Annotated in this window: 104 protein-coding genes and 1 pseudogene (2 of these 105 only partly in view); 59 read left to right on the top strand and 46 right to left on the bottom strand. The window is 66.2% G+C overall.

Going from position 1 to position 115343, the window contains the following annotated elements; translation table 11 throughout:
• The 5 genes from NO876_RS14795 to NO876_RS14775 form a co-directional block, all read left to right on the top strand.
• Positions 1-985 carry the 3' portion of a thiamine pyrophosphate-dependent enzyme gene (locus NO876_RS14795; protein WP_256422435.1) on the top strand. 185 nt of this gene lie to the left of the window's left edge, so the window shows 985 of its 1170 coding nt (coding positions 186-1170); its start codon lies off the left edge, out of view; the stop codon is at positions 983-985.
• 2 nt (positions 986-987) lie between these two features.
• A complete protein-coding gene (locus tag NO876_RS14790) occupies positions 988-1953 on the top strand; it encodes an alpha-ketoacid dehydrogenase subunit beta (protein ID WP_345780767.1) in 966 nt (321 codons plus the stop codon).
• A gap of 86 nt (positions 1954-2039) precedes the next feature.
• Positions 2040-3794 carry a 2-oxo acid dehydrogenase subunit E2 gene (locus tag NO876_RS14785; RefSeq protein WP_256422432.1) on the top strand — a complete coding sequence of 585 codons (1755 nt, stop codon included), beginning with the start codon at positions 2040-2042 and terminating at the stop codon, positions 3792-3794.
• A 186-nt stretch (positions 3795-3980) separates the two neighbouring features.
• Positions 3981-5405, top strand: a complete 1425-nt coding sequence (gene lpdA, locus NO876_RS14780; protein ID WP_256422431.1) for a dihydrolipoyl dehydrogenase — start codon at positions 3981-3983, stop codon at positions 5403-5405.
• A 73-nt stretch (positions 5406-5478) separates the two neighbouring features.
• Entirely contained in the window at positions 5479-6426 is a 948-nt protein-coding gene (locus NO876_RS14775; RefSeq protein ID WP_256422430.1) for a D-2-hydroxyacid dehydrogenase, read from the top strand.
• 316 nt (positions 6427-6742) lie between these two features.
• Here NO876_RS14775 and NO876_RS14770 read toward each other — a convergent pair whose 3' ends face one another.
• The 4 genes from NO876_RS14770 to NO876_RS14755 form a co-directional block, all read right to left on the bottom strand.
• Positions 6743-7513: an IclR family transcriptional regulator gene (locus tag NO876_RS14770; protein ID WP_256422429.1), complete on the bottom strand. Its 771-nt coding sequence runs from the start codon at positions 7511-7513 to the stop codon at positions 6743-6745.
• 120 nt (positions 7514-7633) lie between these two features.
• Positions 7634-8122, bottom strand: a complete 489-nt coding sequence (locus tag NO876_RS14765) for a DUF3237 domain-containing protein (protein ID WP_256422428.1) — start codon at positions 8120-8122, stop codon at positions 7634-7636.
• A gap of 381 nt (positions 8123-8503) precedes the next feature.
• Positions 8504-9478 (bottom strand): phosphomevalonate decarboxylase MvaD, encoded by a 975-nt coding sequence (mvaD, locus tag NO876_RS14760; protein ID WP_256422427.1) that lies wholly within the window; start codon positions 9476-9478, stop codon positions 8504-8506.
• A gap of 282 nt (positions 9479-9760) precedes the next feature.
• A complete protein-coding gene (locus NO876_RS14755) occupies positions 9761-10042 on the bottom strand; it encodes an acylphosphatase (protein WP_256422426.1) in 282 nt (93 codons plus the stop codon).
• 153 nt (positions 10043-10195) lie between these two features.
• Between NO876_RS14755 and NO876_RS14750 the strand changes: the two genes are divergently transcribed.
• The 10 genes from NO876_RS14750 (at position 10196) to NO876_RS14705 (ending at position 28248) form a co-directional block, all read left to right on the top strand.
• Positions 10196-10735, top strand: a complete 540-nt coding sequence (locus NO876_RS14750) for an ArsR/SmtB family transcription factor (protein WP_256422425.1) — start codon at positions 10196-10198, stop codon at positions 10733-10735.
• Between the two features lie 172 nt (positions 10736-10907).
• A complete protein-coding gene (locus NO876_RS14745) occupies positions 10908-17033 on the top strand; it encodes a malectin domain-containing carbohydrate-binding protein (protein WP_256422424.1) in 6126 nt (2041 codons plus the stop codon).
• A gap of 132 nt (positions 17034-17165) precedes the next feature.
• Complete coding sequence (locus NO876_RS14740; RefSeq protein ID WP_256422423.1) at positions 17166-18884, top strand: PKD domain-containing protein; 1719 nt, start codon at positions 17166-17168, stop codon at positions 18882-18884.
• A 6-nt stretch (positions 18885-18890) separates the two neighbouring features.
• The gene (locus NO876_RS14735; RefSeq protein WP_256422422.1) at positions 18891-19718 is read left to right on the top strand and encodes a hypothetical protein; all 828 of its coding nucleotides are present in this window, start codon (positions 18891-18893) and stop codon (positions 19716-19718) included.
• 240 nt (positions 19719-19958) lie between these two features.
• On the top strand, positions 19959-21374 hold the full coding sequence (locus NO876_RS14730) for a phosphohexomutase domain-containing protein (RefSeq protein WP_256422421.1): 1416 nt from the start codon (positions 19959-19961) through the stop codon (positions 21372-21374).
• Between the two features lie 266 nt (positions 21375-21640).
• On the top strand, positions 21641-22780 hold the full coding sequence (locus NO876_RS14725; protein WP_256422420.1) for a BMP family lipoprotein: 1140 nt from the start codon (positions 21641-21643) through the stop codon (positions 22778-22780).
• A 102-nt stretch (positions 22781-22882) separates the two neighbouring features.
• Positions 22883-24478 (top strand): ABC transporter ATP-binding protein, encoded by a 1596-nt coding sequence (locus tag NO876_RS14720; RefSeq protein ID WP_256422419.1) that lies wholly within the window; start codon positions 22883-22885, stop codon positions 24476-24478.
• Entirely contained in the window at positions 24475-25707 is a 1233-nt protein-coding gene (locus NO876_RS14715; protein ID WP_256422418.1) for an ABC transporter permease, read from the top strand. Before NO876_RS14720 ends, NO876_RS14715 begins: the two co-directional genes overlap by 4 nt.
• Positions 25700-26782, top strand: coding sequence for an ABC transporter permease (locus tag NO876_RS14710; RefSeq protein ID WP_305882979.1), 1083 nt, complete (start codon positions 25700-25702; stop codon positions 26780-26782). Before NO876_RS14715 ends, NO876_RS14710 begins: the two co-directional genes overlap by 8 nt.
• Positions 26783-26874: 92 nt before the next feature.
• On the top strand, positions 26875-28248 hold the full coding sequence (locus NO876_RS14705) for a geranylgeranyl reductase family protein (RefSeq protein WP_256422416.1): 1374 nt from the start codon (positions 26875-26877) through the stop codon (positions 28246-28248).
• Between the two features lie 99 nt (positions 28249-28347).
• On the opposite strand, the gene NO876_RS14700 is transcribed toward NO876_RS14705, so the two are convergent.
• Complete coding sequence (locus NO876_RS14700; RefSeq protein ID WP_256422415.1) at positions 28348-29373, bottom strand: LLM class flavin-dependent oxidoreductase; 1026 nt, start codon at positions 29371-29373, stop codon at positions 28348-28350.
• A 90-nt stretch (positions 29374-29463) separates the two neighbouring features.
• A complete protein-coding gene (locus tag NO876_RS14695) occupies positions 29464-30411 on the bottom strand; it encodes an HhH-GPD family protein (protein WP_256422414.1) in 948 nt (315 codons plus the stop codon).
• Positions 30412-30563: 152 nt separating this feature from the next.
• On the opposite strand from NO876_RS14695, the gene NO876_RS14690 reads away from it, so the two are divergent.
• Both NO876_RS14690 and NO876_RS14685 read left to right on the top strand, forming a co-directional pair.
• Positions 30564-30887: a ribbon-helix-helix protein gene (locus tag NO876_RS14690; RefSeq protein WP_256422413.1), complete on the top strand. Its 324-nt coding sequence runs from the start codon at positions 30564-30566 to the stop codon at positions 30885-30887.
• A 332-nt stretch (positions 30888-31219) separates the two neighbouring features.
• Positions 31220-31480 (top strand): BolA family protein, encoded by a 261-nt coding sequence (locus NO876_RS14685; RefSeq protein WP_256422412.1) that lies wholly within the window; start codon positions 31220-31222, stop codon positions 31478-31480.
• 37 nt (positions 31481-31517) lie between these two features.
• On the opposite strand, the gene NO876_RS14680 is transcribed toward NO876_RS14685, so the two are convergent.
• A complete protein-coding gene (locus NO876_RS14680) occupies positions 31518-33152 on the bottom strand; it encodes a potassium channel family protein (RefSeq protein WP_256422411.1) in 1635 nt (544 codons plus the stop codon).
• 131 nt (positions 33153-33283) lie between these two features.
• Between NO876_RS14680 and NO876_RS14675 the strand changes: the two genes are divergently transcribed.
• The 6 genes from NO876_RS14675 (at position 33284) to NO876_RS14650 (ending at position 40619) form a co-directional block, all read left to right on the top strand.
• The gene (locus NO876_RS14675) at positions 33284-34693 is read left to right on the top strand and encodes a class II fumarate hydratase (RefSeq protein WP_256422410.1); all 1410 of its coding nucleotides are present in this window, start codon (positions 33284-33286) and stop codon (positions 34691-34693) included.
• 164 nt (positions 34694-34857) lie between these two features.
• Positions 34858-35625 (top strand): hypothetical protein, encoded by a 768-nt coding sequence (locus NO876_RS14670; RefSeq protein WP_256422409.1) that lies wholly within the window; start codon positions 34858-34860, stop codon positions 35623-35625.
• Positions 35622-36317, top strand: coding sequence for a class I SAM-dependent methyltransferase (locus NO876_RS14665; protein ID WP_345780766.1), 696 nt, complete (start codon positions 35622-35624; stop codon positions 36315-36317). Before NO876_RS14670 ends, NO876_RS14665 begins: the two co-directional genes overlap by 4 nt.
• 137 nt (positions 36318-36454) lie before the next feature.
• On the top strand, positions 36455-36619 hold the full coding sequence (locus NO876_RS14660; protein WP_256422408.1) for an HVO_2901 family zinc finger protein: 165 nt from the start codon (positions 36455-36457) through the stop codon (positions 36617-36619).
• A 74-nt stretch (positions 36620-36693) separates the two neighbouring features.
• Positions 36694-38562, top strand: coding sequence for a Glu-tRNA(Gln) amidotransferase subunit GatE (gene gatE / locus NO876_RS14655; protein ID WP_256422407.1), 1869 nt, complete (start codon positions 36694-36696; stop codon positions 38560-38562).
• Between the two features lie 143 nt (positions 38563-38705).
• Positions 38706-40619 (top strand): methyl-accepting chemotaxis protein, encoded by a 1914-nt coding sequence (locus NO876_RS14650; RefSeq protein ID WP_256422406.1) that lies wholly within the window; start codon positions 38706-38708, stop codon positions 40617-40619.
• Positions 40620-40773: 154 nt separating this feature from the next.
• Here NO876_RS14650 and NO876_RS14645 read toward each other — a convergent pair whose 3' ends face one another.
• Positions 40774-41652, bottom strand: a complete 879-nt coding sequence (locus tag NO876_RS14645; RefSeq protein WP_256422405.1) for an RNA methyltransferase — start codon at positions 41650-41652, stop codon at positions 40774-40776.
• Positions 41653-42234 carry a DUF8114 family protein gene (locus NO876_RS14640; RefSeq protein ID WP_256422404.1) on the bottom strand — a complete coding sequence of 194 codons (582 nt, stop codon included), beginning with the start codon at positions 42232-42234 and terminating at the stop codon, positions 41653-41655.
• 208 nt (positions 42235-42442) lie between these two features.
• Here NO876_RS14640 and rqcH point away from each other — a divergent pair, with 208 nt between their 5' ends.
• The 3 genes from rqcH to NO876_RS14625 all read left to right on the top strand — a co-directional run bounded on the left by rqcH (position 42443) and on the right by NO876_RS14625 (position 46339).
• Complete coding sequence (gene rqcH / locus NO876_RS14635; RefSeq protein WP_256422403.1) at positions 42443-44575, top strand: ribosome rescue protein RqcH; 2133 nt, start codon at positions 42443-42445, stop codon at positions 44573-44575.
• A gap of 162 nt (positions 44576-44737) precedes the next feature.
• The gene (locus tag NO876_RS14630) at positions 44738-45457 is read left to right on the top strand and encodes a DUF4013 domain-containing protein (RefSeq protein WP_256422454.1); all 720 of its coding nucleotides are present in this window, start codon (positions 44738-44740) and stop codon (positions 45455-45457) included.
• Between the two features lie 183 nt (positions 45458-45640).
• Positions 45641-46339, top strand: a complete 699-nt coding sequence (locus NO876_RS14625) for a DUF4013 domain-containing protein (protein WP_256422402.1) — start codon at positions 45641-45643, stop codon at positions 46337-46339.
• A gap of 13 nt (positions 46340-46352) precedes the next feature.
• Here NO876_RS14625 and NO876_RS14620 read toward each other — a convergent pair whose 3' ends face one another.
• Positions 46353-46838 (bottom strand): DUF3592 domain-containing protein, encoded by a 486-nt coding sequence (locus tag NO876_RS14620; RefSeq protein ID WP_256422401.1) that lies wholly within the window; start codon positions 46836-46838, stop codon positions 46353-46355.
• Positions 46839-47023: 185 nt separating this feature from the next.
• On the opposite strand from NO876_RS14620, the gene NO876_RS14615 reads away from it, so the two are divergent.
• Positions 47024-48091, top strand: coding sequence for an mRNA surveillance protein pelota (locus NO876_RS14615; protein ID WP_256422400.1), 1068 nt, complete (start codon positions 47024-47026; stop codon positions 48089-48091).
• Positions 48092-48126: 35 nt separating this feature from the next.
• On the opposite strand, the gene NO876_RS14610 is transcribed toward NO876_RS14615, so the two are convergent.
• The 3 genes from NO876_RS14610 to NO876_RS14600 form a co-directional block, all read right to left on the bottom strand.
• Positions 48127-49854 carry a glycoside hydrolase family 13 protein gene (locus NO876_RS14610; protein WP_256422399.1) on the bottom strand — a complete coding sequence of 576 codons (1728 nt, stop codon included), beginning with the start codon at positions 49852-49854 and terminating at the stop codon, positions 48127-48129.
• Between the two features lie 89 nt (positions 49855-49943).
• Positions 49944-50942, bottom strand: a complete 999-nt coding sequence (locus NO876_RS14605) for an ornithine cyclodeaminase family protein (RefSeq protein ID WP_256422398.1) — start codon at positions 50940-50942, stop codon at positions 49944-49946.
• A gap of 232 nt (positions 50943-51174) precedes the next feature.
• A complete protein-coding gene (locus tag NO876_RS14600; RefSeq protein ID WP_256422397.1) occupies positions 51175-51405 on the bottom strand; it encodes a DUF8015 family protein in 231 nt (76 codons plus the stop codon).
• A gap of 133 nt (positions 51406-51538) precedes the next feature.
• Between NO876_RS14600 and NO876_RS14595 the strand changes: the two genes are divergently transcribed.
• The gene (locus NO876_RS14595) at positions 51539-52939 is read left to right on the top strand and encodes an MFS transporter (RefSeq protein WP_256422453.1); all 1401 of its coding nucleotides are present in this window, start codon (positions 51539-51541) and stop codon (positions 52937-52939) included.
• 71 nt (positions 52940-53010) lie between these two features.
• Complete coding sequence (locus NO876_RS14590) at positions 53011-53634, top strand: hypothetical protein (protein ID WP_256422396.1); 624 nt, start codon at positions 53011-53013, stop codon at positions 53632-53634.
• 35 nt (positions 53635-53669) lie between these two features.
• On the opposite strand, the gene NO876_RS14585 is transcribed toward NO876_RS14590, so the two are convergent.
• Together NO876_RS14585 and NO876_RS14580 are read right to left on the bottom strand one after the other, a co-directional pair.
• Positions 53670-54092, bottom strand: coding sequence for a DUF3054 domain-containing protein (locus NO876_RS14585; protein WP_256422395.1), 423 nt, complete (start codon positions 54090-54092; stop codon positions 53670-53672).
• Positions 54093-54211: 119 nt separating this feature from the next.
• Positions 54212-54808 (bottom strand): class I SAM-dependent methyltransferase, encoded by a 597-nt coding sequence (locus NO876_RS14580; RefSeq protein WP_256422394.1) that lies wholly within the window; start codon positions 54806-54808, stop codon positions 54212-54214.
• A 98-nt stretch (positions 54809-54906) separates the two neighbouring features.
• Between NO876_RS14580 and NO876_RS14575 the strand changes: the two genes are divergently transcribed.
• The 4 genes from NO876_RS14575 to NO876_RS14560 all read left to right on the top strand — a co-directional run bounded on the left by NO876_RS14575 (position 54907) and on the right by NO876_RS14560 (position 58794).
• Positions 54907-55545 carry a GNAT family N-acetyltransferase gene (locus NO876_RS14575; RefSeq protein ID WP_256422393.1) on the top strand — a complete coding sequence of 213 codons (639 nt, stop codon included), beginning with the start codon at positions 54907-54909 and terminating at the stop codon, positions 55543-55545.
• 109 nt (positions 55546-55654) lie between these two features.
• The gene (gene fen, locus NO876_RS14570; RefSeq protein WP_256422392.1) at positions 55655-56635 is read left to right on the top strand and encodes a flap endonuclease-1; all 981 of its coding nucleotides are present in this window, start codon (positions 55655-55657) and stop codon (positions 56633-56635) included.
• Positions 56636-56766: 131 nt separating this feature from the next.
• Positions 56767-57366 (top strand): hypothetical protein, encoded by a 600-nt coding sequence (locus tag NO876_RS14565; RefSeq protein WP_256422391.1) that lies wholly within the window; start codon positions 56767-56769, stop codon positions 57364-57366.
• A 105-nt stretch (positions 57367-57471) separates the two neighbouring features.
• A complete protein-coding gene (locus tag NO876_RS14560) occupies positions 57472-58794 on the top strand; it encodes an AI-2E family transporter (protein ID WP_256422390.1) in 1323 nt (440 codons plus the stop codon).
• 13 nt (positions 58795-58807) lie between these two features.
• Here NO876_RS14560 and NO876_RS14555 read toward each other — a convergent pair whose 3' ends face one another.
• Complete coding sequence (locus NO876_RS14555) at positions 58808-59104, bottom strand: PadR family transcriptional regulator (RefSeq protein WP_103992076.1); 297 nt, start codon at positions 59102-59104, stop codon at positions 58808-58810.
• Between the two features lie 514 nt (positions 59105-59618).
• Between NO876_RS14555 and NO876_RS14550 the strand changes: the two genes are divergently transcribed.
• The 3 genes from NO876_RS14550 (at position 59619) to NO876_RS14540 (ending at position 60874) form a co-directional block, all read left to right on the top strand.
• The gene (locus NO876_RS14550; protein ID WP_256422389.1) at positions 59619-60332 is read left to right on the top strand and encodes a DUF7117 family protein; all 714 of its coding nucleotides are present in this window, start codon (positions 59619-59621) and stop codon (positions 60330-60332) included.
• Positions 60333-60410: 78 nt separating this feature from the next.
• Positions 60411-60647 carry a DUF7385 family protein gene (locus NO876_RS14545; protein ID WP_256422388.1) on the top strand — a complete coding sequence of 79 codons (237 nt, stop codon included), beginning with the start codon at positions 60411-60413 and terminating at the stop codon, positions 60645-60647.
• Positions 60648-60706: 59 nt separating this feature from the next.
• Complete coding sequence (locus tag NO876_RS14540; protein WP_256422387.1) at positions 60707-60874, top strand: hypothetical protein; 168 nt, start codon at positions 60707-60709, stop codon at positions 60872-60874.
• Here NO876_RS14540 and NO876_RS14535 read toward each other — a convergent pair.
• Both NO876_RS14535 and NO876_RS14530 read right to left on the bottom strand, forming a co-directional pair.
• A complete protein-coding gene (locus NO876_RS14535) occupies positions 60864-62387 on the bottom strand; it encodes an RtcB family protein (protein ID WP_256422386.1) in 1524 nt (507 codons plus the stop codon). The two genes, NO876_RS14540 and NO876_RS14535, sit on opposite strands and share 11 nt — an antisense overlap.
• 78 nt (positions 62388-62465) lie before the next feature.
• Entirely contained in the window at positions 62466-62918 is a 453-nt protein-coding gene (locus tag NO876_RS14530) for a DUF5799 family protein (protein WP_256422385.1), read from the bottom strand.
• Between the two features lie 98 nt (positions 62919-63016).
• Here NO876_RS14530 and NO876_RS14525 point away from each other — a divergent pair, with 98 nt between their 5' ends.
• The gene (locus NO876_RS14525; protein ID WP_256422384.1) at positions 63017-64300 is read left to right on the top strand and encodes an HAD hydrolase family protein; all 1284 of its coding nucleotides are present in this window, start codon (positions 63017-63019) and stop codon (positions 64298-64300) included.
• A gap of 41 nt (positions 64301-64341) precedes the next feature.
• Here NO876_RS14525 and NO876_RS14520 read toward each other — a convergent pair whose 3' ends face one another.
• Positions 64342-64647 (bottom strand): DUF5827 family protein, encoded by a 306-nt coding sequence (locus NO876_RS14520; RefSeq protein WP_256422383.1) that lies wholly within the window; start codon positions 64645-64647, stop codon positions 64342-64344.
• 330 nt (positions 64648-64977) lie between these two features.
• Between NO876_RS14520 and folP the strand changes: the two genes are divergently transcribed.
• The 7 genes from folP to NO876_RS14485 all read left to right on the top strand — a co-directional run bounded on the left by folP (position 64978) and on the right by NO876_RS14485 (position 71561).
• On the top strand, positions 64978-66246 hold the full coding sequence (gene folP, locus NO876_RS14515; protein ID WP_256422382.1) for a dihydropteroate synthase: 1269 nt from the start codon (positions 64978-64980) through the stop codon (positions 66244-66246).
• A gap of 390 nt (positions 66247-66636) precedes the next feature.
• Positions 66637-67320, top strand: coding sequence for a 6-hydroxymethylpterin diphosphokinase MptE-like protein (locus NO876_RS14510; RefSeq protein WP_256422381.1), 684 nt, complete (start codon positions 66637-66639; stop codon positions 67318-67320).
• 102 nt (positions 67321-67422) lie between these two features.
• A complete protein-coding gene (locus NO876_RS14505) occupies positions 67423-68889 on the top strand; it encodes a cryptochrome/photolyase family protein (protein ID WP_256422380.1) in 1467 nt (488 codons plus the stop codon).
• A 140-nt stretch (positions 68890-69029) separates the two neighbouring features.
• A complete protein-coding gene (sod, locus tag NO876_RS14500) occupies positions 69030-69629 on the top strand; it encodes a superoxide dismutase (protein WP_256422379.1) in 600 nt (199 codons plus the stop codon).
• A gap of 128 nt (positions 69630-69757) precedes the next feature.
• Positions 69758-70543, top strand: a complete 786-nt coding sequence (locus NO876_RS14495) for a DUF7847 domain-containing protein (RefSeq protein ID WP_256422378.1) — start codon at positions 69758-69760, stop codon at positions 70541-70543.
• A gap of 116 nt (positions 70544-70659) precedes the next feature.
• Positions 70660-70854: a cold-shock protein gene (locus NO876_RS14490; RefSeq protein WP_049984818.1), complete on the top strand. Its 195-nt coding sequence runs from the start codon at positions 70660-70662 to the stop codon at positions 70852-70854.
• Between the two features lie 245 nt (positions 70855-71099).
• A complete protein-coding gene (locus NO876_RS14485; RefSeq protein ID WP_256422452.1) occupies positions 71100-71561 on the top strand; it encodes a GNAT family N-acetyltransferase in 462 nt (153 codons plus the stop codon).
• Positions 71562-71647: 86 nt separating this feature from the next.
• Here the strand turns inward: NO876_RS14485 and NO876_RS14480 are convergent, their stop codons facing one another.
• The 9 genes from NO876_RS14480 to NO876_RS14440 all read right to left on the bottom strand — a co-directional run bounded on the left by NO876_RS14480 (position 71648) and on the right by NO876_RS14440 (position 83531).
• Positions 71648-73675 carry an SLC13 family permease gene (locus NO876_RS14480; protein WP_256422377.1) on the bottom strand — a complete coding sequence of 676 codons (2028 nt, stop codon included), beginning with the start codon at positions 73673-73675 and terminating at the stop codon, positions 71648-71650.
• Between the two features lie 377 nt (positions 73676-74052).
• Positions 74053-75750 carry a tRNA uridine(34) 5-carboxymethylaminomethyl modification radical SAM/GNAT enzyme Elp3 gene (locus NO876_RS14475; RefSeq protein ID WP_256422376.1) on the bottom strand — a complete coding sequence of 566 codons (1698 nt, stop codon included), beginning with the start codon at positions 75748-75750 and terminating at the stop codon, positions 74053-74055.
• A gap of 134 nt (positions 75751-75884) precedes the next feature.
• Complete coding sequence (locus NO876_RS14470; protein WP_256422375.1) at positions 75885-78086, bottom strand: DHH family phosphoesterase; 2202 nt, start codon at positions 78084-78086, stop codon at positions 75885-75887.
• An 87-nt stretch (positions 78087-78173) separates the two neighbouring features.
• A complete protein-coding gene (locus NO876_RS14465) occupies positions 78174-78776 on the bottom strand; it encodes a YIP1 family protein (RefSeq protein ID WP_256422374.1) in 603 nt (200 codons plus the stop codon).
• Between the two features lie 16 nt (positions 78777-78792).
• Positions 78793-79380: a thymidine kinase gene (locus NO876_RS14460; protein ID WP_256422373.1), complete on the bottom strand. Its 588-nt coding sequence runs from the start codon at positions 79378-79380 to the stop codon at positions 78793-78795.
• 138 nt (positions 79381-79518) lie between these two features.
• On the bottom strand, positions 79519-79782 hold the full coding sequence (locus NO876_RS14455; RefSeq protein WP_256422372.1) for a lipoyl domain-containing protein: 264 nt from the start codon (positions 79780-79782) through the stop codon (positions 79519-79521).
• A gap of 4 nt (positions 79783-79786) precedes the next feature.
• On the bottom strand, positions 79787-80803 hold the full coding sequence (locus NO876_RS14450; RefSeq protein ID WP_256422371.1) for an alpha-ketoacid dehydrogenase subunit beta: 1017 nt from the start codon (positions 80801-80803) through the stop codon (positions 79787-79789).
• Positions 80803-81816, bottom strand: a complete 1014-nt coding sequence (locus tag NO876_RS14445) for a thiamine pyrophosphate-dependent dehydrogenase E1 component subunit alpha (RefSeq protein WP_345780769.1) — start codon at positions 81814-81816, stop codon at positions 80803-80805. The genes NO876_RS14450 and NO876_RS14445 overlap by 1 nt, the downstream gene beginning before the upstream one ends.
• 152 nt (positions 81817-81968) lie before the next feature.
• Positions 81969-83531 (bottom strand): ATP-binding protein, encoded by a 1563-nt coding sequence (locus tag NO876_RS14440; protein ID WP_256422369.1) that lies wholly within the window; start codon positions 83529-83531, stop codon positions 81969-81971.
• 308 nt (positions 83532-83839) lie between these two features.
• Here NO876_RS14440 and NO876_RS14435 point away from each other — a divergent pair, with 308 nt between their 5' ends.
• The gene (locus NO876_RS14435; protein ID WP_256422368.1) at positions 83840-85936 is read left to right on the top strand and encodes a vWA domain-containing protein; all 2097 of its coding nucleotides are present in this window, start codon (positions 83840-83842) and stop codon (positions 85934-85936) included.
• Between the two features lie 245 nt (positions 85937-86181).
• Here the strand turns inward: NO876_RS14435 and NO876_RS14430 are convergent, their stop codons facing one another.
• From NO876_RS14430 to NO876_RS14415, 4 genes are all read right to left on the bottom strand, one after another.
• Complete coding sequence (locus NO876_RS14430) at positions 86182-86856, bottom strand: hypothetical protein (RefSeq protein ID WP_256422367.1); 675 nt, start codon at positions 86854-86856, stop codon at positions 86182-86184.
• A gap of 271 nt (positions 86857-87127) precedes the next feature.
• Positions 87128-88447: an MFS transporter gene (locus NO876_RS14425; protein WP_256422366.1), complete on the bottom strand. Its 1320-nt coding sequence runs from the start codon at positions 88445-88447 to the stop codon at positions 87128-87130.
• 229 nt (positions 88448-88676) lie between these two features.
• Entirely contained in the window at positions 88677-88958 is a 282-nt protein-coding gene (locus NO876_RS14420) for an alpha/beta fold hydrolase (protein ID WP_256422365.1), read from the bottom strand.
• A gap of 261 nt (positions 88959-89219) precedes the next feature.
• Positions 89220-89642 (bottom strand): NAD(P)-dependent oxidoreductase, encoded by a 423-nt coding sequence (locus NO876_RS14415; RefSeq protein ID WP_256422451.1) that lies wholly within the window; start codon positions 89640-89642, stop codon positions 89220-89222.
• On the opposite strand from NO876_RS14415, the gene NO876_RS14410 reads away from it, so the two are divergent.
• On the top strand, positions 89630-89788 hold the full coding sequence (locus NO876_RS14410; RefSeq protein ID WP_256422364.1) for a hypothetical protein: 159 nt from the start codon (positions 89630-89632) through the stop codon (positions 89786-89788). The two genes, NO876_RS14415 and NO876_RS14410, sit on opposite strands and share 13 nt — an antisense overlap.
• Positions 89789-90470: 682 nt before the next feature.
• Here the strand turns inward: NO876_RS14410 and NO876_RS14405 are convergent.
• Both NO876_RS14405 and NO876_RS14400 read right to left on the bottom strand, forming a co-directional pair.
• The gene (locus NO876_RS14405; protein WP_256422363.1) at positions 90471-91763 is read right to left on the bottom strand and encodes an MFS transporter; all 1293 of its coding nucleotides are present in this window, start codon (positions 91761-91763) and stop codon (positions 90471-90473) included.
• Positions 91764-91766: 3 nt separating this feature from the next.
• Positions 91767-92879 (bottom strand): MBL fold metallo-hydrolase, encoded by a 1113-nt coding sequence (locus NO876_RS14400; protein ID WP_256422362.1) that lies wholly within the window; start codon positions 92877-92879, stop codon positions 91767-91769.
• Between the two features lie 89 nt (positions 92880-92968).
• Here NO876_RS14400 and NO876_RS14395 point away from each other — a divergent pair, with 89 nt between their 5' ends.
• The 3 genes from NO876_RS14395 (at position 92969) to NO876_RS14385 (ending at position 96403) form a co-directional block, all read left to right on the top strand.
• Positions 92969-93703 (top strand): helix-turn-helix domain-containing protein, encoded by a 735-nt coding sequence (locus NO876_RS14395; RefSeq protein ID WP_256422361.1) that lies wholly within the window; start codon positions 92969-92971, stop codon positions 93701-93703.
• An 898-nt stretch (positions 93704-94601) separates the two neighbouring features.
• Positions 94602-95597 carry a hypothetical protein gene (locus NO876_RS14390; RefSeq protein ID WP_256422360.1) on the top strand — a complete coding sequence of 332 codons (996 nt, stop codon included), beginning with the start codon at positions 94602-94604 and terminating at the stop codon, positions 95595-95597.
• Positions 95594-96403 carry a mechanosensitive ion channel family protein gene (locus tag NO876_RS14385; RefSeq protein ID WP_256422359.1) on the top strand — a complete coding sequence of 270 codons (810 nt, stop codon included), beginning with the start codon at positions 95594-95596 and terminating at the stop codon, positions 96401-96403. The genes NO876_RS14390 and NO876_RS14385 overlap by 4 nt, the downstream gene beginning before the upstream one ends.
• Positions 96404-96447: 44 nt before the next feature.
• Here NO876_RS14385 and NO876_RS18215 read toward each other — a convergent pair.
• The 3 genes and pseudogenes from NO876_RS18215 to NO876_RS14375 all read right to left on the bottom strand — a co-directional run.
• Positions 96448-96684 (bottom strand): annotated as a pseudogene (locus tag NO876_RS18215) (DUF8148 domain-containing protein); the annotation flags it as partial.
• A 205-nt stretch (positions 96685-96889) separates the two neighbouring features.
• Positions 96890-97258, bottom strand: coding sequence for a DUF2071 domain-containing protein (locus NO876_RS18150; protein ID WP_390277710.1), 369 nt, complete (start codon positions 97256-97258; stop codon positions 96890-96892).
• Between the two features lie 134 nt (positions 97259-97392).
• Positions 97393-98235, bottom strand: a complete 843-nt coding sequence (locus NO876_RS14375; protein ID WP_256422358.1) for an inositol monophosphatase family protein — start codon at positions 98233-98235, stop codon at positions 97393-97395.
• 132 nt (positions 98236-98367) lie between these two features.
• Here NO876_RS14375 and NO876_RS14370 point away from each other — a divergent pair, with 132 nt between their 5' ends.
• From NO876_RS14370 to NO876_RS14355, 4 genes are all read left to right on the top strand, one after another.
• A complete protein-coding gene (locus tag NO876_RS14370; RefSeq protein ID WP_256422357.1) occupies positions 98368-98883 on the top strand; it encodes a macro domain-containing protein in 516 nt (171 codons plus the stop codon).
• A gap of 19 nt (positions 98884-98902) precedes the next feature.
• Positions 98903-99109, top strand: coding sequence for a DUF8145 family protein (locus tag NO876_RS14365; RefSeq protein WP_256422356.1), 207 nt, complete (start codon positions 98903-98905; stop codon positions 99107-99109).
• A gap of 206 nt (positions 99110-99315) precedes the next feature.
• Positions 99316-100848, top strand: coding sequence for a glycerol kinase GlpK (gene glpK / locus NO876_RS14360; RefSeq protein WP_256422355.1), 1533 nt, complete (start codon positions 99316-99318; stop codon positions 100846-100848).
• 6 nt (positions 100849-100854) lie between these two features.
• Positions 100855-101928 (top strand): DUF7973 family transport facilitator, encoded by a 1074-nt coding sequence (locus tag NO876_RS14355; RefSeq protein WP_256422353.1) that lies wholly within the window; start codon positions 100855-100857, stop codon positions 101926-101928.
• A gap of 49 nt (positions 101929-101977) precedes the next feature.
• On the opposite strand, the gene NO876_RS14350 is transcribed toward NO876_RS14355, so the two are convergent.
• The gene (locus NO876_RS14350) at positions 101978-103009 is read right to left on the bottom strand and encodes a succinylglutamate desuccinylase/aspartoacylase family protein (RefSeq protein ID WP_256422352.1); all 1032 of its coding nucleotides are present in this window, start codon (positions 103007-103009) and stop codon (positions 101978-101980) included.
• Positions 103010-103140: 131 nt separating this feature from the next.
• On the opposite strand from NO876_RS14350, the gene NO876_RS14345 reads away from it, so the two are divergent.
• Both NO876_RS14345 and NO876_RS14340 read left to right on the top strand, forming a co-directional pair.
• Positions 103141-103515: a winged helix-turn-helix domain-containing protein gene (locus NO876_RS14345; protein ID WP_256422351.1), complete on the top strand. Its 375-nt coding sequence runs from the start codon at positions 103141-103143 to the stop codon at positions 103513-103515.
• A complete protein-coding gene (locus NO876_RS14340; RefSeq protein WP_256422350.1) occupies positions 103515-103808 on the top strand; it encodes a DUF7521 family protein in 294 nt (97 codons plus the stop codon). Before NO876_RS14345 ends, NO876_RS14340 begins: the two co-directional genes overlap by 1 nt.
• Before the next feature lie 119 nt (positions 103809-103927).
• Here NO876_RS14340 and NO876_RS14335 read toward each other — a convergent pair whose 3' ends face one another.
• The 3 genes from NO876_RS14335 to NO876_RS14325 all read right to left on the bottom strand — a co-directional run bounded on the left by NO876_RS14335 (position 103928) and on the right by NO876_RS14325 (position 105451).
• A complete protein-coding gene (locus NO876_RS14335; RefSeq protein WP_256422349.1) occupies positions 103928-104227 on the bottom strand; it encodes a hypothetical protein in 300 nt (99 codons plus the stop codon).
• 1 nt (position 104228) lies between these two features.
• A complete protein-coding gene (locus tag NO876_RS14330) occupies positions 104229-104705 on the bottom strand; it encodes a HalOD1 output domain-containing protein (protein WP_256422348.1) in 477 nt (158 codons plus the stop codon).
• Between the two features lie 95 nt (positions 104706-104800).
• On the bottom strand, positions 104801-105451 hold the full coding sequence (locus NO876_RS14325; RefSeq protein WP_256422347.1) for a helix-turn-helix domain-containing protein: 651 nt from the start codon (positions 105449-105451) through the stop codon (positions 104801-104803).
• Between the two features lie 350 nt (positions 105452-105801).
• Between NO876_RS14325 and trxA the strand changes: the two genes are divergently transcribed.
• The 3 genes from trxA to NO876_RS14310 all read left to right on the top strand — a co-directional run bounded on the left by trxA (position 105802) and on the right by NO876_RS14310 (position 108010).
• Positions 105802-106233: a thioredoxin gene (gene trxA / locus NO876_RS14320; RefSeq protein WP_256422346.1), complete on the top strand. Its 432-nt coding sequence runs from the start codon at positions 105802-105804 to the stop codon at positions 106231-106233.
• Positions 106234-106337: 104 nt separating this feature from the next.
• Entirely contained in the window at positions 106338-107306 is a 969-nt protein-coding gene (locus tag NO876_RS14315) for a ribose 1,5-bisphosphate isomerase (protein ID WP_256422345.1), read from the top strand.
• Positions 107307-107401: 95 nt separating this feature from the next.
• A complete protein-coding gene (locus NO876_RS14310; protein WP_256422344.1) occupies positions 107402-108010 on the top strand; it encodes a DUF2238 domain-containing protein in 609 nt (202 codons plus the stop codon).
• Positions 108011-108087: 77 nt separating this feature from the next.
• Here the strand turns inward: NO876_RS14310 and rbcL are convergent, their stop codons facing one another.
• The 4 genes from rbcL to NO876_RS14290 all read right to left on the bottom strand — a co-directional run bounded on the left by rbcL (position 108088) and on the right by NO876_RS14290 (position 113901).
• Positions 108088-109374: a type III ribulose-bisphosphate carboxylase gene (gene rbcL / locus NO876_RS14305; RefSeq protein WP_256422343.1), complete on the bottom strand. Its 1287-nt coding sequence runs from the start codon at positions 109372-109374 to the stop codon at positions 108088-108090.
• A gap of 81 nt (positions 109375-109455) precedes the next feature.
• Positions 109456-111492 carry a DEAD/DEAH box helicase gene (locus NO876_RS14300; RefSeq protein WP_256422342.1) on the bottom strand — a complete coding sequence of 679 codons (2037 nt, stop codon included), beginning with the start codon at positions 111490-111492 and terminating at the stop codon, positions 109456-109458.
• 62 nt (positions 111493-111554) lie between these two features.
• Complete coding sequence (locus NO876_RS14295) at positions 111555-112559, bottom strand: agmatinase family protein (RefSeq protein WP_390277763.1); 1005 nt, start codon at positions 112557-112559, stop codon at positions 111555-111557.
• 10 nt (positions 112560-112569) lie between these two features.
• The gene (locus NO876_RS14290; RefSeq protein WP_256422340.1) at positions 112570-113901 is read right to left on the bottom strand and encodes an aspartate aminotransferase family protein; all 1332 of its coding nucleotides are present in this window, start codon (positions 113899-113901) and stop codon (positions 112570-112572) included.
• A gap of 228 nt (positions 113902-114129) precedes the next feature.
• Here NO876_RS14290 and NO876_RS14285 point away from each other — a divergent pair, with 228 nt between their 5' ends.
• Positions 114130-115092, top strand: coding sequence for an NrpR regulatory domain-containing protein (locus tag NO876_RS14285; protein WP_256422339.1), 963 nt, complete (start codon positions 114130-114132; stop codon positions 115090-115092).
• Between the two features lie 62 nt (positions 115093-115154).
• Here NO876_RS14285 and NO876_RS14280 read toward each other — a convergent pair whose 3' ends face one another.
• A protein-coding gene (locus NO876_RS14280; RefSeq protein ID WP_256422338.1) for a hypothetical protein crosses the window boundary here: on the bottom strand, positions 115155-115343 show its 3' portion. The gene runs 42 nt beyond the window's last position; only the last 189 of its 231 coding nucleotides appear in the window; the start codon falls outside the window, past its right edge; it ends in the stop codon at positions 115155-115157.

Genomic DNA, 115343 nt, shown 5'->3' with positions numbered 1-115343 from the left:
GTGGATGGTGACCGACCGGGTGTTCTCCCGGCGGATGGTGAACATCCAGCGACGTGGCGAACTCGGCACGTTCGGATCCACGCGCGGTCAGGAGGCGAGCATCATCGGGAGCGCGTTCACGCTCCGGCCCGACGACTGGCTGTACGTCGGGCGCGCGTGGACACCGATGTTCATGCGCGGCGCGTCGATGAAGGACATGATCCTGTTCTGGCGGGGGATCGAGGAGGGGCAGGAGGCCTTCGCGAAGCACAACTCCCAGATCGCGATCTCGATCGGCTCGCACCTCCCGCTGGTGGCGGGCATCGCGTGGGGGATGCACCTCGACGACGCCGACGCGGTCGCGACCGCGTACCTCGGCGACGGCGCGACGAGCACCGGCGCGGCCCACGAGGGGATCAACCTCGCGGGGTCGCTCGGCCTGCCCGCGCTCTTCTTCTGTCAGAACAACCAGTACGCCATCTCGATGCCGTACGAGAGACAGAGCGGTGCGAACACGATCGCACAGAAGGCGCTCGCCTACGGCATCGACGCGATCCGCGTCGACGGCCAGGACGTCCTCGCCGTCTACGACGCCGTTCAATCCGCACGCGAGCGTGTCACGGAGGGGGAACCGGTGTTCGTCGAGTCGGTCACGTACCGCCTCGACGCGCACACGACGAGCGACGACCCCACGCGCTACCGCTCCGATGAGGAGGTCGAGCACTGGGAGGCGCACGACCCGATCGAGCGCTACCGGCAGTTCCTGAAATCGGAGGGACTGTGGTCCGAGATCGATCACGACGCCGTCGTCGAGGAGATCGACGCCGAGTTCGACGAGGCGCTCGCGGCCGCAAACGAGATGGAAGAACGGGCGGTCTCGGAGATGTTCACCTACCTCTACGACGAACTGCCGCCGGAACTCGCCCGGCAACTGGCCGAGTTCGAAGACCTCCTCGAACGACGCCCCGAGATGTACGACTACATCGAACACAGACCCAAGGGATGACTATGCAGGCAACCATCGTACAGGCGGTCAACGACGCACTGCACACGGAGATGGGGCGCGACGACCGGGTCGTGGTCTTCGGCGAGGACGTCGCCGAGAGCGGCGGCGTCTTCCGCGCGACCGACGAACTCCTCGAGGAGTTCGGGAGCAAACGCGTGGTCGACACGCCGCTGTCGGAAATCGCGATCGTCGGCGGCGCGGCGGGGATGGCGATGTACGGCTACCGCCCGGTCGCGGAGATCCAGTTCTCCGGGTTCCTGCCGCCGGCGTTCGACCAGCTCGTCACGAACGCGAGTCGGATCCGCTGGCGCACCCGCGGCGAACTGAGCGCGCCGATGGTCGTCCGGATGCCCTACGGCGCGGGCGTCCGGGCGCTGGAACACCACTCCGAGAGTCTCGAAGGCGCGTACGCTCACATCCCCGGCCTCCAGGTCGTCGTCCCGAGCACGCCCGCGGACACGAAGGGCCTGCTCACCGCCGCGATCCGCGATCCCGACCCGGTCCTGTTTATGGAGCCGAAGCGGATCTACCGCTCGATCCGGGAGGAAGTCCCCGAGGGCGAACACGAGGTCCCGATCGGCGAGGCGGCCGTCCGCAGGGAGGGCGAGGACGTCACGGTCGTCGCGTGGGGCTCGATGATGCCGCCGACGCTGGAGGCGGTCGAAGAGGGCGGCGTCGACGCCGAGGTGATCGACCTCCGTTCGATCTCGCCGATGGACACCGAGACGGTCGTCGAGTCGGTGAAGAAGACCGGCCGCTGCGTCGTCGCCCACGAGGGCCCGCGGACGCTCGGCGTCGGTAGCGAGATCGTCGCCCGGATCAACGACGAGGCGCTGATGTACCTCGAAGCGCCGATCGAGCGCGTGACCGGGTTCGACACGCCCGTGCCGCTGCTGTCGATGGAGGACTTCTACTTCCCGCACCCGCCGCGGATCCTCGACGGTATCGAGGCGGCGCTCGCGGACTGATTCGGCCCGGTTTGTGGCTGTTTTCGCCGTCTCGGGATCGAAACGCGCAGGGAAATACTGAAAGGGTTGTGCGCCGACCGACTGGTATGGTAGAACGAACCTTCGAGTTGCCGGACCTCGGTGAGGGGATCGCCGAGGGCGAACTCGTCTCGTGGCTCGTCGCGGAGGGAGAGTCCGTCGTCGAGGATCAGGTCATCGCCGAGGTCGAGACCGACAAGGCGCTCGTGGAGATTCCGAGCCCCCAGGAGGGGACGATCGCGCGACTACACTACGACGAGGGCGAGATCGTCCCGGTCGACGCGGTCTTCGTGACGTTCGACGTCGCCGGCGAGGAGGGCGAGGAAGTCACAGACGTCGCGGACGGGGAAGTCGCAGACGAGTCGTCGGAACCGACGGAGACGGCCGAGACCGCGGATACTGTGGCGGCTGAGACCCCGGGCGTCGAGAGCGATGAGGCGGCGACGGGCGAGGACGACGTCGAGTCGGCGGGACCCGCCGACGACGCCCCCGTCCCGTCGGGTCGCGTGTTCGCCGCCCCGAGCACGCGGTCGCTCGCGCGGGAACTCGGCGTCGACCTCGCTGCCGTCGATGGATCCGGTCCGGGCGGGCGCGTGACCGATGCGGACGTCAGAGCGCACGCCGACGGGACGTCCGCCGAGGCAGCGTCTGCGGCCGTCGTCACCGGCTCGGCGGCGGCGACTGCCGACGGGACCGAATCGGCGGCCACCGTCGCCCCGGCGGACGCCGGCGCGGTGGACATACAGGAGGGTGGCGCGGCGTCGACCTCCGGACCCGCCGCCGGAGCCCCGGCTTCGACTCCCACCGCCGACCGCGACCGCACGCTCGGGATGCCGGCGACGCGACGACTCGCCGACGAACTCGGCGTCGACCTCGATGCGGTTCCGGCGAGCGAGGAGCGGGAGGGAGAGCCGTTCGTGACGCCCGAGGACGTCCGGCAGTTCGCGGCCGGCGGGTCGGCTGACACGGCAGCGGAGTCGTCTACGGCGCCCGCGGAGACGACCGAAGCGGGCGCTTCGACTGTCTCTGTGGGCGGCGAAGACGGCGGTGCCGGGGAGACCGCACCCGAGGTCAGTGCGGGGAGGAAATCGAGCGGTGCGGGTACCGGGGCCGACGTCGAGGCACGCTCGGGCGAGCGCGTGCCCTACCGCGGCGTCCGACGGACGATCGGGGAACAGATGGCGCAGTCGAAATACACCGCCCCGCACGTCTCCCACCACGACGAGTTCGACGCGACCGAACTCGTCGAGTTGCGGAAGGAACTCGCCGCGGTCGCCGACGACGAGGGTGTGAAGCTCACCTACCTGCCGCTCGTCGTGAAGGCGGTCACGGCGGCGCTGCAGGAGTACCCCTACCTCAACTCCAGTCTCGACGAGGAGAACGAGGAGATCGTCCTCCACGACGAGTACAACGTCGGAATCGCGGTCTCGACCGACGCGGGACTGATGGTGCCCGTGATCAAAAACGCCGACGAGAAGGGGCTCAAGCAGTTGGCCGAGGAGATTCAGGACCTCGCCGAACGCGCCCGAAACCGCAAGATCAAGCCCGAGGAGATGCAGGGCGGCACGTTCACGATCACGAACATCGGCGTGATCGGCGGCGAGTTCTCCTCGCCGATCATCAACCACCCCGAGGCGGCCATCTTCGCGATGGGGCCGATCAAGGAACGCCCCTGGGTCGTCGACAGCGAGGTCGTCGCCCGCGAGACGATGCGCTTCTCGATGTCGGTCGATCACCGCCTCGTCGACGGTGCCGACGCCGCGCGGTTCTCGAACCGCGTGAAAGAACTCCTCGTCGAGCCGTCACGGCTGCTGCTGGAGTAAGCGCCGCAGAGACGAGTCCACGACGCCCCGGATTTTCGAGACGCGACTGCCACCGGAAAACCACGAGATGGGGACGAAACCGGGGGATTTCGAGGGATTCACCGTCGCCGTACCGGGTCTCCTCGACACCGTCCCGTACAGACGCGGACGGATGACTTTTTGACCCGGGGGCGAGTGGACTGTCGTATGGTAATGGGCGACATCGCCACGGCGACCGACCTGCTCGTGATCGGCGCGGGCCCCGGCGGCTACGTGGCAGCGATTCGCGGTGCACAGAAGGGACTCGACACGACCCTGGTCGAAAAGGGCGCATTCGGTGGGGCCTGTCTGAACCGGGGCTGTATCCCCTCGAAAGCGTTCATCCACGGCGCGGACGTCGCACACGACGCGGCGAACGCCGAGGACATCGGAATCCACGCCGATCCGGCGGTGGATATGAGCCGGATGCAGGAGTGGAAATCGGGCGTCGTCGACCAACTGACCGGCGGCGTCGAGAAGCTCTGTAAGGCCAACGGCGTCTCGCTCCTGGAAGGCACGGCCTCGTTCGAGGACGAGCACACCGCGCGCATCGCCCACGGCGGCGAGGGCCAGGGGATGGAGACCGTCGAGTTCGAGCACGCGGTCGTCGCGACGGGGTCGCGACCGATCCAGATCCCCGGCTTCGACTTCGCCGACGATCCCGTGCTGTCTTCGGAGGACCTCCTCGCGATGGACTCGCTGCCGGACCGGCTCGTCGTCGTCGGCGCGGGCTACATCGGGATGGAACTGTCGACGATGCTCGCGAAACTCGGGACCGACGTGACCGTCGTGGAGATGCTCGACGACGTCCTCCCGGGCTACGAGGACGACGTCCAGCGGACGATCCGCTCGCGCGCCGAGGATCTCGGCATCGAGTTCAACTTCGGTGAGGGTGCGACCGGCTGGGAAGACACGGGAGACGGCGTCGTGGTCTCGACCGAGACGGAAGACGGCGAGACCGCGGAGTACCTCGGCGACGCGGTCCTCGTCGCGGTCGGCCGCCAGCCCGTCACCGACACGCTCGAACTCGAGAGCATCGGGCTCGAACCGAACGAGAACGGCTTCCTCGCTACCGACGACCGCGCGCGGACCGACGTCGAGAACGTCTTCGCGGTCGGCGACGTCGCGGGCGAACCGATGCTCGCGCACAAGGCCAGCGCCGAAGGGATCGTCGCCGCCGAAGTCGCCGCGGGCGAGCCGGCGGCCCTCGACCAGCAGGCGATCCCCGCGGCGGTGTTCACCGATCCGGAGATCGCGACCGTCGGAATGACCCGCGAGGAGGCCGAGAACGACGGATTTGACCCGGTCGTCGGCGAGATGCCGTTACGAGCTAGCGGCCGCGCGCTGTCGATGGGCGAGTCAGAGGGCTTCGTCCGGATCGTCGCCGACGAGGAGAGCGGGATCGTCCTCGGCGGGCAACTCGTCGGCCCGAACGCCTCGGAACTCGTCGCAGAGGTCGCGCTCGCAGTCGAGATGAGCGCCACGCTCGAAGACGTCGCCGGGACCGTCCACACCCACCCGACGCTCGCGGAGGCCGTGATGGAGGCCGCCGAGAACGCGCAGGGACAGGCGATCCACACCCTGAACCGCTGAACTCGGTAGCGACTTCACCCGCACGTATCCGCGCGACCCGAGGAACTATTTTCCGCGGCGCGGTGGTGGGGATGTGAGCCGAAACAGCCCGATTCGACGAGTCGGTATTCACGACTGGGGAACGCACCCCTGCCCGCCCGAACACCTCCGTAACCTGCTCGACGAGACCGAGGGGATCGACTGCGAATTCGAGGTGTGTGAAACCGACGAGGTCGGGACGTACGACGGCGTCGTCACGGTCTTTCACCACGACGAGTTCCTCGACGGTCCCGACTGGATTCACAACATCCGATCCGGCTACGAGGACTTTCCGCTGGACGCGTATCAGGAAGCGGGTGTGACGATGACCAACAGCACCGGTATCGCGGGGGACCTCGTCGGGGAGACGGTCACCGGCCTCGTTCTCACGCTCGCGAAAGGACTGCACCGGTTCAGGGACCGACAGCACGGCCGCGAGTGGGAGCGGCTCCCCTGGCGACGTCCGTTCGAGGTGAGTGAGTCGACTGCCTGCGTGGTCGGCCTCGGCGAACTCGGCGGCAGCGTCGCCAGCAGACTCGGCGTGCTCGGGATGGACGTCGACGGCGTCGACATCCGCCCCGTCTCCGGCCTCGGCCTCGATCGGGTGTACGACCCCGCACGCATCGAGACTGCCGTCGGCGACGCCAGATTCGTCGTGCTCACGACCCCGCTGACCGACGCAACTCGGGGCCTCGTCGACCAGTCTGTGTTCGAGTCGATGCGCGACGACGCCTATCTGGTCAACGTCAGCCGCGGCGAGATCGTCGTCGAGGACGATCTCGTGGACGCGCTGGAGACCGACGAGATCGCCGGAGCCGCGCTGGACGTCTTCTACGACGAACCGCTACCGGAGGACGCGCCGTTCTGGGAGATGGAGAACGTCGTCGTCACCCCACACGCCGCGGCGCAGGCTGCCACGTACGGCGACCGGATCGCCGACCTCGTCGCGACCAACGTGAGCCGTCTCAACGACGGCGGGACGCCGTGGAATCAAGTGATCTGACCGAGCGGTCGTCGCCCCGGTGCTCGCGCTCTGAACTCGTCTCGCGCTCACCGCTCGAATCGGGGGACACTACTCCCGCTGGACGGTTCGTTCCGTCTTCCGGAACAGATGCCTGACGAGGGTGGTCACCCCCACGTAATTCGCTTTTGACGATGAGTCATTCCTATATAGTGAATAACTGCCCAGAGGAGCTCGTCGAAACCGCTCGAACTCCTACTGTTTCCTCGATATGGGAGTCCTTCCGAGATCCACATCGATTACTTCGTCCAAAAAGAATACTCTTTCACTTCTCACGAAAAGACGGCAGGGGACATCGTCACGAATGCGCCTGATTGAGTTCGATGATGTTCGCGGCGCGGCGGAGTTCCGGCAGGATTTCGTCCTCGATTCGTTCCTGTCCCATCCGACTCACCGGTCCCGAGACGCTCAGTGCGCCGGCGATGTCGTCGTCGTACAGTATCGGAACGGCGACGCAGTTGAGGCCCTTGATCCGCTCCTCCCTGTCGTAGGCGCACTCGCGCTGTCTGATCTCTTCGAGGGCATCGAACAGTTCTACTCGGTCCGTGATCGTCCGTTCCGTCAGCGCCGGGAGGCCGTGGCGGTCGATGATCGACTCCACGCGCTCGCGCGGGAGATACGCCAGGACCGTCTTTCCGAGCGCGGTGGTGTGCAGTCTGACCGACTGTCCCGTGTACGAGTCGAGGCTGACGGCGTCGGCACCGCGCTCGCGCGCGAGGAACACTCCCAGCCCGTGTTCTTCGACCAACAGATTTGCGTACTCGCCCGTGGCCTCGGCGATTCGCTCCATCTCCGGGATCGCGACGTCGTAGAGGCGTTCCCGGGACCTGGCGTATCCACCGAGGTCGAGAAAACGGAGTCCCACCTCGTACTCACCGTCGCTCTCGACCACGTACCCCTCGTGTTCGAGCGTGCGGAGGTAGTTGTGGGCGCTGCTCTTTGCGATCTCGAGATGGTCCGCGAGTTCGGTGACTGTCGCACCGTCCAGCGCTTTGAGCGTCTCCACGATTCGGAACGTCGTCTGCGCCGTCTTCACCGGCGTGTTCGGTTCCCGCTCGTATTGTTCCATACGTCCAGCGACGACGTTCCTCATTTTATATTTACTGTTCGGCAGTGCCGAAATACTGTTTTCCGCGTCGTGTATCGAAACGGGAGCGGAGCGTCGACTTCACCCGACGCTTCTCAATTACTACGCGACGCGATACACGGCCAGACGGACCCCGGTCGGCTGACGGGTGCCGGCCGCGACGAAGACGCTCTCGGTCAGCCACTCCAACTCCGGGGCGGCCGTCTCGAACTCCGGGACCGAACAGAAGTAGACGTCTTCGGGTTCGACCGGTTTCCCCTCGCGGAGTCGTGCTTTCGTCTCGGGATCGGCGACGCGCATTCCACGATTCTCGACGTAGACGCGGTCGCCCTCGGTCGTCTCGAAGGCGTACTTGGCGACGAGTTCGGTCGGCCGCCGGTCGCGATAGAGCTGGTAGTCCGCGCCGGCCTCGAGCACTGTCCCCTCGATCCGCCCGGAAACCGTGCCGCCGAGAATCGGGATGATGCGCCGCTGTCCGTCGCCGGTCTGGCCGATCTCGATCGGGGATTCGACGTCGATTTCGAGTTCCATCACGCGTTCGAGGCCCAGTTCGAGGTTCGGATCGTCCGTCTGCCAGCCGTCGGTTGCCATACCCCCTGTCCGGACCGGACTCATATAATCGTTGGGCGGGCGGTCTCGGCGTTCGAGTATATCGTAGCCGTCGTGTCGACATTCGACATAACATATGTACTGATGTTAGCTGATCTATTCCTGCGCAGTCTCGTTCGTACAGACTATCCATATACCATTAATACTAAGATTTCTTATTATTTATATTCTATACGATACGACTGGAATCAAGAATATAAAATTTTCAGGCTTTTCTGGGACAAATAGTCATTGTAATGTCCGTTATATACCGTATATTAGTTGAAAATCTACCTATCGTGAATCAATCTAGAACTCTTTTACAAAGAAAAATTGATATTTTACACTTTCTCCCCGCTTCTAGTTATTTTCGTCTCCGATAATTTAAAAGAGCGCGTCGGACTCGGGAAGGACTCGTGCGGGTCCGCCGACCTCCCACACGTCCGTGTCGATGCCGACGTCCTCGACGGCCGACTGCACGACATCGACGTGGGGCGCGGTCGTGTTCACGTACACGCTCGCCCCGGTATCAGTCGAGAAGTACACCGGAACATCTTCCTCCTCGCGGAGCTCTCGGACGGCGTTGAATACGGCGATTGTGTCCGGCTGCCAGTAGACCCATCCGGCCGGACCGGTCATCGTCGTCGCCGTCAGCGACAGCGAGTCGTGTTCGGCCAACTCGAACGCGCGGTCGAAGTCGGCCTCGTAGAGCGCATCCCGCATCGCGTCGATCTGGTGGTGGACGTGTGCCATCCGCGCCTGGAACATATGGCTCGCTGCCGCCTCGCGGTGCGCCTCTTCGGTCTCCTTGTACGCGGGGACGTGCGCGGCGACGACTCGGAGGTCGTCTTCGAGATCGGTCTCGATTCGTTCCGAGCGGCAGTCCTCGTCGTTCATTCCCGAGTAGAGGTGCGAGAACGCGCCCGTGACCGCACGCGCGGCCGAAGAGGAGCCTCGACGGGCGATCGTCGAGACCTCCGGCCGGGTCAGATCCAGTCCGGCGGCCTCCGCGAGGGCCATCGCCGCCGCAGCGAACCCCGAGGAAGAGGAGCCGAACCCGATGTTCGACGGGAACGAGTTCTCCGATTCGAGCCGGACTGCGTGGTCGAATCCCGCGAGTTCGCGGACGTGCTCGACGACCGCGTCGATCCGCTCCGCGCCGCGGCCCTCGACGCGGTCGCCACCGATTCGGTAGACGTCCTCCTCGTCGTCGGGCAGGAACTCGACGGTCGTCTTGGTATGGCTCGGCGCGGTACAGACGCTGATGCTGTCGTGATACGGGAGGCGACGTTCCTCGTCGCGCATTCCGTGGTACTTGATGAGCCCCTGAATCGGGTGGGCCTTCGCTGTCGCTTTCATATCCCTATGCGAGAGAGACGGTGGGTTAAACGTCCCGAAAATTCAGGGGCGTCGCGTACGCCTCTTCAGAGTCCCACGCTGACCGCGTACGGCTATGTGCCACCCGAGACCGCGAGGAACTCTCTTCGCGTCCGCGTACCCGGTCATACCGCCGACGTTCGCAATCGGGCACTCGATCGCACGACTGCGTTCGATCGGATGCGCAATAGGCTGCAAACGTTACTATCGTCGATCGTACGTCCTGCGACAAACCTCCCGACGCGAGTGCCCGCCAAACGGCCCTCACCAGCGAATTCGAAAACCCGACTCGCCCTCTGGTTCCTCGTACGTCACGTCGACATCTTCGACGGACGCTGCCGGACTCCCCGTGTGGCACCACTCGACTAACTCCTCGACGGCGGATTCAGACCCCTCGAATATCGCCTCGACGCGGCCGTCGTCGAGGTTGCGCACCCAGCCGTCGACGTCGCGCTCGCGGGCCGCATCGCGCGTCGACGCCCGGTAGTAGACCCCCTGGACGGTTCCGCTGACGAACACGTGCGCTCTCGTTCGATCGTCGCTCATCTTGGGACGAAGTACGCCGGTGGATCGAAAGAGGTTATCGGCTCAGCGTATCTGATCGCAGACGTCATATCAGTATCCGTGACATATTAGTCTCCTCCTTTTTCATTTAGAATGACAATTACAATGCCGAAAAGCCTGTGTTATTTTTCCAGAATGGCTACCGGAAACCTCAGTGATACCGTTCCGGAGGATGGTGACCACTCCACTCGAGAGGACGTGGTATTCTCCGCATTGAGCAACCGGCGTCGCCGTCTCGTCGTTTCCGTGCTTCGGGAGGCGGATGAACCACTGGATATCGGCACGCTCTCGACGCAGGTCGCCGCCCGCGAACAAGACGTTGACCCGTCCGCCATCACCCACCGTCAGCGCAAGAGCGTCTACACCGCGCTCCACCAGAACCACCTCCCGAAACTCGCCGATGCCGAGTTCGTCACTGCGGAGCGCGAGTGGGTCGGAATCCGACTCGCGGACCGCGCGGATGTGCTCGAATCCCACCTCCGCCAAAACGACGCCTCGCGGTCGTGGCCCCTCTGGCAGGTGGCCCTTTCGACCGGGCTCTGTACGACGGCCGCCGTCGCGCTCTTCCCCGGATCTAACCTCTCGGGCGTCGTGGCAGCGACTGTCGCGACGCTGTTCGTGACCCTCGTCTGTTTTTCTCTGCCTGCCGATACCCGGATCCTCTCTCGGATCTGACGCGCCGTTATACGGCGTATACCGGCTTCAATCAGACGTCGTTCTCGCAGTATCGAGCTAATACTCACGGTACATATCGGTCTACGTACAGTCAGCCCCGGCCGACCGTACCTGCATCCGGGGAGACACGTATGTACGACTCAGACAGACGCCCTTCCGACAGAGTATCGATATGACAAGCAAAAAACGAATACGGCTGTTAGCCGTCCTTGCGGCGGTCTTTATGATCACGTCGCCGATGGCCGGCGTCGCCGGCGCGTCCATCGCACCCACACACGAGGCGGCGCCGACAGCTGCGCAGGTCGACGGCGGCGACGCCATCTACCGCGTGAACGCGGGCGGGGCGGTGACAGCCACCGACGGCGGTCCGGACTGGACCGACGACGCACAGTATGTCGTGGCCGGCGACAGCCAGACCGCGAGCAACCCGGCACCTGACTCGATCGACGAGTCGGTGCCGGGATACGTGCCGTCGGGGGTCTGGACGAACGAACGGTACGATCCGCCCTCGGACGGCGAGATGAACTACGAGTTCGACGTCCAGTCGGGTCAACAGGTCGAGGTCCGGCTGTACTTCTACGACGGGTACTCCGAGACTAGCAACCCCGGCGACCGCGTCTTCGACGTCAGCGTCGAGGACCAGACCGTCGAGAACTTCGACCCGATCGCAGAGTACGGCGACCAGACCGCCGGAATGGAGTCGTTCACCGTCGTCAGCGACGGGACGATCGACGTCGACTTCGATCACGTGACGGAGAACCCGCAGCTCAACGCCATCGAGATCGTCTCGGCTGCACCGCAGCCGGACACGCTCGGCGGGCCGAGCGAGGTCGACTTCGGCACGGTCGTCACCGGCAACAGCGAGACCGAATCCGTGACGCTGACGAACCTCGGCGAGAGCGGCGATCCGGACATCGATATCTCGGGAGTCTCGATAGCGGGCACGGACGCGGGCGAGTTCTCGGCGGGGTCGGTCTCTCAGACGACGCTGGCTCCCGGCGAGTCCGCGGATGTCCCAGTGACGTTCTCACCGTCGGACGCCCAGCCGAAGGCGGCGACGCTCGAAATCGCTCACAACGGGAGCAATTCCCCGGTGACGGTCGACCTCTCTGGCGAGGGGGTGAGTGACGTCCCCGTCGGGTTCGGCGTCAGCGGGCTGGATGTCGACCTCGGCAACCCGACGTCGCTCGACTTCGGACCGGACGGCCGGTTGTACGTCTCCCAGCAGAACGGGGAGATCAAGGCGTTCGAGATCGCCCGGAACGGCGAGAACGACTACGAGGTCGTCGACACCGAGGTCATCACCGCCGTTCAAGACATCCCGAACCACGACGACGACGGGTCGTACAACTCCGGCGTCGACAACCGACAGGTGACCGGTCTGACGGTCGAAGGGACCGAATCGACGCCGGTCATCTACGTCACCTCCAGCGATCCGCGCATCGGGGCCGGGGGCGGTCACACCGACAGCGGACTGGACACCAACTCGGGCGTGATTTCGCGGCTCACTCAGACCGACTCCGGCTGGGACCACGATATGCTCGTGCGCGGGCTGCCCCGCTCCGAGGAGAACCACGCGACGAACGGCGTCCAGTACGACGCCGAGGAGAACGTCCTCTACGTCGCACAGGGCGGTCACACCAACAAGGGTGCGCCCTCGGACAACTTCGCGCTGACGCCGGAGTACGCGCTCTCGGCCGCGATCCTCTCGGTCGATCTCGACCAGATCGAGGGGATGACGGAGAAGGACGCCGCCAACACGGATGCGTCGTACCTGTACGACCTGCCGACGCGGTCCCCGGAGTCGACGCCGACGGACGGTCCCTTCGGTGGGATGGACGGGGAGAACATGGCGAACTGGACGTCGAGCAGTCCGGTCGACGTGTACTCGCCGGGCTTCCGTAACGCGTACGACATCGCCCTCGACGAGGACGGCGAGCTGTACGCGACGGACAACAGCGCCAACCCCGGCTGGGGTGGCATCGTCGTCAACGAGGGTCCGCAGGGCGTGTGTACCAACGAGCAGAACGAGCAAGACGAGTTCTCCGCACCCGGTGTGTACCACATCGAGGGCGAGGACTACTACGGAGGTCACCCGAACCCGACGCGCGGAAACCCCGACAGCGACTTCGGTGACGCGGTCGAGGACGGCCTCCACGATCCGATCAACTGCGACTTCATCGCCCCGACGAACGGTTCGAGCCCGAGCGAGGCGCTCGAGACGTACGGGGCCACGCCGCAGGGGATGGACGTCTACACCGCGTCGAACTTCGGCGGCGCGATGGAGGGCGACCTCCTGCTGGCGATGTGGAATTCCGGCGACGTGGAGCGCGTCGAACTGAACGCGGACGGGACGGAGGCGACCTCCTCCGAACCCATCTTCGAGAACATCGGCAGCAACCCGCTCGACGTCCACGCACAGGGCGACGCGGGACCGTTCCCGGGCACCGTCTGGGCGGCGACCTACGGTAGCAACGACGTCACGGTGTTCGAGCCGAACGACTACGACGGATCGACCGGCGAGACGTGTACGGCGGACGATCCGAGTTCGCCCGACTACGACCCGGACGGTGACGCCGACGGCGACGGCTACACGAACGCCGACGAGAACGCGGTGGGGACCGATCCCTGTTCTGCGGCCTCCCAGCCCGACGACTGGGACCAGGACGGAATTCCGGATTCGCTCGATACCGACGACGACAACGACGGCCTCACCGACGGCGAGGACCCGTTCGCGATCGACCCGCAGAACGGCCTCGACAACGACTTGCCCGTCGACCGGCAGTTCGTCGCCGGCCAGCATCCGCAGTCGCTGTTCGGCCTCGGGTTCACCGGCCTGATGACGAACGGCACTGACTACGCCGACCTGTACAACGCCTCCCAGGTCCGCGCGGGCGGCGCGACCGAACGCATCTCGGTCGACGAGGTGCCGTTCGGCGACGCTTACGAGGATCTGAACACGCAGTCGTACGCGTTCCAGTACGGCGTGAACGCCACCGGGGACGCGCCGTTCACCGTTCAGACGACGGTCGAATCGCCGTTCTCGGACGATATGACGCCCGAGAACTACCAGTCCGCGGGTATGCAGATCGGCCCCGGAGACCAGGACAACTACCTCAAGCTGGTCGCATCCGCGCAGGACGCCAACGGAAATCCAAACGGTGGCGTCGAGTTCGTCAAGGAGGTTGACGGAACCGCCGAATCCGCGAAGCTCTCCGAGGGCGACGTGGTCGGCAGCGGCCAGACCATCGACCTCTACCTCGACGTGTACCCCTCGAACGACACCGTCGTGGCGAGCTACGCCATCGACGACGGTGAGCGAGTGTACTTCGACGAGACGTACTCGATGCCCGAGAGCTGGTACGCAAACGACACCCGCGGTATGGCTGTCGGCCTCATCAGCACGGCCAACCAGGCCGACGAGACGTTCTCGGCCTCCTGGGACCGACTGACGGTCACGGAGATCGGTGCGAACGCCGCGCCGAGCGCCGACGCCGGGAGCGACCAGACCGTCGACGAGGGTTCGACAGTCCAGCTGGATGCCTCGGCGTCCACCGACCCGGACGACGATCAACTCGGCTACTCGTGGACGCAGACCGGCGGTCCGTCGGTCCAGCTGAGCGCACAGGACGACGCGCAGCCGTCGTTCACCGCGCCGGATGTCGACGGTGACACGACGCTCACGTTCGAGGTGACGGTGAGCGACACCGAGGGAGCGTCCGACACCGACACGGTGAACGTCACCGTGGAAGACGCGGACCAGACGACCGGCGAACTCGTCTTCGCCGTCAACGCTGGCGGCGACGAGTACACCGCCAGCGACGGTACGGTCTACCAAGCAGACACGAACTTCGACGGCGGCGATACGACCGCCGCGGGCGAGGCCGGCATCCCCTCGGACATAACGATCAACGGTACCGACGACGATCCGCTCTACACGACCGAGCGGTACGGCGGATCGGACGGCGGGAACTTCGGCTACGACGTCCCGGTAGACAACGGCACCTACGAGGTGACGCTCCAGTTCGCGGAGATCTACCACGGAGTCAGTAGCAACTCGGACGGCGCCGATGAGGGCGACCGGGTGTTCAGCGCCTCCATCGAAGGCCAGGAAGTCCTCACGGACTACGACATCTACTCGGAGGTCGGCACGCTGACGGCCGACGATAAGACCTACACCGTCGAGGTGACTGACGGCACGCTGAACGTCGACCTCAGCGCCAGCGCCGACAACGCGAAGATCTCCGCCATCGAGGTCGTCGAGGTCGACGACTCCGACGAGCCGACGAACCCGGAGGCGACCGTCGAGATCGACGACGGCGAGAGTAACATCGACGCGACGACGTGGGACGCCGAGTCCTTCGAGATCGCGAACACGGGCGACGCGCCGATCGAGACGGTCACGCTGAACCTCAGCTCGGCCGTCCTGCCGGACGTCGTCTTCGATCCGGACGGCACGGCCGGCGACCAGGGCGCGAAAGGCTTCGTGCTCAACGACAACGCCACCAGCGGCACTGTCGACGCGACCGTCACAGACCCGCACAACGGCGTGAACGGCTCCGACGGCTACGACACGCTCGTCGTCGAATTCGGCTCGTTCCAACCGGGCGAGTCGATCACCTTCGAGATGGACAACGACCCGACCAGCATCAAGGGCGGGTCGACCGTCCAGAGCGGGGAGGCCGGTCCGATCTCCGGGCTGGAGCTCTCCGGATCGACGGTGACCGTGGACTTCGCCGACGGATCGACCGCCGAGACGAGCCTGTTCAGCGACGGGAGCGTCGCCGGCTCGCAGGCGGTCGCCGACACGACTGTGGCACCCGCGCCGACCATCGGCGCCGAGGGCGTCGCCACGAGCGACACGACCCTCTCGCCGGCCCACACGGCTGCGACGGTGGCCGACGCCGACCAGAACATCACGGTCGACGGCCAGCCCGGTGAGACGGTGACGCTGCTCCGCCTCGAGGGCGAACTGAACCTCGACGGGGTCCCGACGTACGACGGGACGCCCGGCTACGACGTCGAGGCGTACGAGGCGAACACGGCGCTCCAAGTCGAGGAGTACACCGCCACCGTCGGCCAGGGCGGGACGGTCGAGATCCCCGTCACGCTGACCGATTCCTCGGAGGAGGGCGGCCTGAACTACTTCATCGCCGCTGCCGAGGACAGCGAGGGCGAGACCGGACTCACCTCGAACGTGGTCGTCCTGGAGCTCGATCCGGACGAGACCAACGACCCGCCGACGGTCGGAAGCATCACCGACCAGGGTGTCACCGAGGGCGAGTCGGTCACGATCGACGTGCCCGCCTCCGACGCCGACGGCGACGACCCGACGCTGTCGGTGAGCGGCCCCGACTTCGTCACGGTCGACGACGCCACCGACACGCTGACGATCGCGCCCGGTGCCGACACGGTCGGCACCTACACGGTGACCGTCACCGCCGACGACGGCAGCGCGACCGCCAGCGAGGAGTTCGCGGTGTACGTCGACGAACCCGACCAGGACGGCCAAGTCGTGTTCGCGGCTAACGCCGGCGGGCCGGAGTTCACCGCCGCCGACGGCACGACGTATCAGGCCTCGTCGGCGACGGACGTCTTCACCGGTGGCACGCAGTCCGGTCCGCAGAACATCGGTGGACTGACCGACACCACCGAGATCGAGAACACCGACGACGACGCGCTCTACCGGACCGAACTGTACGGCGGCGATGCGCAGAACGCCGCGCCGAACGTCTCCGCCGCCGTCGAGAACGGCACCTACGAGGTGACGCTCCAGTTCGCGGAGATCTACCAGGGCGTCGCGTCGAGCGACGCGCCGGACTCCGACGGACCGAGCGACGGTACCCAGGAGAACGACCGACTGTTCAGCGTGACCGTCGAGGACCAGGAGGTCCTCACGGACTACGACATCTACTCCGAGGTCGGCCCGCTGACGGCTACCGACAAGACCTACACCGTCGAGGTGACCGACGGCACGCTGAACGTCGACTTCGCGGTGACCAACGACAACGCGAAGCTCAGCGCCATCACGGTCGAATCGCTCGAGGAACCGGACGACGGCCCAGGTCCGGTCGGCAACTTCACCGACGCGCCGACTGATCCGGACGGCGACGGCGTCTACGAGGACGTCAACGGCGACGGCAACGTGGACGTCGGCGACGCCCAAGCGCTGTTCGTCAACACCGACGATCCCGTCGTCCAGAACAACACTGCCGCGTTCGACGTCAACGGCGACGGCGACGTGGACGTCGGCGACGCCCAGGCACTGTTCGCCAACAGCGACGACACGGGGGCCTGATCAGTCCCTGCTTCACTCGCCGGTCCTGGCGCCACTCCAGAGGTCGTCCGGATTCGTCGGATCGGCACCCCACACGATACGAGAACACCACGACGAACGAACCCCGAACGAGACACAAACCCACACAAACGAATGTACTCACTGACGAACCTCTCGCGGATGCAGGTGCTGAGCCTGCTCTTAGCGGCGCTAGTCGCCCTTCCGGCGACCGCGGGCGTCGCCACCGCAGCAACGACGACAGACCTGACAGTATCGATCACGGACGACGACACCATCGAGCCCGGCGAGACGACGACCGTTCAAGTGGCGGTCGCGTCCGCCGACGCCGGCGTCGGCGCCGCCGAACTCGCGGTGGCACTCGACGACAGCGACGTTGCGGAAATCACCGACGTCTCCGTGCTGAACAGCCCTGGAAGCACGGACAACGCAATCTCCGCCGGAGGCGAATCCGCGGACGTCAAGTACGCTTTCGCCAACAGCGACGACACCGGCGAGGTCGCCATCGTCGAGGTGACCGTCGAAGCCCTCGCCGAGGGCTCGACGTCGATCGACGTCGTCCAGAACAGCCAGACCGGCAATCTCGTCGTCTACGACGAGAACGGTGCGGGATACACGCTCGACAGCGTCGGGAGTGCCACCCTGACCGTCGAAGCCGAGCAGCCGCCCGAGAATCAGAACCCGTCGGCCGAGTTCGACGTCTCGCCGCCGGACCCGGAGACGGGTGAGACGGTGATCTTCGACGCGTCGGACTCGAACGACGCGGACGGCTCGATCGAGTCCTACGAGTGGGACTTCGACGGTGACGGGACGACAGACGCCACCGGCGAACAGGCTGAGAACACGTTCTCGTCGGCCGACGACTACGACGTGACGCTCACCGTCACCGACGACGACGGCGCGAACGACACGGCCACGCAGACCGTCTCCGTCAGCGAGCCGACGTCCGAGAACCAACCGCCGTCCGCCGACTTCACCGTGGACCCGGCTGCGCCCGAAGTCGGCGAGACAGTGACCTTCGACGCGTCCGGCTCCACCGACGACGGCTCAATCACGTCCTACGCGTGGGACTTCGCCGACGGGGAGACCGCCTCCGGGGAGTCCGTCACTCACGCCTTCGACGCCCCGGGTGACTACCCCGTGACCCTCACTGTCACCGACGATGACGGCGGGATGGATATGGTCACGCAGACCGTCTCCGTCAGCGAAGCGACAGAGCCCGAACCGGGCCTGTCGACCGCCGTCTCGCTGTCGCCCAGCGAGGACCTCGTCGCCGTGAACGGTACGACGACGTTCGACGTGGTGGTCGAGAACACCGACGGCGGCGTCGGCGCGTACGACATCGCCCTCTCCGTCGACGACGGTGAGACCGCCACCATCGAGGACGTCTCGGTCGACGAGAGCGCGCTGTCGGACGTCCAGATCGACTCCGACGGAAGCTCCGCGACGGCCGAAGTTGCGCTCCTCGACACCGAGCAGAACGGCTCTGTCACCGTCGCGACCGTGACGGTCTCGGGTGCAGCAGACGGCGAGGCAGAGATCGGCCTCGACGTGTCTAGCCTCGGCACCGAGGCCGGCCAGGCCTACAACGTCACGGCCGAGAACGGCGCGACGCTCACCGTCTCAGAACTCGTGGTCGGGGGCTCCGAGCAACCCGCCCAGGACCTCGACGACGACGGCGTCTACGAGGACGTCAACGGTGACGGCGTCGTGAACGAACTCGACGTCCAGTTGCTGTTCGCCGAGCGCAACAGCGCGGTCGTCCAGAGCTCGCCCGATGCCTTCGACTTCAACGGCGACGGCGAGTTCGACATCCTGGACGTGCAGGCGCTCTACTACGAGGAGGTCGCCTGAACGACTATGGCCGCGACTACCACCCAACGCCACACGCGGTATCTGGCGTGCGCGCTCGCGCTCCTCGTGCTGGCCGGGACAGCGGTCGGCGTCGCGGCCGCTGCAGACACCACGAACATCGTGGTATCGCCGGGGACCGACAGCCTCGAGCAGGGTCACACGACGACGGTCGCTCTCGTCGTCGAGAGCACCGACGGCGGCGTCGGCGCACTGAACGCCACGGTCGCGCTCTCGAATCCGGACGTCGCGTCCGTCGAGGACGTGACCATCCACGGTGATCCGGGAGTCAGCAACGTCAACGAGCGCCCGGACGGCGTCACGCTGAGCGCGGCGCTCGCGGACACCGACGATACCGGCAGCGTCACCGTCGCGACGGTCCTCGTCGCCGCGGACGAACCGGGGACGACGGCCCTCGACGTGACGGTCGACGTTCTGGGTGACGAAAACGGCGCGGCCTACGCCGTCGGTTCCGTCGACCGACCGACGATCACCGTCGCGTCCGACGAGCCCGGCTCGTCCGAAGACGACTCCCGAAACGACGAGGAGGCCCCCGGTGACGACGGTTCCAACGGGGACGCCACGGACGGGACCGACGCCCCCAGTATCGAGAACGACGGTTCGAACGGAGATGACAGCGCAACGGAAGCACCCACGGACGAACGCGACGGTGACCGATCCGTGGACGGATCCGAATCGGGGCAGGCGGCCGGCGGTCCGGTGACCGTCGAACGGTTCGCCGCGTCACTCCCCGGCCAGACGTCGCACTCGGCTGCGCTGGCAGTCGGAGCCATCGCACTCGGGGCCCTGGTGATCCACCGGATCCGGAGGTTCTGAGACCGTCGGGCGTCTGATCTTCGGTCTCGGGATTTTTGTGATCGTGTGCGGTCTCGAGTTTCTCACGACCGTTGGTGCGGTTGGAAACGTCCGCCGCGACTGGAACGGCCCGCTGTGACTCGTGACTGTTTCGTCGCAATCGAGGCATTCCCGCCGCGAAGAGTACGAGCGGTCGGTATCGCAGACGCTCGTCCGACTCGCAAGCGTGAGTTTATAGACGACCGCGAAACCAGAGAGGGTATGGAACTCTTCGGAACCGCGGGCATCCGCGGCTCTGCGCGCGACCGTGTGACGCCGGAGCTCGCACTCGCCGTCGGCCGTGCGATCGGCAGCGACGCCGTCGAGTCGGCCGAGACACTGGGGAACGCCGCGCGACGCCCGGAGGTCGTCGTGGGACGCGACGGTCGAACGACGGGGCCGGCGCTCGCGGCGGCCGTGGCGGCCGGAGTCGAATCCGCCGGGGCGGACGTCCGCCGGATCGGCGTCGTTCCCACGCCGGCGCTCGCGTACGCCTCGCAGAGCCGTCACGGCGTGATGCTCACCGCCTCGCACAACCCGCCGACGGACAACGGGATCAAGGCCTTCGTCGACGGCGAGGAGTACGATCGCGAGCGGGAGCGGGGCGTCGAGGCCCGCGTTGCGGACGACCACCCGCCCGCCGCGTGGGACGAGTGGGGGGCGGCCGAAACGGTCGAAGTGCTTCCCTCCTATCGCGCCGCGGTCGTCGACTACGCGAAGACGCACGGCGCGGACGCGACGGGGATCGACGTCGCGGTCGATCTCGGCAACGGGATGGGCGCGCTCGGGACGCCCCAGGTGCTGCACGAACTCGGAGCCCGGGTGGTCACGCTCAACGGACAGGTCGACGGGCACTTCCCCGGCCGCGACTCGAAACCGACGCCGGAGACGCTGGCCGATCTCCGGGAGTTCGTCGCCACGGGCGACTTCGCGTTCGGCATCGGCCACGACGGCGACGCGGATCGGATCGTGATCGTCGACGCCGACGGCGACGTCGTCCACGAGGACACGGTCGTCGCGATACTGGCGTCGCACTTCGTCCGCGCGTCTGACGCGGCGGACCCGGTCGTCGTGACGACGCCGAACGCCTCCGGGCGGATCGACGAGCGGGTCGAGGACGCCGGCGGCCGCGTCGAGCGGGTCCGACTCGGCGCGCTCCACGAGGGTATCGCCTCGGCGCGGGGCGACGGCGGCGACGTCGTCTTCGCCGCCGAACCGTGGAAGCACATCCACCCCGACCACGGCCGCTGGATCGACGGGATCGCGTCGGCGGCCGTGCTGACGCGCCTCGTGGCGGCCGAAGGGCTCGACGGTCTCCGCGATCCCATCACCGAACGCCCCTATCGGAAAGTGAGCGTCGACTGCCCCGACGACCGCAAGGCCGACGCGATGACGTACCTCGAGACGGCGCTCCCCGAGGCGTTTCCCGAAGCGACCGTCGACACGGAGTACGGGGTCCGACTGGAGTTCGACGACGGGTCGTGGACGCTGGTCCGACCCTCCGGCACCGAACCGTACGTTCGCGTGTACGCGGAGGCCGACGACGTCGACGCGTTCGTGGCGTCGGTCACCGAGGTCGTCGCCAGCGGGGTCGACGGCGGCGACGACGCCAACGCGGCTGACGGCGGCGACGTCTGAACCGGGGCAGACCAACCGCTCGGCGTCCGTCCGCCGTCTGAGGGTGTCGGCGACTCTCCTCGTCGACAATCGCCGCGTTTGCAGCTGAGTACTCGTCCGACCGCACGACTGCGTGCGATCGAACGAGCGAAGACGTGCAAACGCTACTAACGGCTTCCACCTTCGGATGCCCGTCCACTTTTCACCCGAAGGAGTGCGGGTGAAGCGGCGGAAGCGACGAATTTATGCACATCTCTCTACCCATTGTTCTATAGGAGTTCATAGCTATGGATAGACGCACATTCGTGAAGGCGACGGGAGTCGCGGGAATCGCGGGACTGGCGGGTTGTAGCGGCGGACCGACCGGCGGATCGGACGACGACACGGAGACCGAAGCCAGCGGCGGCGACGGTTCGGGGGACTCCGGCGGCGAGGAGACGACCACGGAACCGAGCGACGACGGTCCAGCGGCCAACATCGGGATGGTCTATGCGACCGGCGGTCTCGGCGACGGGTCGTTCAACGACCAGGCCCAGCAGGGGGCATTCGAAGCCGAGGAGGAACTCGGCATCTCGTTCAACGAGGCCCAGCCGGACGAGGTCTCGCAGTTCAGCACGTTCCAGCAGCAGTTCGCGGGGTCGAGCGATCCGAACTACGACCTGGTCTGCTGTATCGGTTTCCTCCAGGCCGACGCGCTGTCTGAGACCGCGGCGGACTACCCCGAACAGAACTTTATGCTCGTCGACGCTGCGGTCGACGCGGCGAACGTGGACAACTACGTGTTCGCCGAGCACGAAGGCTCCTATCTCGCGGGTCTGATGGCCAGTCTGCTCACGACGCGTGACTTCTCGGCCGGGGCGGGTTCGACCGCGGGCGATTCGACGAACGTCGGGTTCGTCGGCGGCGTCGAGTCGGACCTGATCCGGAAGTTCGAGGCCGGCTTCGTCGCGGGTGTCAACGCTGGCAGCGACGACGTCGACGTCAGCACGAACTACACCGGGAGCTTCAACGACCCCGCCGCGGGGAAGGAAGCGGCGACGGCGATGTACAACAGCGGTGCCGACATCGTCTACCACGCCGCCGGGAACACCGGAACGGGCGTCTTCCAGGCCGCCCAGGAGCAGGAGCGCTTCGCCATCGGCGTCGACCGCGACCAGTCGATCACGAAGCCCTCTTACGCCGACGTCATCCTCGGCAGTATGGTCAAGCGCGTCGATACGGCCGTCTACACCTCCATCGAGTCGGTCGTCGAGGGGAACTTCGAGGGCGGTGACACCATCGAACTCGGTCTCGATCAGGAGGGGGTCGCGCTGGTCTACGGGGACCAACTCGGTTCGGAGATCCCCGACGAAGTCGCCGACGAGGTCGCGACCGCACGCGAGGACATCATCGCGGGCGACATCGACGTTCCGTCGACGCCGCAGTAAGCGTCTCGTCCGATCGACGGCGGGATCGGGCGGACAGTGCGGATCCGCCCGAGAAAGATCCAAACCTATTCGTTCATCCCCCGATCAGGGAGACACAGATCTATGGATACAGCCGTCCACCTCGACGGGATCACCAAGCGGTTCCCGGGTGTCGTGGCGAACGACGACGTGGACCTCGCCGTCGAGCGCGGGACTGTGCACGCACTCCTCGGCGAGAACGGGGCGGGGAAGACGACGCTGATGAACGTCCTCTACGGGCTCTACGAGCCGACGTCCGGTCGCGTTCTCGTCGACGGCGCGGAACGGCGGTTCGACTCGCCGCGCGACGCGATCGACGCCGGGATCGGGATGATCCACCAGCACTTCATGCTGGTCGATCCGATGACCGTCACCGAGAACATCACGCTCGGAAACGAGCCGACGAAGTGGGGCGGTCTCGCGGTCGACCGGGCGGCCGCCCGCGACGCCGTCGTCGACCTCTCGGAGCGATACGGCTTCGACGTCGACCCCGACGCCCGTATCGAGGACGTCTCCGTCGGCGAACAACAGCGCGTGGAGATCCTCAAGGCGCTCTACCGCGGCGCGGACGTCCTGATCCTGGACGAGCCGACGGCCGTGTTGACGCCCCAGGAGGTCGAAGAGCTGTTCGAGGTGCTCGAAGAGCTGACCGCCCAGGGCAAGACGATCATCTTCATCACGCACAAACTGGGCGAGGCGATGCGCGCGGCCGACGAGATCACCGTCCTCAGGGACGGCCGCAACGTCGGCACCGTCGAGGCGGACGGGACGAACCGCGAGGACCTCGCGGAACTGATGGTGGGCCGGGAGGTGCTCCTCGACGTCGACCGGCCGCCCGCAGAGACCGGCGACGTCGTCGCCGCGGCGTCGAATCTCGCCGTCGAGGACGACCGCGGCGTCCGCGTCGTCGACGACGTCTCGTTCGACGTTCGAGAGGGCGAGGTGTTCGGCATCGCGGGCGTCGACGGCAACGGCCAGTCCGAACTCATCGAGGCGCTGACCGGACTCACCTCCCCCGAAGCCGGTCGGATCGAGTTCCTGGGCGAGGACATCACCGGATCCTCGCGACGCCAACGTATCGAATCCGGAATGGCGTACATCCCCCAGGACAGACAGGAACGCGGGCTGGTGATGAACTTCGACCTCGTGGAGAACGCGCTTCTCGGGAGTCAGCACAGCCCCGAACTCGGCCCCAACGGCCGGATCGACTGGCCGGCCACACGCGATCACGCCGAGTCGATCATCGAGGAGTACGACGTGCGGCCGCCGAACCCCGATTCGACCTCCGAGTCGCTCTCCGGCGGGAACCAGCAGAAGTTCATCGTCGGCCGCGAGTTCTCGCGCGAACCCGAACTCGTCGTCGCTGCCCACCCGACTCGCGGGGTCGACGTGGGATCGATCGAGTTCATCCACGAGCGCCTGCTGGAACTCCGCAAAGAGGGGGTCGCGATCGTGCTGATCTCCTCGAAGTTAGAGGAGGTCCAGGGCCTCTCGGATCGCCTCGCCGTGATGTACGAGGGCGAGTTCATCGACGTCGTCGACCCCGCCGGGACGACAGAGGAGGAACTGGGACTGCTGATGGCCGGCGAGCGTCCGGACGAAGACGCGCCGGACCAGGCCGGACAGTCGGCGGCACACACCGAATCGACCGATGCACCCAACGGCGGTGAGCACGCGTGAGAGTTCCCGATCGGATACAGACCGTCCTCGAACGACTGGTCGGGGCGTCGGCGACCGAGCGGATCCTGATCAGCACCGCGGCGCTCGTCCTCTCGATTCTCGTCGGAGCCGTGCTCGTCCTCGTCGCCGGCCGGATGACGACGTGCACGGCGAGCGAGGCGGTCTACTACTTCGGCACCGGGTTCTGCTACGACCCCGTCGTCGTCTTCGATCGGCTGTTCCTCGGGGCGCTGGGCGACCCCTTCAGCGGCGGCTGGTCGCCGGACGGACAGTTCTCGGTGACGCTCCGGGAGACGACGCTGCTGCTCTTCACGGGGCTCTCGGTGGCGCTGGCGTTCCGCGCGGGGATCTTCAACATCGGGACGCAGGGACAGATGGTCGTCGGCGGGATGGCGACCGCACTGCTCGTCCTCTGGGCGTCGTCGCTCGTCTCGGGCGTCGTCGGGACGTTCCTCTTGGTTCCGTTCGGCGTGCTCGTCGGGGCCGTCTTCGGTGGGCTCTACGGGGCCATCCCCGGACTGCTCAAGGCCTACGCCGACGCTAACGAGGTGATCACGACGATCATGCTCAACTTCATCGCGACCGGGATCACGCTGTACCTCGTCAGCGGCGCGTTCAAGGACCCCAACAGCGCGGCGAACCAGACCGTCCCGTTGCCCGACTACGCGCAGTTCCCCACGGTGCTCTTCGGGGGGCGGCAGGACTTCTCGCTCGTCGCGCTCGCGTTCGGCGTCGTCGCCGTCGGCGCGCTCTACTACCTGCTCGAACACACGGCGTTCGGTTACGACGTCCGCACGAGCGGGATCCAGCCCGACGCCGCGGAGTACGGGGGCGTCGACGCCGCGCGGACGATCGTCGCGAGTCTGACGCTGTCGGGCGCACTCGGCGGCGTCGCCGGCGCGATGTACGTGATGATGATCCTCGGCTCCTTCCAGTCCGGCGTCCCCTCCTACGGCTTCGACGGCATCACCGTCTCGATCCTCGCCGGCAACAACCCGCTCGGGGTCGGCTTCGCGGCGCTGCTGTTCGGCGTCCTCAAGAGCGGGACGACGGTCGTCCAGTTCGCGACGGACGTCCCGCCGCAACTGGTCGGCGTCCTCCGGGGGCTCATCATCCTCTTCGTGGCGATGCCGGAGTTCTTCCGACTCGTCGGCAAGCGGGTGACGGACACGGGATCGAAGGTCGTCGCGACCGACGGCGGCACACCGGGGGGTGAGGCCGATGAGTGAGGCGTCCGAAGAGACCGAACCGGCGTCCGAGACCGAGTTCCTGGAGCGGTACTCGATGCGGGTGATGACCGCCGGAGTAACCGTCGCAGCCGTCCTCGCGCTGCTCGTCGGCGGCTGGCTCTTTCCGGACACGATCGTCGGCACCTTCGCGGACGTCATCTCCAGCGAGAACACGCTCTCGGCGGCGTTGCGGCTCTCGGTTCCGATCGCCTTCGCCGCGCTCGGCGGGATCTTCTCGGAGAAGTCCGGCGTGATCAACATCGGGCTCGAAGGGCTGCTCATCATCTCCGCGTTCACCGCCATCTACGTCACCGAGGTCACGGGCGGCGTCTGGATCGGGTTCGGCGGCGGCGTCCTCGCGAGCACCCTGCTCGCGCTGCTCTTCGCCATCGTCACGATCGAGTTCCGGGCGGACCAGATCATCGCCGGCCTCGCGGTCTGGCTCATCGCCCTCGGCCTCGCGCCGTTCGCCTCGCAGGTCATCTACGGCGGCCCGAACACGCCGACGGTCCCGACGCCCGGGGCCATCTCGGTGCCGGTGCTCGCCGATATCCCGTTTTTCGGAGCGCTCTTCTCGGCGTCGCCCTCCGTGTACCTGCTCTTCGTCGCCGTCGGCCTCTCGTGGTACGTCTTCGAGCGAACGACCTTCGGCCGCTGGGTCCGCGCCAGCGGCGAGAACCCGAAAGCCCTCGACACGGCGGGCGTGAGCGTCGCTCGCGTCAGGTACGCGGCGGTGCTCCTCTCGGGCGTCCTCGCCGGGATGGGCGGCTCGGCGCTGTCGCTCGACCTCGGACAGTTCACCGGTAACGGCCCGACGATGGTCAACGGCAAGGGGTTCATCGCCATCGTGGCGTACCTGTTCGGCAACTACAACCCGATCGGCGCGTTCCTCTCGACGATGCTTTTCGCCGGCCTCGACGCGATGCAGACGGTCCTCCAGTTGCAGGGGATCGGCATCCCGCGACAGCTCATCCGGATCACGCCGTTCGTCGTCGTGATCATCGTCCTCGCGCTCGTCGGGCGGACGCGCATCCCCGAGGCGGCCGGCGAACACTACGAGTCCGGCGAGGAGTAGCGGCGACCGCCGATCCCGCCTGCGGATCGCCGGCCCGTCGACGGGCGGGCGACAGATAAAGAGTTTTCCGCTCGCACGCGAGAGACGGAACGATGAGTACCTCCCACGAGTACGACGTCGTCGTCGTCGGTGCGGGGACGGCCGGCTGCTACGCGGCGGCCACCGTCGCCCGCGAGGGTCTCGACGTCGCGATCGTCGAGCGGAAAACAGCCGAGGAAGCCGGACACATCGCCTGCGGCGACGCGCTGAAGGGCGCGGACGCCTTCCCCGAGTCGATCCCGAAGTCACAGATCGAGGACTCCTTCACGAACACGGGCGTCGACCACGGACGATTCGAGATTCCCCAGGAGGACACCGTCCTCGACATCCCCGTTCCCGGCGAACTCGCCGTCATCGATCGCTGGGAGTACGGGCGGTTGATCATCGAAGGCGCGGAGAACGCCGGCACCGAGTTCCACTACGACACGGTCGTCCAGGACGTCGTCCAGGACGACGACGACACCGTCACTGGCGTCCGCGGCAAGCGAAACGGCGAGGTCGTCGAGTTCGAGGCCGACGTCGTCGTCGACGGCGCGGGCTCGCTGTCGATTCTTCAGGATAAGACCGATTTCTCGAACTCCCGCTTCGACACGAACGTCTCCTACTCGCAGTTCTGTTCGGCCTATCGCGAGATCGTCGAGGTGCCCGAGCCGGTCGAGTGGGACGACGCGCTGGTGTTCAAACCGACCGAGCGCGCGGCGGGCTACCTCTGGTACTTCCCGCGGACGGAGACGACGATCAACGCCGGGCTCGGGTTCCAGATGAACGAGGAGCCGATGAAGCTCGTCGACGACTTGAAGCGGGACCTCCGCGACCGCCCCGAGTTCGAGGGCGGGGAGGTGAAGGACAAACTCGGCGCGGCGCTGCCGACGCGTCGCCCCTACGACTCGGCGGTCGCGGACGGCTTCGTCGCCGTCGGCGACGCCGCCGGCCACGTCAACCCCACGACCGGCGGCGGCATCGCCGGGGCCGCATACGCCGGCACCTACGCCGGCGAACAGGCCGTCCGCGCCATCTCCGAGGGCGACGTGAGCGAGGAGGCGCTGTGGCACTACAACGAGCGCGTGATGGACCACTTCGGCGCGCGATACGCCGGCCTCGACGTCTACAACGTGCTCTCGACCGCGGTCGACGTCGACGATCTGATGGGACTGCTCGCGTCGCTGCCGGGCGAGAAACTCGCCGAGGCGCTCTACTCCGGAACGACCTCCTTCGGCCCGACGCTGCTGGCGAAGACCGCGAAGGACTCCTTCGGCTACTGGGGACAGATCCTGCACTTCTACAAAACGAAGAACCTCGCGGACGAGCTGATGGAACACTACGCGCGCTATCCGCGCCGTCCCGAGGCGCTCGACGTCTGGCAGGAGCAGCGCGACGCCCTGATGGACGACATCTACGAGGTCACCGGCGCGGACCCGAAGTACTGACCGGGGCTGTCGGAACCCCTCGCGACAGTCCGTATCCGATCGACGCGTTTTCTCCGAGCGGGATCTCCGAGCGGGTCCCCGCCTATCGCGACGACGTCTCTAACGTCCTTCGAGACCGACGGCGTCGGCCAGCAGTTCGTGGGACCGGAGCGCGTCCTCGTGGTCGGCGACCTGCTGGATCATCACCTCGTCGACGCCGACGCGCTCGGACAGTTGCTCGAGCAGGCCGGCGATGGTTTCGGGACCGCCCGAGATCGCTCGCGGCCACTCGTCGGAATCGAGCGTCTCGGGCGTCGGATCGGGGACGCCGCCCAGCTCGTCGATCGCCTCTTCGACCGATGGAGTCGAGTCGACGACGCCGCGTCGGAGCCGTTTGTAGGACGCCTCAGCCACCGCGCGGAGCCGGGCGGCCTTCTCGTCGCTCTCGGCGCAGATCGCGTTCAGCGCGACGATCCCCTCCGGTTCGTCGGGGCCGCCGGCCGAGTCCGACGCCTCGAAGGATTCGCGGTACTCGTCGAACGCCGGCACGGCGAACTGCGGTCTGATGAACGCCGCGAAGCAGTAGCGCAGGCCGAGTTCCCCAGCGATGGCGGCGCTCGACGGACTCGACCCGAGCACCCACGGGACGGGCGGCTCAGCGTCCGACCGCGGGATCGTCAGGTCTGCGTACGCGTGCTCCGCCGGGAACTCGTCGTAGAGGTGGGCGACGACGGATTCGATCTTCTCTCGGTGGTCCCCGTCTGGATCCTGGACGCGCCGCTCCGTCCCGAGCGCGCGGTCGGCGGCCGGCGACCCGTTCGCGCGGCCCAGTCCGGCGTCGATCCGCCCGGGTGCGAGCGCGTCGAGCGCGCCGAACTGCTCTGCGACCTTGAACGGGCTGTAGTGGTTGAGCAGCACGGCACCCGAGCCCAGCCGGATCGAGTCCGTCTGGGCGGCGAGGTGTCCGAGTAACACTTCGGGGGTCGTGCCCGCCAGCCTGTCGCCCATCCCGTGGTGCTCTGCGACCCAAAGACGCGAGTAACCGAGTTCTTCGGCCTGCTTCGCGGCTTCGACGGTGTTCGCGTAGGCCTCTGCCGCGGTCCCGTCCTCGGGGATCGGCGAGAGGTCGACAGCGGAGAGCTTCATACCTGCAGTCGGCCGCTGTGACGGAAAACGGTTCGGCTCCCAGCAGTCTAATTCCTGCTCTGCGGTTCGGCTACCGGCACGCAGTTCCACTCACCGTCGGAGCCGCGCCGTCGTCTCGCCCTCCCGGTCGTCCACCTCGACGAGACCGTCGTCCGCGAGGTCCGAGAGCAGTCCGGAGAGCCATTCGCGTCCGTACGACCCGTCCGGCGCGTAGTCGACTCTGACCCGCGGACCGAGGTCGTCCAGGGGCAGTTCGTCGTACTCCTTCAGGGTCGAGACCACCCGGCCGCGCATCTGCCGACGGCTCCCCTCGAACTCCGGTTGCGTCGGGACGTCGGGGGCGGTGAAGTCGCCCGTCTCGTAGGCGTGACACCACTGTCGCCAGGGGCACCCCGCCTCGTCGCATCGGGGGGTCTTCCCGCAGGCGACGCCGCCGAGTTCCATAATCGCGTTGTTCCAGACGCGGGATTCCCCGTCGAGCAGCAACGCCTGCGCGACTTCCTCGAACGTCGCGTCGTCGTCGGGGACGTCGAAGGCGCGGTACAGCACCCGCTTGACGTTCGTGTCGACGACGGCGTCTCCCTCGTTGAACGCGAAGGAGGCCACGGCGTTCGCGGTGTAGGGGCCGACGCCCATCAGTTCGGAGAGTTCTCCGGGCGTTCGCGGGAAGTCGCCGCCGTGCTCCTCGATCACTTGTCGGGCGGCCTCGTGGAGGTATTTCGCGCGGTTGTTGTAGCCGAGGGAGTGGTCGCTCCAGAAGGCGACGACGTCAGAGCGATCGGCCGCGGCGAGCGACTCGGCGGTCGGCCATCGATCGAGGAAGTCGTGCCAGGCGTCGACGACCCGGTCGAGTTGCGTCTGTTGGCTCATCACCTCCGAGACGAGGATCTCGTAGGGATCGTCGGTCTCGCGCCAGGGGAACGATCGGTGATCGTCCTCGTACCACGAGACGAGCGACTCGCGAACGGCGTCGACGTCGATGTCTCCGTCTCTGATCCCCTCGACGCCGTCGACCCGGCCGCCCTCCTCGTCGGTCATCACCCGGAGGTGGGGCCGACCGGATTTGTGGATTCTGGTCGCGCCCCGGCAGATTGCAGCCCTTCAGATCGCGGCCCGTCAGGACCCGACCCCCCGTCTGCTCCCCCGTCGAGACGAAAGTCGTTTGCCCGCGTCGCCCGAGAGGGCGAGGTATGAGTCTCGACGAACTCACGGAGGACGTAGAAACCGCCTACGGCGACGTCGACGAGGAGCAGTCCGTCTCGCTGGACCGGGAGACGCGACACGAGCTCGCGATGCTCTCCGCGGCGTTCGGCACCGACGACCCCGACGAACTGCTCCGCCGGGCGGTACACCTGCTGTTTCAGACGACCGTCGACCGCGGGACGCTCGACTTTCACCTGCGGCAGGGGTACGACGTGACCTACGACGAGTACCTCTCCGGAATGACGTTCGAGGAGATGACCGGGCAGGATCAGTACCCGCAGCGCGACGACGAACGCCGGTATCAGATGTAGGCGGTCGCGTCGGCGACCGAGGCAGTCGTCGGCTGTCGACCGCTCGCCGTTTCGTCCCCGGATTTATATACGAGGACGGGGCCAACGCCCCCGTGATCTGACGCACATCCCGCGTCGGGCAGCGGTTGTTCGGCACGTCGACGCGGGATGCGACGGCGACGATGGCCCGGAAGAGCGGACCACGGAGGCCCCCGATACGGGTTGGGGACGCCGACGCGGCCGGGAATGCCGAATCGGCCGAAGCCGTCGCGAGCGGTGTGCCGACTGTCCGCCACTTCTGTGACTCATCTCGGAGCGGAGCACTTTATCCGTCGGAGCCACCGATACCGCGTATGGAAACCGACGAGGTCGAACGACGGATCGAAGCCGAAATCCCGGACGCCGAGGCCGACGTCACGCTCCCGCGCGTCCCCGACGAGGACCACGAGGACGCCCACTTCGCCGCCGTGGTCGTCTCGCCCGCCTTCGAGGGGAAGACGCTCGTCCAGCAGCACCAGATGGTGTACGACGCGCTCGGCGACGCGATGACGACCGAGATTCACGCCCTGGAGATGCAGACGTACACGCCCGAGGAGTACCGCGAGCGGAGCTGATCGGACGCGCGACGCCCCCGCATCGGCCCCCCCGCGTCTATCCGAACGTGCGTTCGAACTCGCGCACGTTCTCGTCCGTCCCGGCGATGACGAGTCTGTCGTCCGCCTCGATTCGGGTGTTCGGTCCGACGTCCGTCACGACCTCGCCGCCCCGTTCGATCGCGACGATCGTGCTCCCGGTCTTCGAGCGGACGTCGAGTTCGCGGAGGGTGTGTCCGGCGAGCCTCGGGGCCCGTATTCGGATCACCTCGACCTGCTGGTCCAGGGAGAGAACGTCCCGGTCTTTCAGCACCCGCGAGGCGATCAGCCGCCCGGTAACCGTCGCCAGCGACAGCACGTAGTCGCCGCCGGCGCGGAACGTCTTCGGGATGCTGGGCGTCTCCTCGACGCGCGCGACGATTTCGGTCTCGGGTGCGAGATCACGGACCACGAGCGTCGCGAACTCGGTCGTCGTGTCGTCGGGGAGCGCGAGCACAACCGTCCGTGCCTCCTCGATTCCGGCGTCGACGAGCGTCTCCGGTTCGGTCGCGTCGCCGATCACGTCTACTCCCTCCGACTCGACCTCGTCGACCGTGGTGTACGGAACGCCCGCCACTTCGAGCGCTGCGGTGACCGTCTTTCCGACCTGACCGTAGCCGACGACGATGGTCTCCCCCGTTCCGAACCGTCGGAGGCCCGACTGGGTCATCTCGAGGAGTTGCTCCAGTTGGTCCGGATGGCCGGAGACGAACAACACGGTTCCGGCCGTCAGTTCGTCGCCCGGCGACGGTGAGGCGGTGAAATCGCCGTGGTACCACGCCCCGATCACGTTGACTCCCGTCTCCTCTCGGATCCCGCTGTCGGCGAGCGTTCTCCCGGCGAGGCTGCTCCCGTGGTGGATCGGCACCTCCGCGAGTTCCAGGTCGCCGCCGATCTCGATCGCCTCGTCGATCTCCGACGTCACCGCCGTCGTCACCTTGGCCGCGAGACTCTCGCCGAGCAGCGACCGGGGCGAGAGGACCTGATCCGCCCCGGCGAGTCGGTGGTATCTCGCTCGCTCGGGCTCCTCGACGACGCTGATAACGGAGACGTCCTCGGCGAGTTCCTTCGCCGCGAGGACGATGCTCGCGTCCACCTGATCGTCGCCGTCCGCGACCAGCGCGCGAGCGTCGGCCAGCCCCGCTCCCGCCAACCCCTCGGTCGACTCGGGGTCCGCACGGATCACGCGGCGACCGTCCTCGTACAGCTCGGCCGCCCGGGTGCGGTCCGGTTCGACGATCACGTACGGCACGTCCTGTGAGTCGAGTTCCGCGGTGAGTGCCTCCATCCGCGACGTGTACGAACAGATCACGACGTGGTCCTCCAGGGCCTCCTCTAGCGCTTTCGGGACGGTCGTCGAAAACGCGTCCTCCAGAAACGGCGTCGCCACGACCGGCAACACGCCGATCAGGAGCGCCATGCCGAGGAGGTCCATCACAGTGATGAAGACGTTCATCTGGGGGCTCGTCCACGGCGAATCGCCGCCGAACCCGGTCGTCGTGAACATCTCGACGACGACCTGTATGGAGTGTAGGAAGGTGACCGGATCTCCCTCGTACACACGCATTCCCCACTGGTACGCCACCGCGGTCAGCAGCATCACGAAAAAGAGAAACCCGATGTAGCCGACGACGCGGCGTCCCCACGTATTCACGTCTTGGTGGCACACGGTGAACGGTCTTAAACGGTCGGGAAGACGGCTGGCGACGGTGAGCCGTCCAATGGTCGTACGGGGGCGTGAGCGAACCGACGGGTTTTACGCGGCCGCCGGCCGTCGATCCGAGTATGTCCGACGACGAGTACCGCATCGAGCGGGACAGCCTCGGAGAGATGCAGGTGCCGAGAGACGCCTACTGGGGCGCACAGACCCAGCGGGCCATCGAGAACTTCCCGATCTCCGGCATCGCGTTCGGGCGGCGCTTCGTCCGCGCGCTCGGAATCGTGAAGAAGGCCGCCGCGCAGGCGAACCGCGACCTGGGACTCGTCGACGACGAGGTGGCGGACGCTATCGTCGAGGCCGCAGACGAGGTCATCGCCGGCGAGCACGACGACCAGTTCCCGGTCGACGTCTTCCAGACCGGGTCGGGGACCTCGTCGAACATGAACGCCAACGAGGTGATCGCCAACCGCGCGGCGGAGCTCATGGGCGAGTCGATCGGCGACCGCGCCGTCCATCCGAACGACCACGTGAACTACGGGCAGTCCTCCAACGACGTGATCCCGACCGCGATGCACGTCTCCGCGCTCGAAGCCGTCCAGAAGGACCTGATCCCGGCGCTCGAAACGCTCGCGGAGGCGCTGGAAGCGAAGGAAGCGGCGTTCGACGGCGTCGTCAAGACCGGCCGGACCCACCTGCAGGACGCCACGCCGATCCGACTCGGCCAGGAGTTCGCGGGCTACCGAACCCAGGTGGAGAAGGGGATCACCCGCGCGGAGAACGTCAGCGACCACCTCGGCGAACTCGCGCTCGGCGGCACCGCGGTCGGAACGGGGCTCAACACGCACCCCGAGTTCCCCGAGCGAGCGGCCGAGTACATGTCCGAGGAGACGGGTCTCTCCTTCCGCCCGGCGGACAGCCACTTCGAGGCGCAGGCCGCCCACGACGCGATGAACGAGGCTCACGGCGCGCTCCGCACGGTCGCGGGCTCGCTGAACAAGATCGCCAACGACCTCCGGCTCCTGGCGTCGGGGCCGCGGAACGGCCTGGGCGAGATCGAACAGCCCGAGAACCAGCCCGGGAGTTCGATCATGCCCGGCAAGATCAACCCGGTCGTCGCGGAGGCGGTCAACCAGGTCCACAAGCAGGTCGTCGGCAACGACGCCGCCGTCGCCGCCGGCGCGGCCGAGGGGCAGATCGATCTGAACCTCTACAAGCCCGTCCTCGCGCACAACTTCCTGCAGTCGACCGACCTGCTCTCGAACGCCGCCGAGGTGTTCGCAGAGCGGTTCGTCGCGAAACTCGAAGCCAACGAGGAAGTCTGTGAGGAGCAGGTCGAGCGGTCGATGGCGCTCGCGACGGCGCTGAACCCGACCATCGGCTACGACAAGGCCAGCGAGGTCGCGAAGACGGCGCTGAAAGAGGAGAAGACGGTGCGGGAAGTCGTCGTCGAGAAGGGCTACCTCACCGAGGCGGAGGCCGACGAGGTGCTCGACCCCGAGACGATGACGCACCGCGGGATCCTCGGCGACGACTGAGTCGGGAGCCGTCGGTCTGACGCTCTCGATCGGTGAACTGCGACCCGGACGCTCCCGATCAGACCATACGCGGTCCGGACGTATCCCGGGGCTCGTCTCCCACGCGGACGTACCCCGCGGCCCGTCGGTCCCACACTTTTCTCCTTGCGGGCGTATGCGAACGTATGGCGGGCCCGAGCTCAGACGATCTGCTGACCGCGGTCGATCGGTTCCCGATGCCCTCGGAATCGGAGGAGTTCCACCGGGCCGACGACTTGCTCGACGGCACGTACAGCGCGATGGCGGAGTCGTGGTACCCCGAACTCCGACGCCTGGCGACGGCGTACGCCGACGGCGACGTCCTCCGCGAGTCGGTGCTCGAACACGTCGAGTCGGTCCCCTCGTTCCGGCTCTCCGAGGGGGCGACGCCGCTGACCCGACGCCGAGCGGCGCTCGCGAGCGCCGCCGAGATACTCGATTCGGTGGCCGAGGTGTCGGCGTGGTACGACGATCTGCGGACGCTGCTCGCGGACACCCCCGAGTCCCGCTCGATCCTCGAACGCCTCCTCCACGACTTCGGGTACGCGGCCGCGTACGTCCTGTTCCTCGGCGCGTCCTCGCCCGAACGAGTGGTGCGTCGCCTCCGCTGGGCGTACCGGACGGTGGGCGTCCGGATCGACTCGACGGCGTCGACGGACGGGACCGAGCGGACGACGTTCACGTGTCCGTACCGCGACGTCGCGGCCGGCAGGTGCGGGAAGCGCTGGGTCTGTCACGAGAAACTGGACCGCGTCGACGACGGGTACGTGACGTACCTCCGAGAGCGCGGCATCGACTACCAGCGGCCGCACGGGTGCGCCGGCTCCGAACAGTGCTACTCGTCGGTCGCGCGGCACGGGCCATCGCAGTGGTGGCCGAAGACGCCGCCCTCGGCGGTGGTGGGTGAATCGTGACGCCGAGCGATCCGGCGAACGGACCTGTCCCGTTCGACCTCGACGCCGCCCGCCGCATCCGACGTGAATACGGCGCGTGGGCACCGGTCTACGACTGGTTCGCGCGGGCGACGGCGTCGATCGGCGGCGTCCGCGACGGATGCGCGGCGGCGCTCGACCTCGATCCGGGCGACACGGTCGTCGACTTCGGATGTGGTCCCGGCGTCAACTTCCCCGCGCTGCGCGAGGCCGTCGGCCCCGACGGGCACGTCGTCGGCGTCGACGTCACCCGCCCGATGCTCGAACGGGCACGAAGGCTCATCGAGCGTCGCGGCTGGGGGAACGTCTCCGTGGTGCAGGGCGACGCGACGAGACCGCCGGTCGAGTCGGCCGACGGGGTGCTCGCGACCTTCGTCACCTCGTTGTTCGCGGACCCGTACGCGGTCGTCTGTGGGTGGTGCGACCTCGCGGATCACGTCGTCGTGACCAACTTCGCCCCCCACGGAGGGCGCGCCGCCAACGCCGCCCTGCGGGCGTTCGCGCAGTTGAACGCGCGCCTGTTCGACGTCGATGCGGGCGATCCGCTTCGACAACTCGAAGCGCGGACGGACGAGTCGCGGCGCGCGCTCGCGGACTGTCTGGACTCGGTCGTCTATCGAGATTACGTGTTCGGGACGATCCGCCTGCACGCGGGATACCGCCAGGACGCTTGAGCTATCGAGGCGAGCCCCGAGATGCGGAGCGGAGTCGACTTACCGCACAGCGATGCGTTACGGCGACGGTGCCGATTCGCGAGCGGTCTCCGCTCTCGAATCGATACGTTGATACTCGCATTCGTCGAAATCCGCGTATGCAGGGTCTCCAGTACAGTCGCGACCGCGGTCGCGACCTCCTCGAGTGCCGACACTGCGGGGAGACGTTCCCCGAAGGCAAAGCGACGACCGACGGGTGGCACTACGCCTGTCCGGAGTGCGAGGAGGGAAGCGGCATCGGCGACGGACTCCGTCGACTGTAGTTCTTTTCGTCGATCCTCGACCGGTCGACGCGGACTGAATCATTTTTTACGCCGGGAGTGCGCACTCACTCGTAATGACCGCGTACGACTACGACGATCTCGGCCTCGTCGCGGGCCTTGAGATCCACCAGCAACTCGACACCGCGACGAAGCTGTTCTGTCAGTGTCCGACCGACGAGCGCGACCCCGAGTCGGCGACGCGCTCGTTCACGCGCTACCTCCATCCGACGAAGAGCGAACTCGGCGAACTCGACGACGCGGCGCTCGAAGAGAGCCGCGTCGAGCGCGAGTTCGAGTACCTCGCCTACGATTCGACCTGCCTCGTCGAGCAGGACGAGGAGCCGCCGCATCGACTCGACGCGGAGGCACAGGCGGTCGCCTTACAGATCGCCGAACTCCTCGATATGGAGCCGGTCGATCAGGCCCACGTGATGCGAAAGCTCGTCATCGACGGGTCGAACACCTCCGGATTCCAGCGGACGTCGCTCGTCGCCCAAGACGGTCAGATCGAGACGAGCGAGGGTCCCGTCGGCGTCGAGGACCTGCTGCTCGAAGAGGAGTCAGCCCAGCGCGTCGAGGAGCGCGAGGACGGCGTCACCTTCTCGCTGGACCGCCTCGGCGTCCCGCTCGTCGAGATCGGGACCCGGCCCGACATCGATTCGCCCGAGCAGGCGCGCGAAGCGGCCGAGACGATCGGAATGCTCCTGCGCTCGACGGGGTCGGTCAAACGCGGTCTGGGGACGATTCGTCAGGACGTCAACGTCTCCATCGCCGAGGGCGCGCGCGTCGAGATCAAGGGCGTGCAGGCGCTCGATCAGATCGACGAGATCGTTCGTCAGGAGGTCGGTCGCCAGGTCGCACTCCTGGAGATCCGCGACGAACTCCACGAGCGCGAAGCCGCCGTCGGCGACGTGGTCGACGTCTCCGAGGTGTTCGAGGGGACCGACTCCGGCGTGATCGGGGGCGCGCTCTCCGACGGGGGTTCGGTGACGGCCGTCCCGCTGTACGGCTTCGACGGCCTCGTCGGCCGCGAGATCCAGCCGGACAGACGGCTCGGGACCGAACTGTCGGACCACGCCAAGCGCCACGGTGCGGGCGGGATCTTCCACACGGACGAGCTTCCGGCCTACGGCGTGAGCGAGGCGGAAGTCAACGCGCTGCGCGACGCCGTCGACGCCGGCGAGGAGGACGCGGTCGCGATCGTCGCCGCCGACACCGAGACCGCGGAGTTGGCGATCGAGGCAGCCGCAGAGCGGGCTGAGACCGCCCTCGACGGCGTCCCCGAGGAGACGCGCGGCGCGAACGACGACGGCACGACGCGCTACCTCCGCCCGCTCCCCGGCGCGGCGCGGATGTACCCCGAGACGGACGTCCCGCCGGTCGCACTGGACCCCTCGACCGTCGAGACGCCGGAGCTTCTGACCGAGAAGGTCGAGCGCTACCAGGCCGAGTTCGGCCTCGACGCGGGACTCGCAGAGCAGGTCGCCTACGGTCGCCGGATGCCGCTGTTCGAGCGGGCCGTCGACGAGGGGATCGACGCGACCTTCGCGGCGGGGCTGCTGGAATCGACGCTCACGGAGCTCCGACGCGACGACGTCGCCGTCGCGGAACTGACCGACGAGCACCTGCTCGGGGTGATGCACCTCGTCGAAGACGGCGAGTTGGCGAAGGAGGGCGTCACCGACGTGTTGGAAGAACTGGCCGAGGAGCCCTCTCTCACCGCCGAGGACGGGGTCGAGGAGGCGGGACTCTCGGGCGTCTCCGAGGCCGACGTTCGCGACGCGGTCGTCGACGTCGTCGAGCGGAACGCCGAACAGGTCCAGGAGGAGGGAATGGCGGCGTTCTCAGGACTGATGGGCGAGGCGATGGGCGCGCTTCGCGGCAAGGCCGACGGCGAGGTCGTCAGCGACGTGCTGCGCGAGGAGATACAGAAGCGCGCCTGACACGTAGATAGCGGAGGCCTGTTCCTTCGAGGTGAGCCTGACACGGAACGGATCCCGAACCCCTTCGGGACGGGAACCGACGCGATTATGCGATCTGATATCTGGCACCGAACAGTTTTCACCGTCCTTGGCGGCCACCACGTATGGCAGAGGCGACGGGTACCACCGCGGGGGGGACTGAGCTCGGGGACGGGGTGCGGGGAACCGTCAGGGAGATCATCAAGTACACGCCGAGCGGCTATTCGATCCCCGACGAGTCGTGGCGTCGTCGCCACCGCAACATCGTCGTTCTGCTCCTCGCGCACATCCCCCTGCTGTTCGCGCTGGGGCTGTACGAGGGAACGGACTCCTTTACCGGGGCGACGATTCCCGGCCGGCCGCTCTCGCAGATCGTCCTCCGGGTGGGCGTTCTCGGAGCCATCGCCGCGCTGGCGAGTTGGCCGCGTCTGGGGCGTCGGACGCGGACGACGCTCGCGACGATCGGGCTGGCCACGGGGTCTGCGATCCTCGTGTACTTCTCGGGCGGATACATCGAGGCGCACTTCCACTTCTTCGTCGTGATGGGCGTCGTCGCGATCTACGAGGACTGGCTCCCGTTCCTCGTCGGAATCGTCTACGTCGCGATCCAGCACGGGGTCTTCGGGATGTTGAACCCCGGCGAGGTGTACAACCACGCCGCCGGCGCCAACAACCCCTTCGTGTGGGCGGGGATCCACGCGGCCTTCGTCCTCGCGCTCTCGGGCGCGTTGATGGCCAACTGGTACTCGATCGAGCGCTCCCGCGAGGAGACACGAAAGCAACTCGCGGAGACCGAGGAGGCAGAGGAGCTGAAGGCCGAGGCCGAGCGGCGACAGCGCGAGGTCGAGCGACTCAACGAGCACCTCGAAACCAAGGCCAACGCCTACAGCGCGACGATGGCGCGGGCGGCCGACGGCGAACTCACCGCCCGACTCGACGCCGACAGCGAGAGCGAGGCGATGACGCAGATCGGCGAGGCCTACAACGAGATGATGGACGAGATGGAATCGGCGGTTTCCGACATCCAGAGGTCCGTCGATGAGGTCTCGGCCGCGAGCGAGGAGGCCGACGCCGGGGCCGACGAGGTCAAACAGGCGAGCGCGGAGGTCAGCGAATCGATCCAGGAGATATCCGGCGGCACGGCCGACCAGCGAGAGATGTTAGAGGAAGTCTACGGCGAGATGACGGACCTCTCGGCGACCGTCCAAGAGGTGGCGGCGTCGGCCGAGACCGTCGCGGAGACCTCGCACAAGACGGCCGAGGTCGCCGAGGCCGGCGAATCGACCGCGCGGGGAGCGATCGAAGACACGCGAGACGGACAGACCGCGATCGACTCGACGGTCGACCACGTCGAACGCCTCGACGAACAGATGGCGGAGATCGGCGAGATCGTCGAACTCATAAGCGACATCGCCGAGCAGACGAACCTGCTTGCGCTGAACGCGAACATCGAGGCCGCTCGCGTCGGCAGCACGGGCGGCGGGAGCAGCGGTGACGGGTTCGCCGTCGTCGCCGACGAGGTCAAGCAACTGGCCGAAGAGACGCAGGAGTCGGCCAACGACATCGAGGAACTGATCGAGGAGACGCAGGCGCAGACGGCCCGGACCGTCGAGGAGGCCCGCACCGCCGAGGAACATATGCAGGAGGGCGTCGAGGCGGTCGAAGACGTCCTCGACGCGTTCACCCAGGTCGTCGAGAACACCGACGAGACGGATAATGGAATCCAGGAGATCAGCGGCGCGACGGACGATCAGGCGGCCAGCGCCGAACACGCCGTCTCGCGGGTCGAAGAGGTGGCCGAGATCAGCCAGCGCACCGCCGACGAGGCCGAGGACGTCTCCGCGGCCGCGGAGGAACAGGCGGCGTCGATCTCGCAGGTCAGCTCGAATATCGAGTCTCTTTCGACCCAAGCCGACCGCCTCCAGTCGCTGGTGTCGGACTTCGAGGTCGGCAGTGCCGAGTCGGAACCGAGGGCCGGCGGTCCCGACGCGGGTCCGACCGATACTGTCGCCGTCGGCGACGGCGGCCGACCGGAATAACCCGTTCTGACACCACGTTTCCTCTGGAATCCGCGTTCTCAGCGGCCCTGTTTTCCGGCTCTCAGCCGAACGTCACATCCCAGCACTCAGACGAACGTCACACCCACTTCTCACCTGATCGGCACGCGCGTCGTCGACGCCTCTCCCGCATTCCTCATCTGTTGGCGGAGCCCTCGACCGCGTCGATGTCGTCGGTATCGAGGTCAGACTCGGTGTCGTCGGCGTCGGAGTCGCGATCGGTGTCGGGGTCGCGGCCGCTCTCACTCGTGTGATCGCCGAACGAGCGGTCTCCGAGGAGGTCGTTCGCGCGCCGGAAGATGCCGGTGAGCGTGGTGATCTCCCGCTCTGTCGGGTGGGCTCGGCCGAGCAGCCGCCGCATCATCACGTTCGTCTTCTCGCGTTTGTGTTCCCGACTGTCGATCGACCGGTGGAACTCCCCGAAGAAGTCGTAGAAGCGGTCGATCTCGGACTCCGAGGCCCGCTCGCGCTCGACGTCCGGCAGTTGGGTCTCCTCGACGGTCAGCGACCGGAGTTCGTAAAAGAGGATCGTCGCGGCCTGCCCGAGGTTCAACACCGGATACTCGCCGCTCGCGGGGATCGAACACACCTCGTCGAGCCGTTTCAACTCGGCGTTGTCGAGGCCGGTGCCCTCGCGGCCGAACACCAGCGCCGTCTCCGTGTCCACGGCTTCGAGGCTCTCGCGTACCTCCACCGGCGTCTTGAACGGAAAGCGAGCGTGCTTTCGGCTGTCCTCGTTGGTGATCGCGGTCGTGCCGATCGTGTGGTAGTTCTCGACGACTTCGTCGAACGTCACCTCCGCGGCGTTCGGGAGGACGTCCTCGCGAGCGTGTCCGGCGAAACCGTACGCCTCGCCGTCCTCGTCGAGTTCGGGCGGATCGACGAGCTTCAGGTCCGAGAGTCCGAAGTTCTTCATCGCGCGGGCGATGGTTCCGATGTTCCCGGGCGTCTCCGGTTCGACGACGACGACGACGGGTTCGCGGCTGCGGGTCGGGGCGGTGTTCTCTCCCGACATCTACTTCGTCGGGTAGTCGCGGCTGAGGTCCACGTCACCGAGCGAGGGCGCGTCCTCTCCCTCTTCGACGGTCGTGATCTCGCCGGTCTTGAGGTCGATCCGCTTGCGCTCGCCCTCGTAGTTCTCGTTGAGCCGGCGGTTCAGTTCCGCGGGTTCCGGCGGGGTCGGTAGCGTGTCCGGGTCGGTGTCGACGTGTTCGAGGCCGCCGTAGCCCTCCGGGGCGCGGTTGCCGGCGAGGAACCACTCGTGGAACTGGTCGCGGAACGTCTCCGTTCCCGCGGCCGCCTTCCCGTCCTCCTCGCGGAACCAGTAGAGGAAGTCCGCCTCGTGCTCCGAGCAGAGGAGCACCTCCTCCATCGGTTCCCCGTAGACGATTTCGGCCTGATTGGCGCGGCGCTGCTCCGCCTCGCCGTGGACGAGATAGCAGGCGTCGCAGGGCTTCTCCTGAAGGTAGGTCAGGCGGATGAGCCGCTTCCGGGTGTCCTCCGGCACCGAATCGAGCGCGCGGAACTCGCCGTCGTCGGTGAACACCTCCTCCTCGTCGAAGCGCCAGCCGCGGAGACCGATGCTGACTTTGGCCATTAGCGGACGATAGCGCGTCGGCAAATAAAAGGAGCGCGTCTCGACGGGCGACGGAGTCGGAGTCGCCGCCGATGGGCGTCGGCAGGGCGGGCGCGGTTGGATGTGAGCAGGGCGGGCGCGGTTGGACGTCGGCAGAGCGTCCACGGCTGGGCGTCCGCGGAGCGCCCGGAACGTGCGGCTTTTCCTTCCCCCGCGAGAACGGAGGGGTATGGACCCGAAGCGGGAGCTCACGAGCGTCGACCTGGCCGCCCTCGTCACCGAACTGAACCGGTACGAGGGGGCGAAGGTCGACAAGGCCTACCTCTACGGCGACGACCTGCTCCGCTTCCGGATGCGCGATTTCGACCGCGGCCGGGTGGAACTGATCCTCGAAGTCGGCGACACCAAGCGGGCACACGTCGCCGACCCCGAGCACGTCCCCGACGCGCCCGGACGGCCGCCGAACTTCGCGATGATGCTGCGGAACCGACTCTCCGGGGCGGACTTCGCGGGCGTCGAGCAGTTCGAGTTCGACCGCATCCTCGTCTTCGAGTTCGAGCGCGACGACGAGAACACCAGGATCGTCGTCGAACTGTTCGGCCAGGGCAACGTGGCCGTCCTCGACGAGACCGGCGAGGTGGTACAGAGCCTCGAAACCGTCCGACTCAAGTCGCGGACGGTCGCTCCCGGTGCGCAGTACGAGTTCCCCTCTTCCCGACTGGACCCGCTCACGGTCGGCTACGAGGCGTTCGTTCGGAACATGGACGACTCCGACACCGACGTGGTGCGGACGCTCGCGACCCAGTTGAACCTCGGCGGCCTCTACGCCGAGGAGGTCTGCACCCGCGCGGGCGTCGAGAAGACGATGCCCATCGAAGACGCGGGCGAGGAGGAGTACCGCGCGCTCCACGACGCGATCGACGACCTCCGAACCAGGCTCCGATCCGGGGAGATCGATCCCCGGGTCTACACCGACGACGACGGCGCGGTCGTCGACGCGACCCCGTTCCCGCTGAAGGAACACGAGCGCGAGGGCCTCGACAGCGAGGCGTACGACTCCTTCAACGGCGCGCTCGACGCGTACTTCTACCGGCTGGAGATCGAAGAAGAGTCCGAGGCCGAGGAACCGGGGAGCACGCGCCCCGACTTCGAGGCCGAGATCGAGAAGAAAAAACGGATCATCGACCAGCAGGAGGGTGCCATCGAGGGGTTCGAACAGCAGGCCGAGACCGAGCGTCGCCGCGCGGAACTGCTGTATGCGAAGTACGACCTCGTCGACGAGGTGCTCTCGACCGTCCGCGAGGCGCGGGAGAGCGGCGTCCCCTGGGACGAGATCCGCGAGACGCTCGATGCGGGGGCCCAACAGGGTATCCCCGCCGCCGAAGCGGTCGTCGACGTCGACGGCGCGGAGGGGACAGTCACGATCGAACTCGACGGAACCGACGTGGAGGTCGACGTCGAGGACGGCGTCGAGAAGAACGCCGACCGTCTCTACACCGAGGCAAAGCGGATCGAAGGGAAAAAAGAGGGCGCGCTCGCGGCGATCGAGAACACGCGCGAGGAACTCGCGGCCGTGAAAACGAGACGCGACGAGTGGGAGGCCGAAGACGAAGACGACGAGGGCGAGACGGAGGCCGAAGACGAAGACGACGAGGAGGAGTTCGCGGACCGCGACTGGCTCGAAATGGAGTCGATTCCGATCAGGAGTTCCGAGGAGTGGTACGAGCGGTTCCGCTGGTTCCACACCTCCGACGGCTTCCTCGTCATCGGCGGTCGCAACGCCGACCAGAACGAGGAGATCGTCACGAAGTACCTGAACAAACACGACCTGTTCTTCCACACGCAGGCCCACGGGGGCCCGGTGACGATCGTGAAGGCGACGGGGCCATCAGAGCCCTCCGAGGAGGTCGAGTTCCCGGAATCGACGAAGGAGGAGGCCGCCCAGTTCGCCGTCTCGTACTCCTCGACCTGGAAGGAGGGCCGGTACGCCGGCGAGGCGTATATGGTCACGCCCGATCAGGTGTCGAAGACGCCGGAGTCGGGCGAGTACATCGAGAAGGGATCGTTCGTCATCCGCGGCGACAGAACGTACTTCAGAGACGTCGCCGCCGAAGTCGCCATCGGCGTCCAGTGTGAGGGCCAGACGCGGGTGCTCGGCGGGCCACCGTCGGCGATCGAAGAGCGCGTGGCCACGTCGGTTCGGGTGCAACCGGGGCGGTACGCCCAGAACGACGCCGCGAAGATGCTCTATCGGGAGTTCAAAGAGCGCTTCGCCGACCAGTCGTTCCTCCGGAAGGTCGCCAGCCCCGACAAGATCCAGGAGTTCCTCCCGCCCGGCGGGAGCGAGGTCGTCGACGGGTGAGTGGTCGGACGCGACAATAGTGAAATACTGCTGTCACGTTACGATCGAATTACGGAAAGTAAGCCGTCTATGTTTATCTCCTGTGACAGCGTACTGATCAGTCTGAGCGAACGCTGCCATCACGGCGTCTCGTGACGTCGAGGGCACCGCTCGGTGAACACGATGATACAACAGTCACTGCAGTACCTCCGAAACGACGAAGAGCATTGGGTCAGAACCGTACTCATCGGCGGCATCCTCAGCCTCCTGAGCGTTCTCATCGTCCCATCGTTCCTCGTCCTCGGCTACCTCGTCCGGGTCGTCCGCGGGACGATGCACGAGGACGAACAGCCGCCGGCCTTCGACGAGTGGGGCGACCTGTTCGCCGACGGGATCAAGGCCTTCGTCGTGGCGTTCGTCTACGGCCTCGTCCCGGGCGTCATCGCCGCCGTCGTGATCGGCGGGAGCGTCCTCTCGTTCGTCGTCGGCGGCGGCGCCGAATCCGCCAGCCTCGTCGGGCTCGGAATGGCCGGGCTCTTCGTCGGTGGCCTGTTCGCCTTCGCACTGGGCCTGTTGGCGGCGTACGTCATTCCGGCCGCCATCGCGGCCTTCGCAGAGACCGATCGACTCGGCGCGGCGTTCTCCGTCGGCGAACTCCGACCAGTCCTCACGTCGGGGACCTACGCCACCGCCTGGGTCTACGGCATCGCGATCATCCTCGCGGCCAGCCTGATCGCCGGCGCGCTGAACGCGGTCCCGGTCATCGGAACGGTCATCGGGGGATTCATCGCGTTCTACGCCGCGGTCGCGGCCTACTACCTCATCGGCCACGCCTGGGGCGAACTCCGCGACGTCGAACTCGGCGAGCACGACGACGCGATGGGCGAGTCGCCCGCGGTGTGATACTGTCGGCTATACGTATTCCACGCTACTTTCGACCGGAGTCGCGGCACTAGTCGCAGATGTGCAGACAGAGCGAGTCGGCGTGCAGACGGGGCTATCATCCCTGACAACGTCGTCGGAGTCGGCCGATTTGACGTCGGGTAGGCGCAAGAATTACTTGTTTGCGTCGTGAGGTCCGAGCCGATGCTATCAGATGCCCTGTCCTACCCGCTGAACGGTGATAGTTGGCTCCGAACGATCCTCGTCGGCGGCCTCCTGAGTCTGCTCACGGTGTTCGTGATCCCGATATTCTTCCTCCAGGGATACTACGTACGTATCCTCCGCGGTTCGTCCAGCGGCGACCCGGAGGCTCCGACGTTCTCCGACTGGGGAGACCTGCTCGTCGACGGTCTGAAACTGTTCGCGGTGAACCTGCTCGTCTCGCTCGTCGTCCTCGTGGCGATGTTCGTCGTCGCCGCCATCTTCGGTGCCGGGTCGCTCCTCTCGGGCGGCGGGCCCGCGGCGGACCCCGGCGCGGGTGCCGGCGGAATCTTCGCCGCCGTCGGCGTTCTCGGGTTCCTCCTGTTTATCGCCGTCGTGCTGGCGGTCGGCTACGTCGCGCCGGGAATGTTCGCGAACTTCGCCCGCGAGGACTCCATCGCCGCGGCGTTCGACGTCTCGACGATAATCGACGGCGTGGCGACGACGGAGTACCTCACCGCGTGGGTGCTCGCGGTCGCCGTCGGCCTCGTTCTCGGGTCGATCGCGAGCCTCCTCAGCGTCGTCGTCGTCGGCATCTTCGGCCTGTTCTACGTTCAGGTGGTGACGTACTACCTGTTCGGACGCGGGTTCGCCGACGGCCTCGCCGGCAAACGCGGCGGTGCCGCGGCGACGACGTACTGATCGGGCGCGGTCGTCACGACCTGAGCACCGACACGACGCCGAAGAGCGCGAACAGCACGCCCAGTCCGGCCACCTTCATCGGCGCGTTCGACTCCTGGGCTTTGAGAAAGCCCTCCGAGGGCGCGCTCGGGTCCACGTACGCCGTCACTCGCTCGCCCTCGCCGTACCCGTCGAGGACGGACCGCGCCGCGTCCTCCGTGTCGAAGTTGGACTGCGTCGACGCCGGGTACACGTCGGTTCCGGTGTAGTTCGCACCGTCGTACCGGTACTCGAACTCGACCGCGGGGCGGTACTCGGTTCCGCCGCGGCGCGAGGAGGACTCTTCGATACCTGTCTCGACGACCGTCGCGCCGACCTCGACGGCGTTCTCGACGGCGTCAGACTGCTGGGTGTAGTCGTAGCCGCCGTAGCCGGCGACGACGACGCCGACGACGATCATCAGGAGGGCGATACGTGGGGAGTCGGGTCCGTCGCTACCGATGGAGAGATTCAGGGCCACGAGAGACGGTGATCGGCCGATGTCATAAAAAACACCCGTTTGGAGGGTGTGCGAAGAACCGATTCAGTGAGCGTCCGCGAGCGGGGCGAGCGGTTTTTCCCTCCAGGTTTTTGCTCGGAGAGGTCCTCAGGACCCCTCCGTGGAAAAAGGTGGATGTTTAGGCCCCGGACCTCGGAGAGTCGGGTATGCGAATTTCGAGTCGCGGCCACGGCGAGGAGGGTCGCGAGCGGATGACACTCGTCCCCGAGAACGTCGACGACCTGTGGCATCTCTCGCACGTCCTCGAATCGGGGGACCTCGTCTCCGGCGACACGACGCGGCGGATCCAGCGCGACGACGAACAGCTCCGCGACACCGGCGGCCAGCGCGAGCACCTCTTCGTGACCATCGAGGTCGACGACGTCGAGTTCGCGCGCTTCGCGAACCGCCTGCGCGTCGGCGGCGAGATCGTCGACTGCTCGCGGGAGGACCAACTCGGCCACCACCACACGATAAACGTCGAGGAGCACGACGAGGTGACCATCGAGAAGCACTTCAAACCCGATCAGGTCGAGCGGATCGAAGCGGCCGAGGAGGCCGCCGAGAACGCAGACGTCGCTATCGCCACCGTCGAGGAGGGCGAGGCCCATATCCACACGGTTGCACAGTACGGGACCGAAGAGCGGTTTTCCTTCACCGCGCCGACGGGGAAAGGCGAGTACGCGCGTCCCCGATCGGAGCTCTTCGCCGAGCTCGGAAAGGCGCTCTCCCGGATGGACGTGGACGCGATCATCCTCGCGGGGCCGGGGTTCACGAAGCAGGACGCCCGCGACTACATCGCGGAGAACCACGCCGAGGTCGCGGACCTGCTCACCGTCGTCGACACGGCGGCCGTCGGCGACCGCGGGGTCCACGAGGTGTTGAAACGCGGCGCGGTCGACGAGGTGCAGACGCAGACGCGCATCTCGAAGGAGGCGTCGCTCCTCGACGACCTGATGGAGGGAATCGCGACGGGGGAGAAGGTCGCCTACGGAATCGACGAGGTCGCCGAGGCCGCGGAGTTCGGAGCCGTCGAGACCCTGCTCGTCGTCGACGACCGACTGCGACAGGAGCGGCAGGGCGACGGCGACTGGGACGTCGACGTCAACGAGGTCATCCAGACGGTCGAGCGTCAGGGCGGCGAGGTGACTGTCTTCTCCGGGGAGTTCGACCCCGGCCAGCAGCTGCGGAATCTCGGCGGCATCGCGGCGCTGCTGCGGTACCGACTGCAGTAGCGTCGGGTCGGGCCGCGTGTCGGTCTCCTCGAACGTCAGAGTCGGAAGACGACTGCCTCGTAGGGTCGGAACGCTCTGCCGACGGGAGTCGCGTCCGGATCGTAGTTCGAGAGAAGCGTCGTCGCGTTCGCGAGTCCGAGATCGGCGTCCGTCTCGTCCGGATCGAGCGAGGCGGGCTCGGGCGACCAGTTGAGCACGATCAGGAGTCGCTCGTCGCCGAGCGTCCGGGTGTACGCGTAGAGCTGTTCGTCCTCGGGGAGTAGGAGTTCGTACTCCCCGTAGACGAGTACGTCCTCTCGGTGCCGGAGGTCGATGAGCCGCCGGTAGTGGTGCCAGATCGAGTCCCCGTCGGCGCGCGCCGCCTCGACGTTGATCTCCGGGTAGTTCGCGTTGACGTCGAACCACGGCGTCCCGGTCGTGAATCCCGCGTGCTCGTCGTCGGACCACTGCATCGGCGTCCGGGCGTGATCCCGGCTCACGTAGTTGACGAACTCCCGAAGTTCATCGAAGGAGCCGGCGCGGCCGGCGGCGGCGGCGTCCTCGACGGCACCGATCGTCATCGGATCGTCGAGGTCCGCGAGGCGCTCGAACTCCTCGTTCGTCATCCCGATCTCCTCGCCCTGGTAGACGAACGGCGTCCCGCGGGTCGTCAGGAGGAAGGTCGCGAGCAGTTTCGCGCTCTCGACGCGATAGGCCTCGTCGTCGCCGAACCGCGAGACGATTCGGGGCTGGTCGTGGTTGCCGAGGTACTGGGCGTTCCAGTCGTCGCCGAGTCCCGTCTGCCAGCGGCTCAGTATCTCTTTGAACTCGACGAGGCTCCACTCGCCCCACTCCGACGGATCGAACCGCCCGCGCGGGCTGACGTCGACGTCCATGTGCTCGAAGTGGAGGATCATATTCAGGCCGTCGCCGTCCTCTCCGAGGTACTCGCCGGCGCGGTCGACGGTCGTGTCGGCCATCTCCGCGACGGTCATCACGTCGTAGTTCGCGAAGGTCCGCTCGTACAGTTCTCGGAGGTACTCGTGGATCCTCGGTCCGTGGCTGAACACCTCGATGCCGGTGGGTTCGCGATCGGACTCCCCGTCGGGAAGTCCCTCGGGCTTCGAGATGTAGTTGATCGCGTCGACTCGGAATCCGTCGATGCCCCGCTCTAACCACCACTCCACGAGCGAGGCGACCTCCTCTCGGACGTCGGGATTGCGCCAGTTGAGATCGGGCTGCTTCTCGTCGAAGAGGTGGAGGTACCACTGCTCGCGTTCGTCGTCGTACGTCCAGGCCGACCCACCCATAAACGACCCCCAGTTGTTCGGCGGGACGGGATCGCCGTTCTCGCCGATTCCGCCGTCGCGCCAGTAGTAGTAGTCCTCGTAGCCGGCCTCGCGCCGGCGGGACTTCTCGAACCACTCGTGTTCGTCGGAAGTGTGGTTGACCACGAGATCCATCAGGAGTCGGATGTCGCGGTCGTGTAACTCCGCTAAGAGGTGCTCCCAGTCCTCGATCGTGCCGAACTCCGCGGCGATCGATCGGTAGTCGCTGACGTCGTAGCCGTTGTCCGCCTGGGGGGACTCGTAGACGGGACAGAGCCAGACGACGTCGACGCCGAGGGAGTCGAAGTACTCGGCCTTCGCCGTGATCCCCGGGATGTCGCCGACGCCGTCGCCGTCGCTGTCGTTGAAGCTCCGCGGGTACACCTGGTAGACAATCGCTTCCTTCCACCACTGGCGGTCCGGGACATCCGAAGAGGGCGAGCTATCGGGGGTCATAACGAACACCTCGTGAGACGTCTCGTCTCCTCATCTGTCTTCGGATGACCGTCGGTCTGACTCCGACGGCGTCCGCCCGCGGTCCGCGCTCACTCGCCGGTGAGCGCCTCGCTGCCAGGCGCGAAGTCGATCGTCTGACCGAGTCCGGCCTCGCGGGCTCTCTCGTAGAGTAGGTACGCGGCGGCGACCGTCTCGATGCCCGTCCCGCCGCTGTCGAAGACGGTGATCTCGTCCTCGGACTCCCGGCCGGGGGCGTTGCCGGCGACGACGTCGCCCAGTTCGGCGTGGACGTGGTCCTCGTCGACGATTCCGGCCTCCAGTGCGGCGATGAACGACCCGGCGTCCTCCGTGACCCGTTTTTCGAGATCCGGGACGTACGTGGCCTTCTTGATCGTCTTCGCGTCCAGTTCCCGTTTCTCCCGGTCGTACTGCCCCATCGCGGTCACGTGGGTTCCCGGTTCGAGGTCGTCGCCGTCGAAGACGGGTTCGCTCGCGTTCGTCGCAGTCACGACGACGTCCGCGCCCTCGACGGCCGCAGCGGCGGAGGCGACGGCGGCGACGCTTCCCTCGAGGCGGCGGTCCATCTCCCCCGCGAACGACTCGCGGTGCTCCTTCGTGGGCGAGAACACCCAGACGGTCTCCAGGTCGCGGACCGTCGCCAGCGCGCGCAGTTGCCCGCGGGCCTGCGGGCCGCTGCCGATAATCGCCGCCGACGAGGCGTCCTCGCGAGCGAGTGCGTCGGCCGCGACGGCACCGGTCGCGCCCGTCTTGAACGGGTTCATACTCGCGCCGTCGACCATCGCGATCGGTGCGCCCGATTCGGCGTCGAAGAGCGGGGTGGCGAACCACGCGTCCGCCGCGCCGAACCCCGCGCTGTACATATAGCCGCCCATCGCTCCCGTCTCCGGGAGCACGGCCGCGTACGTCGTGAGAAAGCCCGGCGGATCGGCGTTCGTGAGTTTCGTCCGTGGTTCCGCCGGTGCGCCCTCGCCGCGTTGCCGGTACCCCTCGCGCACCGCGTCGACGAACTCGGCGGGTGTCGCGAGGCCGTCCACGTCCGCGCTCGTCAGGAACAGCGTCTCGGTCATAGATCTGCGTTCGACGGCCGCGGGTAAGAACGTGCGGGAAACCGTCGTGTCCGTGGGGAACGACACATCTCGTGGGGGGGCTCACCCGCCACGGCCGGACCTCGCGGACGCCGCGGAGGACGTGAATGCGACGGCTCCGGAACCGCGGCGAAAACGGTGGAGCAAAGAGCGAAGGGCGGAGAGGCGGAGAAACCGAGAGACGAACGATCGATCGGCGTCGAGATACGGTCGTCTAATCCGCGTTCTGAAACTGCCCTGTACTGCGGTTTTCGCTACTACGGCGTCCCGCCCGAGACCCGTTCGGCGGCCGGATGAAGAGCGCGTGACCGATGATTCCGATGGTGACGGCGGCGGCGATCGGCAGAGCCTGCGTGAGCGCGAGACTCGTCTGCAGCAGCCCGCCGGTGAGTCCGAACAGCGTCAGCGGGATGAGGCCGAGCACGTAGTCGTAGTACTCTGGCATACCACACCACACGCTACGTGCGTATGTGTTATAATTGTTTCCCGTAGCTGATTACAACGTTCAACTGCACCACTGAATTGGTTCTTTGTAAGTTATGAAAACGAAGCGGCCGAGACGGGACTCGGGCGGGGAAATGCCGGAGAACGGCGTCGACATCGGTGCGTTGAACTGCCCGCTCCTCCGACGGGCAGACGTGAACTCGAACGATCGGTCGATCGTCGCGTTGGTGATGCTGGCTCACGGGATGGTGCACACCTACGAGCTTTCGATCCCGATCTTCGTCTCGATCTGGCTGACCGAGTTCGACGTCCTCTCGCTTGGAATCGTCGAGGTCGGCGTGACCGAAGCGACGCTCGGACTGGTCGTGACTGCGGGGTACGGCCTCTTCGGCGTCGGGGCGCTCCCGGGCGGCGTGCTCGTCGACCGGATCGGCTCCGCGCGGCTCATCACGCTCTGTCTGTTCGGGATGGCCGGGTCGTTCGTTCTGCTCGGTCTCGCGCCGAACCTGCTCGTCGTAGCCCTCGCGCTGCTCCTGTGGGGCGCCGCCGCGAGCGTCTACCATCCGGCGGGCCTCACGCTTCTGTCAAAGGGCGTCACGGAGCGCGGCACGGGCTTCGCCTACCACGGGATCGCCGGCAACGTCGGCACCGGGCTGGGACCGCTCCTGACCGCGATACTGCTCCTGTTCGTCGACTGGACGGTCGTCTCCGTCCTCCTCGCGCTTCCCGCGCTCGTCGCCGGCGCGTACGCGATGCGTGCGCGGTTCGACGAGACGGCGGCCGTCGACGCCGGCGGCGATTCGGCAGCCGACTCCGACGGCGAATCCGTCGGCGACGACAGGGGCGGTACGGGAGTCGCATCGCTCACCGAGTTCGGCGTCGAGAGCCGACGGCTCTTCGCCGGCGCGTTCGCGCTCGTGTTCGTCGTCGTGATGGCGTCTGGACTCTACTACCGCGGTGTCCTCACGTTCCTCCCGAACCTCCTCGAATCGCTGCCGGGATTCGAGCCCATCCCGCTGACGTCGGCGCTGCCGACGTCCGTCACCGACGCCCTCGGCGTCCAACCCGACTCCGAGCGCGCGATCAACCCCGAGCGGTACTTCTATTCCGGACTGCTCATCGTCGGCGTCCTCGGCCAGTACCTCGGCGGGAAGCTCACGGACAGGATCCCCGTCGAAGCCGGCCTCGCGGGCGGGTTCGGCCTGCTGGCTCTCCTGGCGCTGGTGTTCCTCCCGGCGGCGAACGCCGGTCTCGGGCCGCTCCTCGTCGTGGGTGCCGCCCTGGGTTGTGCGCTCTTCCTCGTCCAGCCGTTCTATCAGGCCACCGTCGCGGAGTACTCCCCCGCGGGGACGAGGGGTCTCTCGTACGGTTTCACTTACCTCGGCGTGTTCGGCGTCGGCGCGCTCGGGGGGGCCATCGCCGGGACGATCCTCACCTACGCGACGCCCGCGGCGCTCTTTCTCACGCTCGCGATGTTCGGCGCGACCGGGTCGGGCGTCGGCCTCTATCTCCTGCGACGGCGTCGGCCTGCCTGACGAGTGACGGCCCGGAAATAGGGCGCAGCGGCCGACAGAAGACACTTATTCGGATCGCTGGATGTCCTCGTATGGGAGCCCCTCCACCCCGTCGAGGCCGACGCGAGTTCCTAGCCGCTCTCGGCGCTACGACGTCGACGACGCTTGTGGGTTGCCTGGAGGCGACGCCAACGCGCGGAACAGCCGACGACGGATCCGAAACGACCGGTGACGCGGACGAAACGGCGACTAGACATCCCCCGACCACCGACGCCCCGGCGGGTTCCGAAGCCGGATCACCCACCGCTGCGACGCCCTCGGACCCGCCGCGAGCGGGCCCCGACCCGTTCTACGTGGAGAACCACCGCCCCGAGGACTGTTGCGTGTCGCTGTCGGTGCGAAACGACGAGACCGGGGCGATGGTCCTCGACGGCGCGTACGCCGTCCCCGGTGCGAAGGGAATCGCCTTCGAGGCGGTCGGCGTCGTCGGCGAGACTTACGCCGTCGAGGTCGCGCTCGACAGCGGAGAACGGGTGAACGACGACTGGGAGGTCCGCGTCTGTCCGCCCGAATTCCGCGGTGACGGGCTGAACCACGCGGGACTACTCCGAGTCGCCGACGACGTCAGGTTCGTGACCAACGAGTGTGACTTCGTCGTCGTCGACAGGCGGGAGACGTACGAGTGGGATCCGGAAGAATCGGGATGTGAGACGTAGGGTGAACAGCCGCGTTCTGCACGGCGTGAGCGGCGTTACCCGACGACTTTGAAGAAGAGCCACCGAGCCACGATCAGCGCGATCGCGCCGGTGAGGAACATCACGACGCCGAACGAGAGCTGAAACCCGCCGGGGAACAGCGACGATGCGCGGAGCGCGAACCCGACGATGGAGGCCGGTACCCACGCGCGAACCGCGAGCGGGATCGCCGCCTTGGCCGACTCGGCCGCGCCGGCGGAGTACGCGCCCACGAGCGGCGCGGCGACCGCCCAGCCGACGAGGAAGGGGACGAGCGTCAGCAACCATCCCACCGGGGCGGTCGTGAGGTAGTCGACGCCGTTGTGGTTGATGACGCCGATCGTGAGCACGGCGGCGAGCGCCAGCACGTCGACGACGGCGAGGGGCGCCGCCCCGGCGTCGATACGTCGAGCGAGGAACGATCCCTCCGAAGTTGACATACGCGACGATTCGGACGCTCCCTAATGGCTCTCTCGGAATCGATCGGCGCTCGGCGTGGCCCTCTCACCGACTTGGCGACCGCTCGATCAATCCGCCGATCGAACGGGTCTCGCGAGGATCACTCTCCCGCCGGGACGCGACCCACCACGACGTACTCGAACCCCTCGCGGACGATCCGCGCGTCGAAGCCGGCTGCCGTCAGCGACTCGCAGAGCTCCGCTGGCTCCCAGAACGTCGAATCGAAGCCGACCAGTCGCTCGGCCGCGACGAGCGCTCGACCGCGAAGCCCTCGCGGGTGGAACTCCTGGACGACGAGTACACCGCCGGGTCGGATGACCCGAGCGGCCTCAGAGAGCCCCGCGGCCGGATCGGAGAGGTGATGCAGCGCGTCGACGACGACCGCGGCGTCGACGGCGTCGTCCCCGATCGGGAGTCGCCCGGCGTCGCCCCGGACGACCTCGTGTCCCGCCGCGCGGGCGCGAGCGAGCATCCCGGCCGAGATGTCGACGACGACCGGATCGATCCCGGCGCGCTGGAGCCCACGCGAGGCGCGACCGGTTCCGCCGGCCAGATCCAGCACCCGTTCGATCGATCGGTCGGCGAACGCGAACCCGTCGCGAAGCGGGCCGACCCTCGCAGGCGGCATCGCGACGTCGTACAACCGGGCCAATCGGTCGAAGAACCGGACGTCGCCGGGGCCGAAACGGGAAGACATACCCCAAAGTTCGTCGCGGGCGACCATGGAACTGTCGCCGGACCGGGTCGGCTGTGGCACCGCTGGACTCTTGCGACCGTCCCTCGTAGACACTCCCAATGGAGTTCGTCGTGCTCGGGTGGCCGCCGGACGGGCCGACCCTTCGGTTGGACTACCGGAACTTCGCCTACGCCGGGAAGTTCGTGATGTCGAACACGGGGAAAGCGGTGGTCCGCGAGGCGGGCGACCGCGAGGCCGATCCGACGCTTGCCCAGCCTGAGGACGACAGCGACGCCGGAGACAACGACGCCGACGACTACGACGCCGGCATCCTCGCCGCACTCGCGTTCAACGCGGACCGGACCGACGACGCGACGCTGTGGTACCGCTACGTCACCGTTCACTCGGATGCGAAGGGCGAGGAACTCGGTCCGCGACTCGCCGCGTTCGTCGCGCCCCGCGCCGCCGAGCGCGGTTACGAACGACTCAGGATCGCCGTCAACAACCCCTTCGCCTACGAGGCGATGTACAAAGCCGGTTTCGAGTGGACCGGCGAGGAGACCGGGGTCGCAGAACTCGTGTTGGAACGGCGCGCGGACGGGACTCCGGCGACGGGACCCCGAGATGCGGACGCCGCGGTCTATCGGTCCGGCCTGGAGCGATTTCGGGAGCGTGACCTCGGCGAACCGGAGGCGTCGTTCCTCCGTAACCGGGTCGGTGTCGGTCCCCCCGACGTGTGCGATCCGGCCGAAACGTAGCGCCGGCCCGGTTCCGACGTACCCCGACCCGGTTCCGACGTACCCCGACCCGGCTCCGACGTACCTCCAATCCCGAGGGTTAAATCGACGGCCGACCGAACGCACACCGATGGGAAACGCAGATCTACGGAGCCTGGCGGTGCTCTCGGACGTCTCCTTCGAGGAGGTGGCCGGCAGCGTCGTCGCCGTCGACGCGCACAACTGGCTGTACCGCTATCTGACGACGACGGTCAAGTTCACCCGCGAGGAGGCGTACACGACCGCGGCGGGGGAGGAAGTGGCGAACCTGATCGGCCTCGTTCAGGGGCTGCCGAAGTTCTTCGAGCACGACCTCGTTCCGGTGTTCGTCTTCGACGGCGGCGTCACGGAGCTGAAAGACGACGAGGTGGCCGAGCGACGCGAAGCGAGAGAGGAGGCCGAAGAACGGAGAAAGGAGGCCGAAGAGCGCGGCGACGCCGTCGCCGCCGCTCGCCTGGAGGCCCGGACTCAGCGGCTGACCGACGTCATTCACGAGACGACCCGAGAACTGCTCGAACTGCTCGACGTCCCGGTCGTCGAGGCCCCCGCGGAGGGGGAAGCGCAGGCGTCGCATATGGCGCTCCGCGGCGACGTCGAGTACGTCGGCAGCGAGGACTACGACACGCTGCTTTTCGGCGCGCCCTACACGCTCAGACAGCTGACCTCGAAGGGCGATCCCGAACTGATGGACCTCGAGGCGACGCTGGCCGAGCACGACATCACCCGCGAGCAGCTCGTCGACGTGGCGATCCTCTGCGGCACCGATTTCAACGAGGGGCTCTCCGGCGTCGGTCCGAAGACCGCGCTGTCGGCGGTCCGCGAACACGGGGACCTCTGGGCCGTCCTCGACGCACGCGGGGCGTACATCGAGCACGCCGACCGGGTGAGAGAGCTCTTCTTGGATCCGCCCGTGACCGACGACTACGCGTTCGACGCGGACATCTCGCCGGACATCGACGCCGCGAGGGCGTACGTCGTCGACGAGTGGGAGGTCGACGCCGACGAGGTCGCCCGCGGGTTCGAGCGCATCGAGTCCTCGCTGGTGCAGACCGGCCTCGACGAGTGGACCTGATCCGCCCCGTCGAGGGCTCGCAGTCCAATCGGGTGTCCGCCCGACTGACGACCGAAGCGACAGTGCGATAACTCAAACGCGCATTCGACCTTTCCCAACCAGTTTAGTGTGTTCCTCCGTATTCGGAACAAATGCGTCGCCGCCGTTTCCTCTCCTCGGCCGCCCTCGCGATCGGCTGTTTGAGCGGCTGCGTCTCGTTGCCGTCGACCGACGCGTCGACGACGCAGACGCCCGAGCCGCTTCCCACCACCGGCGACGGCGGACTCACCGAGTTCGATGCCGGCGAGCCCTTCGACAGTCGCCGCGTCGGCGAGCCCGCCGACGCGGCCCACCACCGCGCGGTGGTCTGGAACGACGACGCCGATACTCGGGAAATCGGCGTGCGCTTCCGGCAGTTGGGGACCGACGAGACACCGCTTGACCTAGCGCCGACGTTCCCGGCGTACGGATCGCTCCGCGTGGACGTGTACCGTCGTTCCGATTACGTGCTCTGCGTCGACCCACCCGAGGGGACGGAGCGCAAACTGGGCGTCCGGCGGGACTTCGTCGACTGCAACGACTCCGCGACCCACATCGCCGTCCGACCGGACGGCAGCGTCAGAGCCCGCGTCATCTCGACGGCCCTCGCGTGCGACGTCGTATCGCAGACGCCGGACGAAGACACCCCGACGCTCCCGGAGGGAACGCCTTCTTCGTCGGCGGATCGAGCGCCGAACGCGACTCTCGAATGATCGATTCGGCGTCTGATCGAGTGCCGAGCGAACAGCGCCGTCCCGTCCAGACACCGAGTCGGTCTGCGCGGTAGCTTTTTGTCCCGTCGCGGTCCCTCGTTCGGTATGTCCGTTCTCGGGATGGGTCGCTCTCGGCTCGCGTGGTGGGCGGTCGGCCTCGCGCTCGGAGCGGCGCTCTCGTACGTCGTCTACTCGTTCGTCGGGACCTTCGTCTTCGGGCTCTTCCTCTACTACTCGACGCGGCCGATCTACCGCCGGATCAAGACGCGGATCTATCCGCCCAGTCTCGCCGCGGCGGTCTCGCTGTTCCTGTTGGCGCTCCCCGCGCTCGCGCTCGTCGCCTACACGGGTGCGGTCGCGATCAGCGAACTGGTCCGGCTGACCAACGAGGGGCTGTTCGACCTCTCACAGTACCCGATCTCCGAGGAGCAACTCGCCAGCCTGACCGACTTCGAGGGGCTCCTCGCCCTCGATCCGTCGGCGATGACGGTCGAACAGATACAACAGGTGCTCTCGTCGCTGGGATCCGCGAGCGAAGTCCTCGCCTTCGTCGGAATCGGACTCGTCCACCTGTTCGCGATGATCGCCCTGGCGTTCTACCTGCTCCGAGACGATCGAAAGCTCTCGCGATGGGCCCGCGCTACCATCGCGGACGATAAGGGCGTGCTGGAACTGTTCCTCGGAGCCGTCGATCGCGACTTCACGAAGATCTTCTTCGGGAACATTCTCAACGCGGTCCTCACCGGAACGATCGGCGTCATCGCGTATTCGCTGTTGAACGTCATCGCGCCGCCCGGCGTCGCGATCCCCGCCGCGGCGCTCGTCGGACTCTTCGCGGGCATCGCGAGTCTGATTCCGGTCGTCGGGATGAAGCTCGTCTACGTCCCCGTTGCCCTCTACCTCGGCGTCACCTCCTACTTCGTGGACCCGACGACGCTGTGGTTCACGGCGGTCTTCGCCGCCGTATCGTTCGTCGTCGTCGACACCATCCCGGACCTCGTGCTCAGGCCGTACATCTCCGGGCGCAACCTCCACGTCGGGGCGGTGATGATCGCGTACACGCTCGGACCGCTGCTCTTCGGCTGGTACGGGATCTTCTTAGGCCCGATTATACTCGTGCTCGTGGTGAACTTCGCGCGGCACGTGCTCCCGGTGTTGATCGAGCGGAGGTCGCTCGTCCCGTTCGCGGTCGATCCCGGCGTGGACACCTCCGCGAACCACATCGGAGCCGATCCGCCCGGGTCGGGCGTCGTCGCCGACGGAGCGGACTCGGGAGTAGACGACGCTGAACGGGTATCGAAGCGAGACGGAAAATCGGCGACAGAGGGTGGATCACCGAGTAGCGGCACCGAAACGGACGGCGGAACGCAGAGCCGGACGGCCGCTAGTGGGTTCGAGTTCGGTGCCGACCTCTCCGAACGCTCCTAGGTTTCCGTCTCGATCAGTCGTCGATGCCGTCGAAGGAGACGTTGATGTACGTGCTCTCCCAGTCCTTCCGCGCGGCGATCTCGCGGCGGCCGCGGCGGGTGAGCGTGTAGTAGTTCGTTCGGCGGTCGCGCTGTCCCTTGTCGACGAGTCCCTTCTCCACCAGCGTGTCCAGGTTCGGGTAGAGCCGGCCGTGGTGGATCTCCTTCTCGTAGTACTCTTCGAGTTCCTCTTTGATGGCGAGTCCGTGCGGTTCGTCGAGACCGGCAATCACGTACAGCAAGTCGCGCTGGAATCCTGTCAGGTCGTACATCTGCTTATTCTACTCGTACATTAGTGTTCTCCAAAATAAACATGTCGACCTCTGTTGTGGCTTGAGTACCCGTTGCTGCGGTGAGCGGCGATAGGCCGTCGATGAAGGATCGACATACATATCTATCATCTTACGTCTCCGCAGTCAGTATGCGAATATGTCTATTCAAATACAGAATCTCGATTGTCGGGCCGTCTGATAGACCCGCAAAACGGCCAACTGGCGTCGCCGACGCCTCAGCCCGATCGGCAGTACGGACGGACACGCTCTCGGGGTCGTCGTGTCACTCTCGGGTTCGTCAGTACGCGAAAAGGAAGCAAGCCGCGTGAAAAACGCGGATGCTTGCCGCCCTGAATTGGTCCCCGCTGACGCTTCGGCCCTCCAAAGCGAAGCGTCACTTGCCTCTTACCGACTGCTGTACATAAATATATCGGCTGCGACGAAGATTCCGACGCCCTGTTCCGACGGACGTCCGTCGCGACGCGCTTTTCTCTCTCGGTGGATAGATGAGAGTATGCGCATCCGTGGTCGTCGCCGTTGCAAGGACTGCGGGCGGGAGTGGTCGTACTTCGAGACGGGAGCCGTCTCCTGTCCGGATTGCGAGAGTCTGCGGAGCGTCGGCGTCGGTGACCGGGAGCGACACACCGACAGCGCCGTGGGACTGGACCTCTCCGCACACCGCGCCGCGCTCGGCGAAGACGCCGACATCGGGGACGTCGCCGACGAGTTGAAAACGACGCTTCGGGACTACGTTCGACAGCGTGGCTTCGTGCACAGCGGGGACCTCCTGACGGTCGACGACACGGTCCTCGCGGCCGCGGAACTACTTCACGCCGTGGACGTCTTCGATCGAACGCGCGATCCCGACGAGGCCACGCGTCTGTACGTCTTGGAGTTGCTCCGCGGCGCCGACAACGGCGAGCGCCCGCCCCCGTCGTCGGTCCCCGACTCGATGACCGCCGCACGAGGTCTGGCGTACGCGTCGGTGCTCTCGGAGTTCTGTTCGGACCTCGGGACGTGGCTCGACGACAACCCCGATCCGGCCGCCGGGCGGGCGCGCGAAACGATCGACACGCACGTCAGACGCATCGATGCGGTGCACGGGGACGTGCCGACCGGGGAATCCGAAGCGCTCGTCAGGGCGGCGCGAGACCTCGTCACGTACCTGACCGAGGGAGACGAGGCCGCCCTCTCGCAGGCGCGCGATCGACTCTCGCGGCTCGGGTAACGATCTGGAACCCCGGCCCGGCTGGACCCGCGACTCGACGACAACCACTTTGCCGACCGACGCCCGACGTGTTCGTCGATGGGCGATCAGTTCGATCAACACGCCGTTCGACACCGGATGAAACTCCTCCGGTCCGACGGGGACGTGACGCTGTACGAGAACCGCGACGAGGTCGAATGTCCCGCCTGCGGGGACCCGTTCTCGCGGATTCTGCTCACCGAGCGCAGAGGCCACTCCTTCGATCTCGCCGACGTCGTCCGGCTCTGTGTCTCTCGCGAAGACGACCGTCTCGTGGTGTGTACACACGAGGATTGATGCACCGATTTTTGCTCGCCGGACGGGTAGAAAACCCCGCGGGCGACCCGAGCCTTTGTATGCGATGGCGGGACCACACCCCGCGTGATCTGAAACCGGGCCGCGACGGTCACGGCGGGTGTGCGGCGCGCCGTCGCGGCGACTCGCAGATGCGCCGCCTGTTCGCCCCCTGTCGTCGGCGGCACCGTCGCCTCGCCGGGACCGTCGAAGCCGCGCTCACCCCTTGATGTTGCAGACGGGAAACGTCCGGGCGACCTTGTCGCCGATCCCCAGTTCGTCGGAGACGCGGACCACCTCGTCGACGCTCTTGTAGACGCCCGGGGCCTCCTCGGCGACCGTCGCGCCGGATTGAGCCTTCACGTATATTTTCTCCTGATCGCGGAGCTCCTCCTGGACGGTCTCGCCCCAGTACTCGTTCTTCGCCTGCGTCCGACTCATCGTTCGGCCGGCACCGTGCGCTGTCGAGCCGAAGGACACCGCCATCGACTCCTCGCCGCCGCGGAGGACGTACGAGCCCGCCCCCATACTGCCGGGGATGATGATCGGCTGTCCCACGTCGCGGTAGGCGGCCGGCAGCTCCGGGCGGCCGGCGGGGAACGCCCGCGTCGCGCCCTTCCGGTGGACGTAGAGCTCCCGCTCCGTCCGATCCACCGCGTCGTCGGGTGCGGCCGGTCGCCCCTCGGCGTCGACGCCGACCTCGTGGACCTCCTTCTTCCCGATGTTGTGTGCGACGTCGTAGAGCAACTCCATCTCCATCGACTCCCACTCTCGGTCGAAGACGCGCTCGAAGACGCGTCGGGTCCGGTGCATGATCAGCTGTCGGTTCACCCACGCGAAGTTGATCGCCGCGCACATCGCGCCGTAGTACTCCTCGGCCAACTCGGAGCCTGCTGGAGCGGCTGCCAGTTCCTTGTCCGGAAGCTCCGCGAGGAGGTCGCCGTGCTCCTGTTCGATCCGTCGGAGGTAGTCGGTGCAGATCTGGTGACCGAGCCCGCGGGAGCCGCAGTGGATCAGCACGACGATCTGATCGGCTTCGAGCCCGAACTCCGTCGCGACCTCCGGCCGGAAGATGTCGGTGACGCGCTGAACCTCCAGGAAGTGGTTCCCGGAGCCGAGGCTCCCGATCTGGTTCTTTCCGCGGTCCTTCGCCTTCTGAGACACCGCGTCGGGGTCGGCGTCGGGACGCATCCCCTCGTCTTCGCAGTGAGCGAGGTCGTCCTCGACGGCGTAGCCGTGTTCCAGCGCCCAGTCGACCCCGCGGTTCAGAATCGCTTCGAGCGTGCCGCGGTCGGCTTCGACGATTCCGCCGCCGCCGAGGCCGGACGGAACGTTGGCGAAGAGCGCGTCGACGAGTTCCTCCTCGTGCCCGACGACGTCGTCGTACGTCAGATTCGTCCGCATCATCCTGACGCCGCAGTTGATGTCGTAGCCGATCGCGCCGGGCGAGATACAGCCGGTCTCGACGTCCGTCGCGCCCACGCCGCCGACGGGGAACCCGTAGCCCTGGTGACCGTCGGGCATACAGATCGCCCGGTCTGCGATCCCTGGAAGGTGCGTCGCGTTCCGAAGTTGCTGGAGGGTCTTGTCGTCGCCGATCTGTTCGAGAAGCGCCTCGCTCGCGAGCACTCGTGCGGGGACGTTCATTCCGCCCTCGCGCGGGATCTCCCAGACGTGCTCGCGGATCCGTTCGAGGCGAATTCCGTTGTATTCGCGGACCTCGTGGTCGTCGTGATCGCTCATATCTCGATAGACGACGGCCCGCGAGGAAAGCGTTCCCTTCGTGAGTGTCTCCGAAGAGAGGCGAGGTGAACCGCGCTGCTACTCCTGGTAGGCGATCCGAACCTGCTCCCACTTGTTCTTCGACTCCAAGTGGGACTGAAGCGCGTCGGCGTACTCCTGGGTCAACCGTTCGGCCGCGGCGATTCGCTCTCGATCCGACCCGCCGCTCGTTCCGTTTCCGAGCCCCAGCGCGCCCTTGATCTGGTCGACGACGCCGCCCGACGATCCGCCGGACTGATCGCCTCCCGCGCCGCCCATCTGTGCCATCTGCGACTGGATGTTGTCCAGTTCCGGCATGATCTGCGGGAGCTTCTCGGTGTCGGCGACGATCCGCGCCTGCTCGGGGTCGTCGGCGTGCTCGATGTCCAACTCGGTCGCGGTCATGATGAGTCCCCACTCCTGGCTCGAGAACTCGGAGTTCTCGACCCGGTCTGTGAACTCCCGATCGACAGCCATCCGATCTCCGACGATGCTGTCGGTCCAGTCTGCCATACGCCTACGTAGGTCAGTCGCCGGTTTGAGCGTTTCCCTCAGAGCCCGCATCACTCGTCGAGGAACGCGTTTTTATCGACGGAGATCAGGGAGTACGTATGGATCGGTACGACCTCCTCTATTCCCTCTACGAGGAGTACGAGACGGACACGCTGCGGGATCTCCAGAACTTCGTCGACCTCTTTCCCCCCGTCGACTCCCGGGTCGCACTCGAGTATTGGGAGGACGCGAGCGACGAACTGGAGGGCCGAAAGCAGACGATCGCCCAGTCGTTCGCCGCGGGTGAAACGCTCGCCAACGTCGCCGCCCGCGCGACCCGCGAGCAGACGTTCACCGCCCTCGATCTCCACTCGAAGTACGACCGCTCGGTGAACGCGCTCGTGCTCGACGTCGACGAGACGCTGCGGTCTGCCGGCCAGACGGACAACGAGATCCCGCGGGAGACGCTCCACCTGCTGACGCAACTGCACGAGACGGGCATCCCGATCGTAATCTGCACGGGACAGACCCTCGAGAACGTGAAGGGATTCATGATCCAGGGACTCGGCACGGAGCTGGTTCACTCGGGATCGTTCAGCATCGTCTACGAAGCGGGAACGGGCGTGTTCACGCCCGGCCACGGGTCGGACACGAAGCGGCTCCTGTACGAGACGCTCGACGAGGAGATACAGGAGGTCTTCTCCGTGGTTCGCTCCCGCGTGCTCACCGCCGCGCCGGCGGAGCTCCGACGCTCGCTGCACCTCCAGGGCAACGAGTTCAACGTCACGCTCAAGCCGAACTTCGACGTCGGCAGCGACGCCGCCGCGGAGGTCATCGACGAGGGGCTGGTGTATCTCATCGATCTGCTCGGCCGCGCCGTCGCCGAGACCGTCGAGGGAGTCGGCGACGTGGGAATCGAGGTTCGGAGCGTCGACGGCGAGGAGGACGACCGACCCGAGGACTGGGCGCGGGCGTACTACGCCGAGGCCGACCCGGAGATCGCAGACGTCCTCGCCGACGAGGGCGAAACGCCGAACTGCGGGATTGACGCCGTCCCGGATCCGATCCGAGAGCGGTTCGACCGTATCGACGTGGGGTACTACCACGCCGACGCCGCGGAGATCGGGTCGTTGGACCTCGACAAGCCGACGGGCGTCGACGCGGCGCTGGACGTCTTGGGCATCGACGACCCCTTCGCATTGGTGATGGGCGACAGCAAGTCCGACCTCCGGGTGATGGAGTGGGCCCGCGACGCCGACGCCGGACTCGCGGCGGCACCGAGACACGCCTCGGAGTCGGTCCTCTCGCACGTGCGCTCGACCGACGAACTGGTGTACGAACCCGGCGACGCCGGGTCGATCCTCCGGACCGTGTCGGTGTTGAATCAGCTCGCAGAGTGGTAGCCTCGGCGTAGTGGACCCGACGACGTCTCCGCTTCCGCCCGCTACACGTCCGCGTCGTCGGGGATCGTTTCGGCCTCGTCGTCCGCGCTTTCGACCCCGAAGTAGCCGGGTTCGTCGCCGACCGGATCGTTGATCACCAGTTCGTCGGCGTGAACCATCAGCCAGGGGATCGTCCACGCGACGACCCGCTCTTCGGTGTCGGCGTCGAGCTCGACGTCGGAATCCAATCCCTGGAGCAGGCGCGCGATCTCCGGGACCGTGTACATCATCTCGGGGTCGAGAACCTCTCGGGGTTCATACAGCCGGTACGGGTAGAGCGTCTCGAACGCGTCCTTCGGCTCAGGCATACTCTCCCCTCGTCGACGGGACGGAAAAGTTCCGTCGGGTCCGTTCGGCCTTTGGCCTCACTTCCCCGACGCCTTCCCACTCGCTTCCGTCGCCGGCGCTGTGCGCCGGCTTCCAGCGGGACCTTCGGTCCCGCCCGGCTCACGTGACTCCCGTCGGGTCCGTTCGCTCTGCTCACTCTCCCGACGTAGTCACGTTCGCTGACGCTCACGTGACTCCCGTCGGGTCCGTCCGTGGCCGCCCGCATACGAGTGCTCCTCGACCCGACAGGCCAACCACCGACATCCGCTCGCTGCCAGTCAGTATATGTGTCCGCCCTCCCTGGATCGAGTATGCGAACTGTGGACGCCGCCGGACTGGACATCGGCGACGAACACCCCCCGCGGATTATGGGGGTCCTGAACGTCTCGAAGGAGTCGCCCTACGACCCGAGCGTCTTCGACGACCCCGGCGAGGCCGCCGGCTACGTCGATCGCGAACTCATCGATCAGGGTGCCGACATCGTCGACGTCGGGTTGGAATCGGCGAACAAGCGGTTGGATGTGCTCTCCGCCGAAGAGGAACTCGAACGACTCGACACGGCGGTCGAGACGCTCGAGAGCGTCTCCGGTGACGCCGTCTTCTCGATCGAGACGCGGTACCACGAGGTCGCAGAGGAGGCGCTCTCGCGGGGGTTCGATATGGTCAACGACATCTGTGGATTCGCCGACCCGGAGATGCCGCGCGTCTGTGAGGACCACGACGTCGCGGTCGCGAAGATGGCCTCGCCGCCGGATCTCACCCGGCCCGGCGCGGTCGAGTCCGTGGATTGGGCGGCCCGTAGCGACGCCGGACGGGAGCGGAGCCGTGGTTACGCGGACGACGTCTACGACGCCCTCGCGCTCAACGGCTTCACGGACAAGACGATCGTCGATCCGGCCTTCGGCGGGTGGTCCGAGGAGAAGACGCTCGGAGACGACAGAGAGACGTTCCGGCGGCTTCGGGAGTTCCGGGGGTTGGGGTATCCGATCCTGGTCTCGATAAACAGAAAGAACTTCCTCCGGGAGGTCACCGGCCGCTCGACCGAGGAGGCGCTGCCGGTCTCGCTGGCGGCGACGTCGATGGCGGTCGAACGGGGCGCGCACGTGATCCGGACCCACGACGTCGAAGAGACCAAGGACGCCGCGTACATCGGCCACGAGTTCGCCCGCTCGCGACTCCGCGGTCCGGGCGGCGGACGCGACGCCGGCGACGTCGCGGTCGAGGAACTCGACGTGACGACGACGCGGGAGGCAGAACGGCACCTCGACCGCATCGGTGCCGAGGGGTCGGCCGCGGTCGCCGGGGACGCCGTCGTCCGCGTGATCGAACTGTCCGGGCTCTCCGATCCGGCCGTCGGCGCGCTCTCGACCGCGGCGGTAGAGACCGGCGTGACTGCCGTCGCCGACGGGGCGACTGCGGAACCGGTCGCCTCGGCCGACGGGGGCGAACCTGCCACGGGCCGACGCGTTCTCCTCTTCGGGACGCCTCGGCGGATCTCGGCACTCGAAGACGCTGTCGACGACGACGGGGGCGACGCGCTGTCGGACGCGCTGGGGACGATCGCCGCGGCCGTCGGATGACCCAGGACTGACGTCGTGGACCCCCGCCTCGACGACCCGTGAGATGCGGCCGCATTCACCTCCCGATTCCGACGCAAAGTGACTTTCTTTGCTTCCGGTAACGGACGGATGCCTCGGTTTCGAGCGTCAGACACCGTGTACCCCCCTGTCAGACGCGATCGAACACGGGAAAGCTTATGACAGATCGATTGAAACCGGACAACTGGAAGCCGGGAGGGCACGCGGGTAGGGGTACTTGGTGCCATTCCGGCTCACGCCGTAACGACCGAGAGCGACAGCTATAGAAGCGGATGCAACCCAGTACTCACTCGATCGAACCACCGCGTACGACCGCGCGAGTGAGGCTCTCCGAACGCACTCTATGAACCTCGGAATCTCCGAACACGCTCTATGAACTTCGAACGCTGGAACCCGATCTACGAGTCGATCCTCGGAGACTTCGGCTACCCCAGAGACGGCGACGAGCGCGCTCGCGACGTCATCAGCGAATACGCGGAGCCGTTCGATTTCGAGCGCCTCGACTGCGCGGGCGACGCCGTCGCCGTCGTCGGGGCCGCGCCGTCGCTCTCCGCGGAGGTCGATCGCGTCGGCGACGCGGAGAAGATATTCGCGGCTTCGACGGCCGCGGACGTCGTCCGCGACGCCGGCCACGACGTCGACCTGATGGTGACGGACCTCGACAAGAACCCCGGGACGGCACTGGACCTGACTCGCGAGGGGACGCCGGTCGCGGCGCACGCCCACGGCGACAACGTCCCGCTGATCGAAGCGTGGGTCCCGCGGCTCGAACCGGCGCACGTGCTCGCGACGACGCAGGCCGAACCCGTCGACGCGGTCTACAACTTCGGCGGCTTCACCGACGGCGACCGGGCGGCGTTCCTCGCCGACGCGCTCGGTGCCGAGGAGCTCCGCTTCGTCGGTTGGGACTTCGACGATCCGACCGTCGACGGGGCGAAGGCGAAGAAGCTCCGGTGGGCCGAGCGACTGCTCCACTACCTCGAACGGCGGCGCGAGGAGCGGTTTTCGGTTCTGGACGGCCGCCGCGATTCGATCGAGCCGATTCCGCTGAGCTGACCGCGGGTGATCCGCCGAGGAGCTCGCGGCCGACACTGTGACTGCGGACGACGCGGTGACTGCGGCCGACACGTTGACAGCGTGGGCGTTCTTCCCCCTGGTATGCAGATCCACTGGCACCGGAGGGACCTCCGGGCAGCGGACAACCGGGCGCTCGCGGTGGCGGCGGGTGCGGCGGATCCGGACGGATCCGGGACGCGCGATGCAGAGCGGAGCGCCGAGGCGACTCCCGTCGAGGATTTCGGCCCCGTCGTCCCCCTCTTCGTCTTCGACGACGCCGTCCTCGAACACGCCGGCGACGCCCGCGTGCGCTACCTCCTCGACGCGCTCGCGGAACTGCGCGCGTGGTACCGCGAGCGCGGGTCAGACCTCGTCGTCGCGCGCGGCGACCCCGTCGAAGTGCTCCCGGGTCTGGCCGAGGAGTACGACGCGGAGCGGGTCGTCTGGAACAAGGACTACTCCGGACTCGCCCGCGAGCGCGACGCCGAGGTGCGTCGCGCACTCAACGGGGCCGACGTCGACCGGGCCTCGTTCCACGACGCGATCTTTCACGAGCCGGGGTCGATCACGACGAACGAGGGGGAGCATTACTCCGTTTACACCTACTTTTGGAAGAAGTGGCGCGACCGCGAGAAGCCCGATCCGATCCCGGCACCCGACCGCGACGCGCTCGCGGCCGTCGACGACGACGACCTGCCGACCATCGCGGAACTGGGGTTCGAAGAGCCCGACGCCGATGTCCAGCCGGCGGGAACGGCGGCGGCCCGCGAGCGACTCGCTGACTTCTGTGCGGACGGCATTTATCGCTACGACGAGGATCGGGACTATCCGACTCGCGACGGCGTCTCCCGCCTCTCGACGGACCTGAAGTTCGGCACGATCGGGATCCGTGAGGTCTACGCGGCGACCGCCGAAGCGCGGGAACGCGCTGACGAGGCGGAGACCGAGTCGGTCGAGGAGTTCCAGTCGCAACTCGCCTGGCGCGAGTTCTACGCGCACGTGCTCTTTTTCAACCCCGAGGTCGTCACCGAGAACTTCCGGGAGTACGAGAACGACATCGAATGGCGGAACGACCCCGACGAGTTGCGGGCGTGGAAGGACGGCGAGACCGGCTACCCGATCGTCGACGCGGGGATGCGGCAGTTGAAAGCGGAAGCGTATATGCACAACCGCGTCCGGATGATCGTCGCTTCCTTTCTCACGAAAGACCTCCAGATCGACTGGCGGGAGGGATACGACCACTTCAGGGAGTATCTGACCGATCACGACACCGCCAACGACAACGGCGGCTGGCAGTGGGCGGCCTCGACGGGGACGGACGCGCAGCCGTACTTCCGCATCTTCAATCCGATGACGCAGGGCGAACGGTACGACCCCGACGCGGAGTACATCAAGACGTACGTGCCGGAACTCCGCGACGTGGATCCCGAACTGATCCACGAGTGGCACGAACTGTCGCCGACGCAGCGAGCACGCACTGCCGGTGACTACCCCGAACCGATCGTCGATCACGGCGAACGGAGGGAGGCGGCGCTCGCGATGTTCGAGGCCGCCCGCGGCGAGGAGTGATAGCGGTCAGGACAGTCGAGATCACCTCGACCGGAAAGTAACCGATCGCGGTTACGTCCCTGCCCGGACGTACCGTGTTACCATACCCCCCTTAACGTTTAACAGGAATCCGTACGTGTAATGGATTGGAGGTTCAAAATATGAGCTACGAACTCGATCCCCTTCCGTACGATTACGACGCCCTCGAACCGCACATCTCCGAACAGGTCCTGACGTGGCATCACGACACCCACCACCAGGGCTACGTCAACGGTTGGAACGCGGCCGAGGAGACGCTCGAAGCGAACCGCGAGGCGGGCGACTTCTCCTCGTCTGCCGGCGCGATCCGGAACGTGACCCACAACGGCAGCGGTCACATTCTTCACGATCTCTTCTGGAACTCGATGTCCCCCGAGGGCGGCGACGAGCCGACCGGCGCGCTCGCCGACCGCATCGAGGCGGACTTCGGCTCCTACGAGGCCTGGAAGGGCGAGTTCGAGGCCGCAGCGTCCGCTGCCGGCGGCTGGGCGCTTCTCGTCTACGACTCGTTCTCGAACCAGCTGCGCAACGTGGTCGTCGACAAGCACGACCAGGGCGCGCTCTGGGGCAGCCATCCGGTGCTCGCGCTGGACGTCTGGGAGCACTCGTACTACCACGACTACGGTCCGGCCCGCGGCGACTTCGTCGAGAACTTCTTCGAGGTCGTCGACTGGGAGGAACCCAGCGCCCGCTACGAGCAGGCTGTCGAACTCTTCGAGTAAGCGACGAGACGCGACGACGCGCGTCGTTCACCCCGATATTTTTTTGGCGGCTGTGCCCCGGAGCCGTAGCTGAAATCCTGATCTGAGTCTTGGGTATGCTTATGCGCCCTGGCGGACAGGTGTGGGGTATGGCCCTCCAACTCGGCCGGACGTTTAGCGACGGCATCAGACGGGTCCTCACCCGAACCGGCGGCGCGCTGTTCGTGGCGCTGCTCGCCATCCAATTTCTCGTTCAGACGTCGATCAACACGGTGGTGCTTGGGTTCGTCCCGCCCGAAGCGTCTGAGCAACTGCAGGGAATGCTCGGACTGACGCTCCCCGTTTCGGGGACGGTCGGCGCGGTCCTCTTCTTGGTCGCGTTCGTCCTCAGCTCCGTGTACTTCGTCGGGCTGTCCCGAGCGCTCACCCGACCGATGGACGAACTTTCGACCGTTCCGGCGGAACTGTTCACCCGACGTATCGGACGCGCGACCCTCTCGATGATCGTCGGTGGCATCGTCGTCGGGATCTCCGTCTCGATCGGGTTGGCTATGCTTTTCCTCCCCGGCATCTTCCTCGCCACCTGCTTCCTCTTTTTCATCTTCGAGGTCGGCGTCGAGGACCGCGGCGTCGTCGGCGCGCTCAAGCACAGTTGGAATCTCTCCCGCGGGAACCGACTGAAACTCGCCGTCGTCGTGATCCTCGCCGGCGTCATCGGCGGGGTCGTCGGCGCCGTGGGGGCCCTGTTCGACTTGGCGAGCTCTCCGGTTGTCGCGGAACTGGTCACCAACACGCTCAGTAGCCTGCTCTTCGTCGTCCTCTACGGGATTATGGCCGCGGCGTATCTACAGGTCCGAAACGACGCCGACGACGGGTTCTCCGGCTCCGAAACAGCCGGTACCGCGGGAAGCGGTGTCGGTACCGAGGGACTGTAGCGGTCTTCGCATCGCTATTTTCGACCGCCGCCCCTCCACACGTCGGACGACCCAACGGTCGTGGTACCGCGACCCTCACAAGCCTTATCCCCGAACGGGATTTACGTTTGTTTGCAATGGCAAACGGTAAGGTTGATTTCTTCAACGACACTGGCGGCTACGGTTTCATTTCGACTGACGACTCTGACGACGACGTGTTCTTCCACATGGAAGACGTTGGCGGTCCGGACCTCGAGGAGGGGCAGGACGTCGACTTCGAGATCGAATCGTCCCCCAAGGGACCGCGCGCGACGAACCTCGTCCGCAACTAACACCGACTTCGGCCGCCTCACGGCGGCGGTAGACGGAACATAATTTTCCCGAGTTTACTCGGGTGATTTCTACACCGAGGACCCGTGGGTCTCCGGCTGGCCTCTCCCTCGAATGTGAATGTCAACGGTCGTCCGAAAGGCTCAGTTTCCAGGCTGGCGTTCCATATCCCGTGACGGCCGAGCGCAACACTGACGACAGTGGCGACGACCGCCCGGATCGACGGGAGCGCGAAACTCGAACCGGCGTGTTCGTCGTCTCGACGGACGCCGAACGCCGGGACGCCTTCGCGATCCGGCGGGACGTCTTCGTCGACGAACAGGGCGTCGACGAGGCGATCGAGTGGGACGAACACGACGAACCCGGAGCGGATGCAACGCACTTCGTCGCCTACGACGACGGCGATATCGTCGGCGCGGCGCGGTTCCGGGCGGTCGGGAGCGAGGGCGACCACGGACCGCCCGTGGCGAACCACGCGACCGGCAAAGTCGAACGCGTCGTCGTCGCCGCCGACAGGCGCGGCGAGGGGTGGGGTCGCCGCGTGATGGACGCCGTGGAGTCTCACGCCCGCGAGGTGGGATTCGATCGTCTCGCGCTCCACGCGCAGACTCCCGTTCGCGAGTTCTACGAGCGACTCGGTTACGACGCCTCTGGCGGGGAGTTCGAGGAGGCGGGAATCCCGCACGTCAAGATGGAGAAACACCTGTAAAGAATCCGTTTCGTCGCCGGTTCGAATTCTGGCCGTCCCACGTCGGTAGGCAGCCTCCGGTGTCTTGAGGCGGTCCTCGCTGCGCGTCACAGGCCCCAGAAGAAAACGATGCCGACCGTGGTGACGACGGTCAGGATGACTTGCAGGGGAGCCCCGACGCGCGCGAAGTCCGTGAACTTGTACCCGCCCGGCCCGTACACCATCAGATTCGTCTGGTACCCGACCGGACTGAGAAGCGGTGTACTCGCGGCGAACGTCACTGCGAGCGCGAACGCGAAGGCGTTGACGCCGAGCTGACCCGCGACTTCGACCGCGATCGGCAGCATCAACACGACGCTGGCGTTGTTGCTCACCATCTCCGTGATGATGGCGGTACCGAGATAAAACGTCGCGAGCAACGCGACCGGTGGGAGGACGGCACTCCCGGCGACGATACTCGTCGCGATCAGGTCCGCCGTTCCGGAGGCCTCGAAGGCGACGCCGAGGGGGATAATCCCGGCGAGTAGAAAGATGACGTTCCAGTCGATCGCCTCGTAGGCCTCCGCGGGGCGGAGAATACCCGAAAAGAACATCGCCACGACGCCGGTGAGGGCGCTGACCATAATCGGGAGGTACTCGAGTGCGGCCAGCCCGACTACACCGGCGACGATGCCCAGCGCGACCGGGATCTGCGTCCGGTCGAACTCCTCCCAGAGCCCGTCGCTGGAGACGACGATGTGAGTGTCGGCACGCAGCCGATCGAGGACGTCGTCGCTGGTCTGCACGAGCAACACGTCGCCGGCCTGTAGGCTCACGTCTCGGAGGCGCTGTCGGATCACCTCGTTCCCCCGCCGGATCGCGAGCACGGTCACGTCGTACTCCCGTTCGAATCGGGCGGTTCCCCCTCGCCTATCCGACCACGGGCCCGGGAGCAAGACGACTTCCGAGAGCGACGTTTCTTCTCCCGTATCCTTCGGTTCCTCCCCGCCCTCGCCGTCCCTCGGTTCCTCCCCGCCCTCGCCGTCCCTCGGTTCCTCCCCGCTCTCGCCGTCCGTGTCCGGCGTGCGTGTCGCGGCCGGCCGGTTCCAGGCGTGGCGCTCCGGCGCGTACCCCCCCGGAATCGATTCCTCTCCGCCTTCGACGGCGTCGACGAGTTCCGGCAGCAGTTCGAGGTGCTCGTCCTCGATGACCTGTTCGAGTGCCTCTTGGCTCGCCCTGACAGAGAGGATATCGCCGGCGCGGATCCGCTCGCTCGAGAGACCGCGGACGATGGTGCGACCGTTGCGCACGATCTGAAACACGTCCAGATCGAGTTCTCCGTACCGCAGCTCCCGGATTTGGGAGCCGACTATTTCGGCGTCCTCCCGGACGACGACGTCGGTCAGATAGTCTGCCATCCCGAACTGGTCGGTGGCAGTCCCCTCGGCGGCGATCCGCGCGGGTGTCAGGTAGCGACCGACGGTCAGGAGGTAGACGATCCCGACAGCCAGTACGACGACTCCGAGTTGGGTGAACTCGAACAGGGAGAACGGCTCCGCCGTCGGGCCGCCGACTTGCGCCCAGACTTCGCTCGCGAGCAGGTTCGTCGACGTGCCGATGACGGTGAGCGTGCCGCCCAGCATCGAGGCGAACGAGAGGGGGATGAGCAGCTTCGACGGCGAGGTTCCGGTCTTTCGAGCGAGGTTCGTCACGGCGGGGATCAACATCGCGACGATGGGCGTGTTGTTGACGAAGCCGGCGGTGGGCCCGGAGAGGCCGACGATCGCGAGGAGCTGTCGGGATTCGCTGTCTCCCGCGAACGCCTCTATCTTCCGTGTGAGTATCTGGATGACGCCGGTCTGTCGGACGCCCTCGCTGAGGACGAACATCGCCAGCACCGTGAGCGTCGCCGGGTTCGAGAACCCCGAAACCCCCTCCTGCGGGGAGACGCCGGTCCACGGCTCGAGGAGGATGAGCGTGACCATCAGGGCGATCGCCGTGGTGTCGATCGAGACCGGCTGCAGAACGAACAACACGAGCGCAGCGGCGACCACCGCGAGAACGACGAGCACGTCGACGGAGACGGGTAACTGCACCGGGATCTGCTGGAGGAGCGCGGACGTCAACAGTGAGGACACGTCCCCGACGTTCGTCACCAAGGTGAATGAGGGGAACTTACGGTAGCATCCACATAGTGTTACGGTTGAGAGCATACTCCGGTTCGGATCGGCTTTCACGTCTTCGAGCGTCCACCGTCGGTTCGATCACGACGATGCTGGAGACTGCAGCACGAGAGTCACTGCCCGCCGAGACGTCGCTCGACGCTGGGGTTTATATCCTATCGAGCGGCCAAGCGGGCTGTGAGCTGATAGTCGCCCCGCGCCGCTCTGCGCTTGTTCGGCACGCCGGCGCGGGACTGGACGGTGAAGACGCCGGGGGCGCGACTACTGTCGCCGCCTCGTCGGTCACGGCGTCAGCGTTGCTGTCGGCGGGTGCCGACTGTTCGCCATAACTGCGCTAGTCGTCAGTACGACTACGACAGTCGCTTCGAGACGTACGGGCCGTCCTGGTGGTACCCGAGCTTCCCCCGGTAGTACTCGCGCGCGCCGATGCCCGAGATGATCGCGAGTTTCCCGTAGCCGGCGTCGGCGGAGAGCTCCTCGGCCCGACGGATCAGCCGTCGACCGTACCCCTTGTGCTGCCACTCGCCCTCGCCGCTGCCGATGCCGGCCTCGCTGCCGTAGACGTGGAGTTCGCGGACGATGGCGGCGTCCGCGAGCTCCCGACGGACCGGGTCGTTCGGGAAGCGGAGGCGACAGAACCCGACCAGCAGGTCCTCGACGGGATCCTCGAACGCGAGGAAGTGCTCGGTCCCGCCGGCGACGTCGTAGGTCGTCACGTTCAACTCGACGCGTCCGGGGTCCGGGTCCGCTTCGTTCATCCCGGCCTCGCGGGCGCGGATGTCTCGGATCTCGATTCCCCTCTCCTCGGCGCGCTGCGCGGCGAGTTGTCGGAGGTTCGACTTCCAGACGCCAGCGTCGATGAAGTCCGCGGGGATGTCGCGCTGGACGCGCTGGAGTCGCGTGTACTCGGGGATCATCCCCATCACCTCGGCGACGACCTCAGCGGCCTCCTCGTTCCCGAGCGGTTCGAACTCGTCGCGCCGCCACTGGTCGTAGACGCGCGTCCCGCGGACGACGAGCGTCGGGTAGATCTTGAGGTAGTCCGGGCGGTACTCCTCGCGCTCGAACAGCTGCCGGAAGTCCTCGAGGATCATCTCCTTCGTCATCCCCGGCTGTCCCGGCATCATGTGGAAGCCGACCTTGAACCCCGAATCGCGGAGCCGGCGGTTCGCGTCGATCGACGCCTGGACGCCGTGGCCGCGGTGCATCTCCCGGTTGATCCGCTCGTAGGTCGTCTGGACGCCGACCTCGACCTTCGTCGCTCCGAGGTCGAGCATCCGGTCGATCTGTTCGGGGTCGCACCAGTCGGGCTTCGTCTCGAACGTCGTTCCGATGTTTCGAATCTCGGCCGTCTCGTTCTCGGCGATCACGTCCTCGACGTACCGGAACTCGGTCTCCTCGGGGTCGGGCTTGAACGACTGCCCCTCCGCGGGCGAGGGCTCGGAACCGAGGTCGTAGTCGTTCAGGGCCTCCAGCGCACGCTTGACGAACCACTCCTGGTAGTCGTGGCTACGCGCGGTCATCGTCCCGCCCATCAGGATGAGTTCGACCTTGTCGACCGGGTGACCGATGTGTCGCAACTGTTCGAGACGGAGCGTCACCTGCCCGTAGGGATCGTAGTCGTTCTGTTCGCCGCGTGCGGCCGCGGGTTCGTGGCCGGTGTACGACTGCGCGGAATCGAACTCCGAGGCCGGCCCGCCGGGACAGTAGAGGCACTTCCCGTGCGGGCACATGTGTGGCGAGGTCATAATCGCTACCGGGGAGACGCCAGAGGCGGTCCGAACGGGCTTCCGCTGGACGACCTCCTTGACCTCTTCGCGGCGACCCTGCGGCGCGTGCTGGAGGATCTCCGCGTTCTTCGGAACCTTCGGCGAGGAGTGCGTCGAGCAGGCGTCCAGCTTCGCCGACTCCAGGTCGTCGCGGCCGACGTCACCATCGAGGATCCGCTGGACGAGGTCCTCGCACGTGCGTCGGAACGCCTCCGTCTCCGCGGGATCCCGGTCCGATTCCGCGTCGGACGCGGCGTCCGGCTCGGCGTCGGTGCTCACCGGCGGACCACCTCCCGCAGTCGGGGCGACGAGCGCATCATTGCCAGCCTCTCGTCCCGTTTCGGGGTTAAGCGTGTCGCTCCGGGCGGTCGAACGCGACAGAAGGGGACGGAACCCGACGTGACAGCCCGGTCTCAGAGCTGGTCGACGACGGCCGAAGCGACGGCGTCGACGACGTCCTCTCGCGCGCCGGAGAGGAACTCCACGCGGTTCTGTCGGATGCCGACGGCCGTGATACCGCCCTCGGGGACTTCCTCGCGGGCGTCGGCCGCGGCGGCGCGGACGTCGACGTCGTCGGCGCGGACGTCGACGTCGTCGGCGCGGACGAACAGTTCGTCAGTGGAGTAGACGATCGTCGCGGACCGCCCGTCGTCGGCCCGACGATGCAGCGCGTCCGCGAGCAGCGACGTCGGCGGGAAGTCGAAGCGGTGACTGTAGGAGTCGGCGTCGAGAACGGCGACGGAGACGCCGTCGATCTCGCGCGTCTCGAGGTTCGCCTCCGCGGTCTCGACCTCGTCGCCGAGTTTGATCCGGAACTGCTCGGAGACGTGGCCGGCGAGGCCGCCGTCGTCCTCGAACAGCAGGTCAGTGATGAGTTCGCGCTTGTCCTGATAGGACTGGTAGTACGCCTCCAGCGCGACGGCCTCGCGGAGTTCACGCGTCCGGTCGGGGTCGTAGCCGGCCTCGTTCGCGAGGTCGGCGTACGCCGCCGGCGTCTCCTGCCAGTAGCTCACGGCGGGGAGGTGTGCGAGGTCGTCGCTCGTGTCGGCGTTGACCGCGGCCCCCAGGTTGGCGCCGAGCGCGCCCGTCGAGAGCCCCCCGGCGTCGACGTCGGTGAGGCTCGGAGAGACCAGGACGCTCGCCTCGTCGACGATCTCGGTGTCGACTTCCTCCGCGTCGACGACGACTCGGGAGGCCCCGTAGACGCCCAGCAGTCCGAGGCCGTCGAGGGAGTCGGTGGTGCCGCCGACGCCGACGAGGACGACGAGCGGCAGCTTCTCGTCGTGGCGCTCGTTGTCCTGCAGCATCTGCGTCACGTCGTTGGTGGCGGCGTCCATCCCGTAGACGGGATCGTCGAGCGGTCGCCGGGTGAAGAAGTGATACTCCGCGTCCGCGCGGGCGTGCTCCTCGCGGATGAGCGGCAGGACCGCGCGTTCGATGGCCGCGCCGGCGACGTAGCCGTCGGCGGTGGCGGCGTGCCGGACGACGATCGGCCGCGACTGGAGGACGGCGGTCCGGATCGCCTCTGCGGCGTCCGCGAGCTGGTCGGTGACGGCCTCGACCGCCTCGTCAGAGGCGAGCGGTTCGACGGTCTCGGGGCGGGCCTTCTCCGAGAGCGCGTCCTCGAGACGCGTCTCGACGGTCTCGGCCTCCTCATCGGAGAGGACCGTCAGTTCCTCGGTCTCGACCTGCAGTTCGCCGCGCCGGAGTTCGACCTCTCCGTCGAGTCGGACGACGTCGCCCTCGTCGACCTCGGGGTACGCGCGGACGCCGGCCTCGACGAACGCCGCGCAGTCGACGACGGCGGTCTCGTCGCGGACCTCGAAGATGGTCGGGCCGCCGGTCTGACGCGCGCCGACGACTTCGCCCTCGATTCGGACGAGGTCGCCGACGCGGTCTCCGAGCGAGTCGACGGTGACGCGCTCCGGTTCTTCGATCTCCGTCGATTCCTCGACTTTCGCCGGTTCTTCAGAGACGTCGCCGTCTTTCGATTCGGCTGCGGACGTCTCGTCGAACTCGAATTCGCTCTCGCTCTCAGTGTCTGCCTCCTCGGTGGCTTCAGTGACGTCAGCGTCTCCGTCGTCGGACGCCTCGTCGGCGGCAGCGGACGCGTCCTCTTCCGGCCGTTCGGCTTCGGCTGCTTCCGACGCGGACGCCGTCTGACCGGACTCCTCGGTAGCGTCGGTACCGTTGCCGACGCGCGATTTCGTCGAGACGCCTTTCGGCGTCTTCTTGACCGGCGTTGGTCCGTCGTCCGACGAGCCGTTGTCGATAGGCTCGCCGTCGTCGTCGCCGTCGGGGTCGTGAACGCGCGCACCACGGAACTCCGACTCGGACTGACGGATCGACCAGCCGAGGTCGATGTTACCGTTGCTTCGGACGTTCTTCACCTGGACGAAGACGGTGTCGCCGGACTCCCAATCGAGGCTCTCTAAGCGACGGTCGAGTTCGCTGCGGTGCAGGAGCCCGGTGACTCCGGGCGCGAGGTCGACGAAGACGCCGAAATCCGCGAATCCATCGACGGTACCCTTGTAGTACCGCCCCGGCGTGAGCTGCTTCGGGGAATCTCCCCGGAAATCGAACCAAACGTCCTCGTCGTGCGTAATCCAATCCATTGAGAGAGTACAGTGCGTCGCGCCTAAAACGATTGTCGAATTCCTGCTCTCCGAGTGGGCGTTCGTCTCACGATCGCGTTACGACCGTCAGATCAGTCCGAATGCCCGGAGAACGGCCTCCCCGGCGTCGAGGCCGCCGAATGCAGAGCCGAAGAGCAGCGTCGCGGGAATCGCACCGGCGGCCAGGGCGCGGGCAGTCGTAGTGTCGTGTACCTCACGCAGGCCGACGACGAGCAGCGCGGCCCCGTACAGCGCGCAGATCAGCCGAAGTGACGGCCACGGGAGGCCTGCGAAGACGCAGGGGGCGGTGGCGTACGCGATCACTTGGACCGTCTCGCTCACGCCCGCCCGGTCTCGAACGGCGAGAATCAGGATTACTGTCTGGAGTGCGGCCGTCAGATGCAGCGCCGCGGGCGCGACGACGAGCGCGACGGCTGCGAGCGCGATGACGGTGGACACCGTCGGGCCGCCGGCCAGCGCGGGGACCCGATCGGGCGAAAACGCGAACAATCCGACGGCGTACGCGACGGCGACGACGATGGCGAAGACCAGTCCCGGCGCTTGATCGCCCGGTGCGACGCCGTTCTGAAAGAACTGTCGCGGCCGGAGGAGAACTTCGAGCCACGCCCGCAGGAGCCCGCGCGGTCCGCGCTCGCGGCCGCCTTCGGGGTTCTCAACCCAGGTCGTCACGGTGGATCTGTCGTAACTACTCGCGGCGAAGCGTATGACAGTTCCGGCACCGCGCCTCGTAGGACTCCGCCGCGCCCACGACGATGGTCGGTTCGTCCACGTGGGCGGGTTCGCCCTCGACGAGCCGCTGGTTGCGCGTCGCCGGCTCGCCGCACTGCGAGCAGATCGCCTGCAGTTTGTCGACGTACTCGGCGACGGCCATCAGTTGCGGGAGGGGTTCGAACGGTTCTCCCCGATAGGTCTGGTCGATTCCGGAGACGATGACCCGACGGCCGTCGTCGGCGAGGCGCTGGCAGACGTCGACCAGTTCCGGACCGAAGAAGTTGGCCTCGTCGACCGCGACGACGTCCTCGCCGTTGAGACGGTCGAGAATCTCCCAGATCCCCTCGCCCTCGCTGGGGACGACGGCGGCGTTCCACTGCCGGCCGACGTGCGATCCGACGGTCGTCTCCCCGTAGCGGTCGTCGACTTCCGGTTTGAACGCGGCGACCTCTTGGCCCGCGATCTCTGCCCGCCGGAGGCGACGGAGGACCTCCTCGGTCTTTCCCGAGAACATCGACCCCGTGACGACCTCGATCCAGCCGCTGTTCGTGATCGCGTGCATACGACGTCAGAGCGCGGTCGAGGCACAAACCGTTGTCCATTCGGCGGGGACCGACTGCCGTCCCACGACGGACTCACCGCTTCAAAGGGGTCGCCGCACCAAAGAGGGGTCGCCGCGCGAAAGTCGATCCGCCGCCCGCTATGCGTCCGGGGTGATCCACGCGAGCGTGTCGCCGCGCTCGAACTCGTCGTCCTCCCCTTTGACGATCTCCGCGAGCGTACCGCCGACCGGCGCGAGCACGTCGATGCTGACCTTCTCGATCTGGATCTCGCAGACGCTCTCTCCCTCCTTGACTGTCGCGCCCTCGCGGACGAACCAGTTGACCACGATTCCCTCGTCGCTGTCGGCCTCGTCGGCCCACTCGTCGGCCGTCACCGGGACGCGATCGTCGGTTCCGCTCATCGGATTACTGCGTCCTCCGAACCGCTGCCGCGATGTCCTCGACGTCCGGCACCACCTCGTTCTCCATCGGCCGCGAGTACGGGATCGGCACGTCCGGGACCGCGACCCGCTCGACCGAATCGAGCGCGGCCAGCGCCTCGTCGGCGACGCTCGCGACGATCTCGCCCGTCACGCCGTAGGAGCGGTAGTCCTCGTCGACGACGACGAGGTTCCCGGTCTTCTCCACCGACTCCACGATGGTGTCGGTGTCGAGCGGCACGAGCGAGCGGAGGTCGACGACCTCGGCGTCGATGCCGTCGTCCGCGAGGTCCTCGGCGGCCGAGAGCGCCCGGTGGACGTGCAGGCCGAGCGTGACGACCGTGACGTCGTCGCCGTCGCGCTTCACGTCGGCGCTCCCGAACGGGATCGTGTAGTCCGTCTCCGGGACGGGCGTCTTCGGTCCGTCCGGGGCGGGGAGCCAGCCGATCCCCATCAGGCGCTTGTGGAACATGTAGAGGACCGGGTCGTCGTCGCGGATGGCGTTGTGCATCAGCCCCTTGGCCTCGTAGGCCGTCGAGGGGACGACGACCTTCAGCCCCGGGATGTGTGCGAACGTCCCGTACAGCGTCTGGGAGTGCTGGGCGGCGTCGTTGTAGGTGCCGCCGACGGCGGCGGTGAGCACCATCGGGACCGAGACGTTCCCGCCGCTCATGTAGGTGTTCTTGGCCATCTGGTTGTAGATCTGGTCCATCGCGACGCCGAAGAAGTCGACGAACATCAGTTCCGCGATGGGGCGCATTCCCTCCTGTGCGGCCCCCACGGCCGCTCCCAGATACGCGGTCTCGCTGATCGGGACGTCCATCACGCGGTCGTAGCCGAACTCCTCGCGAAGTCCCTCCGTCGAGTCGAAGATGCCGCCGTAGTCGGCGACGTCCTCGCCCATGTAGAACACCTCGTCGTTCTCCCGCATCTCGTGGGCGATGGCCGAGACCATCGCTCTGCTCATCGTCAGATCGCGGGTCTCGCCGCTCTCGTCGGCCATCAGTCGTCACCTCCCGCGAGGTCGAAGTCGGGTTCACTGTCCGTCACGCCGCTCGGTGGGTTCACGAACATGTCCTCGTAGGCGTCCGATGGCTCCGGGTGCGGTTGCGCTTTGGCCCACTCGATCGCCGCCTCGACGCGCTCGTGGGCCTCCTCGCGGATCGTCTCCATCGCGTCGTCGTCGACGCCGTAATCGCGGAGGGCCGCCTCCAGTCGCTCGATGGAGTCGCGCTCGGCGGCCGCCTCTTGGTCTTCCTCCGGGCGGTACGTCTGGGGGTCGCCCATGAAGTGCCCCATCCGGCGGTGCACCTGCACCTCGATGACCGTCGGGCCGTTGCGGTCGCGGGCGCGGCCGATCGCCTCGCCGGCGACCTCGTAGACCTCGACGGCGTCGTCGGCGTCGACGCGGACGCCGGGCATCTCGAACCCGTCGGCGCGCTTCGCCCCGTTCTCGACGTCGGTCACGCGCTCTTTGGGCATACTGATCGCCCAGTCGTTGTCCTCGATGACGAACACGACCGGCAGGTCGAAGACCGCCGCGAAGTTCAGCGACTCCAGGAACGCGCCCTGGTCGATCGCGCCCTCTCCGAGGTACGCCACGGCGACGCTGTCCTCGTTCCGCTTCTTCGCGGCGAGACCCGCGCCGGCGGCGGGCGGACAGCCCTCAGCGATGATCCCGCTGCAGGCGAAGTGGACCTCGGGATCGAACAGGTGCATGTGTCCGCCCTTCCCCTTTCCCAATCCGGTCTGTCGACCGAAGATCTCCGCCGTCATCCGGTCGAGGTCGACGCCCTTCGCGATGGCGACGTGGTGAGGTCGGTGCGGCGCGGTCACCGTGTCGTCGTCTCGGAGGTGTTGACAGACGCCCGCGGCCGCCGCCTCCTGCCCGGCGGCGAGGTGCAACTCCCCGGGTATCGGCCCGGCGGAGATGTCGAAGGCCGGCTGTTTGCCCTCCAGGTACTCCTCCTGCAACCGCTCCTCGTAGTGGCGAGCGGTCACCATATTCTCGTACATCTCGGTTAGGACTGTCCTGCTCACTCCTGCCATAGTTGACACAACAGTTCAGCAGGTATTATAATTAAGGATCGGGAAAATGGCGGCTCCGTACGACGGTTCTCGAACACCGGCTCAGACGCCTCCGACCCGGGTAGCGGGCGGACGCTCGATCAACACAGCAGCAGGTAGAACCAGTACGGGAGCTGTATCACCCGGTCGTCTCGAAGCGTTATCGGCCGGTCCGTAGACACGGTATCGCCGGTGAGCAGAAATCCGACCGGAACGTCGTAGCTGTCGAGGAACTCCCGGATCGCCGCGAGCGTGTCGTCGGCTGGCGGTCGGTAGGCGAGGCCGACCGGGACTGGAGTCTCGTCGACTTCGAAGACGTAGTCGACCTCCCCGTTGCGGCCGCGCCAGAACTGTACTGACGGCTCGCCGGTGTCGCCCCGAGCGGCGTTGATGCCGTAGGCGAACCGCATCGTGTGGTCGAATCCGGCCACGCGTGCCAGATCGACCTCGCGGTCGAAGTCACCCAACGCTCGCTGGGCGGATCCGTCGGCCAGCGCGGTCAGGAGGCCGGTGTCGCGCAGATAGAGCTGGACCGAGCGCGGGCGTGCGTTGTCGTACTCCGTGACCGCCGTGAGCAGGTACAGCTCCGAGAGCGCGGGGAGGTAGCTGTCCGCGATCGTCCGCCGGTCGACGTCGAACAGCTCGACGAGTTCCTGATACCGAATCGGTTCCGCGCCGCTGTTGTGGGCGGCGAGCGCGCAGAGGCGTTCGAGGTCGGCGATCGTCTTGATCGACTCGAACCCGGGGACTTCCTCGTAGAGGACCGTTCGGACGTCGTCTCGAAGGCGCGCGTAGTCGGCTTCAGACAGGTCGTCCGCGGTTTCGACGACGCCCTCGCGGTCGTAGCTGATCGTGCCGCCCATCACGAGATAGTCGACGACCTTCGACTGGACGCGCGATTTGGCAGCCGAGACCCGTCGGTACTTCTCACGGAGTTCCGTGACGAGCGCGGATGGATCGGTGCCGTCCAGCACCGCCGGAATACTGCTGTCGCCCGTCCGAATCGAGGTGGGGCTGACGCGCCGATCCGGCTCTTCGAGGTCGGGATACAGCGAAAACAGGTAATCGCGGAACTTCTCGGGTAAGACCGGTTGGACGTCGTACCGCCGAGACGAGAGACCGACGTCGTCGAGTTCGCGCTCGATCTGGACGGTCGTGCTCGCTGTGACCGTCACGTGGCGCTCCCGCGGGTCGTCGATGAGGTCCGTAACGGGACGTCCCCAGCCGTCGATCGTGGGCTTGTTTCGGTGTCCGATCCGGTGGACGTCGTCGAGGAAGACGAAGTGCGGGCCGTCCCCGCCGGTCCGACCGAGGATGCGACTCTCGTAGTAGCGGACCGCGCGACGGAGTTGCTCGTCGGACCGGAGTTGATACAGCGGATCGGCGTCGAATGGGAGATACAGGAACCGCTCGGGCTCGACACCGCTCTCGATGCGGTGTGCGATGTACTGCTTGAGGAGCGTCGTCTTCCCCGCACCGCGGCGACCGACTATCCCGAGGAGCGGCTGGTCCTCGAACTGGCTTCCCGACTGCCCCGGGCGAGCGAGGTGATAGAAGTCGCTCTTCTGTCGCGCCGGGAGCGAGAACGCCTCCGCACCCCGCTCCCACCACGGATTGTGCTCGTGGAGGGCCTTCACGAGACGGTCGCCGACGTCGAGGACCATCGTTGCTTGATCGAAGAGTCTCGTCCCAATGATTGTTTCGGTCGAATTGCCGCCTTCAGAACGTGTTTTTCCGTCGGATACGGGCACCGTCTCTGGGTTCGAGCGGCGACACGCCGACGATAATCCGCGTATACGATCAGTATGGGGCAGTATACCTCTACCCGACGAAATATTTATGAGTATTCGGAACACAGTACTGATTGAAGGAAGTAGAAAAAGATCATTGTATTGTGCTTTATGGACGAAGAAGATCCGCCGAATCCGGCTACCCGCTGGTTGCCCGGGAGACGGCAGCCGAACGATACCCCATGAATACGACACACACCGACCTGACCGAGGGAGCGCGCGCGGACATTACCGTCGAGTTCCTCACGCGGCGGACGACGCGCGGAGAGAACCGCGTCCACCGGCTGCTAGTCGAGGACGAGGACGACACCCGGTTCGCGATCCTCGTCGACCCGAACAGCGGCCTGCTCCCGGGCCTCAAGACCGGGCGGACGTACCGGTTCTCGGGGCTGTTGGCCAGCGCGCCGGCGGCGACGAACGGGGGGACCGAAGAGGAGTGTCCCGGATGTGGCGGGGAACTCCGTCGGGGAACCGTCGCGGATGCGATCGATCCGGAAATCACCGAAGCAGCGGCGGAATTGGGCGTCGATCAGCGGTTCGGGATCGTCGACGAGCACACGACCACCCGGCGCGGGCGAGAGCACGTCGATCGGGTAGACGACTGGCAGCCGATGACCGACGACGACGCTGTCGTCGCCCCCGACTACGTCTGTCCGTCGTGTGACCGGCAGTTCGACTGGGACGAGCTGCATCGCTATCACGGGTCCGGGGGACGGGGCCACCGCGGAGAGGTCCTCGAGAACGTGGCCCCGGAGTCGCCGATGGTGGATGCTGCGGCAGCCACCGACACGGTCGGACTCGCTGCGGGCGGCGCGACGGACGTCACCAACTTCCGGGAGAACGTCGAGAACGGATACACGCCCCGGCCGGAGGCTATCTCCGACGAGGGACTGTTCTACGACTACTCCTTCGAGACGGGGGAGAGGGCCGATACCGACGCGCTGTTCGCCCCGCGATACGCCGCGGCCGCCAGCACGCATCCCCTAACGGGCGAGACGGAGCGGTATCTGTCGGTCGGACTCGACTCGGCGCTCGCCGTCGAGGACTTCAGACGGCCGGATCTCGACCTCGTCGCCGTCCTCGACGTGTCCGGCTCGATGGACAGCCGGTTCGACGAGTACTACTACGACGAGCGGGGCCGACGGCGGGAGACGGACGCCGACGCCAGGACGAAGCTAGAGGCCGCGACGCAGTCGCTGTGTGCGCTCACCGAGCATCTGCATCCCGACGACCGACTCGGGGTCGTCCTGTACAACCACCGCGCTCACGTCGCGAAACCGCTGCGTGACGTGGGGGCGACCGACATGAACGCGATCCGTCGGCACATCAGAGACGTCTCCGCCGGCGGCAGCACGAACCTGGCGGACGGGTTCGAGGCCGCAGTCGACCTGCTCGCCGGTGATCCCCGGCACGCGGATGTCGAACGCCGGGTGATCTTTCTGACCGATATGATGCCGAACGACGGTGCGACGAACCCGTCGGAGCTGACTCGGCTGTTCGCGGAGGCGGCCGACGACGGCGTTCACACCACGTTCGTGGGGATGGGGATCGACGAGAACGCCGAACTGGCGGACGCGCTCTCGGGGATTCGGGGTGCCAACCACTACTTCGTGCAGTCCGCGGCGGAGTTCGAGCGGCGGTTGGGCGAGGAGTTCGATTATATGGTCGCCCCACTGGTCTACGATCTCAGCCTCGAACTCGAGGGAGACGGGTACGAGATCGCCGCCGTACACGGATCGCCCTCGGCAGAGGACCCGGCGGACCGACTGCTGCACGTCGGGACGCTGTTCCCGTCAGCCAAACGGGACGGGAAGGCTCGCGGCGGCGTGGTTCTCGTCGAACTCGAACGGACCGCTCCGGACGGAAACCCATCGCTCGTCGCCTCCTGGACCGAACGCGACGGCAGCGACCACGCCGAACGCGTCGCCGTTGCCCTCCCTGACAACGCCGAGACGTACGCCCACGACGGAATCCGGAAGGCCATCGCGTTGGCGCGCTACGCCGACGAACTCAGGTCGTGGACGCACGAGGTCCACGAGCGAGCGAACAGGGCGAGCGGCGTCGACGACTGGCTCCTGCCCGGGTCTCGCGGGGAGCACGAACGCGAGTCCGTGCCGCTGGTCGTCCCGGCCGAACACGCTGAGCGCTTCCGAATGCTTCGCGGGTACCTCCGCGAGGAGATCAACGCGATCGGTGACGAGGCGCTCCAGCGGGAACTCGACCTCCTGAAGACGCTCTGTGCCGAGCAACCGGAACGGCCGCGTGAAGTGACTGACTGACGCTGCGTCCGGTCGCGACCTCGATGGTGTTCGTATCTGTCCCGTGCATCACACCCGGAGAAATCCCGCGTCAAAAAAAGCGCAGGGGCCGTGAACGAACACGTGCGAATTCGCAGGGCTCTCGGCACACCACTCAAACGGGGGACGGCTGCGCTCGCACCACCTGAAAGACGGGGGAGAGTTATCGAAGGATCCGCGGTCGACCCGAGAATCGCTCAGTACATACGTGATCTAAGCGGTCCACTTCACCGACGGTATTTTGGTCGTATTGATGCTGAATCGCGCCGGGTATCGTTTGGGTCATCGGGAAGGGGCCGGTCCGGCCGGTTCAACTGCTGGGGCTTGCTGTGGCCACTGTTAGGTGTCGGAAGCCATACGCTCGCGTTGGGATTTTGGAAGGGTTCGACGACGAGCCGTCCATTGAGACGGGCTTGTTTAATGAACCCGCCTGCTGTCCGTCTGTCTAGACCACCGAGAACCATCATCGCGTCAATTAACACCTGTTTCGGAACCGGTGGCAGCGACTCGCCTGTGCCAACTCCCTTGGCGGCTGCCAAATCCTCGCCGATGACGCCCACGTATTGAGCTGGGTCGTGAACGCCGGCGAGAAGCCGATGCCACGTTGGCGGGAAGACACTCACTCTCCCCGGTGCAACCTCGTAGATCGTATGGGGAAGCCACATATCAAGATCCGCGACTCGTCCGTCGAGAAGGCGAGCGAAGCGATCCTGAGAGAAGGGGGCTCTGGGCCCTAACCGGCGGATAAATTCGTCGACGTAGGCCGTAATGACTGCTCGCGGAACACCTGGTCCCTCGACGGAGTGAAAGCGCTCGATTATGTTGACGACGTCAGTCGGATAGAGGTATCGCCCTTTGTGGATCAGTTCATCCAGTGTCTGACGCTGAAGTTGACTGTTCATCACTACTACTTCGGTGTGAACAAGAATAAAGGGGCTGGGCGGTACGCTCTGCCCTGGCCAATACAGACGAGCGCTGTATCTCACGCGGTCCAACGCGCCACTCAGTTCCACCGAATCGATGTTCGCCAGTCGTGACACCCGGCCACGAGTCCACATCCTCGATGAGTTTCTCGACTGTCGATTCGGTCTCTGCCCTACTCGAACCTGACATACGAGCGGTACGGTCCCGACAGAAATGACTCGTTCGTCAGTGATACGCAATACACGCTGCTCACCGTCGCAACAACAGCGCGACCGGCACCAACAGGAGCGCCCCGGCGACGAACGGTGACCAGTAGACCAGTACATAGGCAGCGGCAGCGAGCGGTGGCCCGACCGTCCGCCCGAGACTTCCTGCACCCTGCGTGACACCAAAGGCTGCTCCCTGTGCATCGCCAGTGGCCCCCTCCGAAACGAGTGCCGCGAGCCCGACCGTTATCGCGCCGTTTCCGAACGAAGCCAGTGCTCCAAACGCGACCAGCACGACGAGCCCGCCGGTCACCCATCCCGGACCAGTGCCAAGGAGAGGGGTCGTTCCCGCCAGCGGGGACACCGCGAGCAAGACCAGCGCGAGAAAGAGCGCTACGACGCCCCCCCGCACGACGTATCGAACACCGACTTTCCGCGAGAGCCAGCCGATGAGTACCCCTTGATTGACGATGCCGAGCGCGCCGATGTAGGCCAGGAACATCGCCGCTGCGGTGGCATCGTACCCGAAGAAATCAGCCAGAAACGGCACGAACATCACGGTCATACCGGCGAAGGCGAGCGAGGTCAGAAAGAACCCGATAACGAGTGGACGGAGTGTCGGGTCGGCGAGGGCCGCCCGAAACTGAGCGACGAACGTGACACGCCGTGCCGGGCTGCGGATCCGATCCGGTTCTTTCAGCACGACCGCCGTCGCACCGAGCGCGAGAAACGAAAAGCCCGCGGCGGCAAAGCTCGGCAACGAGAAGGGAGTCACCGGAACGAACCCGGGTAACACGGTACGGGCGGTCGAGACCACCGTGTCGCTGGCCAGGAGCCCACCGATCGCCGGACCGAACACGAACCCGAGCCCGAAGGCCGCGCCGACGAGACCGAGCGCGCCGGTCCGCTCCTCCGGTGTCGTCACGTCGGCGATATACGCCTGTGCGGTGGCGATGTTCCCGCCGGCCGCTCCGGCGAGCAACCGAGCACTGAACAGGACGACGAGACCAAACGTCACGCCGAGGGCCGCACCGATTTCCGCGGCGAACCCGAAGATCAGCCAGGCGACACCCGCGACACCGACCGAGAGCATGAGCACCGGCCGCCGCCCGCGCTCGTCGGAAATCCGGCCGAGCACCGGCGCAGCGCCGAACTGTGCCAGCGAGTACGACGCCGCAAGCAGCCCGATGAACACGTCGCTCACGCCGAACGAGCGGACGTAGAACGGAAGGATAGGGATGATGATACCGAAGCCAAGCAGATCGATAAAGACGATTCCAACAACGACTGCGACGCGGCGGCCCGTCCCCGACGATGGAGCTGGCTCTGCCTGCTCGCTGGTCGCTGCCTGACTCGAAGCCACTGGTAAGAGGAATCGGTAGGGACGGATATACGAATATCGGAGGCCCTTGCCGAAGATAGTGAAACAGCGGTATCTATTTCAGAGTTGACAGGCGCAGCCGTGCAACATACAGAGGTTGGTCAGCAAACCAATCTCCGTAGAGCCAGTAGCGATAACAGAAATACCATTGGCGTCAACTAATTCAACGGCGCGAGATTACACCGTAACCGGTTCATTCGGCACTTTCACTCTATCGTCGTGCCGACTGAGATGTCTCGGGGAAAAACTCTTCGACCGCCTCGTTGAAAAATCCGGGATTATCCCACGGCGAGGCGCGGCCGGCATTTGGAACTTCCTGCACCGTCGCATCGGGTATCTCGGCAGCCAACGTCGGGACGTGCCGACGAATCACCGATGATTCGTGTTCGTCATAAAGAATCAGTGTTGGAAGGGTGATCGAAGCCAGATCGGCATCGGTTTGATGGAAAGACATTACGGCACGAAGTGAATTTACGGCGGTAGCCGTCTCCATATCCGAGAACCGTTCGGCTCGACGGCTCGTTCTCTTGTCACCCTCCAGCTTCCGACCTAACCATGTCATCGGGCCCATATAGCCCGCCGTAGCCGAGAAGCCGAAAGGTGAATCAACGTCTTCATCAGCACGTTCCGTTCGATGCGGTCCCGTCGGTTGGGAGGCACGTACACGGACGAGGCCCGGAGAATCCGGCGATGATTCAGGCCGGACAGACGATGCCGACTCGGCCGAGCGGGCTGCCCTGGGCCAAGGTACGGACTACGAAGCCGCCACGTCACACGTCGTGACCTGTGTCCCGCCGTCGGGGAGTCGGTCGGTCTCGACGCGGGCCTGACCGGTCGCGTCGCCGTCAGGTATGTCCGGCGGGCAGACCAGCGTCCACTGCACGGACGATTCAGTGAGCGTCTCGTAGACCGCGCGGTGCTGCTTGGCCACGCCGCGGAGGAACGGGGGGAACCCTACGGCGTCCAGTCGGAGTCCGCCGCCGGGCGCGTCGAGAACGCCCGCTGCAGCGACGCCGACGAATCGCTCGATTCCGATGTCGGCCATCGCTTCGACGAGCGTCTGCACACCGGCCGAGAGGGTGTCGTCTGCCGCCTCACCTGGCGGCGTTCCGAGCCGACGCCGCGCTCGACCGCCTGACCGCCCGTCCGGTTCGAAACTTTCTGATGCTCGGAGGATTGGTCTTCGTCGGAATGATGCTGCCAGTCGTGCTGTTCGCGCCCACGCTCGGTGTCACGTCCGTCGGACAGGTGATCCTCGCAGTCCTCCACGCCGTCGTCGCTGGCCCGCTCGTTACGTTTATCGTCGGTGTAGTGCGGCTCTGAAACGCTTTCTCCGGACGGAAACCATCTGATGGGTCCCAATTGATTCCCGACGAGTATACGACGATACTATGAGGTGCTCACGTTCCAACTCTGTTCAGCCGAAATGGCTCCCTTCTCCTACGTTCAGGACAGCTATCGCGCTACTTCGGTGCCGACTTGCCGTAGAACTCGGAAACCCACCAACGGGACATACCCTGTTTCCGGTGTACTTTCCGCGCGACCCCATACCTCAGTAGGAGCTTGCTCACAAGTTAGTATTCATCGACACCATCAGGCAAATTTCAATGAGCGACTGATTTTCTCCATCCCGACCAGTTTGGCTGTACGCGAACCCCACCGATTGAGCACCCCACTCAAACGGAATCGTTCGACTATCGAACGAAATCAAATTCGGCAGCCAATGTCGGCTTATAAATGACCCGACGCCGTCTGTCGGATGTTGGTCGTTCGATAAGCGAATGGGCGCTGCAGGCTCCTGTTCGACTGTCGAACGAATCAACCTTTCAGGCGTGAGGTGGCCGAATTCGGCAGTTTCAAAATCAGCGATACTGACAACTGATTTTGATTCTCAGCAAGAGATACGGCGTGGTTCTCCAGCAGATGGCCATCACCGACCTGGCCGGACGGAGAGAAAGAGAACTTACCATACAGTCGGAGCTTTTGAAAAGATCGTCCTGCTGGGCTAGTCTTGCGAAACTGTCTGAGTCGGTTGCTCCGTAGCAGGTGCGGGCGGCTCGTGGGTCCCGAAGTCCGGATGCGTCTCTTCCATCCAGACGTACACGACCGCACCGGAGAGGAACATCAGGATCGCAGTCATATAGAACGCGGCCTCGACGTTGAGGAATTCCATCGAGAGGCCGATCAGGATCGCGCCGACTCCGTAGCCGGAGTCGCGCCACATCCGATAGACCCCCATCCCGGTCGCGCGCCACGTCGGATGCGCCGCGTCGCCCGGGACCGTCATCAGGTTCGGATAGAGCAACGCCATCCCGAGACCGGACACAGCGGAGAGGATGGCCCACGGGAGATACCCCTCGACGAGGACCATTCCGAGGACGCTCCCGGCAGTGAGGAACATCCCCGCCACGACGGGCGGGCGGCGACCGATGCGATCCGCGAGGCCACCGGTCGCGATCTGGAGGAAGTACATCGCGCTGTGAACGCCGACGACGAACCCGACCGCTGCGATTCCGAGCCCCTGACTCGTGAGATACAGCGGGACCGCGAGCCAGTACAACGTGTCGACGAACTTCTCGATGTGCCCGGCCTGCGCCGCGGCGAACAGCGTCCGGTCGCCGTACGTCGCGCGCTTCAGCACCTCGACGAACGGGAGGTTCGCGTCGTGGTGGTCCTCATCGTCGATCTCGGCTCTGGCGTACTGGACCGTCTCCTCGATCAGGAATATCGAGATGAGAAACGCCAGCACGACGATGACGGCGAGGAAGTAGAACGGCTCGGGGCGGAGACTCCACTGGCCGGCGATGACGCCGGTAACCCAGGCGCCGACCGCGACGCCCGAGTAGCCGAACGCCTCGTCGATCCCGACGGCCAACCCTCGCTGGTCGGGGCCGGCGAGGTCGATCTTGGCGTTGATCGCCATACTCCAGGTCAGTGCCTGGTTGATTCCCAGCAGAATGTTCCCGACCGTGATCCAGCCCCAACTCGGCGCGAAGATGAGGATGACCGGGAGCGGCAGGGCCGTCGCCCACCCGAGGACGAGGACCGGCTTGCGGCCGTATTCGCCGCCCCACTTGCCGGCGTAGAGGTTGAGAATCGCCTTGACGAACCCGAACGAGATGACGAACGATCCGATGACGAAGAGCGACTCGACGCCGAGCACGTCGCGGCCCAGAACGGGCACGACGGCGCGCTCGGAGCCGATCGTCAACCCGGTGGCGAACACCAGGAGGACGTGCAGTGCGAACTGCCGCTTGTGTTCGAAGATTCCCTGTTTTAGCGCAGTTGCCGTGCTCATAGATCACTCGGCAGCGCAGTTGTTCGGACCCAGTTCCAACTCGGCCAGTTCCTCGGTAGGAACGGATTCCTGCCCCACGTTGGTCCGTTTGACGCGCTGGAAGTTCGGCGGATGGTCCGGGATGTCGGACGCGAGTTCCCGGACGAACGCCCCGCGGTCGCGTCCGAGGTCGTCGTTCCGTTCTCTGACTTCACCGAGAGTCGCCGTCACGGGCGGTTCGGGCGATCCGGGATCGTGAGCCGGTAGCACCACGATGTCGTCCGGGCGATCTACCAACCGCTCGAGGCTCTCGTAGAGCGTCGCGGCGTTCCCTTCGACGTCGGAGTCCTCGATTCCGGCTTCGACGCCGAGTTCGACGCGTCCCACGCTCTCGTGGAAGAGCGTATCGCCCGTAATCAGCGCCGCACCGTCGACGGCGAACGAGACGCTGCCCTCGCTGTGTCCCGGCGTGTGCAGGACTTCGATGTCGAGAGTGCCGACAGTCACCGTCTGTCCGTCTTCGACGGGTGTCGCGTCTATCGCGAGCGCGTCCTTCGGGTGGAGGTAGTACGGGACGCCGTGACGCGCGGCGAGTTCCGCGCCGCCGGAGACGTGATCGGCGTGCGCGTGCGTGTCGAAGACGCCGACGAGTTCGGCGTCGTGCGCGTCGAGAATCGCCTCGTACTCGTCGAGGTAGTGTGAGGGATCGAACACGGCTGCGTCCCCGTTCGAGATCAAGACGTGCGACAGACAGCCCTTCCCCGGACGCGCGACCTGAACGAGCGTCCCGTCGAGATCGACGGGGACAGTCGCGTTCCGGTGGACACGACTCCAGCCGTTCATCCCGTCCGTGAGCGTCGCTGCGTCGTACCCTAACTCTTCGAGCACGTCCGTCGCGGTCTGGGAGACGACGCCCGCGGCACAGACGGTAACGATCGTCTTCCCGTCGGGAAGGTCCCCGAGGTCGTCCTTCGCCGCGTCGGGGTTCTCGGTCAGTTCGTCGTAGACGTCGACGTTGACGCTGCCCGGGATATGCCAGTCGTCGTACTCCTCCTCGTGGCGGACATCGAGTACGAGCAAGTCGTCTGCGTCGGTCTGTAATCCCTCACTGAGTTTCTCGGGGCTAATCTCCGGCATCAGTGTCTACCAGTATGAGAGATATTAGTATATAGGCGCTGCCGGACATGACCGGTAGGATTATTTTCGTTCGTATCTTCGAGTCACGTATGAGCCTCTATGAGGCCTCCTTCCGGGTCAAACACGAGTGTCCGTACCGAGAGATCTCGGAGCGCCACCCGGATCTCACGATCCGGGAGTGGTACCTGAGCGACTGCCAGGTGATCGAGCTCACGTCCCCGGAATCGCCGGCCGAGGAACTCCTCGAGGAAATCGACCGCCTGGGGACGATTCTCCACGAGTCGATCGACGAATCCGGCCTGCACGTCGTCACCCAGTCCTGTCTCTGTTCGTTGGAAGACTCGATCATCGACCGGTTCGAGGAGTACAACAGCCTGTACCAGCCGCCGACGATCCACCGGCAGGGATGGGAGCACTACACGGTGATCGCGTTCGACGAGAGCGACGTCCGCGCCCTCCTGCGCGATCTGGAGGCCGACCGGAACGTCGACGTGCTCTCGAAGACGGCGATTACGGAACAACAGATCCCGCACAGTATGTTAGCACCGGTGGATCAACTGTTCGAGACCGTGACCGAGCGACAGCTGGCAGCACTCGAGCTGGCACTGGAAAGCGGGTACTACGAACAGCCGCGGCAGACCTCGCTCAGGGAGTTGGCCGATCAGACCGCCGTCGCTCGCTCGACGTACGAGGAACACCTCCGAAAGGCGGAGAACAAACTCCTCACGAACGCGGGACAGTTCCTGCGACTGCTCACCGCAACGTCGAGCACGAATCCGCTACAGATAGAGCGGACACAGAAGGGCGAACACGCTGCCGACTGACCTGAAGGCTACTGGCGAATCCCTGGCTATCCGATAGTGAGCACGTTGGCGGCCTCCTCGGCGATTCGGAGGCAATCTTCCTTACCCGGGCCAGCGTGACAATGAATGACACACGACGTACAATATCTGATTTGGGGGGCACCCCATCCGAGACAAGCCCGAGACGTGGTCCCACCTGTTCCCAGCCTTCGAACGGGAGGGCGGAGTAGAAAAGGGCCGGAACGCTCCGTCCTCCTTTGATTACCTCGTATGTTACTGTACTCCTCGCTCGCCGCCGGTGAATCCCCGCACGGAGTATCCGTTCGCGAGACTCCGGTCCCGTAACCGAACGGATCGAGTGGACGCTGACCGGACGCGCGCCGCTGTTCTCTCGATAGCGATACCCAAACCAGGTAGTTAGCTGTCGACTCCGCCGCCTTGTCGAGGGTTTTATCCGCTCTCCCACCGTTTTCGTAATTGGTTGTCATAGGATCTGACAACCACTCACCGGACCGCTGCTTAGGGCAGTGGTCCGGAGATTTTCCAGACCTAGAGCGTCCGGTGAATGCCGTCGATCGAGACCTCCGATATCGGCGATCGCTCGACGTGGATCATCACGGAGAATCGTCTTCCGATATCTCGGTATCTTCGTACTAATTAGTAGAGGCAGATTGGCGTCCGCTTTGTTTAGCACGTATATCTCGGATATTCTCGATCCAATGGGAAGAACTGGCCAAGGTTACTCACGCTCATCTAAACACTACCCCGGATAGGACAAAAATAGTGGCTCGAATGATCGTCTCACGGCCGTGTCGAGCCGCGAGCTCGACGAATTGATAGGGGGCGCTCGAGATCGTCTGACCGGGTCGACCCCCCGATCCGGTATTATCAACCGGCTGGACGCAAAGATGAGAGTATAATGAAGGATAGTGCCGTGAAAGGGCGACGTCGGGGGCCGGAGGCCGACGTCTCCACGCTCCTCGGTGACGACCACGAGGTGTTCAAGGCCGTCCTCTCGGGCGAAGAGGTCGGGCCGGTTGCCGTCGTGGGCGATCCCTTCTCCGGACGCGGGCCCGTCCTAGACCGGGCTGTGCGGGATCTGGACGCAACCCGAGTTAGCCTTGATCCCGGCGACGGGGTCGACCGAATCCGGGCGAGGATCGACGGGGGGCCAGTCGTGATAGAGGACTGCCAGCACCTGTACGAGCGTCGCATCGGCGGCTTTGAGGAACTGTCTGCGTTTCTCGACGACCTGGCGAGCATCGATGCGACAGTGGTGACCGGCTGGAACCGGTACGCGTGGGCGTACCTCGCGGCGGTGCAGTCCCTCGACCGGGAGTTTCCGGTCACCGTCGAGATCCAGCCCCTCCCCGCAGAACGAGTCGCGGAACTCGTGCTCGATCGGTACGACGTGATGCCGGCGTTCGTCGCAGACGACCCCGAGCGGGGCGGTTCGTTCGTCTCGACGCGCCACGAGATTGGCTGGCGGGACTGGTCGGTATCGGTGCCGATCCCTACGCTGAGTCCAGTTGCAGTCAAGGACCTGTTTTCGGATGGAAACCTGGATCCAAAGGACGTAACGTTCGGCCGGCTCGCCACGGTCTCGAACGGGAACCTCGGCGTCGCCACAGCGATCTGGGAGACCCGTCACGGATCGGAGGTGCGCCCGAGCGACATCGCCGTCGCCGCCTCCGACCGGGACCTGGACCGCGAGGAGGCGTTCTGTCTGCGGATCGTGCTCGCGAAAGAGCGAATCAACCGGGCACAGCTCACGGGAATTGTTGACGGACTCGACCGGGTCCTCGGGCGCCTCGCGCGCGACGGTCTCGTCACGGTCGAGGACGACATCGTGGAGCTGGTACCGGCGGCGGTGCCGGCCGCCGCGCCGGCGACCGACCGGGGGCGGATACTGTGACCGCACTCCAGGCGCTGGTAGACTTGGGGATAGCGCAGGAGACGCTCACGAGAATAGTGGGCGTGCTCGTGGCCGCGTACCTGACCGCCCGGGTCGTCGGGTACGTGCTCACGGCGGTCGTCGAGCACATTCCCCGCCGGCGGATCAGCATCAAGATCCTCGTTCCGATTACGAGAGTTCTCATCTACGGAACCGCGGCGTATCTGGTCTTTGGACCGTTGCTCCAACTATCGGCCGCACAGTTGCTCGCAGTGTCGGGACTGTTCGGGGCGGCTCTTGGGTTCGGCCTGAAGGACCTCTTCGCGGCGATAATCGGTGGCCTGGTGCTCGTCACCGAGCGTCCCTACCAGGTCGGCGACAAGGTCACCATCGACGGCGACTACGGCGAGGTAACCGACATCGATCTCCGGGCGACGACGCTGAGGACGCCCGACGACAGCGCCGTAAGTGTCCCGAACGCAACGATGTTCACTGCGAACGTCTCGAACGCCAACGACGGCCAGCCGGAGATGATGGTCGTCGTCGAACTCGCGGTCACCGCCTCTGCGGACGTTGATCGAGCGAGTACGATCGTCAAGGAGGCGATGGTGACCTCGAAGTACGTCTACGTCGACGACGATCACCCGTTCGCGGTACTGGTCGAAGACGAGTCCTACTATCGGACGATTCGCGGCAAGGCGTATGTGGCCGACCTGCGCGACGAGTTCGCGTTCGCCTCGGACGTGACAGAGCGCTCGATGGCCGCCTTCGCCAGCGAAGGGATCGAAATACCCGAGGCGCCCGTCCGCGCCCCCGAACACCGCTGACTCTGTGTGTCGCCTATCGGCTTCGTCCGACCGAAGCGATTCGTGTACTGTTTGGTCATTCGACGCGTTTCGGTCCCCGATCGGGAGCGAACGTGGACGTCGAAGGCCAGTCGGAACCCGTCGATCCGCCGAATGTAACGAAGAAGTCCCGCAGCGGCAGCGGACTTCAGCGCGTCTGAAAGGGGCGAATCGACGCAAGACAGGACGCGCCGGACGAAATCACGATCTGAAAGTGTACCGTCGTCGTGGCTGTCTGTTTCACTAATGCCTGATGAAAGCACGGCAAGAAGCCGCAGTGTCGGTGGGACGGCTGTCGATCATCCGAGCTTTTGAGACGAACGAATCCAGCGGTTTCAACGGCTTTTGCAAATATGTGCAAACTGTCATTCTGAATCGCTCACGTCGAGCTATTCGTCGTCTGATGCCTTCACGGCGATCTGATCGAGTGCGGCGCCGTGGCGCTCTTCGGCGCTGTTCCAGTCGAGATCAGGAATCCCACGGTGTTACGCCACGGATCTTTACCGTAGATTCCGAGGTCGTACAGGTCGACGTGTACCAATCGAGAGCGTAGTATCCTCTCTGGATGTTCAGCGACGAGTTGGAGAAGTCGCGCGCGGTCGGGATCGTGTTCAGTGCGCGGAAGTACGGCACCCGGAAGAGCCGTCGGGCGACGCCGACGCAGTCGTGCGCCTCGAGGCTGAAGAAGTACATCGCGAAGCCGACGACCCCGAGCCACGCCTGTCCGTCGTCGGTCGCCACCGCCAACCCCGCAGGGAGCCGAGACGACACGACGGTCGGGTCGACCGGCCAGTGTGCGAACAGGGCGTCGGTCCGCCGCATTCGGAGGACGGCCATACCCGCACGTAGGTTCGACAAGTACTCCGGACTTCTCCGGGGCGGGGGTCGAGGATCCCGTGCGTGGACCGGACGTTGTGCGTGGGTCGACCGGGACGGACCCGTGTCGACGCCGTCGAGAGTGGACCGAACGGTTACAGCGCTTCCGTTGCCGCCTCGACGAGCAGGTCGCACGTCTCGCCGTCCGGCGCGGCGACGTAGAGGCCGTCGACGCCGGTCGCCGCCGGATCCGTCATCTCTCGGAGTTCGCCGCGCTCCTCGTCGATGTCGAACACGCGGCGGACGACGCCGCTCTCCTCGGCGAGCAACGCGCCGGCGTACTGCTCGTAGACGTCCGGGCGATAGGCGACGAGCCCTTCGAGTCCACCGCGTGCGAGGAGCCCCCAGTCGACGCAGGGCGACCAGGTGTTGATGACGCGCTTGCAACGAGCGTCGACGGCCGATTCGACCTCCCGAGCGACGGCCCGGTGGTCGTCGTCGCGGACCGCGGGAAGCCCCACGACGAAGGAGACGGTCCCCCGCGGGAGCGACAGGTCGCTGTCGGCGGTCATCGGCTCGCCGTCGGCCGTCGCGCCATCCCCTCGTCGCGCGAGATACAGCGAGTCGGGCAGCGGTTCGTAGATCGCCGACACCAGCGGCTCACCGTCTTCCAGCACGCACGCCGCCGTCGCGAACGAGGGGATCCCGGCGGCGAAGTTGTTCGTCCCGTCCAGCGGATCGACGACCCACTCGTAGCGGTGGTCACCGTCGCGGCCGGATTCCTCGCCGTGCACGGCGTGGTCGGGGAACGCGTCCCCGACGACGGCCAGCGCGCGATCCTCCGCGATCCGGTCTGCGGCCGATTTCACGTCGTCGGTGCCGTACTCGGCCTCGACGTCGACGTCGCGGAACGCGTCGGCGAGGTAGTCGCCGCCCGCGCGCACCGCTCGCGCGGCGACGGCTTCCAAGAGCGGCGGCTCGACTGCGTAGTCGCTCATATCTGCGGCCAGGGGTCGGACGCGGAAAGAACCGTTCGTTCCCGCCTTCGGTTCCGGAACCCCGGTTCGGTTCTCGCGCCGTCGAACCGACGGCCGCCGAGATTTTTGTCGACGGCCCGTCTAACTGGGTGTATGGAGTTCACCGTCATCCAGGGCGACATCGCACAGCAGTCCGCGGACGCCCTCGTCAACGCCGCCGGGACGAGCCTCCAGATGGGCTCGGGCGTCGCGGGCGCGCTCCGTCGCGCCGGCGGCGAGGCGTTGAATCAGGCGGCCGTGACGAAAGGGCCGGTCGACCTCGGCGAGGTCGCCGTCACCGACGCCTACGACCTCGACGCCGAGTACGTGATTCACGCGGCCGCGATGCCGCACTACGGCGACGGGCAGGCGACCGCCGAGAGCGTCCGCGATGCGACCCGCAACGCGCTCGAACGCGCCGACGAACTCGGCTGCGAATCGCTCGTGATTCCGGCGCTCGGGTGCGGCGTCGCCGGGTTCGACCTCGCGGAGGGCGCGCGCATCATAGTCGAGGAGATCAGCGCGTTCGACCCCGACTCGCTCGACGACGTCCGGTTCATCGCGTACGGCGACGACGGCTACGAGACGGTCTCTCGGGTCGCCGAGGACGCCGATTCGACGAGCGAATGACCCAGAACACCGACCGCTGATGGACGTGCCCGACGGTTCGCCCGCGGCGTGTCCCGTCTGCGAGGCCGACTACGACTCGGTCTCCGAACACGCCGCGGGACTGATGGTGAACCTGCTCGACAACGATCGATACCGGCGGGTCTGTTTCGACCCCATCCTCGTCGACGGCGAGGCGCGAGTCCGCTTTTATCACCACACCCACGAACAGGCCGAGCCCGATCACTGAGAGTCGACGAAGAGGGGTACTTGTGACGAAGCATACCCGTGCCCACGGGTCGAATTGGGTGAAATAATCAAATTATTATTCTCTGATGTGAGATATTCCTCCTGTCTTATCGGTTAGAAGTAAACAATCATTATACAGGAGGGACTCGTCAATGGGGTAGGACAGAGTCGACATTTGCGACGCTCTCGTCCGGCCGAGATACGATAATGACGAACACCTACGTCGGTTCGATAGACCAGGGGACCACAGGGACGCGGTTCATCGCGTTCGACCACAGCGGACAGATCGTCGCGAACGCCTACGAGAGACACGAGCAGATCTACCCGGAACCGGGCTGGGTCGAACACGATCCCGTCGAGATCTGGGAGAACACCCAGGCCGTCGTCGAACGCGGCCTTCGGGAGGCGGACATCGACGCCGAGCAGTTGGAGGCCCTCGGGATCACGAACCAGCGCGAGACGACGGTCGTGTGGGACGCCGACAGCGGACGGCCGGTCCACAACGCCCTCGTGTGGCAGGACCGCCGAACCACCGACCGCGTCGAGGAACTGGAGTCGGCAGAGAAGGTCGAGTGGATCCGTGAGAAGACCGGCCTCGAAGCCGACGCGTACTTCTCGGCGACGAAGACCGAGTGGCTCCTCGACAACGCCGAGCCCCTGAAGATGCAGCGGTCGCGAGACGACGACCTCCGGTCCCGGGCGGAGGCGGGCGAACTGATGGTGGGAACGATCGACGCGTGGCTGATCTACAACCTCACCGGCGAGCACGTCACCGACGTGACGAACGCCTCGCGGACGATGTTGTACAACATCCACGAGCTGTCGTGGGACGACGACCTCCTCGCGGAGTTCGACGTCCCGGCGGCGATGCTCCCGGAAGTGCGCCCCTCCTCCGACGAGACGCTCTACGGCCACACGGATCCGGACGGCTTCCTCGGGGCCGAAGTCCCGGTCGCCGGGGCGCTCGGGGACCAGCAGGCGGCCCTGTTCGGGCAGACCTGCTTCGACGAGGGAGACGCGAAGAACACCTACGGAACGGGGTCGTTCTACCTGATGAACACGGGAACGGAGGCTGTCGACTCCGATCACGGCCTGCTAACCACGGTCGGCTTCCAGCTTTCGGGCGAGCCAGTCCAGTACGCGCTCGAAGGATCGATCTTCATCACCGGCGCGGCCATCGAGTGGCTCGAGGACGTCGACCTGATCAACAACGCCGCACAGACCGCAGAGCTCGCGCGCTCCGTCGATTCGACCGACGGCGTGTATATGGTCCCGGCGTTCACCGGGCTCGGTGCGCCCCACTGGGACGGTCGTGCGCGCGGGACCATCGTCGGGATGACCCGCGGGACCAGGAAGGAACACATCGTCCGCGCGACCCTGGAGTCGATCGCGTTCCAGACCCGCGACGTCGCCGAGGCGATGGAGGCCGACTCGGGCATCGAGACGACGTCGCTCCGCGTCGACGGCGGGGCCGTGAAGAACTCGTTCCTGTGCCAACTCCAGTCCGACGTCCTCCAGATCGAGATCGCGCGTCCGCAGGTCGACGAGACGACGGCGCTCGGGGCCGCCTACGCGGCGGGGCTGGCGGTCGGCTACTGGGGGAGCGTCGACGAACTGCGCGACAACTGGCAGATCGATCGTGAGTTCTCCCCCGAGATGGCGCGTGCGACCGCCGACCGACGCTACGGTCGGTGGGGCGACGCCGTCGAACGCTCCCTCGACTGGGCCAGAGAGGAGTGACAACCGGTGCTGGACCTGCTGCTACAGCTTCCGCTCATCGGCGTCGACGCCGAGCGGCTCGCGGTGTTAGTGATCGCCGCCCTCGCCGGCGGGGCGTTCGGTGCTGCGCTCGGCGCGCTGCCGGCGTTTGTCTTCACGGGCTTCGTCGTCTTCCTCGGCGAGGGTCTCGGGGTTCTCACGCGAGAGATCGAGGCGTTCGACCTCGCTCCGCAGGGTGAACTGGCGACGGGCGTGACGAGCGTGATCGGCTTCGGGATGGTGACCGGGCCGCACGTCTCCTTCGCCGGCGGCGTCGCGGCGGCCGCCTACGCCGCCAAGCGCTACCCCGAGATGGAACCCGGCGGCTGGAGCTACCACTTCGGGAAGAACATCGGCTTCGCGTTCGGGACGAAACCGGACATCCTGGCGGTCGGTGGGATCTTCGGCGTCGTCGGGATGCTGATCACCCGCCTCGCCAGCGGCCTCGGGGCGCCGACGGATTCGATCGCACTGTCCGTCGTCGCGACGGCGCTGCTCGCCCGCGTCGCCTTCGGGTACCCGATCGTCGGCCGGATCGCCGGCCGCAACGTCCTCGATATGTCTCCCTTCGAGCGGGAGGAGCCGCGCTCCGCGCCCGACGGCGGAACCGTGCAGGGCCGCCTGGCGACCGAACCGTGGCTCCCGCATCAGTACACCTGGTGCGGAGTCACCACCATCGGTCTGGTCGGGGGCGTCCTGGCCGGCTACATCTGGCTCGAAACCGGGAGCGTATTTATGGGCTACGCGGTCTCGGCGATGAGCCTGCTGTTTCTCAATCTGGGCGTCGAGCGGATCCCGGTCACCCATCACATCACGCTCCTGGGCAGCGTCGGCGCGGTGATCGCGCTCCCCGTCGTCGGCAGCGACCCCCTGGCCCTCCTCGTTGCGGGCGCGTTCGGCGGACTCGCCGGGCTCACCGGCGAGGTGACCCAGCGGGTGTTCTACGCGCACTCGGGGACGCACGTCGACCCGCCGGCGATGACCATCGCCGTACTGATGTTCGCCGTCGCGCTGCTGTACCTCGCGGGGCTGCTGCCGAACGCGGGGTATCTCGCGTTCTGAACGCGGGGTATCTCGCGTGCTGAGCGCCGTCGGACGGGCAGCCCCGACCTCACACCCAGGGTCGTTCGGAGAACTCTCCCGCCGCTATCTCGCGTTCGATCTCCCTGAGCGTCGCGTCGTCGACGCGGATGAGATGACACAGCGGGTGTCCCGGGGCCGCCACCGGATTCTGAAGCGAACCGATGACGAGGCCGGTGAACGGAGCCGCCACGCGTTTCTCTCGCTCCTTGAAGTGATCGGAGATCGTACAGATCGTGTCGCCCTCGTACACCAGCGGCACGGGTCCGTACTGCATCTCGACGAGCCCGCCCGTGTCGGCGCGGAGCCACTTCTTGTCGCCGTTGCTGCCGACGACGCGGGTCCACCCGGGCCACCTGACGGCGGCGTCGGGCAACAGCCCGTACTCCGCGAAGACGCTCTCGACGCCGTCGAGCGCGCGGTCGATCAGCTCCGGCTGAAACCGGTGGGCGCGACCCATCTCCACGGTGATCGTCGGGATGCCGTCGTTCGAGGCAACCGTTCGCAGTGACCCCGCGTCGGCCTCGCCCGAGAGGATGAGGTTCGAGCCGAACGCGCGGGCGAGCCTGTCGACCTCGGGCCTGGTCGTGTCCGCCCGCACGTGGTACATCGTCGTCCGGTTGCGCGTCGAGGTGTGGAAGTCGAGCGCGAAGTCACAGGGCCTGACGAACCGCTCGTAGATCACGTTGGCCATCCGCTCTGCGGTGTTCGACCGGGCGCTTCCCGGAAACGACCTGTTCAGGTCCTGGTCGTAGATCGGGATGTATCGCTGTTGTGCGAGGTACCCCGGGACGTTAGCGACGTGCACGCAGACGATCGTTCCGTGGACTTCGGCCGAGTCGTACCGATCGGCGACCTCCTGGAGCACCTTCACGCCGTTGAGTTCGTCGCCGTGCAGCGCGGCGGAGAGAAACGCGGTCGGCCCGCCGCGCTCGCCGTTGATGACCGTCACGGGGATCTCGACCGGATCGCCGAGGTACGTCTCGCTGATCTCGTATCGCAGGTGCCGCGTCTGCCCCGGCGGCACCTCGGTGTCGTATCTGAACGGTTTCGGATCGCTCATACGCGGGTCGTTCGCCGGCACGTCATAAAGAACCGGCCGCGCTCCCGCGTCGGTCGAATCGGGAGACTCCCAGCGCCGACGGGCGAGTATATCCCGAGAGATTAATACGGCCGGTACTCCAGCATCTGATAATGGCGCGCGAGCCGTCCGCGATCGAGTCGGCGGACCTACAGTCCGTCCTCGACGCGCTCGATGACGAAGACGCGAGAGCTATCGTCCGGGCGCTGGACGAACCGCGAACGGCGAGTGAGCTCTCCGAACAGTGCGACATTCCGCTGTCGACGACCTACCGAAAGCTCGACCTGCTGACCGACGCGGAACTGCTCGAAGAGGGCACGGAGATCAGATCGGACGGACACCACACGACGACGTACTCCGTCGCGTTCGAGGAAGTCCGGATCGCGCTCACCGAGTCTCGGGAGCTGGACGTCGAGATCGCGCGGCTCGAACAGGGGCCCGAAGAACGGCTCGCGGACATCTGGACCGCCGTACGGGAGGAAACATAATGGTACACACGACTACGACGACGAGCATCGCGACGGGAATCATCGTGGTGAAGACGGGGATCCTCATCCTCGGCGGACTCATCACGTACTTCTCGCTGAAGGCGTACCGCAAGACCGGGACGAGGGCGCTGCGAGCGCTCGCGATGGGGTTCGGGATCATCACGCTCGGTGCGCTCCTCGGTGGCACTTTCGACTTCATCCTCGGCGTCAACCTCGCGACCGGACTGCTCATCGACGCGATTCTCACGTTCGTCGGGTTCGCAGTCATCACCTACTCGCTGTACGCCGACTGAGGCGCCCCGCCTCGGCCGTCGGCCCCTGTGGGTCAACGATAATTTCTGGTTTCTGCCGTTCCCACAGTGATGCGAGAGAACCAGGACCATCGTGTAGGAGGCTTACGATCTTAAGTGTCTCACTGGTCAGCGCGGTGTTCGCGCAGCGAGCGAGCCTCGTCGAAGTCTGTCCCTTGCCTCAACGTCTCTTCGCGCCGATCAAACTCAATTACCCCGGCAGCCTGTAACTCGGGGAGATCGATGTGGTGGAGTTCATACACGAGTGTGATGTACTCCTCGCAGGAGAGAGATTCATCCTCCTGAACAATCGGCGTCGCATCTATCGTCTCCTCTGCTGCGAGGGCAACCACCACTCGCTGTTGTTGCTCTCGCAGCACGGTCCGGAAGTCTCCACGTCTCGAAGCGGCCTGCTCACTCATTTCAAGTCGTAACTCCGATGTCGAAACTGTCGCATTCACACTCCGGGCACGTGTCCTGATACGGAACGACCGCAGTATCAGGCGCACGTTTCTTCCCTAGTCGAGGCTGTCCACAGCCAGCACACTCAATGCGGTATGGGTGCATCGGTGCCGATTGGATATCCTCGATAGGGTTCGCCTCGATGACACCCTCGCTAGTGGCCGTGATCTTGAACCCATCATACCTGAAGGAAATACTGCCACAGGTCCCGAGGCCGGTATCTGACTCCGTCACCAGTTTGTCAAGCGCGTCTGTATCAATAGCAGTCTGAAGCGGTGTCAAGGCCTGCGGGTCTTCCCCAAGGGCGGTTGCAACCACTGCAACGATCGCTAAACTCGTCGAGTCACGAGTGCTGTCGTACGTCGCTTGGAACGATCTGCTTTCTGCATCGGATTCAATCGGGCTCAGAGATTCTGCTATTTTTGAGTTCGCAGCCATCATTTGAGACGGTCCCATCACCCAAATAGAGGCCTTCTACGAGGTTGAGAGTGGCTTTTGCTCTCGCAATGCTTTTTTATACTAAGGTTCCGCGCTTACTCTTCAGGAGTGATAAGGGAGCTCGCTACGAGGCGTCGCATACCGCGCTGTAACCGTGATGAGACCGCCTGCCGGGTGATCCCAAGTTCGTCTGCGAGATCGGCTTGCGTGGCGTCTCGTGGCGAATCAAAGTACCCACTGGAATACGCCAGTACCAGCGCTTTCCGTTGCCCGTCCGTGAGATCGTACTCTCGGTCAGATCTGAGTGATGAAACCGCGTGGAGTTCAGTCAGCTCAATCGAGATATTATGGTCTTGGCAGTACGTCTGAAAGTCGGAGAGTTCCTGTTGCTCGCTTGCTCGGATTTCAAAGGTCCACTGCTTTTCCTTCCCGATGCCGGCAAGGAGCGTGATCTCAGTATTCACGATTGCCGTGAGAATGCTCTCATGGTTGAGGTTCCAATCAATACGGACGAACATCTGTTTCTCTACTTGGTCGATTACTTTGACCTGATCGATCCCGAGATCATCACTCAGATCGGTCGTGAGTTTATCGGTGTCATCAGCAGAAATCCAAAAGTAGGGAATAATTGCCTCGCCCGTCGGCACGATACGATCTAACTCGATCGTGACATCCGTCAACTGCTCAAACACAGCACTCAACGGGAAATCAGCTTGCTCAACAGTGAATGAGGCTTCGATTGCCATACTAGATGAATAGCGGGCCGTCCTTTTGGGTTAGTCGCTACTCAGGCCGTTGAAGGGACTTCCGACATTTAGTAAATCCATCTCCTGAATCTTGCACGCCGATCTTACCTCCTACACTGAGGGAGTAAGAGTGTGGAAAGCTATCAATTAATAAGTGTTTCAACAGATCCTACCGTTTGAAACTGATTGTTCATCCGATCGCGTGAGCGAAGACTTGCAAACGCTACCATAGCACTTTCTCCCGCGTTTCCGATAGTCGTCTGAGACGTCCCGTTCCGAACCGTGGCCCACAATTGTATTGTCTACATTTTGCAAAACTGTTTTATTCTACGCGCTCCAACGAGGTGTTGATGAGCGAATCACCCAACGAGATCGACGAGATCCGCGCGCAGAAACGCGAGGAACTCGCTTCCCAGATGAGTGGCGACGAATCCCCCGAATCGTCCGGAGAAGAGGACTCTGTGCCCACGGAGCCGATCCACGTCAACGGTTCGGAAGAGCTCCAAGACGCGATCTCGACGTACGACGTCGTACTGGTGGACTTCTACGCGGACTGGTGCGGTCCGTGCAAGATGCTCGAACCGACCGTCGAGTCGCTGGCGGCCTCGACCGACGCCGCGGTCGCGAAGGTCGACATCGACCAGAATCAACAGCTCGCCCAGCAGTATCAGGTCCGCGGGGTGCCGACCCTCCAACTCTTCAGTGACGGACAGGCCGTCGAACAGGTCGTCGGCGTCCGCGACGAGTCGACGCTCCGGTCGCTGATCGAGCAGTACCTGTAGGGGCGATCGAGCGCGACGAAGAGACAACCGGACGCGACGATCCGCGTTCCGGGCCGTCTCGACATCGGGCGCGCGCTTTTCTGCGGGGGCCCCGAAGTGCCGGTATGAGCGACGCTCCACCCGACGTCGAGGTATCGCCGGCCGTCCACCGCACCGCCGAGGACATCGGTTCGATGGAGATCCGCGGTGCGGCGACCATCGCCGCCGCGGCGGCCGAGGCGCTCGGCGAACAGGCCGACGTCAGCGACGCCGATTCGCCCGAGGCCTTTCGTGCGGAGCTCCGCGCGGCCGCCCGCGTCCTGTACGACACCCGTCCGACGGCGGTCAGCCTCCCGAACGCGCTCCGGTACGTCCTCCGCGACGTCGAGGGCGAAACCGTCGAGCGCCTCCGCGCGAGCGTCCGCGCCAGCGTCTCGGAGTTCTGTCGACGGCTCGACAACGCGCAGACCGACCTCGGGCGCGTGGGTGCGAACCGCCTCCGCGACGGCGACACGATCATGACGCACTGTCACTCGACGGACGTCCTCGCCTGCGTCGAGACCGCCGTCGAGCAGGGGAAGTCGCTGTCGGCGTTCGTCAAGGAGACGCGACCGCGGAACCAGGGTCACATCACCGCCGAGGCGCTGGACGAACTGGGCGTCGACGTGACGCTGATCGTCGACTCCGCGGCGCGGCGGTACCTCAACGACGTCGACCACGTCCTCGTCGGGGCCGACAGCATCGCCGCCGACGGGTCGGTCATCAACAAGATCGGCACGAGCGGCCTCGCGGTCAACGCCCGCGACCGGGGGACGCCGATCGTCTGCGCCGCCCAGACGATCAAGCTCCACCCGGACACGCTCACCGGCCACACGGTCGACATCGAGATGCGCGACGAGCGCGAGGTGGTCGATAGGGAGACGGCCGAGGGGATGGGCGACCCCGAGGTCCTGAACCCCGCGTTCGACGTGACGCCGCCGCGCTACGTGGACGCCATCGTCACCGAGCGCGGGCAGTTCCCGCCGGAGAGCATCGTCAGCCTGATGCGTGACCTGTTCGGCGAGGGGACGACCGAGCCGTGGGCGGAGGCCTGACACGGGCGTCGATCGGACGCGTCCGGGGGATTACGCCGAAGCGGCGCAGACCCACCACAGAAGAGTTTTACCGACGTGGGAGCGATCCGGGAGCGATGGCGACTCCCCCGCACCTCTCCCCGAAACTCGTCGTCGGGGTCGGTTCCCTCCTCCTGACGGTCGTCGCGACGTGGGCGACGATGCGCACGTCGGGCTATCCCGAAGCGTCGCTTCCGTCGTGGCCGAAGTTCCTCGGGTCGCGGCTCCGCAGCGAACTCCCCCGCGGCGATCACCTCACTGTCGCGTGGGTCGCGGTCGCAGTCTGGTCGGCCGTCGTCTCCGGGCTGCACTTCGGCGGCGTCTACTACAACGTCTACACCACGATGCCCTGGTGGGACCTGATGACCCACGCGATGGGCGGTCTCGGGGTGGCGGCGTTGCTGGCCTTCACGTTCCGCGGGCCGACGCTCCGATCGCCCCTCTGGCTCGTCCCGGCCGTCCTCGCCATCGGCGCGGGGTTCGAGATCTACGAGTTCCTCTTCAAGACGTTCTGGTACAACTGGTCCCTGGAGTTTTACGTGGAAGACACGATCGTCGACCTCGTCCTCAACACGACCGGCGCGGCCGCGTTCGCGACCGCGACGGCGGCGTATCGGAGTCGCGTCCGGTCCGGCTCGGCGGCTACCGGGCATGAGGACGAGCCGGTTGGAGCCGACACCGACTGATACGGGCCCAAGATCCCGTGTGCGGGCGTCCGGGGACGCACTGCGTTACCGCTCTGCGAGCCGCGAGTCGCCCCGACCTACCGCGGCGTCTCCGTCCCCCACTCGTCGATGGCCGTTCGGAGCGCGGGGCTCTCCTCGGCCTTCGACGCCAGCGATCGGTCCTCGGCGTAGGCGTCGACGGCCGCGCGCAGCGCCTTCGCGCCTTCGTGAGTGCCGTCGGGATGGCCGTGGATGCCGCCGCCGGCCTGCACGCAGACGTTCGTGCCGGTCGCGTCCAGCAGATCCGGGACGAGGCCGGGGTGCAGACCGCCGGAGGCGACCGGGAGCACGTCGTTGAGTCCATAGAGATCCTCGCGGAGCCACGCGTTGATGCCGACGGTGTCCTCGTTCGCGAGTTTTCCCAGCCCGGCCGTCCCGGTGTGGAGCTGATCGACGCCGACGAGGCGGGAGATCTGCGCGAGCACGCGCATCGAGACGCCGTGTTGGGGCAGGCGGTCGAAGGCGGCGTGCATCGCGCGGTGGGCGTGGATCGCCAGCCCCAGTTCCTCGCAGCGCTCCCGAACCGTCTGGACCGCGGCCCAGCCGGTCGTGATGACGTCGACCATCACGTACTCGCAGCCCTCGGCGGCGACCTGGTCGACGCGTTCGAGCATCTCGTTGGTCCCCGCGGTGACGTTGATCAGGTACGACTTCGGCTCGCCGGTCTCGTCTTCGGCCGCATCGCGCTCGGCGAGGCTCTCGACGAGGCGGTCGTGGAACGGGTTGAACTCCTGGTCGGTGAGGTTCTCGTCGTCCTTCAGGAGGTCGACGCCGCCGGTCCAGGCCTCGTAGCCGACCTCGGCGTGCCGCTCGGTCGAGAGACCCACTTTCGGCTTCGGGACCGTCGCGAGGATCGGCCGGTCGTCGGCCCCGAATACCTCCTGTCGCACCGACGAACCGAACTGCGGACCCGCGAACGACGTCGCGACCCCCTCGGGCCACTCGCAGTCGACCAGTCGGATCGTGTCGACGGCCTTCATCCCCATAATGTTTCCCGCGATACAGGAGAGGATCTGGGGCATACTCCCGGGCTCGAACAGCCCCTCGGGGTAGGCCACTTTGATTTCGGCGGCGTCGGTGCCGCCGTCTGCGTCCGCACCGCCGCCGAGTGCTTCGATGTCGAACGCCATCGCCCGCATATCGGTGAACCCCTCGCCCGTCGGGAGCGCCGCCCAGGTCCCGTTGGACGACTCGGAGGCGACGCGGGAGGCCGCGGATTCGACGTCCATTCCGTCGGCGGGGACGATCCGGAACGTGCAGACCAGATCGGAGTCGGCCGGGTCGAACGACAGGTCGAGGAAGTCCTCGTAGGTGATTCCAGCCATACCCGTCGCGATTCACGCCCGAGGCTGATAAAGTTCGGCGGCCGAGGTCGTCCGGCGAGCGCTGAGCCGCATCCGGGGACGCTACCGCGGCTGCCGGTCGACGCCGTCTCCGGGAGTGTCGTCTGCCGAGTCGACGAGTCGCCGCCGAACCCGATCGAAGACATCGACGTCGGCGTCGAGCGTCGCCGCGAGGGCGTCGCCGGCTCCGAGGAGCCAGACCGTCCGCTCGACGTGCGATTCGACGTCTCCGGGTCCGACGCGGTACCGGTCGACGAGCGCCTCGATCGACGCGCCCTCGCTCCACTCGAAGACGAGACGCGCCAGTTTGACCGCACAGAGCCACGCCTCGAAGTCGTCGGCCTCCTCCGGCGCAGTCGTGAACGCCGCGGCGTGTCGCGAGGCGTACCGGTAGACGTCGGCTCGCTCGCGGTTCCCCAGGTACGTCCCGCGCATGTCCGGCGTCGCGCAGACGACGCCCAGCGCTGTCAGCGCCGTGACGTCGTCGTCCGCCATCCCCTCGATCGTTCGGATCCCCTCGATCAGACGCGCGCCGGTCTCGGGACGGACGTACTGTCGGGAGACTGTCTCGCCGAGAGACGTCGCCGCGAGGGCGTCCGAGCCGTCTCCGGTCGCCGCCGTATCGGCGTCGGTGGTCTCGGCGGTGGCCTCGCCCACGTCGAGCAGTTCCATCCCCGAGAGTTCGCCCGTGACGGTGTCGAGCAGCCCCGAGAGGTCGACGTCGGGCGACTGGTGGGCGAAGAAGGTCGCGTCGAGGAGGTCGAGCACACTCGCCGTCGAATCGGCGAATCCGGAGGCGACGACCGAGAGGACGTGGGTACGGAGGGCCTCCCGCGCGGCCAACTGGGACTCGACGGCCTCGGGGCCGGCGTCGACGTATCGGTCCCAGAGGTCCTCGGCCGTGCGTTCGTCGCCGACGAGGACGGCCTCGCCGTAGGGGTCCAGGTGCGGCCGCCCCGCGCGGCCGCACATCTGGTGCACCTCCAGGACCGGGAGCTTCGACATCTCCTCGCCGGTGTAGCGTTCGAGGTCGCGGACGACGACGCGCCGCGCCGGGACGTTCACCCCCGCCGCCAGCGTCGGCGTCGCACAGATGACGCCGAGGTTCCGCTCGCGGAACGCGGACTCGACGAGGGCGCGGTGCTCGTTGACCAGGCCGGCGTGGTGAAAGCCGACCCCCGATTCGGCGGCCTCGGCCAGTCGATGACCGGTCGAGGTCCCGTCGACGTCGCGGATTTCGGCGGCGAGGTCGGCCGCCGCGTCGCCGTCGGGAGCGAGGTCGTCCTCGGCGAGTCGCATCGCCAGCGACTCCGCCTCTCGGCGCGAGCGGACGAACGCGAGACACTGCCCGCCCGAGTCGATCGACCCCTCGACCAGCGCGGCCGTCGCCTCGGTATCCCGCTCTCCGTCGGTGTCTCCCTCGTCGGCGTCGCTCACGTCCACATCCAGCGTCGACCCGTCGTCGAAGGTCACGTCGTCGCCGTCGTAGACCCCCGTCCGCAGCGACACCGGCCGCCACGTCGACTCGACGAGTTCGGCGTCGAGCCACGACGCGACGTCCTCGGGGTTGTCGACAGTCGCCGACAGCGCCACGATCTGGACGCCCGGCGCGCGCCGCTGCAGCGTCGCGAGCGTGACTTCGAGCGTCGGGCCGCGGCGCTCCCGCCCGAGCAGGTGGACCTCGTCGACGACGACGCAGGCGAGGTCTTCGACCCACGAGGCCCCGTTCCTGATCGCGGAGTCGACCTTCTCGGCCGTCGCGACGACGACGTCCTCCGCGCCGAGCTCCTCGTCGGGCGAGTCGAAGTCCCCCGTCGAGATGCCGACGCTCACCCCCGGGAGGTCGGCGAAGGACTCGTACTTCTCGCGGGCGAGCGCGCGGAGCGGAACGGCGTACAGCGCCGGCCCGTCGGCGGTCAGCATCGCCAACTCGGCGATCAGCGTCTTTCCGGACGCCGTCGGGATCGCGGCGACGACGTTCTCCCCCTCGGTGATCCCGGCCTCGACGGCGGCGGCCTGCGGCGGGTACAACTCTTCGATCCCCGACGCGCGGTAGTGCTCGCGGACGGCCGCGGAGACGGGGAGGTCGCTGACGTGCACACCTGCGAGTGGGCCCGTCATCACATAAAAACCCGCGCGTGGGCCCCCGCGGATGCGTCCGACTACGCGAACTGCTGTTCGAGCAGCGTCGTCAAGAGGTACGCGCCCAGTCGAGCGGTGTTGTCGCTCGGGTCGAGCGTCGGGGCGACTTCCATCAGGTCGACGGCCCCGATCGAGTCGTGTCGTCCGAGCGTCTCCATCACGGTCAGCGCCTGCGACGCGCTCAGTCCGCCGGGTTCGGGAGTCCCGGTCCCGGGTGCGACCGACGGGTCAACGGAGTCGATGTCGAAAGTGACGTAGACGGCGTCGGTGTCGGCCGCGGCGTCGTCGATCGCCGCTTCGACGACCGCCCCGATTCCGTCCCTCTCGACGTCGCGGACGGTGAAGACCGACAGCCCGCTCTCCTCGACGAACTCGAAGAAGCCGGGCGACTCGTAACCGCGGATTCCCACCTGGGAGACGTGTTCGTAGTCGGTGTGCGGAGATTCCGAGATGTGGTGGGTCGAAGACCCGTGGAAGTGCTCGCCGAGAACGGCGCTCTCGGCGACCGTATCGGTGTGGGCGTCGATCTGGACGAGCCCGACGGTGTCGTGGTCGCTCCCCTCGGCGAACCCCCTGAACGACGGAAACGTGCAGTAGTGGTCGCCGCCGAGGAGGACCGGCATCACGCTCTGCTCGGCGACGGTCGCGACGTGTGCGGAGATGGATTCGGCGGTCGTCTCGCGGTCCATCGGGAAGACGGGGACGTCGCCGCAATCGACCAGGTCGAGCGCGCCGAAGTCGACCTCGCGGCCGGTCCGGACGTTCGTCAACCCGCCCTTGTAGCCCGAGAGGTACGCCAGCCAGCCGCTGGCCCGGCGGAGGGCTCTGGGCCCGTAGCGCGTCCCCGGTCGGTTGCTCACTGCGCCGTCGTACGGGACGCCGAGCACGGCGGCATCGGAACCTGCGACGTCCTCGACGTCGGCGATTTCCCGCTTCAGGAACGTATCGAATCCCGCGTAGGGGAGTTCGACCGCGCTTCCGGGGTTCGATTCGCGGAACGCTGCGACGCGGCCGTTTCCTGGCATCTCGTCCATCTCACGCGCCCCCGTCACGAGTCGCTTCGATGGCCGTTTGGAGTCCCTCGACGGCGCGTTCGAGCTGCTCGCGCGAGATAGACAGCGGCGGTTGGAACCGCATCACGTTCTTGTGGAAGCCGCCGACACCGATGATGATTCCCTGCTCTCGGAGGTGTTTTCCGACGGCCTTCGCGAACTTCGCGTCGGGCGCGGGCGCGACGTCCATCGGCCCCGTTTCGTCGGGATCGACCAGTTCGATCCCCTGCATCAGCCCCAGCCCCCGCGCGTCGCCGACCACGTCGTACTCCGTTTCCAGTTCCGTGAGCCGTTCACTCAACCACGCACCCTGCTCGCTCGCGTTCTCGATCAGGCCGCCCTCGAGTTCGTCGATCGTCGCCAACGCGGCGGCGCACGCGACGGGGTTGCCGCCGAACGTCGACAGGTGGTCGCCGGCTTCGAAGGCGTCTGCGACCTCCGCGCTGGCCGTGAACGCGCCGAGCGGGAGGCCGTTTGCGATGCCCTTCGCTTGCGGCATAATGTCGGGGACAACGTCGAAGTGGTCCGAGGCCCACATCTCGCCGGTCCGGCCGTATCCGGCCTGTACCTCGTCGACGACGAGGAGTGCGCCGTGGTCGTGGGCGATCTCCTTCACGCGAGAGAGCCACCCCTCCGGCGGAACGATGATCCCGCCCTCGCCCATCACGGGTTCGACGACGACGGCCGCCAGGTCGTCGGAAGTGTGCGTGTTGATCACGCGCTCGACGTCCTCGGCGCAAGCGCACGAGCACGGCCCACCGTCGCACAGCTGACAGCGGTAGGCGTACGGCGGGGCGACGTGTGCGACGTCGTTGATCGTCGGGGCCATATCCGCCTTGTAGGATTTGTTGCCCGTCAGCGACAGTGATCCGAGAGTCCGACCGTGGAACGACATCTCCAGCGCCAGGACTTCCTTCGAGCCGGTGTACTTCCGTGCGAGTTTGATCGCACCCTCGACCGCCTCGGTACCGGAGTTACAGAAGAAGGTCTTCTGGAGATCACCGGGCGTGACCTCGGCGAGTCGCTCGGCGAGCGCCGCGGCCGGCTGATTCGGATGGACGTACGTACACCCGTGGACGAACTCGTCGAGTTGCTCTTTGGCCGCCTCGACGACGGCCTCGTTGTTGTGGCCCGCGTTGGTCACTGAGATCCCCGAGAACACGTCGAGGTATTCGTTGCCCTCGAAGTCCTCGACCGTACTCCCGGACGCACGCTTGACTGGGACGTTGAGGTTCTTCCAGATGGGCATCAGATACTCGTCGTACTGTGCTTCGATGTCTTCGTTCGTCAACTCGTGGTCTATTTTCCCTGACATATTTATGCGGAACTATTATTCCACCGTTACTGGGTTTTCGAACGATGTAATGAAAAATCTTGAGGTCGGAATAACGACACCGACGGGACAGCTAGTCGAACTATATCGGAGTCTGGCTCCGTTCAACTTGGAGAACTCGATGGGAAAAGTACCCGGTAATATATTTCCACTTACCGGCTCCCGTTGTGGAGGCTTTTTATTTGTCCCTGTCGTGGTTCCGGGTAAGCAATGGCCACCGGGGGAGAGAGGCGGCGGCATGATCTGCTCCGCCTGATCGACGATAACGAACCGATCGGGAGCATCCGGCTGGTCGATCTGATGCAGCAGCGGGGATACACCATCAAGGACCGGACGATTCGGCTGATGCTCGCCGAGCTCGACGAGGAGAATCTGACCGAGAAAGTGACGGGAAAGGGACGTCGACTGACGCCCGAGGGTCGCGAGGAACTCGAACGCGGGGACGTCAACGGACGACTCGAACAGATCCGGGAACGGATCGCCACCCTAACCAGCGAGGTGACCTACGACCCTGTGGAAGACAGCGGCGAGGTGGTCGCCGCGACCGGGCGAGTTCCGAAAGATCGGACAGCGGAAACGTTCGACCTGCTGACTGGGCTCCACGAGTCGACAGTCGGACCAGTCCCTGTTTCAGTGGTCGAGGACGGCGCAGAGATCGAACTCGCGGTTCCATCGAGCATCACGCTCGACGGTGTTCTCCTCTCGCGCGGCATCAACGCTCGACTCGTCACGGCCGGACTCGTCGAGTACGACGGAGCGGTCAATCGATACATCGACGCGATAAGCGGGGAGGGGTCGACGATGGATGTCGTTCGCCTGCTCGTTGAGGCCGGACGGACAGACGTCGACGCGATCCTGAACGGTCGGGAAGGTGTCCTGATCGTCGACAATCGGGAGTTCCCGCTAACTCGTTTCGACGAGGCGCGGGACCTCTCGGCGGCGACACAGGGCCAACTCGGGGGCGTCTTGGACTTCCACCGCCCCCGTGAGGGCGGTCAGGTTCCCGCAGGATCGACCGGGTGGGAGTTCGCCTCACTCACCTACGGCGGGGTCGGTGAGATGGCCTTCGCGTTGTTACACGAGCACGACCTGCTCGTGGAGTGGAACTCCCTGGACGGACTGCGACCACGGAGCGCGTTCGAATCGGCCCATACGCTTCGCGAACGACTGTAGCTTGGGAAGGCCGGCGCGCGGCGAGGACGTCTAACTGTGGTGGGCCAGGGTGGGGAGCGCGACTACGCTCCGACGATGATCCCGAGGATGATCACAGCGAAGAAGACGGCCCACATCCCCAGCGATCGCAACGTTTCCGATCTGTCCTCCAGTTCGACCGGTCCGTCCCTGGCCGTGTCGGCGTCGCTGTCGAACCCCTGGGTGAGGAACCAGTATACGACGAGCGCTCCGAAGAGCGCTTCCGCCAGCCA

Origin of the sequence: Halobellus rarus, from assembly GCF_024494595.1 — an archaeon.
In the GTDB taxonomy this organism is placed as follows: Archaea; Halobacteriota; Halobacteria; order Halobacteriales; family Haloferacaceae; genus Haloquadratum; species Haloquadratum rarum.
This window is presented reverse-complemented; position numbering and strand designations above follow the sequence as displayed.

Excerpts from the sequence above, each read along its gene's own strand:
- NO876_RS14790 (WP_345780767.1), top strand. The coding sequence starts at position 988 with ATGCAGGCAACCATCGTACAGGCGGTCAACGACGCACTGCACACGGAG.
- NO876_RS14785 (WP_256422432.1), top strand. The coding sequence starts at position 2,040 with ATGGTAGAACGAACCTTCGAGTTGCCGGACCTCGGTGAGGGGATCGCC.
- lpdA (WP_256422431.1), top strand. The coding sequence starts at position 3,981 with ATGGTAATGGGCGACATCGCCACGGCGACCGACCTGCTCGTGATCGGC.
- NO876_RS14770 (WP_256422429.1), bottom strand. The coding sequence starts at position 7,513 with ATGGAACAATACGAGCGGGAACCGAACACGCCGGTGAAGACGGCGCAG.
- NO876_RS14765 (WP_256422428.1), bottom strand. The coding sequence starts at position 8,122 with ATGGCAACCGACGGCTGGCAGACGGACGATCCGAACCTCGAACTGGGC.
- mvaD (WP_256422427.1), bottom strand. The coding sequence starts at position 9,478 with ATGAAAGCGACAGCGAAGGCCCACCCGATTCAGGGGCTCATCAAGTAC.
- NO876_RS14755 (WP_256422426.1), bottom strand. The coding sequence starts at position 10,042 with ATGAGCGACGATCGAACGAGAGCGCACGTGTTCGTCAGCGGAACCGTC.
- NO876_RS14750 (WP_256422425.1), top strand. The coding sequence starts at position 10,196 with ATGGCTACCGGAAACCTCAGTGATACCGTTCCGGAGGATGGTGACCAC.
- NO876_RS14745 (WP_256422424.1), top strand. The coding sequence starts at position 10,908 with ATGACAAGCAAAAAACGAATACGGCTGTTAGCCGTCCTTGCGGCGGTC.
- NO876_RS14740 (WP_256422423.1), top strand. The coding sequence starts at position 17,166 with ATGTACTCACTGACGAACCTCTCGCGGATGCAGGTGCTGAGCCTGCTC.
- NO876_RS14735 (WP_256422422.1), top strand. The coding sequence starts at position 18,891 with ATGGCCGCGACTACCACCCAACGCCACACGCGGTATCTGGCGTGCGCG.
- NO876_RS14730 (WP_256422421.1), top strand. The coding sequence starts at position 19,959 with ATGGAACTCTTCGGAACCGCGGGCATCCGCGGCTCTGCGCGCGACCGT.
- NO876_RS14725 (WP_256422420.1), top strand. The coding sequence starts at position 21,641 with ATGGATAGACGCACATTCGTGAAGGCGACGGGAGTCGCGGGAATCGCG.
- NO876_RS14720 (WP_256422419.1), top strand. The coding sequence starts at position 22,883 with ATGGATACAGCCGTCCACCTCGACGGGATCACCAAGCGGTTCCCGGGT.
- NO876_RS14710 (WP_305882979.1), top strand. The coding sequence starts at position 25,700 with ATGAGTGAGGCGTCCGAAGAGACCGAACCGGCGTCCGAGACCGAGTTC.
- NO876_RS14705 (WP_256422416.1), top strand. The coding sequence starts at position 26,875 with ATGAGTACCTCCCACGAGTACGACGTCGTCGTCGTCGGTGCGGGGACG.
- NO876_RS14700 (WP_256422415.1), bottom strand. The coding sequence starts at position 29,373 with ATGAAGCTCTCCGCTGTCGACCTCTCGCCGATCCCCGAGGACGGGACC.
- NO876_RS14695 (WP_256422414.1), bottom strand. The coding sequence starts at position 30,411 with ATGACCGACGAGGAGGGCGGCCGGGTCGACGGCGTCGAGGGGATCAGA.
- NO876_RS14690 (WP_256422413.1), top strand. The coding sequence starts at position 30,564 with ATGAGTCTCGACGAACTCACGGAGGACGTAGAAACCGCCTACGGCGAC.
- NO876_RS14685 (WP_256422412.1), top strand. The coding sequence starts at position 31,220 with ATGGAAACCGACGAGGTCGAACGACGGATCGAAGCCGAAATCCCGGAC.
- NO876_RS14675 (WP_256422410.1), top strand. The coding sequence starts at position 33,284 with ATGTCCGACGACGAGTACCGCATCGAGCGGGACAGCCTCGGAGAGATG.
- NO876_RS14670 (WP_256422409.1), top strand. The coding sequence starts at position 34,858 with ATGGCGGGCCCGAGCTCAGACGATCTGCTGACCGCGGTCGATCGGTTC.
- NO876_RS14660 (WP_256422408.1), top strand. The coding sequence starts at position 36,455 with ATGCAGGGTCTCCAGTACAGTCGCGACCGCGGTCGCGACCTCCTCGAG.
- gatE (WP_256422407.1), top strand. The coding sequence starts at position 36,694 with ATGACCGCGTACGACTACGACGATCTCGGCCTCGTCGCGGGCCTTGAG.
- NO876_RS14650 (WP_256422406.1), top strand. The coding sequence starts at position 38,706 with ATGGCAGAGGCGACGGGTACCACCGCGGGGGGGACTGAGCTCGGGGAC.
- NO876_RS14645 (WP_256422405.1), bottom strand. The coding sequence starts at position 41,652 with ATGTCGGGAGAGAACACCGCCCCGACCCGCAGCCGCGAACCCGTCGTC.
- NO876_RS14640 (WP_256422404.1), bottom strand. The coding sequence starts at position 42,234 with ATGGCCAAAGTCAGCATCGGTCTCCGCGGCTGGCGCTTCGACGAGGAG.
- rqcH (WP_256422403.1), top strand. The coding sequence starts at position 42,443 with ATGGACCCGAAGCGGGAGCTCACGAGCGTCGACCTGGCCGCCCTCGTC.
- NO876_RS14630 (WP_256422454.1), top strand. The coding sequence starts at position 44,738 with ATGATACAACAGTCACTGCAGTACCTCCGAAACGACGAAGAGCATTGG.
- NO876_RS14625 (WP_256422402.1), top strand. The coding sequence starts at position 45,641 with ATGCTATCAGATGCCCTGTCCTACCCGCTGAACGGTGATAGTTGGCTC.
- NO876_RS14615 (WP_256422400.1), top strand. The coding sequence starts at position 47,024 with ATGCGAATTTCGAGTCGCGGCCACGGCGAGGAGGGTCGCGAGCGGATG.
- NO876_RS14610 (WP_256422399.1), bottom strand. The coding sequence starts at position 49,854 with ATGACCCCCGATAGCTCGCCCTCTTCGGATGTCCCGGACCGCCAGTGG.
- NO876_RS14605 (WP_256422398.1), bottom strand. The coding sequence starts at position 50,942 with ATGACCGAGACGCTGTTCCTGACGAGCGCGGACGTGGACGGCCTCGCG.
- NO876_RS14600 (WP_256422397.1), bottom strand. The coding sequence starts at position 51,405 with ATGCCAGAGTACTACGACTACGTGCTCGGCCTCATCCCGCTGACGCTG.
- NO876_RS14595 (WP_256422453.1), top strand. The coding sequence starts at position 51,539 with ATGCCGGAGAACGGCGTCGACATCGGTGCGTTGAACTGCCCGCTCCTC.
- NO876_RS14590 (WP_256422396.1), top strand. The coding sequence starts at position 53,011 with ATGGGAGCCCCTCCACCCCGTCGAGGCCGACGCGAGTTCCTAGCCGCT.
- NO876_RS14585 (WP_256422395.1), bottom strand. The coding sequence starts at position 54,092 with ATGTCAACTTCGGAGGGATCGTTCCTCGCTCGACGTATCGACGCCGGG.
- NO876_RS14580 (WP_256422394.1), bottom strand. The coding sequence starts at position 54,808 with ATGTCTTCCCGTTTCGGCCCCGGCGACGTCCGGTTCTTCGACCGATTG.
- NO876_RS14575 (WP_256422393.1), top strand. The coding sequence starts at position 54,907 with ATGGAGTTCGTCGTGCTCGGGTGGCCGCCGGACGGGCCGACCCTTCGG.
- fen (WP_256422392.1), top strand. The coding sequence starts at position 55,655 with ATGGGAAACGCAGATCTACGGAGCCTGGCGGTGCTCTCGGACGTCTCC.
- NO876_RS14565 (WP_256422391.1), top strand. The coding sequence starts at position 56,767 with ATGCGTCGCCGCCGTTTCCTCTCCTCGGCCGCCCTCGCGATCGGCTGT.
- NO876_RS14560 (WP_256422390.1), top strand. The coding sequence starts at position 57,472 with ATGTCCGTTCTCGGGATGGGTCGCTCTCGGCTCGCGTGGTGGGCGGTC.
- NO876_RS14555 (WP_103992076.1), bottom strand. The coding sequence starts at position 59,104 with ATGTACGACCTGACAGGATTCCAGCGCGACTTGCTGTACGTGATTGCC.
- NO876_RS14550 (WP_256422389.1), top strand. The coding sequence starts at position 59,619 with ATGCGCATCCGTGGTCGTCGCCGTTGCAAGGACTGCGGGCGGGAGTGG.
- NO876_RS14545 (WP_256422388.1), top strand. The coding sequence starts at position 60,411 with ATGGGCGATCAGTTCGATCAACACGCCGTTCGACACCGGATGAAACTC.
- NO876_RS14540 (WP_256422387.1), top strand. The coding sequence starts at position 60,707 with ATGCGATGGCGGGACCACACCCCGCGTGATCTGAAACCGGGCCGCGAC.
- NO876_RS14535 (WP_256422386.1), bottom strand. The coding sequence starts at position 62,387 with ATGAGCGATCACGACGACCACGAGGTCCGCGAATACAACGGAATTCGC.
- NO876_RS14530 (WP_256422385.1), bottom strand. The coding sequence starts at position 62,918 with ATGGCAGACTGGACCGACAGCATCGTCGGAGATCGGATGGCTGTCGAT.
- NO876_RS14525 (WP_256422384.1), top strand. The coding sequence starts at position 63,017 with ATGGATCGGTACGACCTCCTCTATTCCCTCTACGAGGAGTACGAGACG.
- NO876_RS14520 (WP_256422383.1), bottom strand. The coding sequence starts at position 64,647 with ATGCCTGAGCCGAAGGACGCGTTCGAGACGCTCTACCCGTACCGGCTG.
- folP (WP_256422382.1), top strand. The coding sequence starts at position 64,978 with ATGCGAACTGTGGACGCCGCCGGACTGGACATCGGCGACGAACACCCC.
- NO876_RS14510 (WP_256422381.1), top strand. The coding sequence starts at position 66,637 with ATGAACTTCGAACGCTGGAACCCGATCTACGAGTCGATCCTCGGAGAC.
- NO876_RS14505 (WP_256422380.1), top strand. The coding sequence starts at position 67,423 with ATGCAGATCCACTGGCACCGGAGGGACCTCCGGGCAGCGGACAACCGG.
- sod (WP_256422379.1), top strand. The coding sequence starts at position 69,030 with ATGAGCTACGAACTCGATCCCCTTCCGTACGATTACGACGCCCTCGAA.
- NO876_RS14495 (WP_256422378.1), top strand. The coding sequence starts at position 69,758 with ATGGCCCTCCAACTCGGCCGGACGTTTAGCGACGGCATCAGACGGGTC.
- NO876_RS14490 (WP_049984818.1), top strand. The coding sequence starts at position 70,660 with ATGGCAAACGGTAAGGTTGATTTCTTCAACGACACTGGCGGCTACGGT.
- NO876_RS14470 (WP_256422375.1), bottom strand. The coding sequence starts at position 78,086 with ATGGATTGGATTACGCACGACGAGGACGTTTGGTTCGATTTCCGGGGA.
- NO876_RS14460 (WP_256422373.1), bottom strand. The coding sequence starts at position 79,380 with ATGCACGCGATCACGAACAGCGGCTGGATCGAGGTCGTCACGGGGTCG.
- NO876_RS14455 (WP_256422372.1), bottom strand. The coding sequence starts at position 79,782 with ATGAGCGGAACCGACGATCGCGTCCCGGTGACGGCCGACGAGTGGGCC.
- NO876_RS14450 (WP_256422371.1), bottom strand. The coding sequence starts at position 80,803 with ATGGCCGACGAGAGCGGCGAGACCCGCGATCTGACGATGAGCAGAGCG.
- NO876_RS14445 (WP_345780769.1), bottom strand. The coding sequence starts at position 81,816 with ATGTACGAGAATATGGTGACCGCTCGCCACTACGAGGAGCGGTTGCAG.
- NO876_RS14440 (WP_256422369.1), bottom strand. The coding sequence starts at position 83,531 with ATGGTCCTCGACGTCGGCGACCGTCTCGTGAAGGCCCTCCACGAGCAC.
- NO876_RS14435 (WP_256422368.1), top strand. The coding sequence starts at position 83,840 with ATGAATACGACACACACCGACCTGACCGAGGGAGCGCGCGCGGACATT.
- NO876_RS14430 (WP_256422367.1), bottom strand. The coding sequence starts at position 86,856 with ATGAACAGTCAACTTCAGCGTCAGACACTGGATGAACTGATCCACAAA.
- NO876_RS14420 (WP_256422365.1), bottom strand. The coding sequence starts at position 88,958 with ATGGAGACGGCTACCGCCGTAAATTCACTTCGTGCCGTAATGTCTTTC.
- NO876_RS14410 (WP_256422364.1), top strand. The coding sequence starts at position 89,630 with ATGCTCGGAGGATTGGTCTTCGTCGGAATGATGCTGCCAGTCGTGCTG.
- NO876_RS14405 (WP_256422363.1), bottom strand. The coding sequence starts at position 91,763 with ATGAGCACGGCAACTGCGCTAAAACAGGGAATCTTCGAACACAAGCGG.
- NO876_RS14400 (WP_256422362.1), bottom strand. The coding sequence starts at position 92,879 with ATGCCGGAGATTAGCCCCGAGAAACTCAGTGAGGGATTACAGACCGAC.
- NO876_RS14395 (WP_256422361.1), top strand. The coding sequence starts at position 92,969 with ATGAGCCTCTATGAGGCCTCCTTCCGGGTCAAACACGAGTGTCCGTAC.
- NO876_RS14390 (WP_256422360.1), top strand. The coding sequence starts at position 94,602 with ATGAAGGATAGTGCCGTGAAAGGGCGACGTCGGGGGCCGGAGGCCGAC.
- NO876_RS18150 (WP_390277710.1), bottom strand. The coding sequence starts at position 97,258 with ATGGCCGTCCTCCGAATGCGGCGGACCGACGCCCTGTTCGCACACTGG.
- NO876_RS14375 (WP_256422358.1), bottom strand. The coding sequence starts at position 98,235 with ATGAGCGACTACGCAGTCGAGCCGCCGCTCTTGGAAGCCGTCGCCGCG.
- NO876_RS14370 (WP_256422357.1), top strand. The coding sequence starts at position 98,368 with ATGGAGTTCACCGTCATCCAGGGCGACATCGCACAGCAGTCCGCGGAC.
- NO876_RS14365 (WP_256422356.1), top strand. The coding sequence starts at position 98,903 with ATGGACGTGCCCGACGGTTCGCCCGCGGCGTGTCCCGTCTGCGAGGCC.
- glpK (WP_256422355.1), top strand. The coding sequence starts at position 99,316 with ATGACGAACACCTACGTCGGTTCGATAGACCAGGGGACCACAGGGACG.
- NO876_RS14350 (WP_256422352.1), bottom strand. The coding sequence starts at position 103,009 with ATGAGCGATCCGAAACCGTTCAGATACGACACCGAGGTGCCGCCGGGG.
- NO876_RS14345 (WP_256422351.1), top strand. The coding sequence starts at position 103,141 with ATGGCGCGCGAGCCGTCCGCGATCGAGTCGGCGGACCTACAGTCCGTC.
- NO876_RS14340 (WP_256422350.1), top strand. The coding sequence starts at position 103,515 with ATGGTACACACGACTACGACGACGAGCATCGCGACGGGAATCATCGTG.
- NO876_RS14335 (WP_256422349.1), bottom strand. The coding sequence starts at position 104,227 with ATGAGTGAGCAGGCCGCTTCGAGACGTGGAGACTTCCGGACCGTGCTG.
- NO876_RS14330 (WP_256422348.1), bottom strand. The coding sequence starts at position 104,705 with ATGGCTGCGAACTCAAAAATAGCAGAATCTCTGAGCCCGATTGAATCC.
- NO876_RS14325 (WP_256422347.1), bottom strand. The coding sequence starts at position 105,451 with ATGGCAATCGAAGCCTCATTCACTGTTGAGCAAGCTGATTTCCCGTTG.
- trxA (WP_256422346.1), top strand. The coding sequence starts at position 105,802 with ATGAGCGAATCACCCAACGAGATCGACGAGATCCGCGCGCAGAAACGC.
- NO876_RS14315 (WP_256422345.1), top strand. The coding sequence starts at position 106,338 with ATGAGCGACGCTCCACCCGACGTCGAGGTATCGCCGGCCGTCCACCGC.
- NO876_RS14310 (WP_256422344.1), top strand. The coding sequence starts at position 107,402 with ATGGCGACTCCCCCGCACCTCTCCCCGAAACTCGTCGTCGGGGTCGGT.
- rbcL (WP_256422343.1), bottom strand. The coding sequence starts at position 109,374 with ATGGCTGGAATCACCTACGAGGACTTCCTCGACCTGTCGTTCGACCCG.
- NO876_RS14295 (WP_390277763.1), bottom strand. The coding sequence starts at position 112,559 with ATGCCAGGAAACGGCCGCGTCGCAGCGTTCCGCGAATCGAACCCCGGA.
- NO876_RS14290 (WP_256422340.1), bottom strand. The coding sequence starts at position 113,901 with ATGTCAGGGAAAATAGACCACGAGTTGACGAACGAAGACATCGAAGCA.
- NO876_RS14285 (WP_256422339.1), top strand. The coding sequence starts at position 114,130 with ATGGCCACCGGGGGAGAGAGGCGGCGGCATGATCTGCTCCGCCTGATC.